The sequence below is a fragment of the Victivallaceae bacterium genome (assembly GCA_036659455.1).
GTDB lineage: Bacteria > Chlamydiota > Chlamydiia > Chlamydiales > Chlamydiaceae > JAVXCN01.
The window spans coordinates 403,872-519,214 of sequence record JAVXCN010000001.1; the positions used below are offsets into that span (position 1 = coordinate 403,872).

General features: G+C 39.3%; 114 protein-coding genes, 3 tRNA genes and 1 other RNA gene (2 of these 118 cut by a window edge). 52 read left to right on the plus strand and 66 right to left on the minus strand.

The window, feature by feature from the left end; translation table 11 throughout:
• Positions 1-283: the final stretch of an NAD(+)/NADH kinase gene (locus RSA43_01810; GenBank protein MEG2496024.1), read on the plus strand. It extends 587 nt beyond the left edge of the window; only the last 283 of its 870 coding nucleotides appear in the window; the start codon falls outside the window, past its left edge; its stop codon occupies positions 281-283.
• Here the strand turns inward: RSA43_01810 and rsmA are convergent.
• The 4 genes from rsmA to RSA43_01830 all read right to left on the minus strand — a co-directional run bounded on the left by rsmA (position 262) and on the right by RSA43_01830 (position 5,672).
• Positions 262-1,077, minus strand: coding sequence for a 16S rRNA (adenine(1518)-N(6)/adenine(1519)-N(6))-dimethyltransferase RsmA (gene rsmA, locus RSA43_01815; protein ID MEG2496025.1), 816 nt, complete (start codon positions 1,075-1,077; stop codon positions 262-264). The two genes, RSA43_01810 and rsmA, sit on opposite strands and share 22 nt — an antisense overlap.
• 3 nt (positions 1,078-1,080) lie before the next feature.
• A complete protein-coding gene (locus RSA43_01820) occupies positions 1,081-2,172 on the minus strand; it encodes a hypothetical protein (GenBank protein ID MEG2496026.1) in 1,092 nt (363 codons plus the stop codon).
• Positions 2,173-2,283: 111 nt separating this feature from the next.
• Positions 2,284-3,546 (minus strand): hypothetical protein, encoded by a 1,263-nt coding sequence (locus RSA43_01825; protein MEG2496027.1) that lies wholly within the window; start codon positions 3,544-3,546, stop codon positions 2,284-2,286.
• Between the two features lie 59 nt (positions 3,547-3,605).
• Entirely contained in the window at positions 3,606-5,672 is a 2,067-nt protein-coding gene (locus tag RSA43_01830; GenBank protein MEG2496028.1) for a thioredoxin domain-containing protein, read from the minus strand.
• A gap of 216 nt (positions 5,673-5,888) precedes the next feature.
• On the opposite strand from RSA43_01830, the gene RSA43_01835 reads away from it, so the two are divergent.
• The 3 genes from RSA43_01835 (at position 5,889) to RSA43_01845 (ending at position 7,781) form a co-directional block, all read left to right on the plus strand.
• Positions 5,889-5,974 (plus strand) — tRNA-Ser (locus RSA43_01835).
• Positions 5,975-6,059: 85 nt separating this feature from the next.
• Positions 6,060-6,896 carry a DUF2608 domain-containing protein gene (locus RSA43_01840; protein ID MEG2496029.1) on the plus strand — a complete coding sequence of 279 codons (837 nt, stop codon included), beginning with the start codon at positions 6,060-6,062 and terminating at the stop codon, positions 6,894-6,896.
• A gap of 42 nt (positions 6,897-6,938) precedes the next feature.
• A complete protein-coding gene (locus tag RSA43_01845) occupies positions 6,939-7,781 on the plus strand; it encodes a DUF2608 domain-containing protein (protein MEG2496030.1) in 843 nt (280 codons plus the stop codon).
• A gap of 30 nt (positions 7,782-7,811) precedes the next feature.
• Here the strand turns inward: RSA43_01845 and RSA43_01850 are convergent, their stop codons facing one another.
• Positions 7,812-8,225, minus strand: coding sequence for a helix-turn-helix domain-containing protein (locus RSA43_01850; GenBank protein ID MEG2496031.1), 414 nt, complete (start codon positions 8,223-8,225; stop codon positions 7,812-7,814).
• Positions 8,226-8,386: 161 nt separating this feature from the next.
• On the opposite strand from RSA43_01850, the gene rnhC reads away from it, so the two are divergent.
• From rnhC to RSA43_01870, 4 genes are all read left to right on the plus strand, one after another.
• On the plus strand, positions 8,387-9,301 hold the full coding sequence (gene rnhC / locus RSA43_01855; GenBank protein ID MEG2496032.1) for a ribonuclease HIII: 915 nt from the start codon (positions 8,387-8,389) through the stop codon (positions 9,299-9,301).
• Positions 9,302-9,310: 9 nt separating this feature from the next.
• A complete protein-coding gene (locus RSA43_01860) occupies positions 9,311-10,234 on the plus strand; it encodes a hypothetical protein (GenBank protein MEG2496033.1) in 924 nt (307 codons plus the stop codon).
• A gap of 72 nt (positions 10,235-10,306) precedes the next feature.
• Positions 10,307-10,792, plus strand: coding sequence for a DUF5422 family protein (locus tag RSA43_01865; protein MEG2496034.1), 486 nt, complete (start codon positions 10,307-10,309; stop codon positions 10,790-10,792).
• 91 nt (positions 10,793-10,883) lie between these two features.
• Complete coding sequence (locus RSA43_01870) at positions 10,884-12,005, plus strand: IncV family inclusion membrane protein (protein MEG2496035.1); 1,122 nt, start codon at positions 10,884-10,886, stop codon at positions 12,003-12,005.
• Here RSA43_01870 and gatB read toward each other — a convergent pair.
• From gatB to RSA43_01885, 3 genes are read right to left on the minus strand one after another with little or no spacing between them, the layout of a single operon-like run.
• Entirely contained in the window at positions 12,002-13,471 is a 1,470-nt protein-coding gene (gene gatB / locus RSA43_01875) for an Asp-tRNA(Asn)/Glu-tRNA(Gln) amidotransferase subunit GatB (protein MEG2496036.1), read from the minus strand. The genes RSA43_01870 and gatB overlap by 4 nt on opposite strands.
• A gap of 24 nt (positions 13,472-13,495) precedes the next feature.
• Complete coding sequence (gene gatA / locus RSA43_01880) at positions 13,496-14,962, minus strand: Asp-tRNA(Asn)/Glu-tRNA(Gln) amidotransferase subunit GatA (protein ID MEG2496037.1); 1,467 nt, start codon at positions 14,960-14,962, stop codon at positions 13,496-13,498.
• A 16-nt stretch (positions 14,963-14,978) separates the two neighbouring features.
• Positions 14,979-15,281 (minus strand): Asp-tRNA(Asn)/Glu-tRNA(Gln) amidotransferase subunit GatC, encoded by a 303-nt coding sequence (locus RSA43_01885; protein ID MEG2496038.1) that lies wholly within the window; start codon positions 15,279-15,281, stop codon positions 14,979-14,981.
• Positions 15,282-15,498: 217 nt separating this feature from the next.
• Here RSA43_01885 and RSA43_01890 point away from each other — a divergent pair, with 217 nt between their 5' ends.
• On the plus strand, positions 15,499-15,765 hold the full coding sequence (locus RSA43_01890) for a DUF378 domain-containing protein (GenBank protein ID MEG2496039.1): 267 nt from the start codon (positions 15,499-15,501) through the stop codon (positions 15,763-15,765).
• A 15-nt stretch (positions 15,766-15,780) separates the two neighbouring features.
• Here the strand turns inward: RSA43_01890 and RSA43_01895 are convergent, their stop codons facing one another.
• The 15 genes from RSA43_01895 to RSA43_01965 form a co-directional block, all read right to left on the minus strand.
• Positions 15,781-16,212: a hypothetical protein gene (locus tag RSA43_01895; protein MEG2496040.1), complete on the minus strand. Its 432-nt coding sequence runs from the start codon at positions 16,210-16,212 to the stop codon at positions 15,781-15,783.
• Between the two features lie 2 nt (positions 16,213-16,214).
• The gene (locus RSA43_01900) at positions 16,215-17,933 is read right to left on the minus strand and encodes a hypothetical protein (GenBank protein MEG2496041.1); all 1,719 of its coding nucleotides are present in this window, start codon (positions 17,931-17,933) and stop codon (positions 16,215-16,217) included.
• A gap of 61 nt (positions 17,934-17,994) precedes the next feature.
• Complete coding sequence (glgB, locus tag RSA43_01905; GenBank protein MEG2496042.1) at positions 17,995-20,148, minus strand: 1,4-alpha-glucan branching protein GlgB; 2,154 nt, start codon at positions 20,146-20,148, stop codon at positions 17,995-17,997.
• Positions 20,149-20,163: 15 nt separating this feature from the next.
• Positions 20,164-21,144, minus strand: coding sequence for a hypothetical protein (locus tag RSA43_01910; protein MEG2496043.1), 981 nt, complete (start codon positions 21,142-21,144; stop codon positions 20,164-20,166).
• Positions 21,132-21,401 carry a hypothetical protein gene (locus tag RSA43_01915; protein ID MEG2496044.1) on the minus strand — a complete coding sequence of 90 codons (270 nt, stop codon included), beginning with the start codon at positions 21,399-21,401 and terminating at the stop codon, positions 21,132-21,134. Before RSA43_01915 ends, RSA43_01910 begins: the two co-directional genes overlap by 13 nt.
• 86 nt (positions 21,402-21,487) lie before the next feature.
• Complete coding sequence (gene hflX, locus RSA43_01920; GenBank protein ID MEG2496045.1) at positions 21,488-22,810, minus strand: GTPase HflX; 1,323 nt, start codon at positions 22,808-22,810, stop codon at positions 21,488-21,490.
• A gap of 14 nt (positions 22,811-22,824) precedes the next feature.
• Complete coding sequence (locus RSA43_01925; protein MEG2496046.1) at positions 22,825-23,613, minus strand: MBL fold metallo-hydrolase; 789 nt, start codon at positions 23,611-23,613, stop codon at positions 22,825-22,827.
• Between the two features lie 132 nt (positions 23,614-23,745).
• Positions 23,746-24,435, minus strand: a complete 690-nt coding sequence (locus tag RSA43_01930) for a hypothetical protein (GenBank protein ID MEG2496047.1) — start codon at positions 24,433-24,435, stop codon at positions 23,746-23,748.
• Between the two features lie 111 nt (positions 24,436-24,546).
• Positions 24,547-25,158: a hypothetical protein gene (locus RSA43_01935; protein ID MEG2496048.1), complete on the minus strand. Its 612-nt coding sequence runs from the start codon at positions 25,156-25,158 to the stop codon at positions 24,547-24,549.
• Positions 25,159-25,611: 453 nt separating this feature from the next.
• The gene (locus RSA43_01940) at positions 25,612-27,018 is read right to left on the minus strand and encodes a hypothetical protein (GenBank protein MEG2496049.1); all 1,407 of its coding nucleotides are present in this window, start codon (positions 27,016-27,018) and stop codon (positions 25,612-25,614) included.
• Positions 27,019-27,069: 51 nt separating this feature from the next.
• Entirely contained in the window at positions 27,070-27,906 is an 837-nt protein-coding gene (locus RSA43_01945) for a hypothetical protein (protein MEG2496050.1), read from the minus strand.
• 29 nt (positions 27,907-27,935) lie between these two features.
• Complete coding sequence (locus tag RSA43_01950; protein ID MEG2496051.1) at positions 27,936-28,196, minus strand: hypothetical protein; 261 nt, start codon at positions 28,194-28,196, stop codon at positions 27,936-27,938.
• A 24-nt stretch (positions 28,197-28,220) separates the two neighbouring features.
• Positions 28,221-29,402 (minus strand): hypothetical protein, encoded by a 1,182-nt coding sequence (locus RSA43_01955; protein ID MEG2496052.1) that lies wholly within the window; start codon positions 29,400-29,402, stop codon positions 28,221-28,223.
• Positions 29,403-29,624: 222 nt separating this feature from the next.
• On the minus strand, positions 29,625-30,632 hold the full coding sequence (locus RSA43_01960; protein MEG2496053.1) for a hypothetical protein: 1,008 nt from the start codon (positions 30,630-30,632) through the stop codon (positions 29,625-29,627).
• A gap of 67 nt (positions 30,633-30,699) precedes the next feature.
• On the minus strand, positions 30,700-31,497 hold the full coding sequence (locus RSA43_01965; protein MEG2496054.1) for a transporter substrate-binding domain-containing protein: 798 nt from the start codon (positions 31,495-31,497) through the stop codon (positions 30,700-30,702).
• Positions 31,498-31,831: 334 nt separating this feature from the next.
• Between RSA43_01965 and RSA43_01970 the strand changes: the two genes are divergently transcribed.
• The 3 genes from RSA43_01970 (at position 31,832) to RSA43_01980 (ending at position 36,312) form a co-directional block, all read left to right on the plus strand.
• The gene (locus tag RSA43_01970) at positions 31,832-35,008 is read left to right on the plus strand and encodes a hypothetical protein (GenBank protein MEG2496055.1); all 3,177 of its coding nucleotides are present in this window, start codon (positions 31,832-31,834) and stop codon (positions 35,006-35,008) included.
• Between the two features lie 135 nt (positions 35,009-35,143).
• Entirely contained in the window at positions 35,144-35,977 is an 834-nt protein-coding gene (gene aroF / locus RSA43_01975) for a 3-deoxy-7-phosphoheptulonate synthase (GenBank protein ID MEG2496056.1), read from the plus strand.
• Between the two features lie 128 nt (positions 35,978-36,105).
• Positions 36,106-36,312 carry a hypothetical protein gene (locus RSA43_01980; protein ID MEG2496057.1) on the plus strand — a complete coding sequence of 69 codons (207 nt, stop codon included), beginning with the start codon at positions 36,106-36,108 and terminating at the stop codon, positions 36,310-36,312.
• A 67-nt stretch (positions 36,313-36,379) separates the two neighbouring features.
• Here the strand turns inward: RSA43_01980 and RSA43_01985 are convergent, their stop codons facing one another.
• On the minus strand, positions 36,380-37,747 hold the full coding sequence (locus tag RSA43_01985) for a sodium:solute symporter family protein (GenBank protein MEG2496058.1): 1,368 nt from the start codon (positions 37,745-37,747) through the stop codon (positions 36,380-36,382).
• A gap of 321 nt (positions 37,748-38,068) precedes the next feature.
• Here RSA43_01985 and RSA43_01990 point away from each other — a divergent pair, with 321 nt between their 5' ends.
• Positions 38,069-38,269, plus strand: a complete 201-nt coding sequence (locus RSA43_01990) for a hypothetical protein (protein MEG2496059.1) — start codon at positions 38,069-38,071, stop codon at positions 38,267-38,269.
• 39 nt (positions 38,270-38,308) lie between these two features.
• Here the strand turns inward: RSA43_01990 and RSA43_01995 are convergent, their stop codons facing one another.
• The 3 genes from RSA43_01995 to RSA43_02005 all read right to left on the minus strand — a co-directional run bounded on the left by RSA43_01995 (position 38,309) and on the right by RSA43_02005 (position 41,624).
• Entirely contained in the window at positions 38,309-40,012 is a 1,704-nt protein-coding gene (locus RSA43_01995; GenBank protein MEG2496060.1) for a HEAT repeat domain-containing protein, read from the minus strand.
• A gap of 405 nt (positions 40,013-40,417) precedes the next feature.
• A complete protein-coding gene (locus RSA43_02000; protein MEG2496061.1) occupies positions 40,418-40,756 on the minus strand; it encodes a histidine triad nucleotide-binding protein in 339 nt (112 codons plus the stop codon).
• Positions 40,740-41,624: an MYG1 family protein gene (locus RSA43_02005; GenBank protein MEG2496062.1), complete on the minus strand. Its 885-nt coding sequence runs from the start codon at positions 41,622-41,624 to the stop codon at positions 40,740-40,742. The genes RSA43_02000 and RSA43_02005 overlap by 17 nt, the downstream gene beginning before the upstream one ends.
• Positions 41,625-41,746: 122 nt before the next feature.
• Here RSA43_02005 and RSA43_02010 point away from each other — a divergent pair, with 122 nt between their 5' ends.
• A complete protein-coding gene (locus tag RSA43_02010) occupies positions 41,747-43,900 on the plus strand; it encodes a hypothetical protein (protein ID MEG2496063.1) in 2,154 nt (717 codons plus the stop codon).
• Here the strand turns inward: RSA43_02010 and RSA43_02015 are convergent.
• From RSA43_02015 to RSA43_02025, 3 genes are all read right to left on the minus strand, one after another.
• The gene (locus RSA43_02015) at positions 43,897-45,174 is read right to left on the minus strand and encodes a DUF1207 domain-containing protein (GenBank protein ID MEG2496064.1); all 1,278 of its coding nucleotides are present in this window, start codon (positions 45,172-45,174) and stop codon (positions 43,897-43,899) included. The genes RSA43_02010 and RSA43_02015 overlap by 4 nt on opposite strands.
• Positions 45,175-45,334: 160 nt before the next feature.
• Complete coding sequence (locus RSA43_02020; protein ID MEG2496065.1) at positions 45,335-46,351, minus strand: ABC transporter substrate binding protein; 1,017 nt, start codon at positions 46,349-46,351, stop codon at positions 45,335-45,337.
• Positions 46,352-46,402: 51 nt separating this feature from the next.
• Positions 46,403-47,581, minus strand: coding sequence for an LL-diaminopimelate aminotransferase (locus RSA43_02025; GenBank protein ID MEG2496066.1), 1,179 nt, complete (start codon positions 47,579-47,581; stop codon positions 46,403-46,405).
• 185 nt (positions 47,582-47,766) lie between these two features.
• Here RSA43_02025 and RSA43_02030 point away from each other — a divergent pair, with 185 nt between their 5' ends.
• Entirely contained in the window at positions 47,767-48,363 is a 597-nt protein-coding gene (locus RSA43_02030) for a lipocalin family protein (protein ID MEG2496067.1), read from the plus strand.
• On the opposite strand, the gene RSA43_02035 is transcribed toward RSA43_02030, so the two are convergent.
• Together RSA43_02035 and RSA43_02040 are read right to left on the minus strand one after the other, a co-directional pair.
• The gene (locus tag RSA43_02035) at positions 48,364-48,618 is read right to left on the minus strand and encodes a DUF167 family protein (GenBank protein ID MEG2496068.1); all 255 of its coding nucleotides are present in this window, start codon (positions 48,616-48,618) and stop codon (positions 48,364-48,366) included. It lies immediately after the preceding gene.
• 11 nt (positions 48,619-48,629) lie between these two features.
• Positions 48,630-49,613 carry a hypothetical protein gene (locus RSA43_02040; GenBank protein MEG2496069.1) on the minus strand — a complete coding sequence of 328 codons (984 nt, stop codon included), beginning with the start codon at positions 49,611-49,613 and terminating at the stop codon, positions 48,630-48,632.
• 320 nt (positions 49,614-49,933) lie between these two features.
• On the opposite strand from RSA43_02040, the gene RSA43_02045 reads away from it, so the two are divergent.
• The 16 genes from RSA43_02045 (at position 49,934) to RSA43_02120 (ending at position 65,753) form a co-directional block, all read left to right on the plus strand.
• Complete coding sequence (locus RSA43_02045; protein ID MEG2496070.1) at positions 49,934-51,673, plus strand: proline--tRNA ligase; 1,740 nt, start codon at positions 49,934-49,936, stop codon at positions 51,671-51,673.
• An 83-nt stretch (positions 51,674-51,756) separates the two neighbouring features.
• Positions 51,757-52,911 carry a heat-inducible transcriptional repressor HrcA gene (gene hrcA, locus RSA43_02050; GenBank protein ID MEG2496071.1) on the plus strand — a complete coding sequence of 385 codons (1,155 nt, stop codon included), beginning with the start codon at positions 51,757-51,759 and terminating at the stop codon, positions 52,909-52,911.
• Complete coding sequence (locus RSA43_02055; GenBank protein ID MEG2496072.1) at positions 52,911-53,471, plus strand: nucleotide exchange factor GrpE; 561 nt, start codon at positions 52,911-52,913, stop codon at positions 53,469-53,471. Before hrcA ends, RSA43_02055 begins: the two co-directional genes overlap by 1 nt.
• A 29-nt stretch (positions 53,472-53,500) precedes the next feature.
• Positions 53,501-55,471: a molecular chaperone DnaK gene (gene dnaK / locus RSA43_02060; GenBank protein MEG2496073.1), complete on the plus strand. Its 1,971-nt coding sequence runs from the start codon at positions 53,501-53,503 to the stop codon at positions 55,469-55,471.
• Positions 55,472-55,583: 112 nt separating this feature from the next.
• Entirely contained in the window at positions 55,584-57,725 is a 2,142-nt protein-coding gene (locus RSA43_02065; protein ID MEG2496074.1) for a ribonuclease R, read from the plus strand.
• 30 nt (positions 57,726-57,755) lie between these two features.
• Positions 57,756-58,424 carry a DUF502 domain-containing protein gene (locus tag RSA43_02070; GenBank protein ID MEG2496075.1) on the plus strand — a complete coding sequence of 223 codons (669 nt, stop codon included), beginning with the start codon at positions 57,756-57,758 and terminating at the stop codon, positions 58,422-58,424.
• Positions 58,425-58,521: 97 nt separating this feature from the next.
• Positions 58,522-58,695 (plus strand): hypothetical protein, encoded by a 174-nt coding sequence (locus RSA43_02075; GenBank protein ID MEG2496076.1) that lies wholly within the window; start codon positions 58,522-58,524, stop codon positions 58,693-58,695.
• Between the two features lie 14 nt (positions 58,696-58,709).
• Positions 58,710-58,868 (plus strand): small basic protein, encoded by a 159-nt coding sequence (locus RSA43_02080; GenBank protein ID MEG2496077.1) that lies wholly within the window; start codon positions 58,710-58,712, stop codon positions 58,866-58,868.
• Positions 58,869-58,893: 25 nt separating this feature from the next.
• Complete coding sequence (gene ybeY / locus RSA43_02085) at positions 58,894-59,367, plus strand: rRNA maturation RNase YbeY (protein ID MEG2496078.1); 474 nt, start codon at positions 58,894-58,896, stop codon at positions 59,365-59,367.
• Positions 59,368-59,374: 7 nt separating this feature from the next.
• Positions 59,375-60,658 (plus strand): hemolysin family protein, encoded by a 1,284-nt coding sequence (locus RSA43_02090; protein MEG2496079.1) that lies wholly within the window; start codon positions 59,375-59,377, stop codon positions 60,656-60,658.
• A gap of 76 nt (positions 60,659-60,734) precedes the next feature.
• A complete protein-coding gene (locus RSA43_02095) occupies positions 60,735-61,085 on the plus strand; it encodes an STAS domain-containing protein (GenBank protein MEG2496080.1) in 351 nt (116 codons plus the stop codon).
• Positions 61,086-61,142: 57 nt separating this feature from the next.
• Entirely contained in the window at positions 61,143-63,011 is a 1,869-nt protein-coding gene (locus tag RSA43_02100; protein MEG2496081.1) for a DUF3604 domain-containing protein, read from the plus strand.
• A 20-nt stretch (positions 63,012-63,031) separates the two neighbouring features.
• Positions 63,032-63,241, plus strand: a complete 210-nt coding sequence (locus RSA43_02105) for a hypothetical protein (GenBank protein MEG2496082.1) — start codon at positions 63,032-63,034, stop codon at positions 63,239-63,241.
• Entirely contained in the window at positions 63,198-64,328 is a 1,131-nt protein-coding gene (locus RSA43_02110; GenBank protein MEG2496083.1) for a CofH family radical SAM protein, read from the plus strand. Before RSA43_02105 ends, RSA43_02110 begins: the two co-directional genes overlap by 44 nt.
• A 71-nt stretch (positions 64,329-64,399) precedes the next feature.
• Positions 64,400-65,089, plus strand: a complete 690-nt coding sequence (locus tag RSA43_02115) for an MqnA/MqnD/SBP family protein (protein ID MEG2496084.1) — start codon at positions 64,400-64,402, stop codon at positions 65,087-65,089.
• The gene (locus tag RSA43_02120; protein ID MEG2496085.1) at positions 65,067-65,753 is read left to right on the plus strand and encodes a ubiquinone/menaquinone biosynthesis methyltransferase; all 687 of its coding nucleotides are present in this window, start codon (positions 65,067-65,069) and stop codon (positions 65,751-65,753) included. Before RSA43_02115 ends, RSA43_02120 begins: the two co-directional genes overlap by 23 nt.
• On the opposite strand, the gene RSA43_02125 is transcribed toward RSA43_02120, so the two are convergent.
• The 3 genes from RSA43_02125 to RSA43_02135 form a co-directional block, all read right to left on the minus strand.
• Positions 65,740-66,729 carry a UPF0158 family protein gene (locus RSA43_02125; GenBank protein ID MEG2496086.1) on the minus strand — a complete coding sequence of 330 codons (990 nt, stop codon included), beginning with the start codon at positions 66,727-66,729 and terminating at the stop codon, positions 65,740-65,742. The two genes, RSA43_02120 and RSA43_02125, sit on opposite strands and share 14 nt — an antisense overlap.
• Positions 66,730-66,815: 86 nt before the next feature.
• Positions 66,816-67,601, minus strand: coding sequence for a diaminopimelate epimerase (gene dapF / locus RSA43_02130; GenBank protein ID MEG2496087.1), 786 nt, complete (start codon positions 67,599-67,601; stop codon positions 66,816-66,818).
• Positions 67,595-68,179 (minus strand): ATP-dependent Clp protease proteolytic subunit, encoded by a 585-nt coding sequence (locus tag RSA43_02135; protein MEG2496088.1) that lies wholly within the window; start codon positions 68,177-68,179, stop codon positions 67,595-67,597. The genes dapF and RSA43_02135 overlap by 7 nt, the downstream gene beginning before the upstream one ends.
• 522 nt (positions 68,180-68,701) lie before the next feature.
• Between RSA43_02135 and RSA43_02140 the strand changes: the two genes are divergently transcribed.
• Both RSA43_02140 and RSA43_02145 read left to right on the plus strand, forming a co-directional pair.
• Positions 68,702-69,946 carry a hypothetical protein gene (locus tag RSA43_02140; protein MEG2496089.1) on the plus strand — a complete coding sequence of 415 codons (1,245 nt, stop codon included), beginning with the start codon at positions 68,702-68,704 and terminating at the stop codon, positions 69,944-69,946.
• Between the two features lie 354 nt (positions 69,947-70,300).
• Positions 70,301-71,752, plus strand: coding sequence for a hypothetical protein (locus RSA43_02145; GenBank protein ID MEG2496090.1), 1,452 nt, complete (start codon positions 70,301-70,303; stop codon positions 71,750-71,752).
• A gap of 48 nt (positions 71,753-71,800) precedes the next feature.
• On the opposite strand, the gene RSA43_02150 is transcribed toward RSA43_02145, so the two are convergent.
• Positions 71,801-73,300: a glycine hydroxymethyltransferase gene (locus RSA43_02150; protein MEG2496091.1), complete on the minus strand. Its 1,500-nt coding sequence runs from the start codon at positions 73,298-73,300 to the stop codon at positions 71,801-71,803.
• Positions 73,301-73,332: 32 nt separating this feature from the next.
• Here RSA43_02150 and RSA43_02155 point away from each other — a divergent pair, with 32 nt between their 5' ends.
• The 5 genes from RSA43_02155 to RSA43_02175 all read left to right on the plus strand — a co-directional run bounded on the left by RSA43_02155 (position 73,333) and on the right by RSA43_02175 (position 76,512).
• Entirely contained in the window at positions 73,333-73,467 is a 135-nt protein-coding gene (locus tag RSA43_02155; protein MEG2496092.1) for a hypothetical protein, read from the plus strand.
• A gap of 481 nt (positions 73,468-73,948) precedes the next feature.
• Positions 73,949-74,602 (plus strand): uroporphyrinogen-III synthase, encoded by a 654-nt coding sequence (locus RSA43_02160; protein MEG2496093.1) that lies wholly within the window; start codon positions 73,949-73,951, stop codon positions 74,600-74,602.
• Positions 74,603-74,755: 153 nt separating this feature from the next.
• Complete coding sequence (locus RSA43_02165) at positions 74,756-75,523, plus strand: zinc ribbon domain-containing protein (protein ID MEG2496094.1); 768 nt, start codon at positions 74,756-74,758, stop codon at positions 75,521-75,523.
• Positions 75,524-75,562: 39 nt separating this feature from the next.
• An RNA gene (rnpB, locus tag RSA43_02170) (RNase P RNA component class A) lies at positions 75,563-75,993 on the plus strand.
• 3 nt (positions 75,994-75,996) lie between these two features.
• Positions 75,997-76,512: a hypothetical protein gene (locus tag RSA43_02175; protein MEG2496095.1), complete on the plus strand. Its 516-nt coding sequence runs from the start codon at positions 75,997-75,999 to the stop codon at positions 76,510-76,512.
• Here the strand turns inward: RSA43_02175 and RSA43_02180 are convergent.
• The 7 genes from RSA43_02180 to RSA43_02210 all read right to left on the minus strand — a co-directional run bounded on the left by RSA43_02180 (position 76,489) and on the right by RSA43_02210 (position 83,646).
• A complete protein-coding gene (locus tag RSA43_02180) occupies positions 76,489-77,496 on the minus strand; it encodes an SIS domain-containing protein (GenBank protein ID MEG2496096.1) in 1,008 nt (335 codons plus the stop codon). The genes RSA43_02175 and RSA43_02180 overlap by 24 nt on opposite strands.
• Before the next feature lie 29 nt (positions 77,497-77,525).
• Positions 77,526-78,803 carry a dihydrolipoamide acetyltransferase family protein gene (locus RSA43_02185; GenBank protein ID MEG2496097.1) on the minus strand — a complete coding sequence of 426 codons (1,278 nt, stop codon included), beginning with the start codon at positions 78,801-78,803 and terminating at the stop codon, positions 77,526-77,528.
• Positions 78,804-78,854: 51 nt separating this feature from the next.
• Complete coding sequence (locus RSA43_02190) at positions 78,855-80,087, minus strand: dicarboxylate/amino acid:cation symporter (GenBank protein MEG2496098.1); 1,233 nt, start codon at positions 80,085-80,087, stop codon at positions 78,855-78,857.
• On the minus strand, positions 80,084-81,184 hold the full coding sequence (gene lpxK / locus RSA43_02195) for a tetraacyldisaccharide 4'-kinase (protein MEG2496099.1): 1,101 nt from the start codon (positions 81,182-81,184) through the stop codon (positions 80,084-80,086). Before lpxK ends, RSA43_02190 begins: the two co-directional genes overlap by 4 nt.
• 169 nt (positions 81,185-81,353) lie before the next feature.
• A complete protein-coding gene (locus RSA43_02200) occupies positions 81,354-82,172 on the minus strand; it encodes an RNA methyltransferase (protein MEG2496100.1) in 819 nt (272 codons plus the stop codon).
• Positions 82,160-82,999 carry a class I SAM-dependent methyltransferase gene (locus RSA43_02205; GenBank protein ID MEG2496101.1) on the minus strand — a complete coding sequence of 280 codons (840 nt, stop codon included), beginning with the start codon at positions 82,997-82,999 and terminating at the stop codon, positions 82,160-82,162. The genes RSA43_02200 and RSA43_02205 overlap by 13 nt, the downstream gene beginning before the upstream one ends.
• 32 nt (positions 83,000-83,031) lie before the next feature.
• On the minus strand, positions 83,032-83,646 hold the full coding sequence (locus RSA43_02210; protein MEG2496102.1) for a riboflavin synthase subunit alpha: 615 nt from the start codon (positions 83,644-83,646) through the stop codon (positions 83,032-83,034).
• A 204-nt stretch (positions 83,647-83,850) separates the two neighbouring features.
• Here RSA43_02210 and nrdR point away from each other — a divergent pair, with 204 nt between their 5' ends.
• The 6 genes from nrdR (at position 83,851) to RSA43_02240 (ending at position 87,434) form a co-directional block, all read left to right on the plus strand.
• Positions 83,851-84,333: a transcriptional regulator NrdR gene (nrdR, locus tag RSA43_02215; protein MEG2496103.1), complete on the plus strand. Its 483-nt coding sequence runs from the start codon at positions 83,851-83,853 to the stop codon at positions 84,331-84,333.
• 20 nt (positions 84,334-84,353) lie between these two features.
• The gene (locus tag RSA43_02220) at positions 84,354-84,731 is read left to right on the plus strand and encodes a TraR/DksA family transcriptional regulator (GenBank protein MEG2496104.1); all 378 of its coding nucleotides are present in this window, start codon (positions 84,354-84,356) and stop codon (positions 84,729-84,731) included.
• A complete protein-coding gene (locus RSA43_02225; GenBank protein ID MEG2496105.1) occupies positions 84,700-85,248 on the plus strand; it encodes a signal peptidase II in 549 nt (182 codons plus the stop codon). Before RSA43_02220 ends, RSA43_02225 begins: the two co-directional genes overlap by 32 nt.
• A gap of 81 nt (positions 85,249-85,329) precedes the next feature.
• The gene (locus tag RSA43_02230) at positions 85,330-86,688 is read left to right on the plus strand and encodes an amino acid carrier protein (protein MEG2496106.1); all 1,359 of its coding nucleotides are present in this window, start codon (positions 85,330-85,332) and stop codon (positions 86,686-86,688) included.
• A 76-nt stretch (positions 86,689-86,764) separates the two neighbouring features.
• Entirely contained in the window at positions 86,765-87,106 is a 342-nt protein-coding gene (locus tag RSA43_02235) for a hypothetical protein (protein MEG2496107.1), read from the plus strand.
• Between the two features lie 28 nt (positions 87,107-87,134).
• Complete coding sequence (locus tag RSA43_02240) at positions 87,135-87,434, plus strand: hypothetical protein (GenBank protein ID MEG2496108.1); 300 nt, start codon at positions 87,135-87,137, stop codon at positions 87,432-87,434.
• Here the strand turns inward: RSA43_02240 and dapA are convergent.
• From dapA to RSA43_02280, 8 genes are all read right to left on the minus strand, one after another.
• Positions 87,422-88,312, minus strand: a complete 891-nt coding sequence (dapA, locus tag RSA43_02245) for a 4-hydroxy-tetrahydrodipicolinate synthase (GenBank protein ID MEG2496109.1) — start codon at positions 88,310-88,312, stop codon at positions 87,422-87,424. The genes RSA43_02240 and dapA overlap by 13 nt on opposite strands.
• 23 nt (positions 88,313-88,335) lie before the next feature.
• On the minus strand, positions 88,336-89,082 hold the full coding sequence (locus RSA43_02250; protein MEG2496110.1) for a dihydrodipicolinate reductase C-terminal domain-containing protein: 747 nt from the start codon (positions 89,080-89,082) through the stop codon (positions 88,336-88,338).
• Between the two features lie 23 nt (positions 89,083-89,105).
• The gene (locus tag RSA43_02255; GenBank protein MEG2496111.1) at positions 89,106-89,924 is read right to left on the minus strand and encodes a hypothetical protein; all 819 of its coding nucleotides are present in this window, start codon (positions 89,922-89,924) and stop codon (positions 89,106-89,108) included.
• A gap of 170 nt (positions 89,925-90,094) precedes the next feature.
• Positions 90,095-91,384: an adenosylmethionine--8-amino-7-oxononanoate transaminase gene (bioA, locus tag RSA43_02260; protein ID MEG2496112.1), complete on the minus strand. Its 1,290-nt coding sequence runs from the start codon at positions 91,382-91,384 to the stop codon at positions 90,095-90,097.
• A gap of 1 nt (position 91,385) precedes the next feature.
• Positions 91,386-92,000 carry a dethiobiotin synthase gene (bioD, locus tag RSA43_02265; GenBank protein MEG2496113.1) on the minus strand — a complete coding sequence of 205 codons (615 nt, stop codon included), beginning with the start codon at positions 91,998-92,000 and terminating at the stop codon, positions 91,386-91,388.
• The gene (locus RSA43_02270) at positions 91,997-92,758 is read right to left on the minus strand and encodes a methyltransferase domain-containing protein (protein MEG2496114.1); all 762 of its coding nucleotides are present in this window, start codon (positions 92,756-92,758) and stop codon (positions 91,997-91,999) included. Before RSA43_02270 ends, bioD begins: the two co-directional genes overlap by 4 nt.
• Positions 92,742-93,398, minus strand: coding sequence for a hypothetical protein (locus RSA43_02275; GenBank protein ID MEG2496115.1), 657 nt, complete (start codon positions 93,396-93,398; stop codon positions 92,742-92,744). Before RSA43_02275 ends, RSA43_02270 begins: the two co-directional genes overlap by 17 nt.
• Positions 93,398-94,546, minus strand: a complete 1,149-nt coding sequence (locus tag RSA43_02280) for an 8-amino-7-oxononanoate synthase (protein ID MEG2496116.1) — start codon at positions 94,544-94,546, stop codon at positions 93,398-93,400. Before RSA43_02280 ends, RSA43_02275 begins: the two co-directional genes overlap by 1 nt.
• A gap of 27 nt (positions 94,547-94,573) precedes the next feature.
• On the opposite strand from RSA43_02280, the gene bioB reads away from it, so the two are divergent.
• On the plus strand, positions 94,574-95,512 hold the full coding sequence (gene bioB / locus RSA43_02285; GenBank protein MEG2496117.1) for a biotin synthase BioB: 939 nt from the start codon (positions 94,574-94,576) through the stop codon (positions 95,510-95,512).
• A gap of 205 nt (positions 95,513-95,717) precedes the next feature.
• Here bioB and RSA43_02290 read toward each other — a convergent pair.
• A tRNA-Ser gene (locus RSA43_02290) sits at positions 95,718-95,805 on the minus strand.
• Positions 95,806-95,932: 127 nt separating this feature from the next.
• On the opposite strand from RSA43_02290, the gene RSA43_02295 reads away from it, so the two are divergent.
• From RSA43_02295 to RSA43_02305, 3 genes are read left to right on the plus strand one after another with little or no spacing between them, the layout of a single operon-like run.
• A complete protein-coding gene (locus RSA43_02295) occupies positions 95,933-96,802 on the plus strand; it encodes a zinc ABC transporter substrate-binding protein (protein ID MEG2496118.1) in 870 nt (289 codons plus the stop codon).
• Positions 96,799-97,518 carry an ABC transporter ATP-binding protein gene (locus tag RSA43_02300; protein ID MEG2496119.1) on the plus strand — a complete coding sequence of 240 codons (720 nt, stop codon included), beginning with the start codon at positions 96,799-96,801 and terminating at the stop codon, positions 97,516-97,518. The genes RSA43_02295 and RSA43_02300 overlap by 4 nt, the downstream gene beginning before the upstream one ends.
• Positions 97,519-97,526: 8 nt before the next feature.
• Complete coding sequence (locus RSA43_02305) at positions 97,527-98,342, plus strand: metal ABC transporter permease (protein MEG2496120.1); 816 nt, start codon at positions 97,527-97,529, stop codon at positions 98,340-98,342.
• On the opposite strand, the gene cgtA is transcribed toward RSA43_02305, so the two are convergent.
• The 4 genes from cgtA to RSA43_02325 all read right to left on the minus strand — a co-directional run bounded on the left by cgtA (position 98,312) and on the right by RSA43_02325 (position 100,299).
• Positions 98,312-99,328, minus strand: a complete 1,017-nt coding sequence (cgtA, locus tag RSA43_02310; GenBank protein MEG2496121.1) for an Obg family GTPase CgtA — start codon at positions 99,326-99,328, stop codon at positions 98,312-98,314. The two genes, RSA43_02305 and cgtA, sit on opposite strands and share 31 nt — an antisense overlap.
• A gap of 62 nt (positions 99,329-99,390) precedes the next feature.
• Positions 99,391-99,645, minus strand: coding sequence for a 50S ribosomal protein L27 (rpmA, locus tag RSA43_02315; GenBank protein ID MEG2496122.1), 255 nt, complete (start codon positions 99,643-99,645; stop codon positions 99,391-99,393).
• Between the two features lie 19 nt (positions 99,646-99,664).
• On the minus strand, positions 99,665-99,982 hold the full coding sequence (gene rplU / locus RSA43_02320) for a 50S ribosomal protein L21 (protein ID MEG2496123.1): 318 nt from the start codon (positions 99,980-99,982) through the stop codon (positions 99,665-99,667).
• Positions 99,983-100,226: 244 nt separating this feature from the next.
• Positions 100,227-100,299: transfer RNA gene (locus RSA43_02325), tRNA-Phe, on the minus strand.
• Between the two features lie 200 nt (positions 100,300-100,499).
• Between RSA43_02325 and ispF the strand changes: the two genes are divergently transcribed.
• The gene (ispF, locus tag RSA43_02330) at positions 100,500-101,042 is read left to right on the plus strand and encodes a 2-C-methyl-D-erythritol 2,4-cyclodiphosphate synthase (protein ID MEG2496124.1); all 543 of its coding nucleotides are present in this window, start codon (positions 100,500-100,502) and stop codon (positions 101,040-101,042) included.
• Here the strand turns inward: ispF and RSA43_02335 are convergent.
• From RSA43_02335 to rpsL, 5 genes are read right to left on the minus strand one after another with little or no spacing between them, the layout of a single operon-like run.
• On the minus strand, positions 101,021-102,070 hold the full coding sequence (locus RSA43_02335; protein ID MEG2496125.1) for a hypothetical protein: 1,050 nt from the start codon (positions 102,068-102,070) through the stop codon (positions 101,021-101,023). The two genes, ispF and RSA43_02335, sit on opposite strands and share 22 nt — an antisense overlap.
• Before the next feature lie 25 nt (positions 102,071-102,095).
• Positions 102,096-102,410 carry a 30S ribosomal protein S10 gene (rpsJ, locus tag RSA43_02340; GenBank protein ID MEG2496126.1) on the minus strand — a complete coding sequence of 105 codons (315 nt, stop codon included), beginning with the start codon at positions 102,408-102,410 and terminating at the stop codon, positions 102,096-102,098.
• Between the two features lie 9 nt (positions 102,411-102,419).
• On the minus strand, positions 102,420-104,504 hold the full coding sequence (fusA, locus tag RSA43_02345; protein MEG2496127.1) for an elongation factor G: 2,085 nt from the start codon (positions 104,502-104,504) through the stop codon (positions 102,420-102,422).
• A 50-nt stretch (positions 104,505-104,554) separates the two neighbouring features.
• A complete protein-coding gene (gene rpsG / locus RSA43_02350) occupies positions 104,555-105,028 on the minus strand; it encodes a 30S ribosomal protein S7 (protein ID MEG2496128.1) in 474 nt (157 codons plus the stop codon).
• A gap of 44 nt (positions 105,029-105,072) precedes the next feature.
• Entirely contained in the window at positions 105,073-105,444 is a 372-nt protein-coding gene (gene rpsL, locus RSA43_02355; protein MEG2496129.1) for a 30S ribosomal protein S12, read from the minus strand.
• Positions 105,445-105,648: 204 nt separating this feature from the next.
• Between rpsL and RSA43_02360 the strand changes: the two genes are divergently transcribed.
• Both RSA43_02360 and RSA43_02365 read left to right on the plus strand, forming a co-directional pair.
• The gene (locus RSA43_02360; protein ID MEG2496130.1) at positions 105,649-105,960 is read left to right on the plus strand and encodes a hypothetical protein; all 312 of its coding nucleotides are present in this window, start codon (positions 105,649-105,651) and stop codon (positions 105,958-105,960) included.
• 135 nt (positions 105,961-106,095) lie between these two features.
• On the plus strand, positions 106,096-108,072 hold the full coding sequence (locus RSA43_02365; protein MEG2496131.1) for a S41 family peptidase: 1,977 nt from the start codon (positions 106,096-106,098) through the stop codon (positions 108,070-108,072).
• A gap of 689 nt (positions 108,073-108,761) precedes the next feature.
• On the opposite strand, the gene RSA43_02370 is transcribed toward RSA43_02365, so the two are convergent.
• From RSA43_02370 to gltX, 4 genes are all read right to left on the minus strand, one after another.
• On the minus strand, positions 108,762-110,417 hold the full coding sequence (locus tag RSA43_02370; GenBank protein MEG2496132.1) for an OmcB family cysteine-rich outer membrane protein: 1,656 nt from the start codon (positions 110,415-110,417) through the stop codon (positions 108,762-108,764).
• 132 nt (positions 110,418-110,549) lie between these two features.
• Positions 110,550-110,798 carry a hypothetical protein gene (locus tag RSA43_02375; GenBank protein ID MEG2496133.1) on the minus strand — a complete coding sequence of 83 codons (249 nt, stop codon included), beginning with the start codon at positions 110,796-110,798 and terminating at the stop codon, positions 110,550-110,552.
• Between the two features lie 197 nt (positions 110,799-110,995).
• Positions 110,996-111,838, minus strand: a complete 843-nt coding sequence (locus RSA43_02380) for a hypothetical protein (GenBank protein ID MEG2496134.1) — start codon at positions 111,836-111,838, stop codon at positions 110,996-110,998.
• Between the two features lie 398 nt (positions 111,839-112,236).
• Positions 112,237-113,742: a glutamate--tRNA ligase gene (gene gltX / locus RSA43_02385; protein ID MEG2496135.1), complete on the minus strand. Its 1,506-nt coding sequence runs from the start codon at positions 113,740-113,742 to the stop codon at positions 112,237-112,239.
• Between the two features lie 374 nt (positions 113,743-114,116).
• On the opposite strand from gltX, the gene RSA43_02390 reads away from it, so the two are divergent.
• Positions 114,117-114,593, plus strand: a complete 477-nt coding sequence (locus RSA43_02390; GenBank protein MEG2496136.1) for a helix-turn-helix domain-containing protein — start codon at positions 114,117-114,119, stop codon at positions 114,591-114,593.
• Between the two features lie 95 nt (positions 114,594-114,688).
• Here RSA43_02390 and recJ read toward each other — a convergent pair whose 3' ends face one another.
• On the minus strand, positions 114,689-115,343 hold the final stretch of the coding sequence (recJ, locus tag RSA43_02395; protein MEG2496137.1) for a single-stranded-DNA-specific exonuclease RecJ. It continues 1,091 nt past the right edge of the window; only the last 655 of its 1,746 coding nucleotides appear in the window; its start codon lies beyond the right edge, outside the window; it ends in the stop codon at positions 114,689-114,691.

Genomic DNA, 115,343 nt, shown 5'->3' on the forward strand with positions numbered 1-115,343 from the left:
CGGTATACTTATTACTCCTATTTGTCCTCATACGACATTGAATAAGTCCGTTGTCGTCAATCCCAAGAAATCGATTAATGTTGTGTATCTAAACGATTATGGTCCCATACAGATCAACTATGACGGTGTCGTCCACCTGGATTTTGCTAAAGGGCAAAATTTCATTTGCAAAAAGGGCACAAAAGAAATTCCTTTTTTGAAACCGCAAGAATACGATTATTTCGTAACACTCCGTTCAAAATTGAATTGGAACGGTTTGCCTCAGGGGTTTAAAAAACGATAAAGAAGGACGAAATCTTCGAGCGACAAATTTTCCGCTCGTACTTGCGGAGATTTAGACATTCGTTCTAAACCCTGTCTGACTTTTTCCTTGTCATACAAAGCTTCCAAAGCATTGACAAGCATTTTTCTTCTCATATGAAAAGCTTTGCGAGTCATCTTAAAAAATGCTTCTCTCTCATTCAAAGGGAGAGGAAATTCTTTTTTTACCGTCATATGAACCACCGAGGAATGAACGGCCGGTTTAGGAAAAAAACAAGAAGGAGATACATTGAAAGCTATTTTCACGTTTGCATGAAAAGCCAGAAAAACACTGAAAGAACCGTAATTGACAGAAGAGGGTGTAGCTGCCGCTCTTTGAGCCATTTCTTTTTGAATCATAACGGTTACGGAATTGAATTTCCCCAAGGCCTTTTCAAAAAGCATAATTAATATAGGGGTGGTGATATGATAGGGAAGATTGGCTACGACTTTCCCTCCTTCCGGAAGAGCAGCGAAAGAAAAATCCTTAATATCCTGCATAAATACGGTAATGGGTAGCTTTTCAAGTTCATCTTGAAATAACAGATCCTTTTCTACAACGACTACGTTAGCTCCGGTCGCAACCAAAAATTCGGTTAAAGCCCCATAGCCGGGACCTATTTCAAGAATCGAGTCTTTATCGGATATATCAGCAACAGCCACAATCTTACGCACGATATTGGCATCTATAAGAAAATTTTGCGAAAAAGATTTCCTTGGTCTTTTTCCATTAGCTTTGAAAAAAGAGGTTATCTTTTCAGGTGAACTTCTTTTCATCGATTATAGCCAGGAAAATAAACCATTGAAATGAGAGAATTTCTCAGGTAGCATCGTAATGTCATATCCGTAACGATATCGCAGCTTTTCTCTGTATTCTTTATCAAAGACAACCAATTTTTCTTCAATCAAAGATTTTTTCAAAGAATTTTCAAGAGATGCGAAAGACTGGGGCTTACAAATTTCCTTCGCATGCAGAACGAATAATCGATAAGAATCCTTATAAGCAACGGGATCTCCAACCATACGATTCTCATCTATACTACACAAAGCCTGTCTATGATAATCCGATATGTCACAATCCTTCCTTAAAAACTCATCGGAAAACGATACCTGTCCTCCGGATGCCAGGGCTATGGCTTTGACTCGTTCTTTATCCCATACTTTTGAATCATTCAGACGATTGATTATTTTTTCGGCTAACTGAAAAGCACTCCGCGAATCGCACGCATGAATCTTTAAGACACTATATCTCCAATTGACTTCTTCCGAAGAATTAGCAATAAACTTTGCATAGCGTTCTTTTACGGCTTTAGGAGTTACGGATAAAGAAGCCTTGGATCGTACCATCAAAGACATCATTTTATGCGAAATCAACATTCGAAAGACGGTCAAATAAACATCGTTATAAGTCATTTCGAAAGCATCGGTAAATGTCGTCAATTTATCTCCGAAAATTCTTATAATTTCCTGTTTAACGTCAGTACTCTCGATTCTGATTTTTTTCTCATCGGCGTCGGTAGCCATCAAAAATTCATCAACGGTAGCTTCAAAAGCAGTTTGCCACATAGAGTCATAAAATTGCATTCTAGCGGAAACGGAATCAATCAAAGGTTCGTAATAAGTAAAAAATAAAATATTCATTTTATGAATAACATCCATCAAAGTCATGACTTTATCTTTTACTTTCAAAATCACATGATTATGAACTATCATTCCTGCAGGATCTACAGGAGCCTCAGGCTTTTCGTCACTTCCGTTCAATACGAAAGGAGAAAACATATAAGGTTCCGATGAAAAACAGGTTCCGATAAAATACGACGATGCAATCACGACCGTAAGAATCGTTTTCAACAAACAATACATAGTCGTCATCCTCCTCTATCCTAATATTCCAATCCTAAACACCGCAACGTGACCCGAGCGATTTTAGACGTTTGTACTTATCTTTACAAGAATTAGTGAGTAAATGGCTATCTGAACATTTTAAAAATCGGGCTCTACGGAAGTTCCTTCCGATCCTAAATACGAAATACGCCCTCCCGATCTAAAACACAATTTCTTGGAACAACCAAAAATGCTTGCTACATCACCGGGTCTTTTTACAAACATCGCTCTCTGTTCAGAGGAATTCATAGTTCCTCGTTCTCGATAAGCTTTATGACATTCCCCGATAAAACTTGCGGAACAATGTTCGAATAATACCGAGGATGCTTTAGCCTCGTCTTCAAATAACGGATGTTCCCGCCAATTAACACCGGCATCCACCAGAAGAGTCTTAAAACGCTTTTTTAACTCACTGATCTTTTGCTTATCCGACGAAGATAAAGAACTCATTTCCGGATGATAAGCTCCATTAATCACGACCTTCCCTTTCATGAACAATAAAAGAGTAATCAAAGCCATTATTTCTTCTATCTTGATGCAACTCGATTCATTAATTCCCATCAAAATAATCATATCAATTACGACGGCTACTAAAGTCATTGCCTCGCCTACAGAAAGAGGTTTTAACCTACCGTCTTTCAGATCCGACACGTATACTTCCTGTAGCGTCGCTGTTAAATAACCGATATTAAGAGCTTCTAGGTTTTCCGTTTTAAATGTTGTATCCACATAAGTCAAAACAGGAATGCTTTCACCTTCGTAAGACTTAAGATAACCGGCATCGACATAGCACGGATTAAGTAATTGAGAGCCGTCAAATAAAAACGAAAAACCAGAAGACCCTTGACTCAAGGTTTCCACGCAAGACATTTGCGCGTGTTTCCAATCAGCCTGAGATTTACTCAAACGCAAACAAGAAATGCCGGTGCTTTGAAACACATTGGCTTGTTGCTTAAGAATCGATTTCTCACTGTCTTTCAACTTCATGCCGCATTCAAAATACTGATCGATATCTATCAATGATTGATTAAAAGCCAAACCCACTGCAATTTCGCCATACTCCACACATAAATCTTGGACGAAAGCAGTCAAACGTGCTCGAGACAAACCGGAAAGATATCTTTTCGAGGAGCAACAATCAACTGCTCTTTGGCATAAAGAACGAGGCGGATCTTGATCCGATTCCACATAACTTATCAACCCGCAACAACCCATATGCGGTGTAATATCGCAAATTTTCCTTATTTTGAATATAACATTGGACAAATTGCCATTGTGAGTTTCGGCTAGACTTCTTAATTCAATACTTTCCGGATGACTTCCTTCATTTCCTCTTAGACGGCAACAATTAAATATTGACACAAATAATTAAATTGAAAAATTTAAAAACATAAATATAATGAAAATAAAATAAATAATCCTTACTTGCATTTAATAAATTCAATAAATGATTTAATATCACTGAATTTTATAGACCTATCACGTCCGGAACAATAAATTGCCGGACCATTTCCGGACAACTCCGACATTTTATGAACATACTCATTATCTAAAATCGACGTATCTTGATTCTCTTCGGGAAATAACCAAATTAAAGATTTATTAGGTATATATTTATTTTTAAAAGCTTCTAAAATCATGTCTCTATTCTCAGAATTTCCGGGACAAATATATATCGACAACTCATCTCGAGAAAAATATCTTTGAAACGATTCCATTTGAGTAAAGCAAGCGAACGGATGCATCTCAACAAAAGATTTGGTAAATTGAAAAATTTCTTCCGCCTGATGCAAAAAATCTTTTTTTCCGGTAATGGCATATAAAGTCAGAAAACAATCGGCTAAGACCGCTGTCCCCGATATACCGTCTCTATCCGCTATCTCTCTTCTTTTAAGAATAAGAGTCGGATCACTACCATCCGTAGAATAAAAGATCCCGGATTCGCATTTAAAGCGACTCATAACCGTTTTAACTAAGGAAACCGCCGTTTCCAACCAATGAATACCTCGTCCTGCCTGGAACAGCGATAAAAAACCTAAAATCACGCAAGCATAATCTTCCAGATAAGCATTAAATTTAGCTTCTCCCTCACGCCATCTACGAAAAAGAATTCCTCCTTCTTGAAGCATGTGATCTTTGATGAAACGTGCCGTTTTTTCTGCCGAATCGAAATAAGCAGAGTTTCCGGTAATCAAACCGGCCTGAACCAAGACGTGAATCATGAACCCGTTGCAATAACAAATGACTTGATCATCGATGGAAGGTTTTTCTCTTAAATTCCTTACTTCCGAAAGAATTTTTTTGTCTTCTTTTAAAATACTTTCGATTTCTGCAGGCGTTTGACAATATTTTTCCGCTAAAATCTCAATATCCAATCCTATAGGAATATGAAGAACGTTTCTTCCGTTCGTAATACCTTCACTACAAATGCCGTAGTAATCGCAAAAGAGGTCTGAACGATTTTTTAACGCCGGTTGAATTTCTTCTTTTGACCACGTATAAAATCCGCCGTCTTTTCCTCCGATGAAACCTCCGTACTCCGATAAAAAGTAACAATGCAAGTCCGGATTCCTCAAATTTCCCGATAAATAATTTAAAATTTCTTCTCCAACCTCAAGGTATTTATCCTTATTCGTAAAAGCCCAGGCTTCCAAATATAAAAGAGCTAGAACGGCGTTATCCATCACGTTTTTTTCAAAGCAGGGAATCATCCATTTGTCGTCTATCGTATATTTATAAAACCCTCCTCCTAAATGATCTCTAATTCCTCCTCGACTCATCATATCCAATGTTCTATCGATATAAAAAGCGGCTCGACTTTCGGAATTTTCTTTAGCGAAATTCAGTAAAAAGCGACCTTGATGACCTAGGGAAAATTTAGGAAACGATTTCAATCCCCCGTAAACGGGATCCGCTTCAGCATAAGTTACCGCAACAACTCCGGCCGCATCGTCTTTCGAGAATTCATCTTTGGCAATACAACCTTGAACGAAAGAGATGACTTGAAATACTTTATTGGCTTGTTCAAGAATTTCTTCCTTTTCTTCGGTGTCATTCCAAATCTCCGAAACTCTTTGCATAATTTGTTTTAATGAACCTTTGGAAAACCTTTCTTCCAAAATCATGTGATTCATTGAAAAAAAAGGAATTAAGTCCGAAGTCAGAAAAATATTCAAAGGCCAACCGGTTAAAGAAGAACTATCGGAAGACAACATCGAGGCAAACTCTATGTAAAGAGCCCCAAGATGAGGATATTCTTCCTTATCTACTTTTACGTTAACGAAAGAATCATTCATAATAGCCGCTATTTCCGGATCCCTAAAATTTTCTTCCAGCATAATTTTACACACTCTTGAACCTGAATGCCCTATGGAAAGAAAAATGGGTTTGTTATTTTCTTCGGCTATTCTAAAAGCTTCTTCACCCCAAGGAAACCAATTGATCGGCGTATGAGCATAAGAAAGAAGATAGGGTGACTTCTCATGCACCAATTTATTTGTATAAGAAGAATTCGACATAATTTAAAAAAATAAAATATTAACTAAATTTTAAACTAAAAAATTAAGTATTTTAATTAAAAATAAAAAATATTTTTTTTAATTAAAAACTTATTAAATCATGGTTTAATATCAAAATAAAACTTGCTGAGACAAATCCTTGATTTTCTAAAGAGTTTTTTCTAGAATCCATACATTTTGAAATGCGGAAGAGTGGCAGAGTGGTCGAATGTATCTGATTCGAAATCAGAAGTCCTCTTCAGGGACCGGGGGTTCGAATCCCTCCTCTTCCGATTTTTCGATACTTGGAAATAGCTATTCAAAAAAAAATTTATTTTTTAACATCGATGCTTTTCCAGAAGAAAAGGCGATTGTCAAATGTTATTGTCCCGTTTATTTTGTTTACCCCTCCTATTTCTTGCCTGCATATCAAGCCTGTCCGAAGCGACTGTCACATCCGATAATACTCTTAACATCAAGACCATAAAAACGATCGGTCAACTGACAAGTCTCGTTTCCTCCCTCGATACGTTAATATGCATCAACGTAGACGAAATATTGCTCGAACCGACTCAATATCTTGGATCCTATGCTTGGTTTCTTTCCAACGCTTCGAAAATAAAAGAATCTTCGATCCCTGTGTGCTCCAATGAACTTGCCTTCGGTTATGATGCCGTTAATTTCTTGTGTCAAAAAAGAACGGTTGAAAGTTCCTGTGCACAAATCATCCGCTCAATCGGTTTGAATTCCTCATTGAATATCATAGGAATTTCCCATAAAGGCATTTCTCTAGCCGAAAAAGTCATAGACGATCTATATGATCACGGAATCGATTTGTTTCCTTACTCGGGCTATGAAAGTGAATCGTTTTTGAATGATTCGGAAAATGTTTGTCTCTCGGAATTGATAGTTTTCACCGGAGGTGTTCTTTTCTGTTCGGAAGTGCCTTTCGAAAAAGCGCTTCAAGACTTGTTGAACAAATATAACATTATTCCTAAAAAGCTTTTATACGTGAGTTCGAATCTCAAAACAATTCGAACCGTAGGTAAATATTTTCGTCCTTACGGAATTGATTTCCTAGGCATTCTTTACGAGAAAAACGAGTATTTGAAAGCGATTGAAATTCACGACAAATTACAAGCTGCTAATCTTCAGTTTAACGAATTTAAAGCGATCCTTCCGGACGACATTATCGTATCGATTTTGCAAATTTAAAAACGAACTGTGCTTATCATCCAACATCCTAAGGAGGATTGTATGAAATTACCTCTACTTACATTGCTTTTTTCGTTTGTCTTTATTTCATCGGGATCTGCATACGTTTCGGAAAGTCTTGACTTATTCGGTTTCCAATCGAATTTCGAAATAGGAGATTTGATTTGTATCGTTTTGGACGATGTTCTTTTACAACCTGCTCAAACACTGGGAAATAGACAATGGCTCTTGGATAGAGTCGCATCGGCCGAACAAGACTCCGACTTGGAAGATCCTTATAAACAATCACTTAATGAATGGCTAGCTGTTCAAAACATTACCGAACAAGTCCCGGTTGCCCCCGATAATATTCCTCTCTGTCATGCTCATAACATTCAAGGATTTCCTATTCTCGTTCTTACCGATAGACCTTTATCGATAGCGAACAGAACACTGTTTCAAATGCAAAAGATGAATATTTGCTTCAACGAACCTTTTCCGGGAATAAAAACTCGGATATTAAAGAATCCTTATCATCAGGAAGAACCTCTTTGTTCTCTTTTATACAAAGACGGAACGCTCTTTACTTCCGGATTAAAAACAGGACTGTCAATGGGTAAAGCGTTGTTTCTCTTACTTGACACATTCGAAAGAACTTACAAAAGGATCATCGTTATCGATCATGATGAAAAAAATCTTCTATCCGTGAAAGCAGCTTGCGATAAAGCCGGAGTCACATTTTTAGGTATTCGATATATAAAAACGGATAAAAACGGTTCCGAATACAATCCTGAAATCCCTGCTTTACAGTTCGAGAGAATGTTGGACCTTATCTCGGACGAACATGCTGAGCTCGTTCTGGATTCCTTAAACAAGACCAGGGTTAAAAAGAAAGCACTCCGATAACCTTAAAGAGGCTAAAATCTTAAGATTCCGTTAAATAACATCGCAAAAATAAGCGATTAACCAAACAAATCCAATAATGCCGGCCCAGAAAAAGATTTTTAAGGAACTGTTCGATCTTCTGTTCCGATTATCTCTTAATTCCGAAAATCGAAGATCGTTACTAGCCGATCCGCTGTGAGGCACTTTAAAAACACTTCCTACATAAGGATAGCGGTGTAACATTTCTTCGACGTTCAACCCTAAAAAATCGGCATAATTCTTAATAAAACCTCTGGCATAAACAGGAGAGATCAGCTCACCGATATTACCGTCTTCTATGGCTCTTATATGATGTAACCTCAAAGAAGTAGCCAATTCGATATCTTGCCAAGAATAATTCTTTTCTTCCCGTAAACGACGAAATTCACTACCGAAATAAACCAGATCCTTATGAATGCTTTTCATTACAAATACCGCCGATATATAAGACTAGGCCGTTAAATTTTTTTGTTATTTTTTGCAGTATAAATCCGAAAGAAGCATACGAACAACATAAAATTCAAACGAATTCAAAAAATAGCAACCGTTATTGCGTTAAATCGCCTTAAAAATATAAAATCTCCCCCATGTCCTTCGTAACGACTTTAGATTCCTTTCAAACCGATAAATTACGTGATGAACTGGAGAAAAGAGGTTTTGTATTTTCTTATCCCGATCATATGGTTTTTTGCGCTAAAAATTCCGGAATCTCTTGTTCTCTTTATCTTTCCGGGAAGCTTGTCATCCAAGGAAAAGAAAAACAGGATTTCATAGAGTTTTTCCTGGAACCCGAAATTTTAAAAAGTTTTTCTCAAACGTTGCCGGAAAGCGAGCTTGATCTACGTCCTCGCATCGGTGTGGATGAATCCGGAAAAGGAGATTTTTTCGGTCCCTTGTGTATTGCCGGAGTTTTTGCCGATAACGAAAAAATAGTTTCTTTACTTCATAAGAACAGTATTAGGGATTCTAAAAAAATCGGAGACGCCTCTATTTTAAAATTGGCAAAAATCATCAAAGAATCATGTATTTATGAAGTCGTAAGAATTGAACCCGAAAAATACAACCTGTTGTATGACAAGTTCCGCAATCTCAATGAACTTTTGGCGTGGGGTCACGCTAAAATTATAGAAAAATTGGAATCGAAAATCTGCAGTCACGGAGTCTTTGCCATCTCAGATAAATTCGCTGATGAAAACGTTTTGATTAAAGCTTTGAAAAATAAAAATATATCGATTCCCGTATACCAAAAAGTAAGAGCAGAAAGCGACGTAGTTGTTGCCGCAGCTTCTATTCTTTCTCGAGAAGATTTTATTCTATCAATCAAAAAATTGGAAAAAATTCATGGTCTGGTTTTGCCGAAAGGTGCGGGTAGCACAGTTAAAAATCAAGCCGTTAGAATTGCTTTCGAAAGAGGCTATGAGACCTTGCAAAAAGTCTGTAAAAGACATTTCAAGACATATGACGAAATTACCGACATTTTAGAAACTCAAAAGGGAAAATAAAAGGGAATCATGATAATTCGTTCGTTAATCGGCTTATTGGCGTTAGTCACCCAAGCAGTTTGTTTTCCTGTTCAGGCCGTTTCTTATTTGATCGATAATCGAAAAGAACAGGAAAAAATCGATCTCCAAAGACAATTTCGTCCTTTTTCCTGGCAAACTCAAGGCTTTTGTATTAATAAAGCCGATTTTAAGAAACTCAAGAATCAAAGCATCGGATATCAACAATTCGATACCACATTTACCGCTACTATCCCCTGTAATGAATTATCAGGATTCATTGTCTCTTGCGGCGGAGTCATAGCCAATATCGATTGGGATACCAATAAAATCTTCAGAGATAAAAGCGCCTACGCTTATACTTTAATGTCCGTCGGAGGCTATACCCTAGCTCTTCCTCGTTGGAATTGGTCTATCCTGTTTTCCGTTTTAACGGACCCCGAAAAATTCGGCAGCTTTAACTATAATATTTATCAACTCGTCATGTGCGGCCGTTATAAAGCTTCCGATGTGATGGAAATTACAATGGGGGTTGTCAATGAAGCAGGCCTTCGACAAGAGAAAGCCTGGCCTTTGGTAGGACTTTCCTGTAAGCCGTGTAAAGACCTGACTGTCAATCTTATATATCCTAATAACTTTTCAATTGATTATGCCTGTTCTTCGATTTGTCGATTCGGAACTTCTTTCCGAATCATTCGATTCAGAAAAAGGTTGCATGAGAATGCGATCTTATCAAAGGGAATTTTCGAGTATGAAAATCAAGGATTGGAAGCAAATATTAAAATTATCCCTTCCGAGCGAAGTTACTTAAAAGTTTTCGGCGGCATTGCTTTGGGTAAAGGCTTTTCTTTCGCTGATCGTAAAAACCATGCTCAAATCACTGAGAAATTCAAAGATTCCGGCTATTTCGGGGGAAATTTCGTTATATCCTTCTAAATCAAAGATATTGGATTGATATAAATTTAAAAGATCGTTTATAATTTCAGGTTTTAACTCGTCAATTTTCTCATGGATTGTAAAGGATTGTTTTCCAGAGGAATTTCTTCTTTTGAAAAGATTGTTTTTCCGGAAATTAAACTAGCCGATGGTATAAGAATAGCTTATAACCCTGCACATAAAACAGCCATAGCCATTTCCGTTTTCATCTCATTCTTTATGGGAATACTCAAGATTATTATTCTTCCTGTCTCCCTTGTTCTGGGAATCGTGGGGATACCGATAAAAGCTTTCATTTCGCTTTTCCAATCACGGAAATTCGCTCATTATTCGATTACTTGGCTTCTGTGTGTCCTATCTGTCACACTTCTTGTGGTCCTCTTAACATCTCTTGCTTTGTTTGCTCCCGCCACCGTGTTATTCTCCGGGTTAGGGGTCGCCATTGCTTTATTAGGCGCATCTTCTTTCATTTATCTCAGCGACCGTCTTATATATAAAATACCTCCATCATCCCCCATAACTCCTCCTTCCCTCCCTGTAATTTTAGAAAAAACTTAACAAGAAGTGCCGTTTTTTTTTATTAAAAACATTACAATCATAATTTTGATCAGTTATAATTAAAATTAGTTTTAACAAGGATGTTAGATTTATGAATTTAGGAATTACTTCGCTATTACCTCAATTTCCTCAGCAATCTCCCGAATCCATGAATAACCCAGGCGCAGCACCTGCTTCGGGATTATCCGACGTAAAAACTCAAGCAAAGGGGAAGCTGGATTCGTTTTTGTCTCTTCCGGATAAACATCCTAAACTTAAAATCGTTTTCGATGTCGGAATTATTGCTTTAGCCGTTATTTCCATAATAACGACTATAGTTATGTCAGGTGGACAAGGTCTCATGTTGTACGCCCTGATTCCTTCAGTTCTATTCGCCGGTCTTGGATTGGCTTTATTATTGTCTGATCTCGTTAAAAAACCTAAGGCACAGGCCATAGTTCAAAAAACATTGGCTGTGTTAACTCCGATTTTACTTGTAAGTGCAGGTGCCGCACTTATTGTTGCCGCTTGTTATACGGGAGGTTTTGGAGTCATGTTGGCAACCACTCCGCAGTTCTTCATCGGCATGATCTTAATCGGACTGGCTATGATCTCTATAAAACAAGTAACGCTTAAAGCCTTTAAGGGCACCCAATCAACCGGAACACAGTCCCGAAAGACCGTAGTTCAACCGAAAATAGACTCCAAAAACCATTACAAGGAAATGGAAAGAAGACGTAAACAAAGACTGGATAAACAAATAAGAGAAAACTTGTCTTCGATAAGGCTAAATGCCGCCTCTCAAACGACAGATACGGGTTCGGATAGTGACGGTTTATTGGGTTCGATGACACACACTCGTCTGCAACCGAATGATCCTCCACTGATCGAAGAAGCCTCTTATTCAATAATTCGGTCTCATTCATTAAAGCCCACCATCCCCGGAGCAGAGGAAAATTCAGAACACGTAGAGGAAGTAACAACTACTCCATCACCTTCGGCACCGTTATTTTCAGTGGCGGCAACACCAACGATCCAGCCTTCAACATCATCTTTCATGTCATCCACCGAATCACAAATCAAACCCGTCACAAAAATAAATCGCGGACAATCCTCTTCCGATAATTCGGAAGAAAAACAAGAAAACCAACAACAACAAAAATGGCAGAGAAGAAAAGCCTTTAAAAAGAAAGACAGACAAAATCCTAAAAAAGAAAAACGGACAAAATCTTAACTCTTAGCCATTTTTTCTTTTAGAAGCTCATTAACCCTTTGAGGCTGTGCCTTACCGGAAGTTTCTTTCATGATTTGACCAATCAGGAAGCCGAGAGCTTTCTCTTTACCTCCCTTATAATCCTGTACGGATTCGGGATTTTTCATAATCACGTTCTCAATAACCGTATCCAAAAATGCTTCATCTTTCATAGGTAAAAAGTCAGGATTATCCGCAACTATTTCATCCGGTGTCTTCAAAGGAAATTCGACCATTACATCCGCAATCATTTTAGCAATCTTGCCGGTGATTGTGCCGTTTTCAATCATATTGACCAAACGGGCTACGGCACCGGGCTTAATACCGGAAGTCGCTAAACTACCCCCAAGTACTTTGAATCTTCCTGCAAACTCAATTGTAATCCAATTGGAGAGAAACCTTATATTAAGGCACTCCAAAACAGCTTCTTCAAAAAATAAAGCCGTAGATTTATCCGAAACCAATATCGCAGCTATATCCTCAGCTATTAAATACTCTTCGAGATATCTGTTATACTTCTCATAAGGAAGCTCCGGAAGTTCTTTACGAACTTTTTCTATATATTCGCCGGTTAATTGAAGAACGGGTAAATCCGGTTCTCTACAATAACGATAATCCTCGGCACTTTCTTTCAATCTCATAAGCACCGTTGTCTTTTTCTCAGGATCCCAACGGAAGGTGGCTTGAGGGATTACGGTTTGCACGTCCTTATGAGGATGTGAAAGATACTCATCGATTTGTCTTCGCATTTCAACTTCGAGAGCTTGTCCCATGAAATAAAATGAGTTCATATTTTTAATCTCTATCTTATTGCGCAACTCTTTGCTACCTTTCGGACGAACGGAAATATTAGCGTCGAATCTTATCGAACCTTCTTCCATATTACAATCTGAGATATCGATATATCGAAGTAACGAATACAAAGCCTGAGCATATGCTACGGCATCTTCCGAAGAAAACATACAGGGAGCTGATACAATTTCAATCAAAGGAACTCCTGCTCGATTGTAATCAACCCCAGCAAAGTTACTAAAATGCTTCAACATACCGGCATCGTCTTCAAGATGGGTTTGCGTTAACGCAAACTCCCTCTCCTGACCACGAACCAAAGCTTTAAGGCATCCTCCTCGGACGATAGGTCTTTCGAACTGAGTAATTTGAAAGTTTCTAGGGCTATCGGGGTAAAAATAAGACTTTCGATCAAAATGGCTGATCAAAGCAATCTCGCCGTTAACGGCACAACCGAATTTTACAGCCTTGTGAACGGCTTCTCGATTGAGAGTAGGTAAAACCCCAGGTTGTCCCGTACATACCGCAGTAATATTAGTATTCGGTTCATCTCCAAAACAATTAGGAGCGGAACTAAACAATTTGGAAATCGTGTTCAGTTCGACATGAACTTCCAATCCTATTACAGATTCCCAACTCTCATAAACGGTGCCACTCATGACGAATTCCTAAATTTATTAACCTTAAACGATATCAAACATTCCGGGAATTTTATTCTTAATACCCGAAGACTCCTGGTAAACGTAAGCAGCCCCACATACATTCACATCCGAATCTCTCGGACCGATCAACTGAATTCCCAGAGGCAACCCCTCACTCGTAAATCCTGAAGGGATCGCTATTGCAGGCAAGTAAGCCAAATTGACCCCAACGGTATAATAATCCTGCAAATACAACCTTAAATCGTCCAACACCTCATTATGTTTAAAGGCTGGCCCAGGACAAACGGGAAGCGCAACAAAATCACAGTTACAAAACGCTTTGTTGAAAGCTCTAAGAATTGCCTGACGAATCATCGTTGCCGTTTCGTAATAAGCTTTCTTTTGAGAAGCGGATAACACGAAAGTACCCAAAAGAATTCTCTTAATGACTTCTTTACCGAAACCTTTACCTCGAGTCATGGTATAGACCTCCGAAAGGGTTTTTGCATCAGGATCTCTATAACCGTATCGGATTCCGTCAAAACGAGCCAAATTCGTCGACGCTTCAGCAGAAGCTACCACATAATATCCGGCAATCGAATAACGCAAAATGTTTAGGTTCACTTCAATAATTTTCGTACCAAGATTTTCAAAAACGGCCAGGGCCGCAAAAAAATTATCTCTGACTTCCTTATCCAATCCTTCCAAAAATTCCGAAGGTACGCCGATAACTTTCGGAGGTTGCGCCTGTTTAACGGCCATTAAACAATTGTCCATCGATTTTCCCGACCATGTCGCGTCTCGTTCATCGCACTGACCCAAAACTTCCATGCCCAAGGCTACATCTTCAACAGTAGTCCCTATAGGACCTATTTGATCCAAAGAGGAGGCAAATGCTACCAAACCGTAACGAGAAACCCGTCCGTATGAAGGCTTAAAACCGACCACTCCACAAAAAGACGCGGGTTGTCGGATGGATCCTCCCGTATCGGAACCCAAAGACAAAGGACAAAACCTGGCAGAAACCGCTGCAGCCGATCCTCCAGAGGAACCTCCCGGAACTCTGTCCAAATCCCACGGATTACATGTCGTCCGAAAAGCGGAATTTGCCGTCGTCGATCCCATAGCAAATTCATCCATATTCGTTTTTCCGATCAGCAAAGCATCTTCCCGTTCAAGCATATCGATAACCGAAGCACTGAAAACGGCTTTGTAATTTTCCAATATTTTTGAAGCACAAGTCGTGTTTTTTCCACGAATGTGAATATTATCCTTAATGCCGATGGGAACTCCCGCCAATTTTCCTAAAGTTCCGCCTTCTCTTCGTTTTCGATCAACAGCTTTTGCCTGTTCCATAACGGATTCTTCAAAGACCTCAAGAAAAGCGCCGGTTTCGGAATCGAATCCTTGTACTCGCGATAAGAAATGAGAAGCTACTTCCTCAGCGGAAAATTCTCCCGAACGCACCCCGTCCGCCAATTCAATTGCAGTTTTTCGAAACAACCCCATAAGACCCCTACCGAAACTATTTAATCACTACAGGGACCTTGATCATCCCACCTAATTGATCGGGTGCATTCGATAAGAACTCCTCTCTTGCTAAAAGATCCTTAACGGCGTCTTCCCTACTGTCTTTCGGCTCGATAAACCCTTTCCCTTCACATTCGGATATACCGTCTTCGAAATCCAATTCATCAAACTGAGAGATATAATCAACGACGTCAATTAAATATTTGGTATATTCGGGAATCGATTCTTCATCGAGACAAATAGCAGCAACGGCGGCTATTTTTCTTAAAACACTGGGATCTATAATTTGTTGCGTCATAGAAACGGCTCCTGTTTGCGCAAACTTTATACGAATGCTGTCGAGTCTTCGAAAAACAATCAAAAAGAGACTCATCACAAAGGGATTATATTCAGAGATTAAAAAAAGTCAATCCGAGCACGGATAAAAATAACAAACATGATTAAAAAAAAACTTAGTCTTAAATAACGAGATGAATAAGATGAGTCATAACATCATTTTTAGGAGGTTAGTCACAATGCTAGGTAAGCTCGTTCGATCACTTGCCGTAATCATTACGATTATCGGAGCTTTAAATTGGGGATCTTTCGGCCTCTTCCAGTTCGACGTCATAGCAAAGATTTTTAACGGCCCTACAGCCTTTTGGAGTCGCTTCTGTTACGTTTTGGTAGGGATAGCCGGAATCATTACCGTTTCAACGATACGTTGTATTTGCAAATGTCATTCTAAATGCGATTCCGGTGAATCTTCATGTTGTCATAAAGACAAGGATCATCACGCTTAAAAGACGATTTCCGAGTTAATCCTCGGGAAATTCGTTTTCCGAGGAAACTTCCGCCATCACACTTCTTCGCCAAGATTCGTTCATTAATTCTTCCGAAGTTTCAATTCGATGTTCCTGAGAAGGACGCATATTTTCCCTATCGTTTTGTTTACGACGTTGTATTCCGGAAACGAGCTTGACGATTCCAAAGATCAACAAAGCACCGAGCCCGGTTTCCAAACACTGCGATCCTATAATAAAAAGAGCTTTGATCGCCACCGGCGGCGCCATAATCGTCGCGGCCAAAATCAAACAGACGACTCCGGTAATGACCAAAGCTAAAGAAACGATTAAAACCGCTTTTTGCCACGATGGACTGTTTTTAACTACTGCGTCGACAGGTTCAATATTGTATTCTCCGTAACCGATATCGGGTCTCTTTGAAATATGGGAAGCAAAAATATTCATGTTTAAGCCGCTTCACTTAAGTAATCCATTTTATCTAAATCTAAGGCCAAATCATCGAAATTCGACTCAGCCTGAAGTAATAAATCATTCAATTTTCTTTCGGCCCGCAAACGCTTATCATGAATTTTCTTCATTCTTTCTTTCCAGTAATCTATGAGATTACCGAGAATTAAAAATATCCCGATAAGCATAAAAGGCGTTGCCAAAGCAACGATTCCGGCAACAAAAGGAGTGACAACAGGAATCAAAGGCAGAAGAATAAGAGTAATCCCCAACAGAGCACTGATAATTCCGAAAATCACACCCATCTTATATCCTTCCGTCTTTGCTCTCTTTCTATTCTCAATTGCCCAGTTATCTAAATTCACATATTTTAATCTTTTTAAAGCGTTGTCGTTTAATGTCATTAATTTTGAGGGTTTAATTATTTTACCATCTAATACCATGACCATTCTTTTTCTGTTTATGCGAGATTCTATAGCTCTCATCTTCAATTTTACGGCCGCTTGAATTAATCCCGATAAAACCACGGGTAAAGAGAAGGCTAAAGCGGAACCTCCGACCGTAGTTAAAAGAATTACTTGGAATCCAGCTAAGCCTGCTGTAGAAGATAAAATCAATAACGCAATACCGATTAAAGCAATGATACCGGTCAGAACCATGATAATCTTTTGATTCGAATTGAAAACGGAGGTGTCATCATTTCGATTATCCGTCGTTTTGACAGTCTCATGAGTTTGCATAGTTTGAGACTCCGTTATTATCGTCCCTTCTTTATCCAAGATCGGATTATCGGTAATAACCTCGATATCGACAGCATTTTCATTTCGATTTTTTCGATTCTTTAAATAGTCCTTAATTTCCTGAAGAGGAGCACCTATAAGCATTTTCAAAATCAGAGTAATTCCGGTAGCTATTAAAGGAGGCGCAAAAGCCAAAGCAATCATTTGAGGAATTCCTCCTAAAGCCGTCGTACCGAATATTAATAGGACGATCCCTATAGCAGTCAATCCGACACCCACAGTAAGAACGATGGCGGCTGCTACTATGATTCGTTTACGTTCGGCATTTTGGTCTTGGACATCCGAAGACTCCTCCGTGCCTTTAGACGATAGGCTTCCGAACAGCAATCCGCTCAACGCCGAAAATAGAGCCGACATCCCCATCTTTCCGGCAAAATTTCCCGTATTCGCCAGCAACGGTTGCGCAGGAGAATTCAGATCCATCGAACCGTCCTCGTTATGCGGGATATCCATGCTCGAAGCAACCAGTTTCAAAATGAATCCGAAAAAGAAGATTCCCAGGCCGATTCCTGCCGCTCTCGCGAATTTGTATTTCTCGTTATCTTCTTCACCGTCTTTTTTTATTAACAAACGAGTTAAATCCACTATGCTACGAATCACCGTAACTCCGCCGGTTGTGATACCGGCCAAAGCAATTCCCAAAACTATGGTTTGAGGAGCTCCGATAAGAAAAGTAGTAGCTAGGATCGAAACGGCAACGGCAACGGCTAAAACGGATATTCCGGCGAATAAGGTTATAACCAATGATCGTTTAAACAATTTTTTTTCAATTGTTTCCGTAACCGACCTATTCATTTCTTCTATGGAAACGACGCCGACTTCGTAAATACCGTCAGTAATGTAATCTTGATTAATATCACTAACTTCCGAAGGCTCAAAAACATGAGAAAAACCATCATTGATTCCGGAAATACTCATAAAAACAAAATTAATTAATAAAATACCTATTAAATAAATAGTATATTAAATATTTTAAAAATTAATTTGTTATTTTAATGACAACAGTAGAAAGAGGTGGAATATTAATAATAAATCCTTCACCCCGATTGACATATTTCCTACCTAAGGAATCTTTTCCTCCGGCACCGAATTCGACGGCATCGGAATTAAAAATCTCTTCTCCGCAACAAGTTTCAAAAAGATTGATACGATAGTCGGTTAGAAAAAGGGAACTAAAATTATGAACACAAAGTAATTCATAATCCATATCGCACCGTCTTAAGTAACTGATGACATTGTTGGATGAATCGCTGAAATCAACCCATTGAAATCCCTCCGGATCGAGGTCTTGTCTCCAAAGAGGAGGATGAGAAATATAAAAACGATTCAAAGAGGCCACAAAATGAAAGAAATCCGCATGTTTTCGAGAATCCAGTAAAAACCAATCGAGTTCGTTGCTAACCGACCATTCTCCGAATTGAGCGAATTCCCCTCCCATGAAAAATAATTTTTTACCTACCTGACACATGTGATAAGACAGGAGTAAACGCAAGTTAGCGAATTTTTGATCCGGGTATCCCGGCATTTTTTCTATTAAACTCTTTTTACCGTGAACGACTTCATCATGAGACAGGGGTAATACAAAGCTCTCATTGAATACGTAAAGCAATCCGAAAGTCAAATCTTCATGTCTATGAATTCTAAATATCGGGTCTGTCGAAAAATATCTGAGGGTATCATGCATCCAGCCCATATTCCATTTATAATCAAAACCTAAGCCTCCGTATTCAACAGGAGTCGTTACCCCCGGAAAAGCCGTCGATTCTTCCGCTATTACCAAAGTTCCCGGATAATTTTTATGAATCAAGGAATTAAGATGTTTTAAAAATTCTATGGCCCCCAAATTTTCCTTACCGCCATATTTATTCGGTATCCATTCACCGGGATTTCGTCCGTAGTCGAGATACAACATCGACGACACGGCATCAACCCTCAATCCGTCAATATGCATCTTATCAATCCAAAAAAGCGCACTCCCCAACAAAAAATTGGAAACCTCATGTCTATCGTAATTAAAAATATGCGTTCCCCAATGAGGATGCATGGCCTGAAAAGGGTGTTTATGTTCGTAAAGAGCGGTACCGTCAAAATAAGATAAAGCAAAATCATCTCGAGGAAAATGGCCGGGAACCCAATCCAGTATAACTCCGATGTTATGTTTATGCATGTGATTCACAAAATATTGAAAGTCTTGACAACTTCCGTATCGACTAGTGGGAGCATAAAACCCTACGGTCTGATATCCCCAAGATTCCGTGAGCGGATGCTCCGTTACGGGAAGCAATTCGATATGCGTATAACTCATTTTAAGACAGTATTCGGACAACCGATGAGCTAAATCACGATAATTCACAAAAAGACCGTCTTGTTTTTTCCAGGAACCGAGATGAACTTCATAAATATTCATAGGTTCGGCATGGGAACGTGTTTCGGATAAACGTTTTTTCCATTCATAATCCTCCCAAAGAAAAGTCTCGCATTCATCGATAACGGAAGCCGTGTGCGGAGGATGTTCGAAGGATAAAGCGTAAGGATCGGATTTAACGATCAATGTTCCGTTTTCGGTTATGATTTCCCATTTATACTTCTCTCTGACATCCAATCCCGGAATAAAAAGATCCCAGACCCCACATTCACCTAAATTTCTCATCGGATGAAGTCTGCCGTCCCATCGATTAAAGTCCCCGATTACGGAAACCCGACGTGCATTAGGAGCCCAAACCGAAAAATTCACCCCTTGAAAACCTTCCGGGGACACTGAAATTCTGGCACCGAGTTTTTCATAAATTCGATAGTGAACGCCTTTGGAAAATAAAAAAGAGTCCATCTCACCCCAAAGAGAACGACAAGCATACGGATCATGAGCCAATAAACCGTTTTGATGATAAATTTTGTAGTCTTCGGGAAGCACGGAAGAAGGAATTTTAACGACGAAAATTCCGGATGAATGAACGGAAACGGCTTTTTCAATTCGTCCCGAAACTTCAATAAAAACCTCGGAAGCCCCAGGACGATATAAGACTATGAGGCCGTATTCTTCATCATAAGAATGTAACCCCAAGAATTTATGAGGATTTAAATGACAACCATTCAATAAAAGGTTGATATCTTCTTTTAAAGCCAGTTTTTCCATCCGCCTTCGGAAAGGTTATTTCTCGAAACAATCCAATAAATATGTGATTCCGGAATTAATCGCTATAGGTTCTCCTGCTTTCAAAATACGACCTTTATCTCGAGTTTTTTCCTTTCTTAGCCTAAATTGCTTAATATCGAGAGGAAAAGAAAAAAAAGCCTCGGTATCCGACAACCCCTTAAGACGGATCATTCCGATTCGTTTTTTAGTCCATTCCAAATCGAAACTCAAAAAACCTTCATGAACGACTCCGAACAATTTTCCGCATACGAATTTTCCAGGTAATTTTTTAAGAAATTCAATCCGATTATCCTTACGGGAATAAATAAGAGATTCTATCAATGATGCTCCTCTACAAAGGATAGTCAAAGGCATTTCCGTAATGTCTTGAAATTCTTTGAAAATTCCTCGATGAAACCGATCGTATCTTTGAGGGACAAGACAATTACCGAAACCGAACGAGAATAATTGTTCGATCATAAATAACATCCTGTCAGAGCAATAATCATCCGTTCGTCGGTAATCAAAACACTCTTCCAAAAAATCCGGAATCCCCACTCGATCCGACTCATCAGCATCGGAACCTGGGGTGATAAGTCCCATACGAAACCAAAGAGGTAAAATCTCTTTTACATCCCGTCTTCTATATATCATTTGCCAATCTTGTTTTTTGTGAATACCGAACGATAAAAAACGAGAATCAAGCTTTGTTACGGGCTGAGAGCGACTTTTCAAAACCTTTCCGATCCCTGAAACGGCATAACGATTGGAACCTGAAAAAAGCGTAAGACCTCCTCTATGCAAATCCTGCATAACCGAAAAACATTTTAAGGAACCGTCCGTATCAATGGGAACTTCGGATAATAAATGATTTTTTTCATTGAAAATACGAATAAGCGAAGGAAAGACTTGGGCAAAAAGACGCGAGCCCGGAATTTGATATAATTCACCGGGTAATAAGGAAAAAGGTTTGAAATGCTGTTTTAAACGGAGCATGGGGATATTACCTTATCGAATAACTTGTCCGATCCATTCTCGTTAACACCCGCAAGGACATACCCTCCAATAGCTTCTTCCTTAAAACGAACCTTTATGAATTCGGGGATATATTCCGAATCAACGCTTTCTTTAACTTCAACCAGTCCTATCGCCTGCCATTGACTATGATAAAACCGTACTTCTGACCGATTAACCCTATACCCTAAGAAAAACGGTTTAAAAGTATCCGGACGTATTTTGAAGATTTCGTTCATAACTATGATTCAAGAAACTTATAACTAGCGAACTCCGTTTCGTTTCAAAAGAAATGGAGATGAGAATTATGACAATGTCAGATAATTTATGAACACCGTTTTTTATAGGGAAGGAATTTCTTTTTGATTTCCTCAGGAATTAAGGCTTCTACCGACAACCAATTATCCTCATCATATGAATGGGAAATCACCAACCCCTTTTCCAATAATTCAGAGAAAAATCCGTAATCTTCAAATCGAAAACGTAACAACATTCTTTCACTCAAACGAGCACTCTCTTTTTCCATGGCCGCTAATAAATCCGACAGTCCTTCTCCTGTCAAGGCAGAAAATAAAATGGGATTGGGACATGAAATTCTTAATTTATTCAAAATTCTTCTATCATCGCAGATATCAATCTTATTCAAAACGGTGATAATATTGGGCGAAACTATTCCAAGCTCTTTTATGAGGGCATAAGTCGTTGCTACATGCTCTTCCGCCATCGGATTGGAAACGTCAACCGTATGTATGAGGACATCATCTCGAAAAGCAGTTTCCAGGGTACTACGAAAAGCAGCGATTAGCGTATGCGGTAATTTTCGAATAAAACCGACCGTATCCGTAAGCAAAATTTGAGTCTTATTGGGCAACACGACTCGTTTCGTTTTGGTATCCAAAGTTGCAAAAAGTTTATTTTCGGCGTAAACGCCGGCTTGAGTCAATAAATTCAATAAAGTGGATTTTCCCGAATTCGTATATCCGACAATTGCAAAAGAAGGCATATTGTTTTTCCTTCTAAGCGACTGTCCCGTTACCCTATTTTTTATGGATTCTTTCAGCCGCATCTTCAGTTTGAAGACCCGATCTCTGAGCATTCGCCTATCGAGCTCTATCTGTTTTTCTCCTTCCCCTTTCAAACCTACTCCCCCACTCGAACTTTGGCGAGACAAATGCCCCCACATCCTTTTCAAACGAGGAAATATATAACGTGCTTTAGCTAATTCTATTTGCAGACGAGCTTCAGACGTAGCTGCTCCTGAAGAAAAAATTTCAAGAATCAATTCCGTTCTGTCAATAACGGTAAGTCCCAGATATTTTTCGAGGTTTCTTTGCTGTGAAGCGGTAATTTCTTCATCAATCAAAACAACCGATACGTTTTCTTCCTTAATGAAATTGCCTAGATTTTCAAGATGTCCTTTTGAGAGATAAGTAGAAGAATCTATTTTTTTTAAGGAAAAAACGTTTCGGAAAAGAACCTGAATTCCGCATGAAGAAGCTAATTCCGTTAATTCATCGAGATATTCCTCCGTACGAGACTTATCTTCCTTATTGACATAAAATCCGACGGCAAGAGCCCGAGCTCCCGAAATTCTTTTTCCGAGCAATTCCAGTAAAAAAGGATCATTGTCGAAAGAGTCATTACTCATCTCGCACCTCTTATTCAAAATTCAATTTCAACAACCATACCGTCATAGGCGACTGTAACATCGGAATTACCGGAACTCCGTATCCGTTCCTCAATATTCGTATGATGTCCGATGTGCGTCAATACAAGTCTTTCGATATTGATATCTTCGGCAAATTCACAAGCCTCTTCAAAAGACGGATGCATCGATAACGGATCCCTTTCTTTTGCGGATACCGTTAAAACAAGCGTTCTAATACCTTTTAAGGCCTCTTTTATTATTGGATTATACTGTTGCATATCAACTATATAAGCAAAATCACCGAAACGGAAACCGTTAACTTGAAAAGGTCCTTGACGATAGGTCACGTAACGAAACGGCACCCCTTCCGCATTTCCGTCCCCTATCAAAACATCATCCAATATATTGAGATCGAACATTGCGGAAAAACTATCTCCCTCGTTTTTAAGAAACAAGTAGGGTTTCGTAAGCATTAACTTTTGATAGGAAAAATTCGATAAAATAAGTTTGACCGGAAGAAGTTTGACAAGATTATAAGCCCGTAAATCATCTAGTCCGCCGACATGATCATAATGCACGTGAGTCAAAAAAGCGGTATCGATATGATCAATACGATAGGTCAGCAATTGCCGTCTGATATCCGGACCTATGTCCATCAAAAACACTTTATCATTGACAGTTAAAATTCCGGAAGATCTCAGTCTTTCTTTCCCACTAGGAACCGAACAAACCGGACAAGAACAAAAAGGAACGGGAATTCCTTCGGCATTTCCCGTTCCCGAAAAAATAAACGAACCCTTCATTTGTTTCCCTTAGCGTGCTCGAATATCGAGAAGCAGAGAATACCGGAAAATTTTTACCTCTTCAACGACGAAACTCGTTTAGTTTTTTTCCGAAAAAAGAGAGGCATCTACGAAACGTATCGCAAAACTCGACTACTCGGTCTGGATTAAATCCATACGGAAGCATTCAATTAGAGAAGACGCTCCCGGAACGTCTGCAAAAACATCCGCTATTTTGGCACACAAAGTATTATAATCCGTTCTTAAGTCACACTGCACGGTTCCGGTATGATAGAATTCGGCTTCATAAGCCGGTGCTTTTTCAGGTCCGCCCGAAGGACTTTCACGACAAGCATTTTTCACGGCATAATAATCGTTAGGGACCCTAAGTAACATTTGCATTAAGACGGAGCCCCGATCCGCAAGAACTTCCGGAGTATAAACAAAGAAAAAATCGGAACTCAATGTATCGGCAATCTGAAGAGAAACATGAACTTTGCTTGATGCCGCGACCAGGAATGCTTCACTAAGATCATCCCACGATACCATATCTCGAACTATTTGCTTATATTCGTTTCCAATAAGACATCGAAGACTGTTCACCGGAGCAAAAAGAACCGTATCGTAGCATTTAAGCAGTACTTTCGTAAACAGTAAGGAGATGCCGGCCGCTATGGCAATCACGGCACCCGTTACCGCCAATCCGATGACGACACCGGCTCCGACAGGTGAAGCGAGCAATGCCAACCCGGCAACAAAACTTACAATGCCCAAGACAATACAAGCAATCGAAACCTTGCTTATGCTTTCCAGACATGACTTGCCTTTGCTATATGTGCTCACACTATCTTTTAAAGAAACAAGGCTACAATCGAATGAACGTTGTAAAGTAATCATAAAAACAATACGTAATTAATATTAATGTATAATTATTATTATACTATAAATTTAATATTATTGTTTTAATATACAGAAATTATCCAAAAACAATTGATACTTATTCCAACCGAATTCTTCACCCAAAGAAACGGTGTCCGACGCCTCTAAAAGATCCTTCATTCGTTTTGACCAATTCCCGGAACCTACTCCGGACTTATATATGCAGATTATTGAAAATAAAAGACATAAAACTCCAGCACATATCATTATCACGCCCGGTAACCATGAAGGCACCGTGGGAACGAAAGTCAAAGTCACGACAACACCCACACCTAATATCAGTAAAACGGATCCGAGCAAAGCAAAAATACAGCAAGCTATGTCCCATGCCTTTACGCGGCGATATTCTCTTTCCAATTCCGAACAAATTTCAAAAGTCGAACCGGGCCCGTTTTTCGGAACAACACGAAATAAAGACGTTAAATAATCTTTTCGCACATGTTCTTTATCATGTAAGGAGCATTGCAGGACCGAAATTTCTACCCTGACGTCATCATTGGAGGATTTGGGGACCTTGAACCGAGCGGTTTTTACGGGAACGATTCGACGACATTCCTCACAAAAAAACGGGCCCGGATCGAAGGCACGCGGTCTTTGTTCTAAGGAATGAGGATAAACGGAAAACATAATAAAAAATTTAACAATAAAATGGACAATTTTATTGTTAATCGGAAATTTTTAAAATCAAATTCTTTTAAAAACAAAACCAAAAATAATAAATTATTTTTATACCTATATTTCGATACATATCGGAGGGACATAAAAGCTCTTCCGACAAAAAGTTCAATCGTGGTCGGAGCGTTTTATTTTTAAATTTATCACTTGATAAAATGAAAACTCGAATTTAAATAATTAATCGGAAAACTTTTAATTTCAATTCAAGGAATCGTTTTGTTGAAAAGAATCTCCAATTTTCAAATCTTTTTATGAATAGGAAATAAGAGCCGTAAAAAGCCTAATTACCCAACGTGTCAAAACAAGTAAAAAAGAGTCGAAAAACGATTTCTTCGACCCTTTTTGATCAATATACTCGGATGGCCGATAAATGTCTTGACCGTAAAAAGCTATTCCCTTTTCTTATTATTCCGTGAGAATTCTATAGGCCGCCATAATCGCCTCCAATTTTGGCGTTAGGGTTCCTACAAGCCGCTGATAGTTTAAAACGGTATGGTAAATTAACTCACCGCTTTCCGGTGTTACATCACTCGGATCCAGAGCCTCCAAGCTCATGGTTATATCGTCAAGCTGAGCCATCAATTGGTTTAAACTTCTCTCCATAAGTACGGGAGTAAATTGAGAATTTTCACCGGGTGTCAGAGAAACTTCTTCGGAAGAGGACAGAACGTCCAGAGGAACTTCTTCGGAAGAGGGCTGAACGTCTTTCGAATCGGAACTCCGGATTTTTAAGCAACGAGCTTTAATAGCATCGAACGCCCGGCCAATACTTGCTTTCAACTGTTGCAGTGATCCTTTTAAATTGTCCAACGCCGCTCTTAACTTCTCTGAAACGCCTTCATTCAAAGAAGAATTTTCGGTACGACCGGATCTTGCCTTAAGCTTATCCCCTAATTGACCGAGACCCCCCTTCAATTTACTAACAATTTGTTCAAGCTTTTGAGAAAATTGCTTAAATTTTGTAGGATTTACTAGCTGCTCAGGATCTAACGTGACCTCTTCGAAATCCTGCAACAGATTATCGATCGAGACACCAACTTCCTCCACGTCGTGAGAGGTCGATGTGCTTGTAACTTCGGAATAAATGACGGATTCTTTAGGTTGAGTTTTTCGAGGTGAGGGGGCCAATTGAGGATCCTTTGAAAAATCCAGCGTGGTATACACAACCTCTTCATCCGAACCTTCAGTCCCGGAGGTCGAAGGTTCATCCGAACCGGCTCCTGACTTCTTACCTAGAGCCTTCATTTTCTCACCGGCATCCGAGAGTAAACCTTTAACCGTCTGTCCGGCTTGACTCATTTTCTCACCGGCATCCGAGAGTAAACCTTTAACCGTCTGTCCGGCTTGACTCATTTTCTCACCGGCCGCAGCAGCCTTTTCCTTAACTTTGCTACCTAACTCATTAAGCTTTGACCTTACCCCGCTATCTTTTGCCGTTGCTTTTTCACCTTCCGTTACAGCTGCAGCAGAATCTTTCATCCCACCACTCATTTTTTGACCCTCAAATTTTTCTCGAAGCCGTGTAACCGTACCCTTTTCTTGAGGTAAAAAACCTTTCGTGAGCTCTTCACGATAAGTACTTTTTGGTGTAGGAGGTTCGTAGCCCGGCATATACTGTTTTTCCACGCCACCGGAAGCCTCGGAAGTCTTCCGAGCGGCCTCATCGGCAGCTTTATTATCTGCCTCCTTCTCGACTTTAAAAGTCTTTCCTGAAGTTTGTAATTTGCCTACCGGAGACCGTTTTTTATCGTCGCCACCACCCGGTCCCTGTATGGGAGCATTTCCCCCCGCTCCTCCTATAGAACTACTCATATATCAACCAACCTTAAAAATTTTAATAGATTAAATTAACTACTGTTTCCGTCATTCCGGCATCCTTCCTGTCTTAAGCGCCCAAGCAGCATTTAAATTGATTAGCAAAGCCTCCAACTTCTCTTGCTCCGCTTTACTTCTAGGATCCGGCCGACCGGTTTCTACATTTTGTAGGAGTCCATCGATACCTTGATTCAGTTCCTGCAGGTCTCGGTTCACCGTAACCGGATATTTTTTATCTGTTTTCAGTTTATCGGCGGCATTTGAAATATTTTTCTTAAGAACTTGTAACCCATTTGAAATACTGCTTTTGAAATCGCTAAAGGCATCCTTAAGCACCGTCCTAGCTTTCCCGGTAGCAGTCTGATACTTAAGATATTCCGGAGTCCCTTGGTCTTTCTTGAAAATTTTAGCAGCCAAGACTTTACACTTACCTAAGCCACCTTTCGTGTTTTTAGCTCGCTCTTCCCAATACGTCGAATGCTGTTTCGTATCGGAAGTTTTGACGGTTTCAGAACCGCTCGCACCTTGAGAAGACGTTCCTCTAGCAGGAGGAAGCGGAGCAGGTCTCGAAGGTTGCAGACGACCTGGAGAAGATCTTCCCCCAGTAGGAGGAAGCGGAGCAGGTCTCGAAGGTTGCAGACGACCTGGAGAAGATCTTCCCCCAGTAGGAGGCATAAGAGCCTTTTTTTCTAAAGGAGGGGTAGTTCTTTCCGGGTGAAATCTTTGATCCGCAAAACTGACAACCTTTTCTCCCATCGAACCACCTCCGGTAGTCACTTCATGAGATTTGCCTCCGGGATTTTTCAAAATACCTTTTTTAGGCTGTTGTATACTCTTCTCAGGATTTGAAGCAGGTACTCCGCTGGGACCTATAGGTGTGGCCATATAACACTCTCCACTATGTTAATAATTTTTTATCGTTTCGATTGCTCGACGATTTTTTTGATGACCGTCTTGCTGATATCGTCCAATTCTTTAGCCGAAATTCCGTCGAAACCAACTACCTTCCGTGAAAGATAGGGTCTTTTCCGTTCTTCGGTCCCTTCATCTCCGGTTTGCGTAATGAAAAGAAGCCGATTGATCTTGTTCAATCCCCTCTTCATCTTGGCCCCAGAACTACCGTTTCCCTCTAAAAGACTCACCATAATCTTAGTAGCATCACTTATGTTTCTCATTGTCGGTCACTGCAATGAAATTCTTTAAGCATCACTTACGAAAGGCAATTCCTCGTCTAATCTCATTTCCAATGAAGCTCTTAAAGCATTAAGACCTTGCAATATCGTATCCAGAGCCGTTAAAGTAGCGTTACTTACGCCTCCAGGAGAATTTTCTATATCGTTTAGAATACGTGTGATCGTATCGCCTCTTTCAACAATCCCGGTAAGATGGTTACGCGCTTCTTGAAATTGTCCTATATCCCACAAATGCAGGGAACCGCTCATCGATTCATGGCTTGCCATATCACTTTCGTTATTTAAGAGATCGGCCCCTCTCGCGGCGGAATAAGAATGTTCCGTTGACAAAGTCAAATCCGGAATTTCTTCATAAACATTTTCTTCTTCATCGATGGGATCCGGAACCTCGTAAATCGATTCCGTACCTTGAGCGGATCCATCAACGGACGGAGTCAAATCCGAAATTTCTTCATAAATATTTTCTTCTTCATCGATGGGATCCGGAACCTCGTAAATCGATTCCGTACCTTGAGCGGATCCATCAACCAATGATACCCTACCATCGTCTCCTTCACGACCTTCCAACCCATAATATGCGGCTGCTTCACGAAACTCTTTCGACCATTGCACTTTAGGCTCACCCGATGTTATTAAGAAATCACTAGGAGCAGATACTTCCGGACGATAACTTTCGGAAGCACTTCCTCTTTGAGAAGATCCTTGAGCAGAACTCAAAAACATACGATTAATCCATTTAGTGCATAGCTGCCTAAAACTACTTAATGAGGACCTTATGGCCAAAAACAAATCCTGTGACTTCTCTCTTGAAGCCTCAGTGCCTCTCGTAGCTTCGCCTGCCGTAGATAAAGTTTTTTCTACCAAAGAATCCATCTCGCTTAAGGAATCTTGAGTCATAGTTTCAACACGAGAGGCAGCCTCCCCCAGCTTAGACAATAATTCTTGTAAATTAGACCTAAAGAGTTCGGATGTTTCCGAAAAAGCAGCCATAATCTCTTCATTCGTCCCTAATTGTCCTATAGCCGGTTCGGCAACAGAAGAAACCTCTGATGATATTTCTTGTAAATGATCGGTTCCGGTACTACTAATCGTGTGTTGGCCATCTAAAGAACCTGTAGGTGCCGTGAATTGAGTATCATCGAAACCCAACGAATTTAAGTTTGGATTACCCTCTATGGGAGAGGTCATAAAACACCGAATTTATAAAAAATCAAACAAAACTAATTAATTTAATAAAAATAAATTAATTTATAATTAGATTTTAAAATAAAAAATTAAAAAAACAAATAATTAGATATTAAAAAAAAGGAGGAAAATCCATTTTCCTCCGCATAGTCTTGAAAAAGATATTGTTGAAACGGGAACCTCAAAATCATAAATCGGAGTGCCCGAAAAATTTTCCGATGACGATTAGTTATCTCCGATACCGTGAAAATGACCTTGAAAAGCCTGAAGAACTCCGGTTAAACTACCTACAACGATAACGAAAGATTTTTCGAAAGCCGAAGTAAGAGGAGCGCTTCTCTTAACAAAATCATTTAATTCTTCCTTTAAATCACGAAGCAACCGTGCTTTAACGATATCCGGCAAACCGGAACTCATAATACGACGACATAATTCAACCCCGCTATCTAAGATACATTCGATATCTTTCTCTTTAGAATCGAAATTTTTTTCAGGCACTAAAAATGGAAAAAACGATTTCTTAGGCGAGTAGGCATCAAAAATCTCAAGTTTAAAACCGAATTGAGTCATAAGTCTCAAGAAAGAACGATCACTTAAAAAAGCAAATCTCACAGCTATACCTTCTCGAAATTTCTCGGAAAAAATCTCCGATTTAACCAAGGTATTCAAAGAGCTGAACAACTTACTAACGGCCACCCAAAGCGAACGACAATTCCCGAAGAACTTGCTTAGCTTCTTTCTAAAGCATTCAATAAGAAAATAAAAATCTTCGTTCGCTTCGTTAAGTCGCTCCGTTGCTTCACCTGAAGCGACATTTTCTTCGGGAATGGAATCCGGGGGTGAATCGGTAGTCAAAACTTCCGAAAGAGATTCTCCTTCCTGAATGATCGATCGTGCAACGACCGATATTTGCTTCCGTAAAGCACTTACGAAATCATTCAATGCATCCATTTGTCCGTTGCAAAGAGTGAGTTCTTCTTTTATATCATCCGCGACTCGACTCAATTCCGACTCAAAAGATTCGTTAACCTCAACCACACCAAAGGTTATACTTGAAGTGAACTCCGAATTTTCATTTAACCGACACTTAACAGTCGTGGCTTTTTGAGATATTACATTCAATAAGATAGGATCCGGTATCGAAAAAACGAAAGATCCGCCGCTAGTGACGAAATCTTTCGTATCGGGAACATCATCCGAAGGATTGAAAGAACCGGCACCCATTCCGAACATGACCGATGTCTCCGAATTATAATTAGGATAATTATAATTTTAATTTAAAAAATGATATTAAACATATTTAAACCGCAACCGATAACCCCCATTTCTTTTCTAAGTTTGCTATAACTCCTTCCAAATTCAATTCTTCGAGAGCTTTTTCAATTGCTTTAATTAAAGCGACATTATTTTTAGCAACGACAATTCCGTTACCCAACGTCCATTGATCCTCAGGAATCGGTATGGTCACGATTTTCAGATCGGGAAATTTCTCTTGCATTAAACGAGCAACGGTCGGCTCCATAACGGCCACTGCAGACTTACCGTATTTAATTTCCATGACCAATTCCACTGTGGAATCAAAAGATTTAACATTCGTATTTTTAGATCCGGCTACGGCTTCGGTCACGAACCGTTCCTGAAAAGTGGAAACCTGAACAGCTATCGAAGGGTATTGAGATAATGACGAAGGATTGTCATTCGGAACATTTTTCCAAAAAATAACGGCTAATTCTTTCATGGTATCACCTTGATAAGGTATCATGGCTACTTCTTTTTGTCGCTCCGGAGTAATAGACATACCCGCAATCGCCATATCGATTTTTCCCTTCTTGACATTCAATATCAAACAATCGAAACCAAACTCTTTAATAACCACCTGTTTATTCAATTTTTTACCTATGGCTTCGGCTAAATCGATATCGAAGCCTTCAACGAGACCTTTTTCATTCACATACTCATACGGAGGATAGGTAGCGTTGGTCCCTACGGTCAATACGGATTGTCCTATCCCTTGTTTTGAAGACACACATGATAGAAAACATGACAATGTCATGAAAGACATCACAAAAAAACAAACGAACAAAATTCTTTTTCCCATAAAAATAACTCCTTTATAAAGATATGAACAATCTAATGGATACCTCACAAATACACAACCATAAAATGAATAATTATTCATAAAATTAGCATAAAACTAAGAAATTGAAACACGCAGATAACCGTCAAACGACTAAAAAGATAGAATGCATAAAAATTGCATAAGTATTATTTATTAAACAACAAACATATGTTTTTCTCGAAAATTAAATAAAAATTTAAATAAACAATAATCATCCAATCAAATTCGAAGAAATTATTCTATATAATTTAAAGAAAGAGTGTTACAATAAAGAATATTAGAGTAAGGCAGACATATTACTAAAGGGTAAGTTATGCAACCAATAAATCCGAATCAAGAAAAACCCGATTGCGGATGTCTACACGACCTATTTCACTTTACCTTTAATCCCGAAGCATCGACTTTAAAGAAAGTTCTCCTAGCTATAGGATATACTCTTTTTCACATTTCAACCTTAGGTATCCCGTTACTCATTCATTATGGCTGGAAACATGAATTGTGTCGTCCCGGAGACGGGATCAATACCTTGTCCCGAGCGGATCAACCCTCTCGGCAAACAGTTGATGATGCTATCAGAAGCGCACGTAACGGACAAAACGCCCCAGGGGCAGGAGCTCAAGAAGTTCAACCCCCTGACTTAGCTCCTCAGGTAGTACACGGACAACCGGAAGATCAAGAGCAACCGGAACCCATAGTTCCCCAGGTAGTACACGGACAACCGGAAGATCAAGAGCAACCGGAACCCATAGTTCCTCAGGTAGTACACGGACAACCGGAGGATCAAGAGCAACCGGAACCCATAGTTCCTCAGGTAGTACACGGACAACCGGAAGATCAAGAGCAACCGGAACCCATAGTTCCCCAGGTAGTACACGGACAACCGGAAGATCAAGAGCAACCGGAACCCATAGTTCCTCAGGTAGTACACGGACAACCGGAGGATCAAGAGCAACCGGAACCCATAGTTCCTCAGGTAGTACACGGACAACCGGAAGATCAAGAGCAACCGGAACCCGTAGTTCCTCAGGTAGTACATGGACAACCTGAGGTTCAGGGACAACCGGGAGCCATAGCTCTCGGTTCTCTGGAAACATTAAGGCGGGGGTTTGTTTTGTTACCGACGGAAGTGAGAGACATCCTTGACTTACAATCTAAGGTCGGTTATCCAAGAAATGCAACAACATACTTTAGTCATGAATGTGGCTCGTTAATTCCTGTACAGACGGATTCACCCGGAGAAATAGAACGAAAAGCGATTGTCAAATCTCAGATACAACACCTAGACAAAAACTATTATATCTTGCCGATTGCCGGAGACGGATTCTGCTTTTTTCGTTCGGTAGCTACCGCTTGGTTGCTCTCACTCGCAAATAAATATAGTAACGATCCTGAATGCTTCGCGAATGCTGCCTTGGAACTGTCTACTCTAAGTCAAGATTTTGTAGTTAAATGTCCTGATTTATGTCACCAAATGTACCATCTAGTGGCGAATATACCACAAATAATCAGCAGTCGTCCGGTTACCCCAAGAGCTGTGTTTGAAGAGTTAATCTCGAACTCAAAACTAATGAATAACATCGCGGTAGCATTTTTTGCCGAATTCTCTCTGTTTCTTGCCGAGGCAACTATGGAAGATTCCGGTCGTGACCTATCGATGGCAACCGTATTAATAGGCAGTCTAACAGAGGATGCTACAAACCTTAGACGCGCCATTCAAACCGCTTGTTTAGAACCCGAAAATCAGGATATTTTCTTACAAAACATTGAAGAATTCATACCTACAGATTTACCGTCGGCGCTAACGATCTTTAGATGGTTACTTACTCAAACTTATTCCGACCCAACACTGAGGGTATCGTTTACCGAATTTGAAAAAATGCTTCAACTTGATTTCACTCCGGAAGAGGATTTTGAGCCGGCAGCCACGCAACTTATAACGCTAATCAATGATAATCCGCTACTTGCAAAATTGTGGACAGATTATTCCGACGATCATCCATCAACACGAACTTTCATAAAACTGTACGGATTTCTCGAAATGCACGGCAGCCACGTCACATTGTTACAAAGGAAACTCGTCAGCGATAACATCAAAGCATTTACTAGGTGTGTCGAAGCTGCCTTGAGACAACCTATGGCAGACTCTTTCAATAACTATCAGGCCGTTGGATGGCCTGGCGCATACACGAAACTTCTTGAATTTGCTCAAGCGAGTATGAGAGGAACGCTGCTTTTTAGAAGTTGGATTCAACGACCTGAAATCATTCTCACTAACCCCTGGATTCGAAAAATTCTGGAAGATTGTCTTTTGCAAATATCTCAACGGGCAACTTTAGAAAATATTGAGCAAGAATATCAAGAGGCATTGCAACAACTTAGTATGTATCCTGAAGAACGGCGTGCATTCCAAGACTTCCTTTTGAGTCCTTGTATAGAGCAGCTTAAGCATAGACAGGTGATAAGACGGCATTTACTTGGCGTTTTCTTAACATCACGCCCCGGGTTGGTCAAAGGCTTTGTAGAAAACTCTGCTTTAGATCAGTTCTGGTGTCGATGGAATAATGAAATGGATACCACCCTATCTCAACTTAACTTTACCGATTTACGAAAGGATTTAAACATTGGATTCACGTCTGCTTTCATTTCCGACTTACCCGAACATGGAGACCATCCACATCAAAAATCAAAACTCGGTTTCCTAACAAGACTTGTTCGTATCTTGGAATGTCAACCTGAGTTAATCGGAAAACAAGTTGTGGCGACATCCCTAATCAACAGATACGGAAAACTCAATATCGTTGAAGGCGATCAGGCAAAAACAAATGAAGCCGTACAAGCCGCACTGGCAACTCTTGAAAAAATCTGTCCGGGGGCATACGGTTCTTTCATCACAAGACTACAGGTTTTCCTACCGCCGAAGTTCTTTGCTGAAGTCACGTCATCATATTTGATTCACTTATTCTTGATCTCGGAGCAAACAAATCCCGCCCTCATACTGGGCATGCTTCCGCAGGAACTTCTAATATTTGCTACCGATTATCCGACACGCTTACAAGCACGTCTTGCCACAGAAATCCTTCCCGGAGTCAGTGAACAAGTAATCAGGATTACGGAAACAAGAATACGCGACAGCTATCACACCAGTCGATTGTTATTCAATCAATGCTTGAAGAACTCACTGTTCTTTGATCAAGTATGCGCTAGATTTTTACAAAATATTCCCTTCTCCTCACTTCAGAAGATCTATCGCGAATCGATCAATCAAGCCGAAGCCGAACATGTCATGTGCTTATCCGCCCGTTTAAAAGAGATAGCCATCTGCGATTTATTACTAATACAAAGCCATGGACTCTCTTTGGAACAATTAAGACTCGCCCATGCGTCTCAAGGATTCATAATGACTGAGGGCTTTGAGAGCGAAGACGCAGCCTCTATACATCTCCTGCGTATGAATAATCATTATTGCGCGTTAGTGCCGAAGGAAAAATAAGTGCCGTTTTCATCCGATTTTTTATGATTCGGCATTTTATGTACCAAACAGTGAATTTATGCTAGATTAACAATGACCGATAAGAAGACGATATGCTACATTCCGCATTACATCGCATAGTCTTTAACCGATCTCATGCTCATTCTCGAAAAATCCGTACGTAACTTTTATCCGGAACGGTTATCTCGCAACCTTCCTCTTGTCGTAGGAGAACAGCGAAATCCTACGATTATTCAAATCGGAGACGTTAAAATCGGGCACGGTTTTAAAACCGTCATAGCGGGACCTTGTACTCTGGAATCTCTTGAACATACCCTTTCTTTAGGTCGTCGTCTCAAAAGATCCGGAATTTCTATTTTTCGAGGATCCGTTTTTAAAAATCGAACTTCTCCCTATTCTTTTCAAGGTCATGGATTTGAGGCTCTATCTTGGCATAAAGAAGTCAAAAAACAATTTAACCTTCTCATAGAGACCGAAATCACCGACGCTAAGCAGATTGAGACCGTGGCGGATTGCGTCGACATCATTCGGGTCGGAGCCAGAAATATGCACAATTCCGTTCTATTACAAGAACTCGGGAAAATTAAGAAACCCATTATTTTAAAACGAAGCTTCGGAGCTACCATTGAAGAATGGCTTTCGGCCGCCGAATATTTAATGTATCACGGCAATGAAGAAATCATTCTGTGTGAAAGGGGCATTCGCACTTTTGAACCCTCTACCCGATTTTCTCTTGATTTCTGCGGATTAGCCAGAGTTCTTGAAATTACGCATCTTCCGGTTATCATTGACCCTTCACATGCCGCCGGTTCTTCTTCACTTGTGCTCCCTTTGGCAAAAGCAGCTCTTGCTCTAGGAGTTCACGGTCTTTTAATTGAAGTGCACGATAAACCGGAAGCTGCATTATGCGACGGCTTTCAAGCCATTACCCCCGATGTTTTAGATTTAGTTATTTCTGAAATAAATTAACTATCTCATTAATTAAAAATTAAACTACTGCTAAACAATAATTTATTATTGTTAAATAAAAGCCTTTTACTTATTTCAATTCTAAGATGAACGTACCGGAAAAGTACGTAATTTTTAAGGAGAAAAATATGTTAAATCATTTATTAAGACTTTTTTGTCCCGAATACGGCTTAAAAATATTAAATATTATTATTAAAACTTTGGGAGAATTATTGTCTTATTTCAGAGAATACGTTCGAGACGAAAGTGCTTATAACGCTGCTATTGATGCAGTTATTGAACTATTGATTCACATGAAAGACAATAACGATACGCCTACTGAAACCGTAAACTAACATCAAGACTCGTAGATACGAGGAGATTACCCGACTTAAATCGGGTAATCTTTTCCAATTTTACCAATTAACGCGCGTCCGATAGCATACGTTTTCCTGAAAAAAAACCAAAAACGATAAAACCGAATAAAGAGAACAGTAAGGCCGTTACCTCTGAAGGAAGATAAGTACACGGAAACAATTTAAGAGCAATAAAAGTAATTCCTCCGACAATAACACCTCCGAACGCGGAAGCGGATGAATATTTCTTAGGAAAAAATAGAGCGGCTAAAATCGGAACACCTAAAGCCGTCACTGATAAGCCATAACTCAAAATCAAAACCTCTACGATATCATCGAAACAATAAGCAGTTAATACTGCGGCAACGGCAATAAATGGAGTAATAATCAACCATATTTTCTTGGAAGAAGATGTTTCACGAATAAACTCCTCATTAATCAAAGAACAAACGGAACTTAACAACGAATCAGCCGTAGACATAATAGCCACGGCAACGGCGCAAGCCATAACTCCGGCGACTGCAGGATTGGTCAAAGCTCCGACGGCAATCATTAAAACACTCTGTCCCGGAGACACAAATATAGAAGTTTGAGAAGCAACGAGTCCGATGAGTATCGGAAAGCAACTGAAACTCATAGTGATTATTCCGGCCGTAATAGCCGATTTTTTCAAAACCTCAGGAGAAACGGCAGCAAAACAACGCTGACCCATATCTTGCTCGATAAACATAAAAATAAGCGGCATAAATAACCAACCCCATAATTTTCCGTAAGGAATTCCTGAAGAAGAAAGAACAGGGACATTCGCCACTCCGAAATCATTTTTAACGATAACGGCCCCTATACAAAAAATAACGGCTGCAATCAAAAATATTGCTTGTAATATGTCCGTTCTGACAACGGCTCGAAATCCTCCTAAAGTAGTATAACCTAAAACTACAATCCAAAATAAGAATAGAAACCATTTTCCCGATAAACCCAGTCCAGAAAAAAATTTGTCCGAAGCCACAATCTGGGCTGTCAGAATCATGAATAAAGACGAAATAGATAACAAAGAAGCAATACGTTTGAGAAACGGCGACCCATACACTTCCTTAAAAATCTGCGGTATCGTCGACATACCCGAGGATGCCAGTTTTTTACCGGGACTGCATCCGAGAATAATAAATCCGACGGAAATTCCGAGAGGATACAGTAAGGCTGAACTCCCGTATTGAAAAGCCGCATCGGCCGCTCCCAGGAGAAGCCCTCCTCCGAGTTGAGTTGCGACGAAAGTCATGGTCAAGGGGAAAAACTTTAAATTTCTTCCGGATAAAAAATAATCCTCTCCGAAATTTGATCCGGCGGAAGAATTTTTACAAGCACGAGCCCGACTCACTAAACAGCAGCCGATCTGTAACGCAATAAAACAAGACAAAAACAAGAAAATATTCATAACAATAACCTTTAAAAATAATCAATTTATAAAAACACCGAAAAAAGATCAGGGTCGATGCAAATGATCCAGGCTAAAATTACGAAAATAATGAATTGGAAAAATCGAACATTCGTCAGAAACGGTAGTTAAAAGTAATTTTTGAAACATATAAATCTTTACTGACGAAATAAAAATCAATCCGCCTCTTATTTTAGACTGTTCTCAATATTTCAATCAATCTAAAAAACTGAAATTAATTTTTTAAACAAAAAAATACTGTAATTAAAAATTTAATAAGTTATTTAAAAAATAAATTATACTAAAAACAAGGAGTAAGTTATGTTAGATAAATTACATGAACTATTTGCAAAATCATGTTCACTTAAAGCTCTTGAATTCATTATATCGTTGTTGGAAGAATTAATGTCTTTCTTTAAGGATACTTATTTCAAGAATGGTGAAGCAGGAAAAAACGAAGCTATCGACGCTATCATCAACATTCTCGAAACTTTTAAAAAAGCTCCAACGCAAACCGAATAAAATTAGTACATCAAAAAACCCCGTCATAAAGCGGGGTTTTTATTTCTTTAAAACCATAAAAAGAGCACCGGCCGCCGCGGTTTTTACGGAAGGCATGGATTCTTTACAACAACTCAAAAGAAACGGTACGGACCGTTTACCGCCGTAAACGGCTAAAGCTTCAAGAACAGCTATTTTTTCTTGCCAACCTCCTTTTCGATAGAGCTCTATAGACTTTTTAAAAACGGCTTCATTATCCTTCAATGATAATGAAGACAATACACCCTCCAAACGAACCGCATATGAAGGATGATCACATATCTTTTCCAAAAAATCCTTGAAATCCAAAGATTCTTCGTCTTCCCAAAAGATTCTGGAAAATAAACCGAACCCTCCGGGATTTCTTACCGATAAAAATTCGGCAAAAACTTCGTGTGTGTTCGAATAACGACACACCATTAATAAATTGATAAACTTAAACCCTAAGAAATTATTGTAATCACCCGGACGAGACATGCCTTCATCATCGGGAAAAAAAATGTTTTCGGATCCGAACGTTCTTAAATTATGTTTGTGCAAAGACAAAAATTCTTTAATGACATTTCCCGCAGATTCCACTTCTGTTCGAAATAATAATAAAGAGAGAGCCAAATCAACTTTAGTCCTGAGATCCTTAATTCGGGATAAATGAAGAGAAGCTAAACCAAGTCCTTTTTTACCCAGACAAGGAATAAATCCCGCCGCCATCCCGGAGTGAATCGGATTATCGGAAACAAGATATTTTTCAAGCAATGCATATCCTTCCCGATCATCGGCAAGAGTTAAAAGAGCCGCTGACGAAATAATGGACCGGGGACAATGAGAGCCGACGGCAATTGTACGAACTTCTTCAAGCAGTTTGGGAGAATTCAACAAAAAAGTTTTTCCCATCAACATAGCCGTTCGTAAAACTTCGATTTTTACGTCTTCCGTTTCGCAAGCTAATAAATTCAATAAACGATCTTCGGAATCGTCGGGGCGTTTTAAATTGATGATCCCACAGGACAGCAAACCGGAATCTCTCAAAGAAAGCAAATGATGAACGGACGTCAATCCCAGATCGCCTTCCAAAACGGCAAGAGCCTTCAAAGCCGCTCTCTTCTCATTTTCTATAACGGTTTTATCATTCAAAACCCGAATGAGATCGGGAACGGCTTCCGAGAGATTTAACTGCGCCGTGACAGCATAAGCTCCGATTCTTACAAATGAAGCAGGGTCCGAACGAATCACTTGAAGCAGTTTTCTCTTCAAATCGGTATTCGGGTAATGAGCTACGGTATTTACGCTAAGATATCTCACTAAATCCGAATCGTCTTCCAACATTTGTTTAAGAAAACGACCGGCTCGCACATCACCCGCCATCCCGGAAGCCAATACGCTAATGGTTCGAACCGTATTTGACGAATCGGAAAAACCCCGTCTTAAAATCCCCCAACAAAAATCTTCCAAGCAAGTTCTGAAAAAAGGCAAATCATCATTCGATCCGGAAGAAATTTTATCAAACAAAGCAAACCATTCCTCCTCATGACCCGCTAAGGCGTAAGCCCTTAAAATAACCGATATATCTCCTGTAGACACCTCTTTTTCTTTTTCAAAGCACGCGGCCTCCCGTGCCGCAGCAGAAAAGTCTCCGATCAATAAATAATCTTCGATCCTACCTACATTAGCTTCGATTTTAAATAATGCTAATCCCAAAATGAAAATAAAAAAATATAATCCACTCATAATATTGAGGTTATAACCAAATAATGGATTCGCATCAAACCTTTGAATACTTTTATATAAAGAAAACGATTCAAAAATAACTTCTTTATCTTTAAGAATTCTTTAACGATTACCGATTCGATAATCGAACCGATTAAGTTATAGAGCACCGTCTTAAAAATAACAAATCTTACCTAACCCGAGACGGATTACCTCTCGGGCATAAAGGAATCGTAAATTCCGGATCAACGGAAGTCTTTTATTAATGAATAATAACGTTTGTCGTCATATCAAAATATTACCCCTTAAAATGAAACTTAAGGGAAATCGAGTAAGCCATCGACTGAATTTTAAATCTTAGTGCAATCGCTTCGGTATCAGACAACGACCGACTCCCAACGGGAATGCATTCGAATGGAAACATATCTAAGCAAAATCATGACCCATCTTTTCTCCTCCCAGCAAATGAATATGTAAGTGAAAAACGGTTTGTCCCGCTCCCGGGCCATTATTAATTACGATTCTATACCCGTCGGATATGCCCAAGGAATCCGCTAAATGCTGTGCTATCCGAACGGCTTCGGAAATTAATGACGTATCCTCGAAACTTAAATTGTGAAGACGTTCGAAATGTTTTTTCGGAATGATCAGTAAATGAACCGGAGCCTGCGGAAATTTATCTTCTATAACGATAAACCTATCGTCCTCAAAAACTTTATTACAAGGTATGTTTCCTTTAATAATCTCTTCAAAGATCGTCACCATAATCTATCCCATTACTTTTGAGTGTTGATTTCAATGCCTGTAAACAATCCTTAAAAGAACGCCATACCGAAATAAAACGTCCTTTATGACAAAAAACGGCTCCGTCTATACCACAAACCTTTTTTAAATCATTACCTAAAAGACCCGCCCAACTTTTAGGAAAAGGTACACGAACATCCATTTTTCTATCTTTATTCGGAGGTATGCCTCTTAAAATCCATTGTCCACCGGAAGGGAAAATGACGAAAAGAGCAGGATGTTTATCCCCTCCCAAGGAAAAAAAATTGTCCAGCCAAGGCAGAGGATTGTCGAAAGTCAAGTAAATCGAAGATTGGTTCATGACTTCCTGAATCTTTCGTTTACAAGAAGTCATGTATGCGAATTTATCGCGAAGTCGCTTTAAAAGATCCAATGTAAAATGTAAGGCCGTATAAAAAGCGGTCATGGATGGATTATCTTCATCACAGAAATTGTAAATCTTAATGATGTCCGAAAAAGAACAATAGCCGTCGGCAGAGAACACCCTTCCGTTATCCTGTTCGTCGATTCCGTGAATCAGAATTGAATTCAGAAAAACATGTTCCTCGGCAGATAAATAACCTTTCATTTTCAAATAATCCAAGATCATTCCGGCGCTACTTGCCTCTCCTTTATAATCGGACTGATGATGGTCGAAACGTTTGATCCCGACATCATACACTCCTCCGACATCGCATACATATTCGCATTCGGATAAAATCAGAGGATCTCTGGTACGTATGATCTTGTCTTCATCGATGAGATCGTAGAGTAACAATAACGCACATGCCGTTACCTCATCGGCATGAAAAGAACCGTCATGAATTCCAATACTCTTTTTACGAATCATGTCATTTCACCCTTAATTAAAGAACCCTCCATTTTAGTCGGTTAAAAATAATTCTCAATGGAGAAAAATTAAGAATATGAAAATGTAAACGATATCTTTAATATTTTCCCTTAAAAAATATAATGGCAACCGAAAGTAAAATTAATGGGTATCTTTTGACATACGATTTATTCTCCCCTTTCCATGATGCGATAACCCCTGACGGATATCTTTCATCGGATCTAGAATTCATTTCCAAAAACTCCAAAATCGGAATAGTGACCGGCACCGATGTTTCCGAAAATTTTTTGGGATTTAACAATATTGAAAACACCTATTTCAACATTAAGAGTTCGTTAGCTCAGATCGGTATGGACGGAACCATCATCGAATTGGAGGTCGATTCGCAAAGACGGAGATTTGATGCAAAAATTTTATTGACGGCTTACGGAGAGCCGGCAAATCATATGTTATCCCTTCTCGATAAGGGCACTTACTTGGGCAAACTGTTCTGTGCCGATCCTCGAAGAAAAGTTTTAACGACCTATTATCTGGAAAGAATGTTAAAACATGTCGATAGAAACAAAAAACCTCTTTTGAAATTGGGCATGCAATCCCGTAACGTACCCGCAACGGAATTCTCCATTATTGACGGCCGCTTGATTGCACATGTCCACTTCAAAAAAGGAATTTTAAAATACAAAACGGAAATTTTCGGATTCATTCCTTTTCTGAACCTAGCTCTCAAAAAAAATCTCTCCGTCAGAAAATTTCTTAAACTCTATCGCAAACGTCATCCTTTAAATCCCAGGACACCCGAAGACCGGGACATTTTGCTTTTGGAATCTCTTCCTCTTCATATTCGTACGGTTTTCGGAAGAGTAGCTTCCGATCTTCTTCCCAAAGGAATCCGTCATACCTCTGCCGACATTCTGCAGCCGGATACTGAAAATTCGGGAGAAATCTATGAATTTTTCGGTTCTTCCGTCGAAGAAATCGATTACGTTCCTTTGGAATTTTATACCATAGAACCGTATCGAGAACACGTCTTCTTCAACTACAGGGATTTATTGAAAGAAAAATTGGATGATCCTAAAACCTTATTGAATATTTTTAAAAAAATTCCCGACAACAACAACAAAGCCGCTACTTTCATCGTTAAAGGTTCTCAACTTGAAGAACTCACCCCCGATCGATGGATTGAATCTCCGATAACGGACTACCGGAATCTCAATAAACATCTTTATACCGACAATAATCCTAAAGCTATTGAGGATTATATTAAATGTCAGCCCTGTTATCCGTTTCTGGAAGCCATGGAACAAGGTCTTATTAATAGTCAAGGCATCCTTCTGACTAAATATTTTCCGTCGACACTTCTGAAAGGCATGTTGCTTTCACATTACGTTCAACTCTGTCTCATGCAAATTTATTTCCGAACGCCTTCGTGTACGCACGGGAACTTCTTTTCACAAAGAGATCGATCTTTACTTAACGACCTTTTTACGTTCGGTATTCCCGTCTACTGGGTCAATACGGAAGAAAATCGTATCTTAAGATACATTAAACGCCCGGATACGCAAGCCGGAATGTTCGTGCCTTTAAATCGGATTGAAGAATTCAAAAAAGCACGATTTTTCGGTATTTACGGCTCCAATTTGGTCACTCCGGATTTCGAAAACGAAATCCTTAAACTCTTCGATAAGTTGCAAAAAACAAAATCTTCATTCCGTACTCCCGCCTTTAATGCCGACACGCCTATGGCTATTGTAACGGGAGGAGGAACCGGAGCTATGGAAGTAGGTAATAAGATAGCCAAAAAATTAGGCATCTTATCCTGTGCCAATCTCGTGGATTTCGAACAATCGCACCATGTTCTTACAGTTCTTCAGAAGCCCAATGCTTTTATCGAAGCCCGTATGTCTTATCGTCTTGATAGTTTAATTGAAAGACAAGACCATTTTTGCTTGGATTTTCCTATATTCGTAATGGGAGGCATCGGTTCCGATTTCGAGTTGTCTTTAGAAGAAGTCAGTTTAAAAGTGGGACGACGAAGTCACGTCCCTATAATATTGATGGGAAGCCCTGCTTACTGGCGAGAAAAAATTTCTTCTCGTTTCGACTGTAATCGCAGAAACGGCACCATTAAAGGTTCCGAGTGGATCAGTAATTGTTTTTACTGTGCCGAAAACGCAGACCAAGCATTCGCCGTTTACGAAAAGTTCTTTCAAAACCGATTGCTTATAGGTCCTAAAGGTCCCGTATATCCCGAAGGCTTCGTTATTTGCGAAAATTAAAAACCGTAAGTCACCTTAAACCCATAATAACTCGATCGGTCTCTAATGAATTGACCTTCTTTCGAAAATCCGTGATGATACTCGAAAAAAGCTCTGATCATACGTCCCACATCCATAAAACGTCCCCACTCCATACCCAAAATATATGTTTGATCCGAAACGAAATTCTGCTCTTCCCAAAATCTCAGATGCATGGCAAAAATAGGTTGAGCATAAAGATTTTTCTCTTTATCACGCAAACCGAAAGGACGCAATTCAGAGCCAAGTTCGAAATAAAAGGGTTGTTCGGGAAAAGTCCGGTCTCTACTGAAAATATACCCTAATCCACCATACAATCTCAAACAGCGGTTTATGCGATAAGACACGAAAGCATCAACCCCTTCATCGCTTGGATTTAAACGAGGGAACCCGGGATTCGCTACAATAAATTCATCTCCCAAATGAGAAGACAGATGCCATAAACGAAAACGCCAGCTCCATTTATTGATTGCATAACTGCTGAGAAAAGAAACAAAAAAATCCGAATTGACCAAACAACCTTCCGGATGGTCCAAATCAAATACGGAAAAAATACCGGCTTGGATTCCGAAATCCATATCACCTTTCCAATGACCGACATTCATGACTCTGAGAAAAATAAAATCCCCTCCGAAGAAAGTAGCCCCGACATGATTTCCGATTGCCTCATCATCAAATCTCAAACAAGCACCGTTGGTTACCTGGTGAGGGTCGGCAACCAAAGGCGCGAATAATACGGTATTTTGAGGAAACCAAATGCCTTTTTTACAACAACAGAAAGGAAAAGAAGGTTTAAAGGATTGTTGACAAGTGCACATCGATTCGGGTGATTTCAAATCGGGTCTCGTTTTAACAAAATCGGGTTGTGTTTTAATAAAATTTTCATAAGAACTTATTTCGCAAATCACTTCGGAAATAAAAGGTAACTCCCTAACAAAATTCACGACGTCCAGAGACGAACGCGTATCTTTCGGAAGATTGAATAAATAGGCTTTCTTTTCCAAGACGACGACGATTGTTCTGAAATCGCAATAATGCATATCAAGCAACGATTGTACATATCCCGTAAGATAGGTATCGTCTTCATTGCAAGATACTCTATCCGGAATATGATCTACGCGCACGAAATCGTCTTCTTCCTTGATGCATTCAAAACAAAAATCAATAAAATCTCCCGTAGCTTCGAGATCGGTAAGACGACTTACCCCGATCAAAACCGAAAGACAAATGAAAAGACACCTTCTCAAATAAAACATATTAAAAATTATAACAGCTTTTTATAAACGGAGACCTCTATCGACACAATAAGAAGAACAACCATTTTTTACCGGTCATTTAATCAAAACGACGGCAAATGACAATACTAGACTTTTTGCGAATCGTAAAATAAGCAATCGATGATCCGTTAATCCGCCATTAAGAAATTGTCGTTTGATTGGATTTTTCATTTCTGAAAGAAACGGACCGAATCTTCTGTTTATCAGCTTTATTCAAAGTCAATCCCAATTCTTTAATACGGTCGTCATTGAAGGTAATGAATTGAGGAAGCGGTTCCAAAGAAATTTTCTTAATCTCATCCGAAGAGCATTCGCCTTTCAATAATAAATCCATCATCAATGCAGCCTGTGCTCCTGCTTTTTTATAATCGACGTTACAAACGGCACAGACTCCTTGATCCACTAAAGAAAAATCTCCGGTTACTAAAGGAACCCCAGCTTTAAAAGCTTCTTCGGTGATGAAAGAAATATTCTTTCTTACCAAAGGATCGAGCGGCAAGAAAATAATGGAAGGATTTCTATCCAAGATTTGTTTGACTCTCATTTTAATATTTCCTTGGGACAGGATCTCTTCAAAAAGTTCGATCCCGGAAGACAGAAATTTCTTTTTAATATCTCTTATCAAAATATGAGAAAATGTTTCTCCGGCTGCCTGCAGATAAACTACCGATTTCGGTGAAGCATTAAGAGATTTGACGGCAAAAAATATTTGATCAACGTCAAGACGATCTTCGATCCCATGGATATTCGTATTTCTTTTATAAAAAGCAAGAGCCTCCGCATCATGCACACCGGAAAAAACCAGAGGTTTTTTTTCTTCCATCTGAGACATCACCTTAGTCGATAAAGCACCTATAGTAAAAATTCCCCGTACGGAGGTATCCTGATACAAACGACGCGCGAATTGTCTCGCCTTGGATACGGAATAATCCGCATTCAGAATAACGAAGCGAATATTTTCATTATTCGTATGCAATGCCTTTTGAAAACTTTGACTGCATTCTTCGAAAGCAGGATGTGAAAACGAAAGAAAAATTCCGATCGATACAGGTTTTTCCCTTTTGAATCTTTCGGAAGAAGCAAGCAGGATCATAATACAAATCGCACCTAATCCGAAAATAAAGAAAAGATTGAGAATTCTCTTAATTTTATTCATATATACCCAAAAATAAGCTCATTTTTCGATTCGTAAACGATCTTGAAACAGCTAACAACTCATAAGAGCAGATTCCGTAAGTCTCGAAACAACCGTTTCAACTTCCTTTCGAGAAACGAAAGCGGAGACTCTAAAAAACCCTCGTCCCATCACACCAAAGCCTTCTCCCGGAGTAACGGTAATTCCGTATTCTTTCAGAAAATAATCGAAAATGTCATGAGAATCACGATATTCTATCCATAAATAAGGAGCGTGATCTCCTCCGAATACATTATAACCTATTGATTCAAACGCTTTTTTCAAAATCCTTGCATTCTCCCGATACATTTTTACGGCTGCAGTACGAACGGTCTTATCCTCATCGAAATAAGCACTGCCTCCGATCTGCGAAATTACGGAAGCACCGTTAAAACCCGAACCGAGCAATCGAATCCAATCGTCTCTTACCGATTCTCCGGTACGGTATCGCAATGTCGAAGGAACAACAGACCAACCTAAACGGATGCCCGCAAATCCGGCATTTTTCGAAAACGAATTAAGCTCAATAGCCACCCGTTCGGCTCCTTCTATTCGGTAAATGGATGTCGGAAGATCTGGAGAATCAATAAATTGCGAATAAACAGCATCGAAAATAATAAAGGAATGCGTACGAACGGCAAAATCGACCGTCTTACGTAAATTTTCATAATCCCAAACATTGCCTATAGGATTATTCGGGGAGCAAATATAAAAAATGTAATCGGAACCGGTTAGCTCTTCAATCTCCGGTATAAAATTATTTTCTTTCAAACAGGGTAAGGTTATGATATTGGACCCCCCTATAAGAGCGATATCCCGATAAACCGGATAACAGGGATCCGATAAAACAATGGTTCTTCCGGGACCGAACAACAATTGCATTCTGGCAATATCACATTTAGCTCCGTCAGACACGAAAATATCCTGATGACCTACCGACCCGGTATAAATGTAATCGGCAATTTTTCTTCTTAAAAAATCATGTCCTTCTTCGGGTCCGTAACCGATTATGGCGGCGGAAGCACTTCGATCCCTAACATGTTCGCATATGGAATCGATGACAAAAGAAGTCGGAAATTCCTTAGGATTTCCTATCGAAAGATCGATTATCGAAATGTCGGGATTATTCTTTTTAAAAAATCGAAGAGATGTAGATATTCTCCTGAAAAAATAATCGGTCGACAACTTATCGAAATATGAATTTCTTCTCATACATATGAGTCCGCAAGATAAAGGATAAAAGTACCGGAATGATGAGAAATTGACAATGAAACCCGAAATCTTTATCCGTAACGGAAAATATTCTTAATAAAATTTTTATTAAAAAAACAGTTTTTAAAATTAATTCTTAAGATATGATCCGATTAATTTTATTCCGTAAAAATAATAAGGTCATTATGAAAAAAACCGCACTTGTCGCAATGATCGGTGCCGCTACCCTTCTTTGTTCCTGCTTTTTTTCGACTCAACAAAAAGACAATGCCCCGTACGACCCTCCCGTTAATTTGGAGTCCTACCAAGGTCTTTGGTTTCAAGTTGCCGGAGATCCAACGCGTTTTCAAAAACCCTGTATAGCTTCTGCTATCGAATATCGCTTATGTCATAATAAAAATGGGGTTCCCTATCTAAAAATAACCGATACCTGCATAACGTCCAAACAAGATTTTCCAGAAGTCAATAGCATAGGAAGAGTTTACGACCATGGATATAACAGAAGACTAGCCGTCAATATCGGATTTTTCGGCACATTAAAAGGTCTTACCCAACGATACAACTACGTTATTTATTATGTCAGTCCCGACTATACGGAAGCCATTGTCTGCAGTCCGAATAAGAAATATATACGGATATTGGCCCGAACTCCTTTTATTTCATCCGGAAAGGAAAAAAAACTGATGGATATCGCAAAATCATTTGATATCGATGTTTTGAAATTACAGAAAGACAGTTGGAATGAAAGTCTTTACGAGAAAATCAAGGATCGGCCGAAATAGTCACAATTTTTTCAGTTGGTTAAGAACGATTAGAGCTTGTTTCGGAACCAAAATTGTCTTAATACGAGAACAATGTCCCGAAACGATTACTATCTCTCTCTTAGGCAGGTGCAGAACCTCAGCAAGCACGGCAATGACGGCATCGTTCGCTCTCCCTTTTTCCGGTGCTTCCGAAATACGGACGGAAACGTTTTCACCGTCAAAAAACACTCCGCATGTTTTAGCACGAGGAGTGACCTTGATTCTTAAAGTCACAGTCATAAACCTTAAAAGAAGGAAGCTATCTTACCTTTACTTTTGGATTCGGACATCCAGGAAGCCAACACATCTAGGCAAACTCTAACACCCCAAGGTTGTTCCAGAGTAAACAACGCAAACCCAGGCCCGGCAACGTCATATTCGACTTTTTTATCGTTTCTAAAGGTCTTAAGAATACGACAATCGTCTAAACGAACGAAAGGTTGACTGCTGACAAATAAAACTTTTGATTTTTCTCCAGGATGTTCGTTATGAAGCCAGTGTTTAAAAGCTTCGTATTTGCACCTCGAATCGGGATTTTTACAGTCATCAACGGTTATGAAAGAGACTTTGACCGTACCGTCAGTCCATTCCTTAGGCAATTTCATTTGTCCCCAAATAAACGGAGCGATATCGTTTTCGTTTTGGATTTTGAAAACATCCTGTGTTTGATCCCATCCCTCTTTAATCGGATGTTGATTGTATTTAGGATTCACGAATTTCTCAGGATCTTCGCTTCCTTTGTAAAGAGGCCTGTCTCGCGTCACGAAAATGATATGATCTACACGAACGCCTCTTTCCCATTCATTAATCAGAAATCGCAATCTTTGTCGCATAACCGATAAAATGGCTCCCGGAATAACGGCATAATCATAATTGGCCGCATAAGGAGCTTCCAGTTGGGTCATCCCCAACAAAGACATATCATTATAAAAAGCCTGAAGATCGCTAACGGGAATGGACGAAGCTTTTAACCCTTCCGATTTATCCTGTTCGCTGATCCGCCAAACCGATGTTGCTTGAACGATTCCTTCCCAAGATTTCGAATGCTTGATTCCTGTTAAAGATAGCAGATGCAACAGTTCCTCCGAAGGAGCTCCCGTCACGCTTTCCAAATTACCCGCACAACTCTGAGAAAAAGAATGACGCGTCAACTTAGCTTCAATTTCGGTACCGCTAAATAACAACAATCCTAAAAAAGGCAATAAAAACAATCTCTTCATAAACACCATTCCAGTCCTACAAAACACCACAAGCCCAGACTATAGAAAAAAAATCTAAAAAAACAACAAAATAAAATAAACCATATTTCATATTCTTATAAAAACGAAAAATCTTTCACAAAAAGCCGTCACAAATCCAATTTGACCAAGCTGTTTGAATACCCGAAACATAACTTCGGATTCGCAGTCAAAAATACTTCTTCCGAAAAACGATAAACCGGAGTATTTTACCGTCAGATCATGTCATGTGGTAGTTTAAGCTATTGCTTCTCGATTGCCGGGAACGAAAGTCTTCCCCTACAAAAATATGGAGTTCAAAATTACGATTTATGCGTACATCCCAGCTCTTTTTTAAAACCGTAAAAAATTCGAATAGTAAAAAACAATACGTCGCTTCCTATGAACTGCTCGAACAGGCAGGTTATTTATCCAAATTAAGTAAAGGCATTTTTACCTATACCCCCCTTATGTATCGCGTCGTTTCGAATTTTTGCGGCATCGTCAGACAAGAACTTAATAAAATCGGCGGACAGGAATTAATGTTGCCTTTACTGCAACCCGCCGAAATTTGGAAAACTACAGGCAGATGGGAAGAATTTCTATCCGAAAAGCTTTTGTATACACTAAAAGATCGTGAAGACAAATTCTTTTGCATAGCCCCCACTCATGAGGAGGCCGTTTGTGGATTGGTAGCCGAACGTTTGAAAAACCATAAGCAACTCCCTCTCCATTTATATCAGATTGCCGCTAAGTTTCGAGACGAAATTCGTCCTCGCTTCGGATTGATGAGAACGAAAGAACTTCTCATGGAAGACAGTTACACCTTTTCGGAATCGGAAGAGCAAATGCAGGAGCAATACCTTAAACTTAGAGGCGCTTACTCGAATATTTTTCGAAGATTGGAATTGGAATTCGTCATCGTCGATGCTGATGGAGGAAAAATCGGTAAAGGCAAATCGGAAGAATTTCAGGTATTGTGCGATATCGGAGAAGATGCCGTTTGCGTCAGCGACGATTACGGTTCCAATATCGAGACAGCCAAAACGGTTCCTCCTCATTTCAATTACCGAAAATGTCCGGATCCGGTCACCGAAGTCAAAACGCCCGGAATTAAAACGATAAAAAGTTTGTCCGAGTTTCTGAATGTTCCCGAACAGTTGATTTTAAAAACCTTTGTATACAAATTAACTTGCACAAACGGTTTCGACTTCATCGCTGTAGGAATTCGCGGAGATCGTCAACTAAACACGACGAAAATCAAGACCTGCTTAGGTGCCACAGATATCGCTCCGGCATCGGAAGAAGAAATTATCGAACTTCTTGGAGTCGGTCCGGGATTCATAGGTCCTTTGAATTGCCCCATTACCTTCGTTGCCGATCTATCTACCGAAGCCATGACCGGATTCATTTGTGCGGGTAATAAAGAAGACGTCCATTACGTCAATGTCAATTGGGACCGAGATATTTCGTCTCCTACGCGTTATGATTTTTTGCTTGTGGAAGAAGGCGACGTCTGTCCTTCGAATCCCGGGACTCCGTATGCAATTAAAAGAGGTGTAGAGGTGGCTCATATCTTCAATCTCGGATTACGTTATACGCAAATTTTCAATGTGACATTCCAAGACAGGAAAGGTACGGATAAAATTTGTTGGATGGGGACTTACGGAATAGGAATCGGCCGGACCTTAGCCGCTTGCGTAGAACAGAAACACGATGAGAAAGGCATCGTGTGGCCCCTTGAAGTGGCACCTTTCAAAATTACCGTCATCGTTGCTAAAGTCGAATCGACTTTGATCGAAGAAGCCGAAAAACTTTACCGTCTTTTGACCGATCACGGTTATGATCCCCTTTTCGACGATCGAGACGAACGACTCGGTTTTAAATTAAAAGACAGTGATCTTATAGGGATACCTTATAAGATAATTATCGGTAAGGAATTCTTGAATTCCGGAAAATTCGAAATTGAATCAAGGACGGGAGAAAAATTTGAAGTTGCTCCCGAAAGTTTTCTGAATTGGTGTGATTCACATCTTAACTCCTTAAACTTATTCCGAAAAATAGCAGATTAGATTTCGGACTGCTAAAAAATATTGACTCGCTCTAACGTTTTGATTATAATTCCCGTAAAATTAACTGGAGCAACCGTTAAGGAATGATCAAAAAAACTCAGAAAGAGGCTAAGTTCTCAAAGATAATTTTGAATTTAGTCGAGTTATATCTTGATTCCGGCACTCCTATCGGTTCGGGGACTTTAAAACGAGAAAAGCAGGATAAAATCAGTTCGGCTACGATAAGGAACTATTGTGTTGAACTTGAAAAGACAGGTTTTCTGAAAAAGAACCATGCTTCCGGAGGACGGTTACCTACGGACAAGGCTCTCAGATTCTATTTCGATTATTACCAAAAGCTTCAGGAACCTCTAAGTAAAAACGAAAAAGACCTGATTGCAGACTCTCTTCCGGCCTGCAACAAAAACATTATTAAGGATATTCAAAAATCGGGAGAACTTTTAAGCGAGTTATTAAATTTATCCGTTTTCTTCAGTTTCCCACGATTCGATCATGATACGGCTACGGATTTAAAGCTCTTAGTACTTGACGAACAGAGAGTTTTGGTGGTTATTTTGACGGAATTTGGTCAGATTTTTACGGAAACGATATGGGTAAAACAAAAAATGTCCGCATTTAGTGCCAAACGAGTGGAGAGTTTCATAAAATCCAAGTTGAAAAATCAGTCTTTTCCGGAATCGCTTACTTCTGAAGAACAATTTCTCGGGCAAGACATTTATAACGAATCTATTGTTCGTTATTTGACGAGATACGTCAACCTTACGGACATGGATATTCATCAAACGGGATTCTCGAAATTACTTCACTATAACGAATTTAAAGATCCTGAAATGTTATCGAGCGGTCTTATGCTTTTCGAAAACAGTCTTCATATGAAGAAGTTATTGCTTTACGGAATGACTTGTAAGCAGCCGACGGCTTTCTTAGGAAAAGAACTCTCTCGTTTTTTCGATATCGGTCTCTACGAAAAACATACGGTAGTCATGATGCCTTATTTCATTAATCGCACGCCTTTAGGTGCATTCGGAATCTTAGGCCCCTCCAGAATACCTTACAGAAAAATATTGAAACTAGTAACATTTTTTGGCGAAAAACTGAGGAGTAATCTGACCGAAAGTCTTTTTAAATTTAAATTATCTTTCAGACAGCCGAAAACTGTTCTCGAAGAATTACAAGACATGGAAAGAATGTTTTTGGATCATTCTTCGATTAAACTATTACCCTCTAAGGAGTCATAATGACGGATAATCAAGAAGAAAAACAAGAAAATGAAAGTCTTCCCGAAGACGAACGAAACGAAACGGAAGTTGAAGAGTCTCTTGCAGAAGAAAATGAACGTCTGAAACAAGAGCTTAAGAAAAAAAATGATCAATATCTCATGGCTTTAGCCGAAGCGGAAAATGCTAGAAAACGTATTTATAAAGAACGACAGGATCTTTTAAGACTTGCAGTCGAAAATATTTTAGTAGAAATTCTCACTCCTATAGAAAACATGGAGAATGCTTTAAAATTTGCTAAAGATTCTTCGGACGAAGTGAAAAATTGGGCTTTAGGTTTTGAAATGATCCTAAATCAATTCAAACAGATTCTTACCGATCATGGAATTACCGAATATACTTCGGCAGGAAAAATATTCGATCCGTTTCTTCATGAAGCGATAGAGATTATCGAAACGGACGACTATCCTGACGGAACGGTCGTTGAAGAACTGTCTAAAGGATACAAAGCGGATAATAAGCCAATCCGAGTTGCTCGGGTAAAAGTCGCCAAAACTTTAAAAGTAGATACAAACAATTAAAAAATACAAATCATATTTAAGGTAAAAAAATGTCAGAGAAAAAGCATAGCAAAATCATAGGTATAGATTTAGGAACGACGAATTCCTGTGTGTCCATAATGGAAGGAGGCCAGGCTAAAGTCATTACTTCTGCCGAAGGAAGCAGAACGACTCCTTCGATCGTAGCCTTTAAGGGCAACGAACGTTTAGTCGGTATCCCGGCTAAAAGACAAGCCGTGACGAACCCCTCAAAAACGCTCGCTTCAACCAAACGTTTCATCGGTAGAAAATTCAATGAAGTTTCTTCGGAAATCCAAACCGTTCCTTATAAAGTGGTATCCGGAACCAACGACGACGTGGCCTTTGATGTCGACGGCAAAATTTATACTCCCGAAGAAATCGGAGCTCAGATTCTTATAAAAATGAAAGAAACGGCTGAAACTTATCTCGGAGAGCCCGTAACGCAAGCCGTTATCACGGTTCCTGCCTATTTTAACGATGCACAAAGAGCTTCGACTAAAGATGCGGGAAAAATTGCCGGATTGGAAGTTCTCAGAATCATTCCGGAACCGACCGCGGCAGCTCTTGCTTACGGCATAAATAAAACCAGCGATAGGAAAATTGCGGTCTTTGACCTTGGAGGAGGAACTTTCGATATTTCAATTTTGGAAATCGGAGACGGCGTTTTCGAAGTACTGTCGACGAACGGAGACACCCACCTCGGAGGAGATGACTGGGATGAATCCATTATCCTTTGGATGGTCGATGAATTTAAAAAAGAACACAATATCGATTTAAGCAAAGATAATATGGCTCTTCAAAGATTAAAAGATGCCGCTGAAAAAGCCAAAATTGAGCTTTCCGGCGTACAGTCTACCGAGATTAACCAACCGTTCATCACGATGGATGCCTCAGGTCCTAAACATCTTGCCTTGACCCTTACACGAGCTCAACTGGAGCAATTGACGCATTCGTTAACCGAGAGGACGAAGGAACCTTGCTTAAAAGCTCTTAAGGACGCTAATCTTTCTCCCGATAAAATCGATGACGTCTTATTAGTCGGCGGTATGTCTCGTATGCCTGCGGTACAAGCTATAGTCAAAGAGATATTTAAAAAAGATCCTAATCAAGGCGTAAACCCCGATGAAGTCGTTGCCGTCGGTGCTGCCATTCAAGGGGGGGTTTTAGGAGGAGAAGTCAAAGACGTTCTACTTCTCGACGTTATTCCTCTATCTCTCGGCATTGAAACTCTTGGAGGCGTAATGACGCCTTTAGTCGAAAGAAACACGACTATTCCGACACAGAAAAAACAAATTTTTTCTACGGCTGCGGACAATCAACCTGCAGTGACCATTGTCGTCCTTCAAGGAGAAAGACCTATGGCAAAAGACAACAAGGAAATCGGACGTTTCGATTTAACGGACATTCCTCCGGCTCCTAGAGGACATCCGCAAATCGAGGTCTGTTTTGACGTCGACGCCAATGGGATTTTACATGTTTCCGCTAAAGACGTTGCTACCGGTAAGGAGCAAAAAATTCGAATCGAAGCCAGTTCGGGGCTTAAGGATGACGAAATACAACGTATGATCAATGAAGCCGAGGCTAACAAGGAAGAAGACAAAAAACGTAAAGAAGAAAGCGAAGTCAAAAATGAAGCCGACAGCTTGGTTTTCCGGGCAGAAAAGGCTCTGAGGGATTATAAAGACAAAATTCCAGAAGAATTAGCTAAGGAAATCCAGGAAAAAGCCGATAAGGTCAAAGAAGCCGTTAAAGAAGGCTCTGCGACCCAAATCAAACAAGCTTCGGATGAGTTGAATACTCATATGCAAAAAATCGGTGAATCCATGAGCGCACAAAATGCTCAACCTTCTGCGGGACCTACTCCGAATACGGAAGATCTGAAAAAACATAGTTTCAGCACGACTCCTCCTAATAAATCATCAGGAAGCGATTCTTCAGAAACAGTCGTTGAAGATGCCGAGGTTGAAATTGTGGATAAAAAGGATAAACCTAACGAATAGATCACATCCCTCTAAAAAAAACTCTCTTCAATGAAGGGAGTTTTTTTTCTTTTCGAAGAAAACCGATATCCCGATACTCCTTCTTTACACTGTTTAAAATCGGAGCAGACAATTGGCCCGCACAAATAAAAAACATGCAGTCGGTTATAGGAAGAGAGCAAAATCATCTCAGAAAAAAAATCGCATAATAGTCAGGGGAATTTTGATCATCAATACCCGACGAGGTTTCGGATTCCTTCATCCCGAGAAAGCTTCCGAGATTAATTGCGACATTTTCATTCCTGAAAGAAATTTAAAAGGAGCCATGGACGGAGATTTGGTGGAAGTTGTCGTAGTGCTACCGGAAAACGTCACTGCACCTATGCGATTGAAAGGAAGCATAAGTAAAGTCGTCAGTTCTTCCAGAAATCAAACCGTTGCTACTATTACGGAAATTTTTGGTCCTTTAAAAGCCTCTTGTTACATACCTGCACTTAGCTTAAGGAAAACGTATCCCATCGATCTGGAAAAGGGACGAACCTATCGTCAAGGCGACCAAATTCTAATCCATCTTCCGGAATGGACTCAAAAACCTCCTAAACAACGTTCGTTCTTCATGAAATCTTTCATCGGAAATATTGACGAACCTATACACGACTTCTCAATCATTAAAGAAGAATTCAAATTAAAAGAAGAATTTCCTGAAGAAGTACTGAAAGAAACCCTGAATTTTTCCGAATCCTGCATCTCGTTACAAACGGAATCTCGTAAGGATCTTAGGAAATTACTGTGTTTCACCATCGATTCGGCTTCAGCAAAAGATTTTGATGATGCCGTCTCTTTGGAAAAAGACGCTAACGATAATTATATACTGGGAGTCCATATCGCAGATGTTTCTCATTATGTAAAAATGAACTCCTTTCTGGATTCGGAAGCAAGAAGCCGCGGCAATTCCACCTATTTCCCCGATAAAGTCATCCCGATGCTTCCGCATAAATTATCCGATAATTTGTGCAGTCTGAAACCTGGAGTCGATCGATTGGCCGTTTCCGTATTCATGATTTTGAACGCAAACGCGCACCCGATGGGATATGAGTTTCATAGAAGCATTATTAAAAGCAAGTATCGAATGACTTACGATGAAGTCGATGCTATCATCGAAAAAAAATCAACGCATAAGGCCGCTCAAGAAGTTCTCGCCATGTTCGAATTAAGTCAAAAACTACGTTCGGTTAGAGAAGAACGAGGCTGTATCAGATTTACCCTACCCTCCTTTTCTCTTAAATTGAACGGAAAAAAAGAAGCTATAGCTTTAGTACCGAATAAACAAACCGCTTCACACGGGTTAATAGAAGAATTCATGTTGAAAGCCAATGAAGTCATTGCCTCTCATTTAAACGGACGCGGTATTCCTATTCCTTTTCGGGTTCATGAAGAACCCGAACCGAACGGATTGAGTAATTTTCGCAGACTCATTACTTCCTTGGGATTCTCATTAACCCTAAATGCTACTCAAGAGTTCGATTATCAATTGCTGTTGCACGGAGTAGAAAAACATCCTTTAGGGCCTTTCATACATTCTCATTTCGTAAGAAGCATGAAAACGGCGTCTTATTCGACCGATAATAAAGGACATTACGGTTTAAAATTGACGGACTATACGCATTTTACAAGCCCTATTCGAAGATATTCGGATCTTATCGTGCATCGACTTCTCTTCGATGAAAAATCCGTAGATCAAGAAACATTGGAAGATATCGTAAAAACCTGCTCCTTACAAGAAAGAGTTTCCGCAAAAGCCGAATTCGGTTTTTGTAAAATTAAAAAATTAAGACTCCTAAACCGTCAAATAGCCGGTAAACGCGCAGGACCTTATAAAATTATCATTATCGATTTAAAACCCGAAGGACTCGTTTTCGTAGCACCCGAATTATATCAGGAAGATATGATACCTTTAATCGATCTACCCGAAAATCTGAGAAATATCGCTTCCAAAAAACAAGATGCTCCCGAAAAAACGGCTCTTATCGGACAATCGGCAGAAGTATTTATCGAAAAAATCGATTTAATTACTCAAACGATTTTTTGGACTTTGGGACAAATAGACGCCGAGCCGCTCTTAAACGAAAATATTAAAACTTCGAAAAAAAAGAAACCGCTTAAAAACAAAACCGGCGAAGCATTGGGTTTTTCTCGTAATGGCAGAAAAAATAAAAAAACCGGTAAATTTCGTACCGACCGGAAAAATTCAAAGTCGGATAATTTAAACGGATAGGAATTCTTACCCTATGAGGACGACTACAATATGAAAAAATATTTTATTACCGGATTAATAATCCTTCTTCCTTTAGCGGTTACCGTCGTTTTTATAGGATTTATACTTAATTTTTTAACCCAGCCTTTTGTCAGTCTTGTATCCGGGTTTTTTGAAAAATTTCCTTTGTATGCTCACAACCGTGCTTTACTGGGATTCGTTTTGCAGATCGTGCTCTTATTCGGTCTGTTTTTCTTTACCGTCCTTCTAGGCTTCCTAACTCAGCTCATGGTTTTTAAGTCTCTGTTATCGATTTACGATAGAGTTCTTCATCGAATTCCGATTATAAAAACGATTTATAAAGCGGCTCAGCAAGTTATGAAGACCATTTTCGGGTCCTCTTCGCAATCTTTTAAGGAAGTCGTCATGGTACGTTTTCCTACTCAAGACTCTTATTGCATAGGCTTGGTAGCCGGAAACGCTCCGATTCACTGTCAAAAGGAACAAACCGGGTTGGTAACCGTCTTCATTCCGACAACCCCCAACCCGACTTCGGGATTCCTGGCCTTGTATAAGAAAGAAGATATTAAGTATTTGGATATGAAAATAGAAGACGCGTTTAAGTATATTATCTCTTGCGGAGTTATTTGCAGTGCGGATCCATCTAGTAATACGAACAAAAATAATCCTTTCGAAGAAAAAAGCACTTATTCACCTTGAAAATTTGTCATTGATAGATTAAACTCCAACGTGTTTATTGAGATAAATTTCGACGTTTTCGTTCAACCGTATCATTATTTGAAAAATTGGTGTAAGCATGACCCGTATGAGTAAACAAGCCAGAGAAAGGCATCGTTATCCTAGAAAAAGAAAGTTGGCCTATAAACCCGATATTCGAGCAATGACTTCCGATACAGCACCAATTGCTTATAAACATCATACAAATGCCGTTTCAGGCAACGAATTCGTCTTCATTCCTAAAATCAGTTGATCAAAGAGTAAGCAATGTCTCGACATAAAAGTTATGGAAAATCGATTAAAGGCACTAAAAAACGCAACGTTTTGAAACGTTTCGAACGTGTGGAAATTCTGAAACGTTTGGGTAGATGGAATCCGGACGCAAAGAAAATTACCGGTCTTCCTAAGACTCCGGTCTTGGAATAGATTTTTTAATAATATCGGTTTTTCTTTGAAAATATTGGTTTCGGATTGTCAGAATGCGGTGTCCGTTTGTCCTAAATCGGTCAAGTCCGTTGTTTCCGCGGTTCTTCGTTTTTTGGACGTATTTACGGACGAATTGTCCATCCGGTTCGTTTCTGAAGAAGAAATGTGTGATTTGCATTTACGTTTTTTTAATGATCCTTCTTCTACCGATACCATTTCTCTTCCTATGGATTTTCCTACTTCTGAAAAAACGGATTTTCACGTGTTGGGAGAAGTTTTTATAAATCCCCAAGCTGCCATTGATTTTTTGAATAGTCGTAAAACTGGAAAAAAATTCGATTTATATAAGGAAATTACTTTATACCTGGTTCATTCCGTATTACATTTGTGCGGATATGATGACGTCAATCATAATGACAGAAAAACGATGCGACTCAAAGAGTCTGAGATTCTTAATCTATTGCAAAACGACGATATCTTAATCACTTCAAAAACATAGGTATTGTATGTGGATTCCTTTAACGCTTGTTTTCTTTGCGGTTCTTTTATTTTTTTTCGGGCTCTTTAACCATTATCGATATTTTTTAAGTGATGTTTCTCCCACAGTTGACAATGAATTCCTCATTACTCCCTTAAAAAAACTCTTCAAGACATCCGACAATGCGAATATTTCGTTGTTACGATATAGTGTCATGGCGACTACGTGTTTACATTTTCTCAACGGCTATCTTATCGGAATTTTCGTTTATCGACTGTCATCCCTCAGCATGTTTTCAAAGACCGTTATCGTTTCATTAACTTTAGCGAACGGATTCTTTTTAAATTACTTTATGACTCGTATTTTTCCGTTGCTTGCAAAAAAATTGTGGAAGGTCTCTTATTATATCTGTCTCCCTCCAATCGCTCTTTTTTCTTTAATCGATCTTTATTTATCAAAATTTCATGACTGCCGAACATACCCGAGAACCAAAGAAGAAAATTCATTGTTTCAAATTAGAGATCAACTCGTTAAAACCTTTACGGTTGCCGATCACAATGCTTCGGTAACCTCTTTAAATCTAAATCTTACGAAATCCATTCTGCATTTTAAGGAGGTAATCGTCAGAGAGACGATGATTCCTAAAGTTGACGTCTTCGCTCTCTCTGAAGATATCTCAATCAAGGCTGCCGTGACGGCTGCCGTAAAAGAAGGTTATAGCCGAATTCCTCTTTACCGAAAGTCTATCGATGCTGTTACGGGAACGGTACTTTTTAAAGATCTGCTTCGTATTTATAAAGAGTGTTGGGATGGTGTTATCTCACCGAAGATTTTAGAACAACCGGTATCGACGATAGCTAAACCCGCGTTTTATACTCCCGAACTAAAACAGGCGTCTCTTCTACTTCAGGAATTACGTCAACGACAAACACATATGGCAATAGTGGTCAATGAGTACGGAACCACCGAAGGTGTCGTTACGATGGAAGATCTTCTTGAAGAAATTGTAGGAGAAATACTGGATGAGTATGACACGATGCCGAGAAGACCTTTCAAGAAGATCGGTCATTCCTGGTTTGTAGACGGCAGAATGAACATATCCGAAGCAGAAGAAGCTTTAAATATTTCAATCGACACCGAAGGTCCTTACGACACCCTGGCGGGTCATGTGTTTCATAAGATCGGTTCATCTCCCAAAAAAGGTATGAAGATCCATCACGATAAATTCGATATCGAAATCCTAAGCTGCTCGGAAAGAAATATCGAGCAACTTAAAATCACTCCTCTTCAACACGAAACGGATAGCGAATAAAAAATTTCTGAAAAAATTCTTTTCAAAAACGCCCGATACAAGGAAATTGTTCTTAAAAGGCAAACTGGAAAGGCGGATGAGCGATTTTAAACAAGAAGATCACGGAAGCATATCGATTTTCTATCTAACGGGTAAATTGAACGGAATCACTTCGCCGGCAATTCAGGCCGCAATTTCTTCCGCAATAGAAAAAGGTGCCCATGTTCTGATTCTTGATTGCTCTCATCTCGAATATATGTCCAGCGCCGGAATCAGAGTACTCTTGCGAAGCTACCATCAAGCAGGTAAGGAATCTACAAAAATCGTTCTTACATCGGTTCCTAAAACTATCGAACAAACCCTGTACGTTACGGGTTTTCTGTCTTATTTTAAAATGTATAATTCAACCAGAGAAGCTTTAAAAGACCTTCAGAAAGACCGGAATTGAGAAAAACGCACTCTTTTTATATAATGCCGTTTTTCATAGTACCCGGGTATTATTCTCATGCGTCGGTCTGTTTGTTATACGGAACCTTCTTCCGTCAGAGCGGGACAAATTTCCACTTGGAGATTTTACTACAATCCTTCCTTTACTCTTCCTAAAGGGACTAAGCTTAAATTCGATATCCTTAGCGAAGGAAAAATGATCGATTGGGAAACTCCCTTGCTCGATCTCGGTCAGGCACAAAACGTTATTTATCTTGAATTATCCAACGGAACCGTAGTTAAAGGAAAAGGACTTAAGGTCCCCAAAAAGTTTGTTCCTCAATTCGAATTCGTTTTGCCGAAAGCGGTAGAAGCCGGAGATCCTCTTTGTATCGTCATGGGAGCACCTCCCGAACACACGCACAAAGATGAAACAGGAAACGGTGCTCAACTGTTTGTCCAAAGACGAAAACCTTTTTATCTTTACGTAGACGTAACCGGGAAAGGTCATTATGAAGAACCGGAGCCGTTTTCCTTAGATATCAAAGGTAACTTGCTCAAAACCATTAAGATCTTTACACCGTCTTTCGTATCGAGAAATAAAAGATTCGATATCACCGTAAGATTTGAAGATGAATTCGACAACCTAACCGGATTTGCTCCCGAAGACACTTTAATACAATTATCTTACGAGAATCTCAGAGATTCCCTGAGTTGGAGACTTTTCGTTCCGGAAACGGGATTCGTTATCTTACCTAACCTGTATTTCAACGAAGAAGGCGTTTATAAAATACGTCTTGAAAATTTAAATTCAGGTGACTGTTTCGTATCGCCGCCTATCAAATGTTTCCAAGACAACAATCAAATTCTTGTGTGGGGATTATTACACGGTGAATCGACGAGAATCGATGCTTCCGAAAATATAGAAGCTTGTTTAAGACATTTCCGAGATGAAAAATCCTATAATTTTTTTGCTTCGTCTCCTTTCGAATCCGAAGAGGAATTTTCACAGGATCTTTGGAAACTGATCTCACAAAACATCGCTGATTTTAACGAAGAAGATCGCTTTGCAACAATCCTCGGATTTCAGTACGTCGGACATCCCGGAGTGGAAGGTATTCGTCAAATTTTGTTTTCGAAAGACAATAAAAGTCTTCCGAAACAAAAAGATTCCAAAACCTATTCTCTCGCCAAATTATATAAAACGATTTCTCCGAAAGAGTTGATATCGATTCCTTGTATGACGGCTTCCGAAAGCTACGGTTTCGACTTTGTAGATTTCAACCCGGATTTTGAAAGAGTCGTAGAAATCTACAATTGCTGGGGGTCTTCCGAAAATACCGAAAGCGAAGGTAATCCGTACCCTATTAAAGGTAAGGAAAATGGTGCAAAGAGAGGAACGATTCTGGATGCTCTCAAACAAAATAAACGCTTCGGTTTCGTAGCCGGAGGGTATGACGATAGAGGCATTTACTCTTCTTTTTACGATAATGAACAAATACAATATCATCCCGGTTTTACTGCCGTGCTCTGCAATAAATATTCGCGAGATGCTATTTTCGAAGCTCTATACAACAGACATTGTTACGCTACTACAGGACCTCGTATAATCCTAGGTTTTAAGATTGCAGATATTCCTATGGGCTCCGAAATTAATATCTCTGCCAAGCCCGGACTTATGTTCAATAGGCATATTTCGGGTTATGTTGCCGGTACCGATATGATTAAAAAAGTGGAAATCATCAGAAACGGCGAGGTCTTACATACTTTTTATCCTAAATCCGATCATTTTGACTATGAATATGATGATATGGTCAGCTTATCGGATGTAACTTTGGAGAGCGGAGAAGATAAACCTCCTTTCGTGTTTTATTATTTGAGAATGTTCCAGGAAAATGCTATGGCTTGGAGTTCTCCTATTTGGATAGATCTCGATCAAAAGATGTAGTAAACAACGGCTGTTTTCGCATGAAGTTTTTAATAACCGTTTTGGTATCGGCTATCCTAGTAAGTATTGCAGGAGTATGTTTTTTAATCGGTTTTATGATATCCAAGAAAACCTTACAAAAAGGTTGTGGGAAAAAAAACTGTTGTCGTGATAAGGAGAAGTGTTATGGTCTCGATAAGAGATCGGATGAACTCGCAAAATCCCGAAAAGATGATTCCGATATTCAATGAACAACGTCATATCAAAAAATCACTTCTGAACATTCGGGATAAAATTCAAGATCATCAACGACTTTCATTTGAAGACGGACTGTCTCTTATTAATGAAAATTCTCCCGAACATATCAACTTCATAATTCGTTTAGCCGATCAGATCAGACAAGAACGAGTCGGTGATATCGTTTTTTATTCCTCAACTTTGTATCTGTATCCGACGAATCTATGTGTGTTTAATTGTTCATTTTGTTCATTTTATGCCAAACAAAAAACCAATCCGAATGCCTGGTTTTACTCTCCTCACGAACTTGTCGAAAAATTGAAACCGTATCTCGAATCTATTGAAGAAGTACATATCGTATCGGGATGTCATCCAAAATGCGATCTGGACTATTACTCTTCTCTTTTTTCTCTTATAAAAGAACAAAATCCCCGATTGCATATTAAAGGATTAACGGCTATTGAATACGATTATCTCACCAAACTCCATAATATATCTCTGACAACCGTTTTTCTGACCTTAAAGAAAGCTGGGCTGGATTCTTTACCCGGAGGAGGAGCGGAAATTCTAACGGATGCTGTCAGACAACGTATTTCTCCGCAAAGAATTTCTTCACAAGAATTTTTAAACGTGCATCGGACAGCTCACCAATGCGGGATCCGATCGAATATCACACTTTTGTTTAACCACATCGAATCTCCCACAGATATTATCAGCCATCTTGAATCCGTAAGAGCGACTCAAGACGATACCGGCGGATTTAAAACGTTAATTCCTTTAAAATTCGCTGAACACGGTAATGCTTTAGGAAAGCTACTTCGTAGACGAAGACATAGATTGCAAATTCCCATAAACCTTTTGTTTGCCGTTTCTCGTTTGTTTCTCGAAAACGTGCCGAACATTAAAGCTCTCTGGAATTATTTGGGTCTTGAAACGGCTCTTAATTTATTGTCCTGCGGGGCCAATGACTTATCTTCGACTCATACCGGAGAAAAAGTGTTTAAAATGTCCTATGACGGAGAAGTAATCACAATGAATCCTGCAGGGATGGAAGCATTAATCATAAAAAAAGGAAAGATACCTTGTCGAACCGGTTCATAAAGAGTCCGACCGCCTGGGGATGCGTTTCCTATCTTAATGCCTTACCGTTTCGTTTAAATTCTTCCTCAGATTTGCAAACGACCGTTATAACAGACGTACCGAAAAATCTTATGTATCGTTTTCTGAATGATGAATTCGATATTGTTTTAACGAGTAGCGCTTGTCAGTTCGTTTCCAGTGCTTCATATCTTCCGAACCTAGGCATAGCAGCTTACAAACAAATATTAAGTGTTAATCTTTACGCTAAAAAAGGTTTTTTTTCATCGGACAGAATTCTTACCGTAGGAGTAACAAATGAAACGGCATCCTCAGTAATACTTCTCAAAATTTTAGCGCATTTTCATCTGAAAATTTCGATTGTTACCGACGAGTTTCAATCACAAGACTATCATTCAAAATTTTATGACGCCGTACTTTTGATCGGCGACACGGCACTACTTAAGCAAACGATTCCCGGTTATGATACTTATGACTTAGCTCACGAATGGTATAAATTTACTCAATTACCTTTTGTTTTTGCACTTTTTCTGGTTAAAGATCGTATGTTTCTAAAAGAGCTGCAACAAATTCCGGAAACGGCTTTAAGGTTCGCGGAAAACAACGAAACACTCTTGTTAAAAAAAGCACGGCAACTATACCCGCAGTTTAGCTTAAGCATGTTAAAGGCTTACTATAAATTGTGCATCTACAGATTAGGTAAGGCCGAATTAAAAGGACTGGATAGGTATCGTCAACTATATGAAGACCTCCCCAAACACTGAAATACTCTTTAATAAAATCGCAAAAAAATATGATCTCGTTAATAACGTGTTGTCATTCGGTTTGCATCATATTTGGAACGCTCAACTACTAAAGCTTTTAAAGCCTAAGGGAATTTTATTGGATCTTTGTTCCGGAACAGGAAAAATCGCTTTCAAATTTCTTAAACAAAACCCTAAAAATCGAGCCATCCTGGTAGATTTTTCCGAAGAAATGTTAAATCAAGCTTTTCTCAAAGGCAAATCCTTTTCGTCGCGAATATCTTTGATCAAACAAGACGTTCATGATCTACCGTTCCCGGATTCATCATTCTCCTTTATTTCTTTAGCTTACGGATTCAGAAATTTATCCAATCCCGACATATTCCTCCGTGAAACGCACCGCATTCTTAAACCGGGAGGACAATTCGGCATTTTAGAATTGACAAACCCCAAAAAATGGAGATGTTTGCATAGCCGATACTTGAAGACAGGTACAAAAATCATGGGCTATCTAACGGGACAAAAAGAAGCCTATACTCATTTAAAAGACAGTATTCACAAATTCCCGGAAGAACAAGTCATATCTTCTCTTCTTAAAGCCAATGAATTTCATCTTATAACACATCGAACGTTTCTTTACGGAACCGCAACCGTTTGGATCTCAGAAAAAATTAACGCTTCTTAGACTTATTTTTTTTGACTTTTTTTACTTCCGGTTTGTCTTCTTCGAGGTCATCATCATCATCATCCCCTAAGAAAGAAACGCCGTTAAGGTTTTCGTCACCGAAATCCAACTTAGAAGAGATATCTTTCAAAGAAGCGAATCTTTCGGAAAGATTTTTCAATTGCGACTCTTCATCCGTACGCCCAATCCCTCGAAGATGAGCCAAAAGCTCCTCTTCGGTATCGAATTTTTCTGAAAAAGTGATCGATGATGCCGAAACTATGTTAGACAAAAACAAAAACCGTCTCGCTACTAAGGGAATTTGAGTATAAATGTCACTTGAAACGGTAGCTTCCGTTTCTACTTTAACGGATTGTTTCGGAGGTCGCCCTCTTTTCGGTCTAGGGTTCAAAGCTTCATTAGAATAATAAGTTTTGGCCTTGTTCACAAGTAACAACCGAGCCTGCATGACCTCTTTAGAAACTTTCGTATCGAAAAGATGAACTTTGATTTGTTCAAGCAATGATTTCGGAAAATCCAGATCTTCTTCAAAAATAAACTGAAATCGACTGTTGCGTAACCATTCGATAATGCGTATACGCGATCTTTCCACATAAAAAAGATGCCATTTTTCAAGTTCGGTTTCATGATCGTAAATAAATTCCAAGAACTGCTCACGAGCATTTTTAGACTGAATGACTTCCAAAAATTTTTCCTTAGTGTCTATATCATAAACTTTTTCATTTACAAAAGTTTCCATGAGCTTTTTGACTTCATAAAAAGTCAACTTGGGGATTAAGCAATACCTTTCCTTAGAAGATTCAAGCTCAGCATATATTTTACTCAGATCCTCCTCGTCTTTATCGAGATCGATATACAAAATAAATCCTTCAGCACGATCCAAATAAAAATCTCTTTCGTCATCGGATTTTGCAAAAGCATCCATCAATCGATGTAACCTGAGAAGAAGAGGATTTTGGGGCTGAGGATATTCCATTAAACGATCTCCGTCTTATTTACAGAAATTTAGATAAAGCAAGAAAAATTAAAGTAACCTATGTAAAAAGGCCATGTCAAATAATTTCAAACACAACAATTTTCAAAAGATTTTTCGGCAATTTTCACTGCCGGACCGTTACACAAAATCTTTTCCCATTTGTCGTCAAAAATAATCTCCAAGACTTCTCCCGCGTACGTTTTCATATCGATGGGAGAACCGATTCCATAGATCTTATTGCAAAAAAGAGCACCAGCCAACGCTCCGGTTCCGCAAGCGAAAGTTTCTCTTTCAACGCCTCTTTCATAGGTTCTCACGAGAAGTTCCCGACCGAAATTCTTAACTCCGGAAATAAAATCGACGTTTACCCCTTTAGGGGAAAAAATCTCATGATTCCGAATCTTAGAACCCAAAACGTTCACATCGACATCATTAACGTCAGCAACAAAGATAACGAAATGCGGAACTCCGGTATTAATAAAATGTCCTACAAATAGGTCTTCTCCTAAATCGACTACTATGTCTCTTTGGAGATCCCAAGAAGGCTTAGTCATATTAACGGAAATATAATCGGATCCTAAGTATAGAGCGTGGTAGATACCGAAACCGGACTCCATAACCACTTCTTTTTTACCCCATTTGGAATAACAGTAACGCGCCAAACAACGCAATCCGTTACCGCAAGATTCCGCTTCGGAACCGTCACGATTAAAAAAACGTACGAAAACATCCCCGACCGCACTTCCGCTTAACAAAAGCAATCCGTCAGTATCAAACCGGTCGCAAATGTCAGGAATCGATTCCTTACGAAAACATCCTTCGACGATAACAAAGGTATTTCCGGCTCCGGAATAAATCGGGTATGTTACCATAAGTCACCGTAAGAAAACAGGACTCCGTCCAACAATCCGAACTCTTTAGCTTCATCCGCAGACATCCATGTATCCCTATCAATAGCTTTTTCAATAATGTCCCGAGGCTTACCCGTACTTTCCACATATAAATTAACCAAACGGGCTTTCGTCTTTAAGATTTCTTTTGCATGAATATCGAGATCCGTCGCTTGACCCGTAATCGGCCCCCCAATAGACGGTTGATGAATCATAATCCTGGAATGGGGGGTAGCGAAACGTTTACCCGGTGCCGCTGCCAAGCTAAGTACGGAGCCCATAGACGCAGCTATCCCAGTAACAACAGTGGCCAAAGGCGATGTCATCATTTTAATTTGATCCCATACCGCAAAGCCGGCATCAACCGCCCCCCCAGGACTATTAATAACCAAAACAATAGGCTTACCGGGATCCGTCAATTCCAAAAACCATAATTTTCGAATGACATCGGCTGCACTTTTCTCCGTAACCGGTTCGGAAAATAAAATTCTCCTAGCGTCTAAAGCGACCGCATCCATAACATCGTTTAACTTTTGAAAATCATTATCCTTTTTCGGCATATGAGATATTCTCCTTGTGAATCTAGAGGGAATCGACTTAAGGACAAGCATCCGTAAAATCGGGTTATTTTTCAATAAAACACCGGATTTTTTTTAATTATCCGAAGAAATGACGTAAACGTATTTTTTAAAATTTAAAACTTAATAAAAACAATTACCGATTTTCTTATTTTATCAAAAAAATAACTATACAAACTTCCAATAGATAAAAACTAAAACATTAATTATAATGTTTATTGATTGAGAATTCTTTAACCCTTAAAGCAAAAAACACAAGATTACTTGTATGGCGTTAGAACGAGTCAGTTCAAGGACTCACCCCCCGCCCGCACCGAAAGATGCCTTCCTGCCGATAGGATTAAAATCGCTCTGTTTTGTTGTATAGGCCTTTTACTTGTCGTTGCCGTGATAGGATGGTTAACCCCAAACAAAGAAGAATAACCTAGGTAAACTCTTTACCAATCAAGATTGGCTACTTAAATTATAAGAGGTATTAACCTTTAATCGAGGTCCATGTAAATTATGAATACAACAGATCGTCAACATTCCTTACATTCGAATGAAGTTTCTTCTTACAACAATAATTGCCCATTAAGAAAATTTTTAATTGCTCGTAACCTGATGATACTCGGATTATTTTTATCAATTATTATCGGTGTTATTCTTCATTTCACTTTAGGCATTAATGTTTATTTCTTCATGATCCCTGCAGCAGTTTTTGCGATTGCCTTCGTCGCCCTTGCCGCTCAAATTTTTCGTCTTATCAACAAAAAAAAGGACCGTCCTTTAGAAGAAACTTCGTTACCCCCTTCTTCGGAATCTGAAGATGCACTTCAACCACCCGTTTCCGTTCCTTTAGATGCGGAACAAGATCTTTTAAAAGGAGTGTTACCGCGAACATTGGACGGCACGCTGTTTCATGTATCGCATCTTCTAAATAACGAGTGGACGAGAAGAAACCAACATAATCCCCAAAGCAGAGAATCCAGGGGATTTTGGGGAGAGCGTAAACATCGCTCTTCAGGTATCGATGTAGCTATGTGTGTGAATCCTTTTATTTATGCCCAACTACCTACTGATAATTCTGAGATCTCTTTACTTCAAGCCTTGATTACAACCACGGGAGAGTCTCTTAAACACCACTACGAGGAGAGGACAACCTTTATTTTTATTCCCGAACCCGACGCAGAACCGATACAACAAGCGGAACTCTCAGCCTCCGACAGGGAGGGTAGACCGATAATAAAAAGTAGAGCCTACATGACTTCGGGCACACTACCACTTATGGAGAATGAGGTCATATACTCCTTTGATCTTCCTCAAGCCACTCGTTATCCGTCCGTCGGTTGCATTGCAAGCCATGATCTGGCAGCGAAAACGAGACATAATCATTCTTGTTTTACGACAACCGGATTTTCGCAATTTATTATCGGAACAATGCCGTCGACGCAAAGAAATCCTGAATTAACGTTATCTGCGCTCTACCGTGCGATATATCAACTTTATATCAATGCTTTGAATGCAGTCAAACCTGACAAAGAATTGATTATTTTAACCAGGCCAAGCTTCCAGTATGATGAAGGAGCCGTAGATCGTCAAAGCCTGGATGAAAAAGACGCTTCACTTATGATCGAAGAGGAGGTATGTTTAGCGGCCGCTCTACAGGCCATAAACGATGCTTGCCATCAAGCTAATGAACAAGGACTTTTACTTAGTCGATGTAATTTCCGAATAATGAGCAATATCGTCAGCTCCACTTTAATATAGAGTAATGAATGTTTATCCAACTAATCGACTCCGTATTATCAATAACGACAAATCTTTTCGTAAGTAAAACAGGTTGAGAAAATGTTTTTGATTCCGACTTCAGAGCATGCAATATAATTAAGAAATCTTAACGCTATAGCACCATCCGTGGTATCTCATTTTATAATGATCGGCAATAAACGTTGTCCGAAAAACTAGATGCATGGATATAAAGAATGTTATAACAACTAATTAAAATCTAATAAATTGATATTAATAAAAACAATAATTAAAATGGAAGAGCGAATCATCCGAAGTTATTTAATATCGAAGACATTCGATGATTGAAAATCAATTAATTGTGTACTTAAATCTATGTCAATAGAAAATATCCAGGATCCCGTTTCTCAACCTTTTACTCAATCTGAAATACATCAGCTAAGACGTCTTGTAACGAGGCGCCGCTATCTCATGGGAGCAATGATTCTTTCATTAGTCTTATTTACTATCTTCATCCTCGTTACAGTTTTTATTCACTCTTCGCTTCTTGGTTCTATGATATCTGCAGGAATACTATTCTTCCTTGACATAATATTATTCGTTGTGTATTCAATCAAGATATGCCGTTTACTCAAAGGTCGCCCACTGCCCAATTTCAGGCCTTCAACAGCCCTTACCGGTTGCTTAAGAAGCTATGAAAACCTCTGTAGTCGTTTAGAAAATTGCTTTCGAAGTTGTACTTCCTGTGGAAGAGCTGCTCCGGCCCCTATTCGTGAACCGGAACCTCAACCTCAACCTCAACCTCAACCTCGACCTCAACTTCCTCTGGTCCTTGTTGTTGTTGAACCCCCTCATATTCATTTACCCCAGGAATCATATCCTCTCGATATTTTTAGTACGCGGCCCCTCCTCCCTCTTGCTACTGATGACAATGATTTTATACCCGGTACACTACCGACAACATTGGATGAAACAATAATATACGTCGAGCAAATGATAAACGTTGAATGGAATAAAAATTATTCATACATTCCACAAGCCATGAGTATTTCAGGGTTTAAAGGACAACGTACACATCATACCTTAAAGGTCGTCTCCCACTTGTTTGCCTGCCCGTTCTCTCTTTCCAACATAGCAAGAACAGACAGGCAATCTTTACTCGAACATTTGCTTGATTCTTCGGGGCTAGACGCTCCTTCTCCATACGCAACAGCTGCCGATCGTTACCATCAAACGGCACTCATCTTTATTCCGGAAAGCGACATCGGACCGACCCCTACAGATGCGTTGAGCACGAAAGTATATGGCCAGGAAGGAGGTATAGCGGCTTTCTTTCAGTACACCATCGCCGACGAATACGAACTTCCTGAAAGCACCCTTTTTCCGGAGCCAAATCAAGTCATAAGCACAAATCTAGCGCGTTATGGTAGCGCCGGAAGTCTATTTCCGGCAGGCTCCGGGTTTTCACAACTTATTGCCGGAACGGTGCCATCCTCGAGTCGAAATCCCACTATGACTCTTACTCAAGTGTATAGGAGTTTTTATCAGATATATACTGAGGCTATAGATAAAGTTCTCCCTGGGAAAACCGGAATCGTTTTAACCATTCCGGGATTTAATTATCACAACACAGGTGTGGATACATCTCCGATAACTGCAAGATGCCAAGTAAATCCTCGGTTATCTCCGGCAATCTCAATAGGTGACGAGGTGTGTTACGCAGCCGCTCTACAGGCGATAAAAGACGCTTGCTATCGAAACCCCATATTAAGCCGCTGTTGGTTCCAATTATTGTTTAACGCAACTGAGGCAGCACTCTTCATGTAGACAGATAACGGCAAAGAATAATCCGGTTATGCTCTAGCAAAACTCGGTTTAACCAACAGTGTTCAGCTGAGATAAAGCTCCCAAATCAATCTCCGGATAAACGGGATAATTCAAGAGGATCTCTTTAACTCTGGCTTTCAGAGCGTTCATTATCTTTTGCTCGGCTTCTCCTTCAGTTTTACTAGGGGTACCTTTAGGAAGTATCTTCGGTTTAATCGAAAAAATCAACGTAGCTATTATGTCCGCAATTTCATGCATTTCCTCAACACCCATACCTAAAGTAGTCAATGCGGCGAGTCCCAACCGCACTCCCGAAGTATGCCAGCCGGAATCGGTATCGAAAGGAATGGAATTTCGATTCACTATGATACCGATCCTGCTCAGGAAATTCTCGGCTATTCGACCTGAAATTCCGGTACTTCTAAGATCAATGATAACCATATGATTTTCGGTACCTCCGGTGAGCACCCTTAATCCGCAACTTTGTAGATCTTGAGCTAAAGTCATTGCATTTTTTACCGTGTTATGAGCATATGCCTTGAAATCCAACGTCAGCGCTTCCTTAAAAGCGATCAATTTAGCAGCAATAACATGCGGAAGAGGTCCCCCCATAACCATAGGACATCCCTTGTTTAAGACTTCGCCGAACTCCTTCTTAGCTAAAATCAAGCCTCCTCTAGGCCCACGTAATGTCTTATGAGTGGTAGCCGTAATGACGTCGCTATAAGGAATAGGATTTTCTTCTCCTCTAAAAACTCCTCCTGCAACCAAGCCCGCAAAATGAGCCATGTCAGCCCAAAGAACGGCTCCTACATCCTCGGCTATTTGTTTTAAAATAGCGAAATTCAAACGACGCGAATAAGAAGAATAACCGGCTATGATAATCAACGGCTTGGTTTCTTTTGCTCGAAGCGCAATAACATCATAGTCAAAAAGCTCCGTTTCAGGATTAATATCATAGGATTCGCAATGCAATAATTTAGAAACAATATTCAAACGAACACTACCGTGTGTCAAATGTCCTCCGGAATTTAAAGAAGGTCCTAAACAAACCCGATCACCGATCTCTTTCCTCAACGCCTGATACTCTTCCGAAGATAAAGCCTCCACTCCCTTTCTACCCAATTTCTCTATAAAAGGCAGTTGTACTCTAGAAGTTATAATACCTAATAAGGCGATTAAATTAGCATCGGCACCCGAATGAGGTTGTACGTTGGCGTACTCGGCATTAAATAATTCTTTGGCCGTTTCGGCACATTCCCACTCTAACGCGTCTACCTGCTCACATCCGGCATAGAATCTATGAAAAGGTATTCCTTCAGCATATTTATCGGTCAATAAATTGCCCATGGCCAATTGAACGGACAAAGAACTGTAATTTTCGGAAGCAATCATTTTCAAACGACTTCTTTGAGCTTGAAGCTCCTCGATAATTCGTAATCCTACTGAGGGGAACGTCTCCATAAGATGATTTAACGTCGCCAGATAGGCAACTCCGGCGGAAGTACGGCATCCGATTTCTTTTTTTAAATAATTTTCTAAAAACATAATAATCTCTCCTAAGGTACCGTTGGATCAGTATGAGCAACCCGTTGTTGATCTCTTTTTTGAAAGCCGTCGTCAAAGTCAATGAAGTCAACACGGAAAAACACGCCGTAATTTCCATAGTGACGGTTACCGAAAACAATATTGATGTTTTATTTCGACTCCCATAGCAAAATCGTCAAACGCCAAAATCATCGGATAACCGGAAGTCACCATTCTCCAAAACCTTATCCTTCAAAGGAATCGGAGATCAAACTTCTCCAAGAGCCGAAGCGATCATACGTAATAAGATCACTCAATTATTTCTAAACATGAGGCATTTGCCCTATAAATCCGGAAAATGCAGATTCATCCGGACAGGTGTAAGAGACAAGCATCGGTAAAATCGAGTTATTTTTCAATATGACATTGGATTTTTTTACTCGCCTGATGTAATCGGAGAAAATTTTTATTTATTTAAATAACCAGTAAAAATTAATCTGTGATTTCGGAAAAAGATACAAAGCTATCCGGCATCCATAGAGTGAGTTCGCACCGAAATAAGCGATTCCGTTACGGAAACCCGAAAATGCTTATTCAGCTAAAACGGTATTATTTAACCGACACGGAAATAATGCATATCCTGTCATTATTAAAATAATTATTCGGAAAATGAGAATCTACTTCGGGTTAAATGCCGCTAAGGCCTTATCTTATAAGGCTATTCATATTCCTCTTATACAAATAGCCCCTTATTCAAGCAAAAATCCTTTAATAAAAAAGGCCTTCTCCAAGTTTTACGAGTACTCTCACATAATTTTAACAAGCAGAGATTCATTAAAAATATTTTTAAAAAGAGCCGTTAAGGATTTCGGCGTCACTAAGCGGGAATTAAAGACGAAAATCTATATTCTCATAGGACAGACAACCGGCAATCGCTTGGAACAATTCGGCAATTTTCACTGCCTATATCCCGATCAACCGACCTCGGAAGAAGTTACGGTATTAATTAAGCGCATCGCACATCCGAACAATGTCTTTCTTTATCTCAAATCGGCCATCTCAAGACCGGTAATCGAAAATTTTCTTAGACAATCGAATTACCGACACACTTCTTTAGCCCATTACACCGTCCTTCCTAACAAGAAAATACGATTACCTCAAACAGGTAAAATTAAAGAAATGATTTTTGCAAGTCCTTCGGCAGTAGATATCTTCAAAAGATTGTATTCCGGAGAACGATCATCGCATATCAAATATTACGGAATAGGACCCATAACGGAGAAACGATTAAGGCAATTGGTTGATAAAAAAAATCTTTTATAAAAGTTTTTCGTAAAAAAACCAAGGTATGAAAAAGAGGCTTTACTTCTTGAAGAAAAATCAATAAAATTATCTCGTTTTCTTGTCACAAACGTTCTCGGATTACCGTAATCGTAAGACAAATCGCAGGTAGTTTAGGTATATATAAGGAATCTTATGCATAAGTCTCTCAATGTCATTCTAAACATTCAGGAACTTGACATCAAAATGATCCGTTTGATGCGAGTTAAAAAAGAGCACCAACATGAGATGACTAAGGTGCATGCTCTCAAAACCGACATCAAACAAAAAGTCTCGGAAAAAGAAACCGAACTCGTTGAATTGAAACAACAGATTCAATTGGGAGAAAAACAAATTCAAGAAATAGAAGCCAGAATTTCCAAGCTGGAAGCTCAGCAATCTGCGGTCAAGAAAATGGATGAATTCAATGCTCTTACCCAGGAGATGGCTTCTACGGGTAAAGAAAGAAGAAATCTTGAACATCAGCTAAGCGATTTGACCGACAAGCTGGCAGCTGAAGAAGATCTTATCGTTTCTTTAAAAGAAAATCTTGCCGTTACCGAAAAAAACAACGCCGCTATCGAAGAAGAGATTAATGAAAGCGTCAGAAAAATAAACGACGAAGGACGTTCTTTGTTGAATGAAAGAGAGGCTTTGGTTGCTTCCGCGGACCAAGAATTTTTCAAAATTTATGAGAGATTATTGAAAAACAAAAAAGACCGAGTCGTCGTTCCTATAGAAAATCGTGTTTGTAACGGTTGTCACATCGTATTAACTCCACAACATGAAAACCTGGTCAGAAAGAAAGATCGCTTAGTCTTCTGTGAGCATTGTTCTCGAATATTATTTTGGCAAAAGAGTTCCGAACAGGTTTCCGAAGGTGTCATAGGCGTTAAGAGACGAAGGAGACGTACGTCTATTTAAATTCTTGATGAAAAATTCTTGTTGTCTTAAAATTTAGAGCTGGGAAGAGGGACAATCGCTGTTTCGAAAGGTTGACGTTTTTTGCTTCGATCTTGACGAATAGAGGAAAGTCTGGACTTCGTAAGAAAGGATACCAGAGAAATCCTGGGGACCGTAAGGTTACGGAAAGTGCAACAGAAAATATCCCGCCGGTAAAATGCCTTAAAAATTTTTCCGGGAAGGCTGAAAATTTCGACTTAGAGAGTCGAAGACATAGGGGTGACCCATTGTCCTGCAAACCCTATCCGAAGCAAGAAGGAAAAGTTTGTGTGTATTCTGCACGGTTTTGAGACATTGGAGCTAAACCGCTTTTCCGAATCGCTTGAGGGCCTCGGTGACGAAGCTCCTAGATGAATGATTGTCGTTGTAACAAGAATTGTTTTTCAGTTTTTAGTGCAATACAGAATCCGGCTTACTTTCTTCCCCGATTTTAAATGGCTTTAATATTTTCAACCATTCCTTCAGACAAATTATCTTTAATTCTTAAAAGAAGTTTTTTACGCTCTCTTCCGGGTATTTTTTTCATTCTTTTGTCGGCTTTTCATATCCGATTTTCTCGTTTGTATTTTTTATTTGGAATGGTAGCAATACTAAGAGGTTTTAAACCTTTTTTTTCGATTCGCTCTCTTGAAATATGTCCCCACTCACTTGTTCTCGATCAAGATAATCTGTGGTTTAATTATCAAAAAATACCTCTTCTTAAAATACGATTGGATAATATTCAGGATATTGTTTACCGAGAGACTAAGCATACCTACGGAATCACTTTAAGGATACGTTCTACGACAGCCGTATCTTTATTAACAAAAAATAGAACTATGATATCCGTAATCAAAAGATTGATTTCAACCGAAGGGAGTAAAATTGAAATATTCCTTCCTCATTTTACTCGGTCGGCTTTATCTCGATTAAAGCGAAATTCCGAGCTACATGAGACTGAGACGAACTAAATCATGCATTCTTACTAAACCTATTAAACGTTTATCCCACTTGGAATTCACAACGGGAAGGACCATCACCGGTGAAATTTCGTCTTCCATTTTATCAACAGCTTCATTCACAACGGCAGATTTCGTTACGAATCGAGGAGAGGAACGAACCAGCTCCGACATTCGTTTTTTAAGAAGACCGTCACCGAATTTTTGCAGTGCCCGTCTCAAGTCACCATCCGTAAAAATGCCGAATAATTCTCCTTTATCATTAATCAGAATCAAACAACCACAGGCGCCGGAAGAAAAAACCGATATTACTTCGCCTAAAGGATTATGAGGAAAACAAACAGGAACTTTATCAAGAGGAATCATGACATCAATAACCTTAACGTTTGCTCTCTGACCGATCTGTCCTTGAGGATGATTGGAACCATAATCTGCCAAAGTCAATTTTCTTATTCGTTGAACCGCAGATACAATCAAATCGCCCACCATTAACTGAAGCTCAGAAGAAATCGTAGGGACTAAATTAAAAGGACATAGTTCTTTAAGGGAGGGTATTAAAACGGATATGTCGGACACCAAAGCAAGTGCGGAGGAACCCGAAGACGTGATAGAGCAAACAACGACATCTCTAGTTTTTAAATAAGGGACGACATTTAAAATTTCCTTCGATTCACCACTTTTACTTAAAAAACAAACGGCATCTCCCGGATGAAACAAACCCAAATCTCCGTGTAAAGCATCGGCTATAGAGAAATAAGTGCTTTTTTCTCCTAAAGACATCAAAGTCCCTGCGATTTTTCCGGCTACATAACCGCTTTTACCGACACCTGACCAAAAAAACATTCTCCGATCTTCCAACAGACAATTAATTAAGGAGTAACATCTTTCTGCTTGAAAAAGATTATAGAATCGATTGATTTCGTGTCTTTGACAGTTTAATAAACTATCCAAACACTCTTTTATTAAAAAAATTTCGGAATCAAGTCTCTGTTGCATGCCTACCGTTATAAAAATTCATAGCCGGATTACCCCAGAGTAACAGATTCCAGACGATTTTTAAAAGCCGTTAAAAATTCACTCCCGTAAATACCATCCAATACTCGATGATCAAAGGTAAGCGTGGTATACATCAGCTTCCTGATAGCCAAAGAATCATCATCTCTCACTACAACCCTCTTTTGAATCGTGCCTATTCCCAAAATCGCTACTTCGGGATGTCTGATAATCGGCATCCCAATCAAAGCTCCTGTCATACCGAAATTAGTGACCGTAACGGTTCCTTCCTTAACTTCCCACGGATCCAATTTTCCTATCCTAGCTCGGGAAGATAAATCCGCTAGAGACTTAGCTATACTTACTAAACATCTATCTTGACAATTCCTGATAACAGGAACGACCACACCTTCTTTGTTAAGATTGACGGCCACCCCTACGTTAATGGATCGTTTAACTACAATCGTCGATCCGTCAAGCGATCCGTTTAAAAGAGGAAAGTGTCCGAGAGCTTGACTTAAACACTGTAAGATGAAACTCGTTATGGTTAATTTAACACCGTGAGCTTCCATGAATCTTGTTTTCTCTTCGCCGATCAAATTCATTAAATCGGTCACGTCTATATCCACAACCAAAGATGCATGCGGTACTTCGTCCGATGAGCGAGCAATGGAAGAAGCAATAGCTTTTCTTAAAGGAGACATCGGTATCCGATTTTCTCCGGCAGATAAATTAGAAGGATCCGTTTCCTTAGAAACACTTGACGGCGTGCAGGATTGATGTCGATATCCTAAATAACGATCCAAATCTTTCCTTGTCAATCTTCCGTCTCCTCCAGTACCCGGAATCGTTCGTAAAACGTCCATGCTAATGCCCTCGCGAAGAGCTAAATTAAGAACTGCAGGAGAAAAATAGGCGGATGTCGATCCCGTTACAGGACTATCTTTAGGTGCGTTTACCGATTCTCGTTCGGTAACGAAAGATTCTGCGGAAAAGAGTTCATTCACAGGTTCCGATTCATTACTGACAGAATTTTCGACATTCGTTGAGGAGACTCCATCATCGACCATCATCGCAAGAGGTTCTACAAGAGCTAAGACCGTTCCGGGAAAAACTTCTTCTCCTTCCGGATATAAAATCTTAGCAACTCTCCCGGAAACCGAAGAGGGTAGCTCGGCAGTAATTTTGTCCGTTGAAATTTCTATAAACGCTTCGTCGACCGAAATCAATTCACCTTCTTTTTTCAACCAACGAACTATTATACCCCCTGAACCGGTCTCTCCCATCTTAGGAAAAATAAACTCGAACATATCCTAGGCCTTATTAATAAACTTCATTTTCCATGCCGGTTTTTCGGTTTCTTATATTCGTTCATTTACAAGAGAATTCTCGGTCATGACTTCTTCCTTTTCCTTTTTCGTTTCTCTTTCGGATACGCAAGCGGCAACAACAGCATCACCTAAGATATTAACAGGCGTTCCTACAATATCTCTTAAGCGGTCTATTCCTGCCAATATGGCAATCCCTTCTATCGGTAATCCGACCGAAGCCAAGACGGTAGATAAAGTTATAATCCCACTTCCCGGAACACCGGCACTACCGACGGCAGATAAAGTTGCGGTCACGACCAAGACAGTAAGACTCGTAAAAGAAAGTTCTATACCATAGGATTGGGCAACGAAAACCGCGGCCATACCTTGAAATAAGGCCGTCCCGTTCATATTTACCGTAGCTCCTAAAGGCAAAACAAAACCGGCCACTGAAGCAGGAATGTTTAACTTGTCCTGTGCGCATTTTATGGTAACGGGAAGAGTTGCTGAACTACTCGTCGTAGAAACGGCACAAAGTATAGCCTCCGACATTCCTTTCAAAAATTTTATCGGACTCATACGTGACACCCACTTCAGTAGACTACCGAAAACAAATACCATATGAATCAAACAAGCGAGATAATAAATAGCTACGAACTTGATTAAAGGCTTCAATGCTTCAATACCGAAACTTCCGACTACCCATGCAGTAATAGCACAAACCCCATAAGGAGCAAATCCCATGACGATAGATACCATTTTCAACATAACATTCGAAATATCTTCGAAAAACTTGGAAACGAATTTAGCTTGCTCTCCGGCCATTTGAATGGAGATGCCTAAAAAACAAGCAAACACAATAATTTGTAAAATATTTCCTTTAGCAAAAGCAGCAAACGGATTTGAGGGAACGATGTTAAGTAATAAGTCAAAAAGATTACCCGTTAAACTCGATTCGTTGACGGAACAGTCGGTAACCGTTAGATGCATGCCGATGCCCGGTTTGATAACTATCGCTAAAACGAGCCCGATGACGATTGCAATAGCCGTCGTCAAAAAATATAAAAAGATACTTTTAAATCCGATGCGTCCTAATTTTTTAATATCGTTCAGAGCAGTAATTCCAGTGACTATGGAAGAGAAAACCAATAAACAGACCACCATACTCAATAAGTTTAGAAAAACGGTTCCCACATTTTTCAAAATTAAGACTTTGTCGCCTAAAACCAATCCCAACACAAGACCGCATGCCAAGCCTAAAAATAATTTCATCCATAGTTTCACAACAACAAACCTCGCTCTTTTTCCTTAATACGATTAATTAAAATTTCAAAAGCTTCATAGTTATACACAGGTTGTAACTTCGATCTCAAAACCCCAATCTTCATAATACTTTCATCTAAAAGCCACCGATGAGGAATTTTAACAAAATCCTTCTCGGAACAAAGTAATAATTCTCCCCCACGATTCCTTGTTTGGGCAGAAAAAAATTTCAATTCTTTCAAAGATATCCGCGCATGATCGGGCAAAAAATACTCATTCACAACTCTTCCGCCAGCTCGTTTTACTGTCGAGACGAATCCTTGATTATTCCCCAATCCGCAAAATACACCGACAAGCGCATTCTCTATACAAACTCGCTCCGAAACACTCGTACCCGGAATCCGGCACTCATCGATAACAGGTTGTACGAACACTTTCGGTACTCCGGTTCGACTGTTCAGCTCTTCCTCCAAAATGGGATCGTAGCTTCCGTTAACCACTATAAGATCGGCTTCACCAAGACGATCGGGAAAATCACGCAACCGACCTCTAGGAATAAATTGATGGCCTCCGAATGGGTCGTCTCCGTTAACGATAAGAATATTGAAATCCTTCTTCAGTTTGCGAAATTGAAAACCGTCGTCCAAAATAAGTACGGATTTCCGCATACGCCTCGCCAAAACCGCTGATTTAAACCTATCCTTACCGATAAATACGGGAACGAAAGGGAATCTACAACCGATAAGATAAGGCTCATCTCCTACTTCGACGGCCGTATGATTATTCAGATCAACTTTAAGAGAATGACTTTTTTTCGATGCTTTCCCGCGATACCCTCGTGATAAAATAGCCGATCGCTCTCTGAGCTGGCCGATGGATTCAAGAATTTTCAAGACAACCTGAGTCTTACCCGAACCGCCCGCCACGATATTACCCACACTAACTACGACTTCGGGTATTTTTTTCTCGCGAAATAAACCCTTTCGATAACACCATCGATTCAACCAAGCCCCTAAAGCAAAACACGCAGCTGCCGGTCTTCTGAAAACAAAACCTTCCTTAGGACACTGTAAATTATTGCAAAATCGGCGATACAACATAAACAAAGCCGAAGGCATGTCCTTTCCCACCTTTACCGACTCCCGCAACAAACACCGATTAATCAGAATCAAATACCCAAGCCGAACCGAAAACGACACAGAGGTACAGTTTCTCATAAAAAAAATTAAAAATCAAGTTGATGGAAAAACTAAGAAACAATGAAAACTATGCAATAATTTTTTAAACTCATTTTTCTCTTTGTTTTAAAACCTCATAAAGAGTAACCGTAACTGCCATTCCTACATTCAAAGAATCGGCATAGCCTTTCATAGGTATGAAAATAATCTCGTCCGAAGATTTCGACCAAAACCCCGTCACTCCGTCTTTTTCCGATCCGAAAACCAACGCCAGAGGTTCGCTATAATCCATTGCCGAATAAGAAATATTTCCTTGGGGAGAAGTCGTAATAATCTTAATTTTCTTTTCTTTAAGCAATTTATAAGCTTTGGTCGATATCATCTCAATGACGGGCACGGAAAAAATAGTACCTAAGGAAGACCTGATAATATTAGGGTTGTACAAATCAACCACCATGTCGCAGAAAAAAATACCCGTTACTCCGGCTGCATCCGCCGATCTCAATATAGCTCCAATATTCCCAGGCTTCTCCACTCCTTCGATAATCAAATAAAACGGTAAACCTTTTTGTCTTGATTCTAGGAAAAAATCTTCAATCGTCAGTTTTTTTTCTTTAAATATCCCGAGAAAACCGTCGGAATTATCTCTACAAGAAAGCTTGTCGATCACGTCTGAGGAACAATAGGTAAGAGGAATATTGCAATCGGCCAATAATGCAATAAGTTCAGCATGCTCTTTTTTCAAACTAATAGGAACGGAAACAAATACTTTCTCCGGAAAGAAATCCCTTTCCACGGCTCTTAATATCTCTCTGTGTCCTTCTACTAAAAATTTTCCGTTCTCGTCTCTACCCCGCCATTTTTTCAAATGAATGGGTTCTCTCAATAAAGGATGTTTAATGCTTGTGATGATTTTTAACGTGTCCATTTAACATAAACTCCAACAGGCAATCTATTGGCATCACATCCCAGAGAAACTTCTCCCGATTCCACTTTCCCTTCATTCAATAAGGTCTCGCTCATATAATCTCTCAACAATCGTTCTAACATCAAAGGAGTGTGACCCGGAGTATGAGAAGTTATCAAAAATAATTTTGCATTTTCCGATAATAATAAAGCTCCGTTTCGAATCAATCGCTTTAAATCTTTTTCTATCTTGAAGGTTTCTCCATTGACCCCTCTGCCGTATGTCGGAGGATCCGCAATAATCACTTCATATTTTTTTCCTCTTCGCAATTCTCTTTCGATAAATACCATAACATCATCAAGAATCCAAAAAACGTCATGATCCCGAAATCCGTTCAAATCGAAATTAACCCTCGCCCAACGAATCGCCGATTTGGAAGCATCGACATGTGTCACCCTCCCTCCGGACATAACGCTTACCAGAGAAATTCCTCCGGTGTAAGCAAATAAATTCAGTATATTGTCTTTCGGAGTTACAACATTTCGAACATCTCCCCAAAACCGAGAATGCTCGGGAAAAAATCCTATATGACCAAACGGAGTCAACTTCAGCCGGAAACGAACATCGAACATCTCAAATGTCCATTCTTTCAACTCTTTTTTTATTGTTTTCCAAACCCCAGCTTCTCCGTTTCTGACAAATTCCGCATCAATATCGGAGCGTGTCGAATAATGATACAACGGATCCCATAAAGCGCAAGGACCGGGTCTTAATAATACGATCTCCCCGAATCGCTCTAGTTTTTTTCCGTCACCGCTATCAAGCAATGTATATTCACATGGATTCAAATTGCCTCCGTTCGGATCAATAAATCTCTATATCATAATATCATATCGGAATGTGTTTTTAAAAATCTAAGGACGGTATCCACAGCACTCTGCGTCATAAAATCAATCTCGATATTAACTCTACTACCAGAAATTTTATTACCTAAAAGAGTTGCTCTTAAGGTTTCCGGTATCAAATCAATCTGAAAAATCCTCTCTTTCGTGTCTACCTGAACGACAGTCAGACTAACCCCATCAATCGCTACGAATCCTTTTTCAAACAAATATTTTATCACATCTCGTCCCACTCGTACGAAATAAGAACGACCTCGAATTTCCGTTATCACTCCGATACCGAAAACATGACCGGACAAAAAATGCCCGCCGACTTCGTCACCGAAGCAAAGAGACGCTTCAATATGTACGAAATCTCCGACAACCAAATCGGATAAAACCGTTCTTTGCAAAGTCTCGGGGATTAAATCGAAAGCAATGACTCCGTCATTCATTGAAACGACGGTCAAACAAACTCCGTTGACGGCGACGCTGGAACCTATCGAAAGAGTTCGGAACAATTCCGGAGGGACTTTCAGACACAATGAGCTAAAAGTGTCGTGAGTTTCGGATACGATCACAACTCCCTGATATCTGATGATTCCGGTAAACATGAGAATAGTCCCCTAGACAAACAAATCAATGCCGAATTGTATATGAAAATCAGTCAAATTTCTATAAAATTTTACCGAAAAAAAACAAATTAAAATGTTTAACATTAACATGGCTTATCGATTTTTTTTATTTGAAATGGAAGAATAAAATATGAATTTATTTGCAATATAAATATATTTTGACCAAAAGAATCCGGAGAACGAATGAGATGTCCATTTTGCAGTCATAAAGACCTTAGAGTTCTTGATTCAAGGAATGCACCGGAAACAAACGCCATCAAAAGACGAAGAGAATGTCTGAAATGCAATTATCGATTTACTACCTTTGAAACTCCCGAACTTCATTTACAAGTTTTAAAAAAAGACGGTCGCTACGAAGCTTTTGAGGAAAGAAAATTAATTAACGGACTCAATGCTGCCGCTTACCATACGAAAGTCAGTCAAGAACAAGTAAGAAAAATCGTCTCTTATGTAAAAATCGATATCATGGGACAACAAATTAAGGAAATTTCTACCAAAGAAATCGGAGAAATAGTAATGAAATATCTAAAACCCATAGATATGATTGCTTATATTCGTTTCGCTTGCGTTTATCGTCGATTTACGGATATGGGGGAACTTCGCGAGCTTATGGAAAACCTGTCCGATGACGCATCGCTATCTATAGAAAATGTAGAAAAACAATAAACCGAGGGAATAAAAAAAACATGCGTTTATCCAGAGACGAAATTTTAACATTCAAAACACGCCTTGAAGACATGAAGTTTAAATTGACGCATACGTTGGAAGGCAATGCTCAAGAAGTCAAAAAACCGAATGAAGCAACGGGATATTCTCAACATCAAGCCGATCAAGGAACGGATACTTTCGATCGAACAATCAGTCTTGAAGTAACTACGAAAGAATATGAATTATTAAGACAAATCAATCGTGCATTGGAAAAGATAGAAGACAACACATATGGGATTTGTGACGTTAGCGGAGAACCTATTCCTTTGGCCCGTTTAATGGCCATACCCTATGCTACAATGACTGTGAAATCTCAGGAGCAATATGAAAAAGGACTTCTGGGCGAATACAACTAAGCAACCGAATGGTCGTCTAATAAAAAAATTTATTATGCTTTTTGCTATTTTACTTACCGCTTTTCTTTTGGATTTCGGTTCGAAGATAATTATTCATAACAAGTTAATTCAAATGCCGGGATTTGAATTAACTTTGTTGAATCTTCCTAAAGCATTTCCTCTGAAAGCCGGTTTTTCCATAGCTTATAATACCGGAGCAGCGTTCGGTTGGTTTTCCGGCTGTTCTCTATTGCTTTTGATTGTAAGAATTTTTCTTATATCCGTTATGATTTCTTACGTTTTTCTCAGAAGAAGCAAAAATCTTTTTAAACTGATTCCTGCAATTCTAATTACGGGAGGTGCCATCGGAAATGTTACGGATTTCTTTTTGTATGGTCACGTCATCGATTTTATAAAACTAGGATTTTCAAAATTTTATTTTCCGGTTTTTAATTTAGCCGATTTTTTTATAACTGTCGGATTTCTTTGGTTTGTCTGGGGAAATGCCTATCATTCCGAGATTGCCGAGGGGCCATAAAAATTCCTTTATAAAAAAATTCATTTCGGAATAAAATATTAAGTTTGTGCAATTGCAATTAATATTCAGTGTGTTAATACAATGATTTTCAGAATTTTAGACACTTTAGACGGTATATTCTGGTCATACGCGGCCTTCGTTTTGATAATGTGTTTTGGAGCCGTTTTCTCCTATAAGATTCGCTTCGCACAGTTAACCGAATTTCCTAAGTTTTGTAGAATATTCTATAATTCGTTTAAAACCAGATCGGCCGCTATCGAGAGAGGAGTCCATCCCATCCGGTTGTTTTTTGCTTCTGCCGGAGGCAACATCGGAATTGGGAACGTAGTAGGGATCGCGACAGCCGTGTGTTGCGGTGGACCCGGAGCTATTTTCTGGGTTTGGATTGCCGGAATTATCGGCTCCGTTATCAAATATGCCGAAGTTTTTTTGGGGATCAAATTTAGAGAAAAATCCCAAGATGGCTCCTATAAAGGAGGCCCGATGTACTTTCTCAAGAAAGCTTACGGAAATTCTTGGATTCCCGGAATCGTGGCGTCCCTCTTATGTATTTACGGGGTTGAAATTTATCAATTTTCCGTCATAACAAATACTATCTCTTCCAATTGGAATATACCTCGGATCGGCGTTATCGGCGTCTTGTTATTTCTCGTTTTCTATGCCATCAAAGGCGGTTTAAAACGCTTAGGAAAAGTATGTACGATTATTCTCCCGATTTTTATGGTCAGCTACTGTCTGATGGGTTTGGCTATTCTTATCTTTGAATGGCGGTCACTGCCTCAATTATTTTCGTTAATTTTTTCATCGGCTTTCACTGGGCATGCGGCAGTCGGAGGCTTCATCGGTTGCTCGGTTATGACAACCTTAAGACACGGAATATCAAGGGCTGCTTATTCCGGAGACATCGGTATTGGGTTCGATTCGGTTATTCAGAGCGAATCGGCCGATTGCAGACCTGAAGTACAAGCTCGTTTCAGCATTGTCGGGATAGCTATCGATAATCTGATTTGTACGGTAAGTCTGATTATCGTGCTTGCTTCCGGAGCCTGGCACGGTAATTTCGAAGGTAATACGGCTATTGCCATTCAAAGTGCTCTTTCGAAATATTTTCCTGGGATCAATTTCTTTTTTCCGTTGTTCCTTTTTGTTACGGGATATACTACAATCACGGCCTATTTCCTTGTAGGACAACGGTGTGCTCAATATTTGTACCCTAGTTTCGGTAAAAAAATCTACTTTATCTACGGGATGATCGCCCTTCCCGCTTTTTGTTTTTTGTCTCAGGACAAAACACTTATCATCATGTCATGTTCAGGTGCTTTACTCTTGATTATCAATCTTATAGGAATTTTTATTCTTAGAAAAGAAGTAGCATTCCCTAAAGTGTCTCCGGAAGAACTTCGTGAAAGCAACCCGGTTTTCGATTTAGAAAAACTCTAATTAGAAAGTTAAACAAAAAAAATAAATTTAATAATAAAATTAAGATAACAAAAAATTAAAAATATTTTGGGTTATCATGATCGTTTCAGCCATGGATGTTCTAGTCGGTTGTTCGATTGTGGTGGCATTTGCAACAACCGTTTTGATAGGATTTGCCTTATGTTTACTCATAAGTATTAAGAAAACGGTCAATATTGTTCATAAAATATTGAACATTTTTAATTTAGAAACAAAAATTATGACTCCCATCATATTGGGGAAAAAAATCATTTCAACCGTTCTTGAACTTAAAGACGATCTTTTACAGCTACCGAAATCCGATAAGAAAAGTCATAAAAAATTTTCTCAGGCGTTAAAATACACCGCATGGATCGGTTTGGGCTTAACCCTATGGGGAATATTTCGGAAAAAGAAATAATTTAGATGAAAAAGGGAGATTGATTACTTTGAGAAAGTCAGAACATAACAAACAAAACGGCAAGGGATGGTGGAAAGGTTTAATGTTTGGAGGCCTAATCGGCTCGGCGTTAACTTTTTTTACTGCATCAAAAACGGGAGACCAAGCGAAAAAAAAGATAAAAGCTATTAAGAAAAAAGGAACTGCAAGCGGCAAAAAGCTTGTAGCCAATTCCAAAACACATGCAAAAGAATTCGCTAAATCCACTAAAAAATTAGCTAAAGACATTTCTAAAGACTTATCGGAATTTAAGAAATCCATGACCTCTCGCGACCACTACAAGGAATAGAATAGCGATAGACCGTTAGTAAACTCAGAGACCAGTTTATGAGCATTCAATAACGGTTCTATGGAAGAGAGATCATTAAGACTTAGAGGCGTACGCACTTGCCCACAATTAATCAATCCTAGATGTTGCATTAAAACCTTCAAAGGAATTGGATTAGTCGCCAAGGCAAAAGGTTGACAGATCCTTTTCCATAAACTACTTATATCCTCGGAAAACCCATTTTCCGATAATCGGTTCAAACAATCAGAAACGAACGACGGCCATATATTGGCAATAACCGATACCAATCCGGTTGCTCCCACATTCGCCATATCTTCGAGATTGTCATCATTACCGCAGAATACTTTAAGACCGCAATCTCTATAATGAACGATATCTCCGAGACAATTCCCGGACTCTTTAATAGCCCAAAAATTTTCGTGAGACGACAACTCCTCGACAACTTCCTTATAAACAAAAACACCCGTCCGTTGAGGAATATTATATAACATAACCGGACGATCCGAATAATTTAGTAATTTTTCAAACCAATCAATCTGTCCCCTAATACCCGGCCTAGTATAAATAGGAGCAGAGATTAAAAACCCATTGATAGGGTAATCTTTACAAAAAGACATCCAATTTAAAGTCGAAGCAAGATTGGTTGAAGTCACTCCGATTATTACCGGACAGGCATAAGAACTCTTAAACACATGATCAATCAACTCACGTTTTTCGATATCTTCCAAAAGAAACCCTTCACCTGTACTACCCAGTAACAGCAAACCGTTTCCTTCTCGAGAGTGCATGGCCATCAAATAACTTAAACCATCATAATCTATCTTGCCGCAGGACAAAAAGGGAGTGATTAAAGCCGTCCACAAATTTAAATTCAGCATTTGCCGTTGATTCACAATAATGATTAATAAAAATCTTCAAAAGCATAGCTTCCGGGAGGTACCGTTCTTTCTCTCAAAATTGATAGAAGATTCATGATACCTAATGAAAAAGCCCTACGATTGAAGGCAACATGTTTAACGGTTATCATTTCATCCTTACCGATAAAGGAAACCTCATGCTCTCCGAAAATATTCCCTGATCGAAAAGAACGTATATTTATGACTTTATCGGCCCGTTCACCGGTATTTAAAGTATTAACCTTATAATCGTGACCGAATTTCTCTTTTTTCGCTTGCTGCATCACCGAAGCCAATTCATAGGCTGTCCCCGATAAATCATCCGATTTATTACGATGATGTTTTTCCGATATATCGATATCGAAGTCTTCACCTAAAGTTTCCGCTAATTGGGACACGCAACGGGCTTGTAATAATGAACCTCGGCTGGCATTGGAACCGATAATCACGGGTATCCGTTGAGATAAATCATTCAAAAGATTCGAATACCGTTCCTTATTCCATCCCGTCGCACAAATGATTAAAGGACTTTTTCCTAAAAAAGCCGTTTTCAAAATTTCCGGAACGAATGAACCTGATGATGCTTCAACCACGATATCATTACGTAAAAAAACGTCTTCCAAAGAATGTGTTGAAGAACGATTGAAATGAAGACCCGAAACGAAAGGAATCGATCCACCAATAAGTTCACGTAAAATTAAACCGCCTAAACGACCCGTATGCCCAATAATTCCGACTGACTGCTTCTCCATAAACTTTCCGACTAAAACTCACCCTAACGTACGCTTTTAGGTAAGATGATCTCTTCCCTTCCGTTCTCTTTCAAGAACTGATTCAATTCTCCGATTCTTCCATCAGCATATTTATCGAAACGAATGGACCACACTTGTGTCACACTATTGTCCGAAAGAGAAATTTGACGCGATTCAATAGCTATCGGATGTCCGTCTATATAGTATAAAGCTCCTGATATCTTGACAGGAAACTCAGTCATCGGAAGAGATATGAGCGGTAAATCTTTTAGGTTTTTATAACGACGGCAATGTTTACGATAGACCTTTCCGGCATCCGTATTCGAGGAGACCGGAACAACGGCTTCCTGACAATAAACGGCATTGAGAAAACAACCTGAATTTAAAAACGACTTTAAAATCCCGACTCTATATGCAGAAAAATCACGAGGTTCTTCCAATCTGACTTTAGATAAATCGATTTGATAATCCATTGTTAAAGGAGTAGGCATTTTTGGAGTGATAATATAAGCATCTACGGAGTCTACCAAACCGCTTTTATATGCTCTGAACTGTGCTTTTTCCAAAATCCCCTGCATAATCACGTAAGAAGGACGTAATTTAATCTCACGACCTTTAGTCTCCGAAAAACCAAAAGTCTTTAAATTACACCAAATATTATCCAAAGAAGACTTCAATTCCTCCAAATCATCTTTAGAAATCTTATGATTAACATTCAATTTGGATTTGGCTAAAGAGATTTCTTCCTCAACTAACGGATCTAACTCCTTCAAAAAACGAATCCGTGCATCCGATTGAGAAGTTAACATAAATAAAACAAACAAAAAGGCAAGGAATCTCATATGTCACGATAACCCACTCTAAAGCGAAAGGGTTATAAAGAAAGAATCATTAATTGTCTACTTTCAACCAAGAAAATAAAACCGTAATTCAAAATAAAATTAGATTAAATAACTTAAAATCAAAGAGATCAATTAAAAATAATTCAAATAATCAATTGCGAATTATAAATTTACAAATCATTAATAATTTGAACCAATCTAGAATAAACCGATTTAATTTCTTCTGTCGTAATACAGTAAGGGGGTAATAAATAAATCGTATTGCCCAAAGGTCTGAGAATTAGACCTTCTTCCAAAAAACGTTTTTTTAGAAAAGGCATCCGATTCAAAACATTTTTAAGATCAAATGCGGCAATTGTCCCGATCTTTCTCGGTTTTTCCGTAAATCGACATTCCGAAAACAAGAAATCCATACCGTCCCTATGAGCCGTTTGAATATTTTTTACGGAGTCTCGGCATGAGGAACTTTTAAGAAGATTTAGCGAACTCACGGCGGCACTGCATGATAAAGGATTAGCCGTATATGAGTGTCCGTGAAGAAAAGTCTTTTGAAAATCATCACCTAAAAAAGCTTCATGGATCTTATTTGTCGTAATCGTTAAAGCCAAAGGCAAAAATCCTCCTGTAAGACCTTTTGAAAGGCATAAAAAGTCGGGGATTATATGAATTTGATTAAAAGCAAAATACGTTCCCGTACGATAAAAACCGGTCATTACCTCATCAAAAATAACCAAAATATCGTGTTGACGAACAAGATTTAAAACGTTTTCTATAAATTCCGGTCTACATAATCTCATACCTCCAGCCCCTTGAATAAGAGGCTCTAAGATCAAGGCAGCTATATTATTTCCGTATTGTTCTAAATAATTCCGAAGAACAGCCAATGCTTTTTCTTCTTTTAGACAGACCTCTTTATCATCATCCCAAGTCTCGGGATAAGGTATGAATAACACCTTAAAAAATAAGTCCTTGAACCGATGATGAAATCCGGAATTCATGCCTACGGACATGGCACCGAAAGTATCTCCGTGATAACCGCCGTCGAAACTTAAAAATAGATGCCGCTCCGTAATCCCCGAATTTATCCAGTACTGATAAGCCATTTTTAAGGCTACTTCAACAGAAGTAGACCCGTTATCCGAAAAAAAAAATTTACATAAATCCGATGGCAAAAGAGATCTTAAATTCTCACATAAATCAACGGCCGGTTGATGCGTGAAGCCTGCAAAAACGACATGCTCCAAGATTTTTGCCTGTTCATAAATGGCTTGCGCTATTTCAGGATGTGCATGACCATGAAGATTAACCCACCAGCTGGATATCAGATCTAAATAGCAATGATCGTTTTCATCATATAAATAAGCGCCTGAAGCTCTTTTGATATGTATCGGATCAGCAGCCATTTTTTCTTGCGTAAAGGGATGCCAAATGATGTTTTTATCACGTTGCGAAACTCTCATTTTATTTACCCGTTAAAAGTCGATTCAATTTATCCGGAAGTTTAAAACACTTCAGACTGTTATAACAAATTTCAGACATTATCGGAAATTCGGCAACAACGGTCGTATTTCCATAACTTTCTATAGCCTTTTTATTTTCGAAATCCGGTTTACCGTTCATAATCACTCCGAGTACTTCAATATTGCGCGAACGTAACACCTCCAAACTAAGAAGAGTATGATTAATCGTACCGAGTCTCGTACATGCGACCAAAAGGACGGGCATTTCCAATTTTCGAATAAGATCGATAACAAAAACATCGGAATTCAAAGGAACTAAAACTCCTCCGATACCTTCAACAATCAAATCAGTGTCCTGGGGTACGACGATTTGATTCAGGTCAATATTATCGTTTTCGATGTTTGCAGCTAAATGAGGCGATATCGGTTTTCGATAACTGAAACTTTCGGGATAAATTTTAGCCCCCGATAATGCGATTACCGTTTCCGAATCGCGGCTTTCTTCGGTACCGGTTTGTATGGGTTTAAAGTAAGCAAAACCCATATGTAAAGCAAGCCAACTTGATATTACGGTTTTTCCGACATTCGTATCGGTTCCGGAAATAAAAACGTTCATATATTCGAATCCCTGAAAATCCCGAAAAACACATTATAGGTAACTCTGAATTCCTTCCATTGATCTTGTTTGATCAAACTTTTGAGATTCCCGATTTTCATAGATTCTTTAAATGACGAAGCTCCGAGCAATTTTAAATAACGCATAAAAGTCACGAAACCGTCGAACGACAAGGAAATCTTTTTAAATCGATATTCAAAAATCTGATTGTTTTTTTTGATTCCGTTGCAAATGCCGACTAATTTCTCCAATGAAGGATAATTACGAAGCTTAATATTTTGATATTCCCTAAGAACGGTTCCCCATTCCCGAAACGTTCCCGACAACAAAGTGGAAAAAGCAAACACGTTTTTACTTTTGGAATGAAACAACCGAAGAGCTTTCTCAAGATCGGATAACCATTGTAAAGCAAAGTTACTGATAATAAGGTCGAAGTCGTCAAACTTTAATTTCAGCATATCTCCGTGCAAATAATTAATGTTGGGATACCGAGATAATTTAGCCTTACACAACCGTAGCATATCTTCGGCAATATCATTTAAATAGTAATAACTGTCGCAGTATTTGTTCAATAGAAGCTCGGGAATATAACCCGTCCCCGTCCCTAAATCCAAAATGGATTTCGGATTGAAATCCCTAATCTTCAACAAATGATCAACTAAAAACTCGGCACATTGTTTTTGAACGGTCGCAACAAAATCATACGAACATCCGGCTTTATTAAAATTGATACGTATTTTATCAATTAAAGATTTCATTTAAAAAACTCATTATTCGTGTATAAACTTCCGAAGATTTGCCGAATCCAAGACAGTGCCTTGCGTTGGTCATAACATCGAGTCGTAAATAAGGATTCGATCGGTGTAAAAAATTATCTTCGACAATCTTAAAAGGTACAATCGTATCATTATCCGAATTAATAATAAGTGTGGGGACGGTAGAAAAATCGTGTTTCGTTTTTAAAAATTCGATATCGGCTAATGCCGTATTGAGATCGATGTCGGAAAAATCGCAGAAATCAACGAATTCGGGAATACCGCATCGTTTATAAACACTCTTAAGAGTTCGATCAGGGTTCTTTATAAATCGTTCTCGTAATTCGTTTAATTCCCTTAGTCTTGTTTCACGTAAAACCCGATCTCGGCCCAAAAAATCAGTAAAACCGTTAAGACCTATGAGACAATCGAAATTTTCATACATCCGATTCAGCTTCAATAAACCTAACGAGTGTCCTATTCCTACTATTTTCGTTTCCTGAAGTTCGGATAAATGCATTGGACGTTTGAAATATCCCAAATCGATAAACGAACAGACTTCTTGTGAAAAATACTGAGCAATCGGGTCCCAAAAATGGGCATTAAAACCGAATCCATGGCAAAACACAAAACGAATCGTCATTAAAAGACCTCTTTTAAAGCCGTTACGAGACGCTCCAAGTCTGATAACCGATGCTTTGCCGTAAGAGCGATTCTTAAACGAGCCGTACCGGGAGGAACGGTAGGCGGTCTTATGCACGAAACAATAATACCTCGATCAGCCAACAGCTCTTTAATTCTTAAACAAGCCGATTCTTCATGAAGAATCACCGGTACTATATGAGTTTGAGAAGAACCGATATCAAATCCGTTATCCATCAAGATCCGACGTAAAGATTTTCCCAAATTCCGTAAAATCTCGCGCTCCTTATCAAAACTCTCGACAAGTTGCCAAGCACAAAAAGCTGCTCCGATCACCGGAGGGGAAAGAGCAGTAGAATAAATGAATCCCTTGGAATTGTTAATAAGGAAATCACGGATAATATTATGACAAGCCACATATCCTCCGCTAGCGCCTAAAGCTTTACTGAAAGTTCCCATCACGACGTGAGGTATGTTTCGTAGATCAACGGAGGTAGACAAACCGTAGCCGTTTTTACCGAATACTCCGGTAGCATGAGCTTCATCCAAATATAAAAAAGCGTTATAAGCAAAAGTCAATTCCGCAATATGTTCGATAGGAGCAATATCGCCGTCCATACCGAAAACCGTTTCCGTCACGATAAACTTAGGTCGAGACTCGTTTTTATAACGCGATAATAAAAATTCCAAATGATTCATGTCATTATGACGATATCTACACAATTGCGCCGAGCTTAAAAAAACAGCTTGATAAAGGCTTGCGTGATTTAATCTATCAAAAAACACCAGAGGCTTCGCATTTAAAATCTTTTGATCCAATAAACAAGACAACGTGCTGATATTAGCTTGAAACCCCGAGTTAAAAATTAAACCGGCCTCACTATTTTTATCTTTTGCGATAAGACTTTCGAATTCCTCATATAAATCCGAATTTCCGGATAATAATCTCGAGCCGGTTGAACCGAAACCTTGAGCACGAGCAACAACCATTCCTTCGTTTATTAATGAACCATGACGACTTAAGTTAAGATAATCGTTGGTGGAAAAGTCTAACAGTTCAGAATTGCCTGCTTGACATGTGCACGTTAATTTGCGATATTTCCCGTCTCTCTGCAGCGTTTTTAAGAATTGTTGATATAATTCGTACATTTTTTCACTTAGTAAGTTGGACTCATTATGAAAGAAACATGGACTCCGGAACAAGCAAAGTTGATTTTCAATTTACCCTTAACGGACCTTATTTATAAAGCTCAAACGGTTCATAGAAAATACTTTCCGTCTAATCGTGTCCAAATCAGTGCTCTATTGAGCATTAAAACGGGCGGTTGTCCAGAAAACTGCTCTTACTGTCCGCAATCCGCTCTCTCTAAAACCGACATAGAAAAAACACCTTTACTCGAATCGGAAGAAATTCTTGAAGCAGCCAAAAAAGCTAAAAAAGCCGGCGCAAGCAGATTCTGTATGGGTGCCGCATGGCGCGGACCTCGTGATAGAGATTTACGCAAAGTATGCGGCATCATCTCCTTAATTAAAGCTATCGGTTTGGAGACGTGTGCATCTTTAGGATTACTCGGCCCCGGACAAGCGGAAAGTTTAAAAGAAGCCGGTTTGGATTTTTACAACCATAATATTGATACATCCGAAGAATTTTACGGAAAAATTATCACTACCAGAACTTTTCAGGATCGCTTGAGCACTCTTGAATCCGTACGTAAGGCCGGTTTGAAAGTGTGCTGCGGCGGTATCATCGGCATGGGTGAAAACAACGACGACCGTATCAAAATGCTCGTAACTCTAGCTAATTTCGAAGAACCTCCCGAATCCGTTCCGATTAATAAACTCATACCCATTCCGGGCACTCCTCTAGAAAAACAGAATGATGTGGATCCTTTTGATTTTATAAGAACGATTGCCCTAGCCCGTATTCTGATGCCCGAATCCGTAGTCAGACTATCCGCCGGACGCGATCTGATGTCGGATGAATTACAAGCCATGTGCTTTTTATCAGGTGCCAATTCTATTTTTTACGGAGAAAAATTACTGACTACCGATAATCCTCTTCCGGAGGATGACATGGCCCTGTTTGCACGATTAGGAATAGAACCGACACGATAAGAAATCCAGCCGAAAGCACTCCGGTTTTTTAAATTTTTTCTTATCTACTAAAGAACCGAGTTTTGTGTTGAAAAACAGCGTACCAAACAGGGAAGAGCACGTTCAAAAATTCAGAAACTTCTGTAAAAAAACACCATTTAAAAATCACCTAATACTTTCATTTCGGAAAACAAATGAGAACAAGAATTCTTTCGATTTCTAAATACGGAGGGAGTGGGATTCGAACCCACGGTACGGGGTTAGCGTACACACGCTTTCCAAGCGTGCTCCTTCGACCGCTCGGACATCCCTCCAATCGAAAAAAACAAGAGCTAAGGTTAACGAAACTCGTTCTTATTCTCAACAACAAAAAAATCAAAACAGTTCGTCAATAAGGATATGTGCTTGCTTCTATTAAAATGAGAGATTAAACTGTCACTTATGCGTTATATGATATTTATGTCGTTTTTGTTTATGACAATCTCGGGACAATTGTCGGCCTTTGACAAAAAAGTTCTCTGTCCTAAAGAAACCATTGTCGTTAGTATAGCCCCTTATAAATTTTTAACGAAACGTATCGTAGAAGACACGTTTAACGTCATGACCATCGTTCCGGGCAATGCCGATCCCCATACTTATGAACTTAGCTTAAGACAAGTCCTTAAACTAAAAAACGCTCGTCTTTGGTTTAAAATCGGTGAAAGTTTTGAGGGTATTTGTTCCCGATCTTTAGGTAAATCGACAAATTGCGATATCGTAGACTTAAGAGATAATCTTTCCCTCATTCCTCTAACAAGCGGATGCGGGAAAAATTGTGAGGTATCGACTTACGACTCTCATGTATGGCTCAGCCCGAATCTTTTAAAAAAACAAGCAGCAGCCATTACCGCGTGCGTTTCGAACATCAATCCCGATTGCAGAAAACAATATGAATCCAATTTAAAAAAAATTCTGTTAGAACTCGATGAACTTCACAAAGAAGTTTTACGAATCTTCGAAAACAGTGATCGTTCGATTCCGATAATCGTAACTCATGGAGCCTACAGCTATTTTTGTCAGGATTATCTGTTAAAACAAGTAGCTGTCGAAAAACCTTCTTCGGCGGAACCTTCTCTAAAAGAAATTATGGCTATCTTACATATCGCAAAAACACACCCTATAAGTAAAATTTTTCTTCAAAAACAAACAGGGACCCGACAAGGACTGGTTTTGGCTCATAAATTAAAGTTAAAACCCATCATCCTCGATCCTTATGCAGAAAATGTTTTTGAGAATATTAAGATTATAGCCCTTGCTTTTGCCTCTCCATGACAACAGATCAGATTATTCTTCACGAAGTTTTTTTCCATTATAAGGGCTCAAGACTCCTCCTTGAAAATTTATCTTTAAAAATTACAAAAGGCGAGATCATCGGAATTCTCGGTCCTAACGGAGGAGGAAAATCGACGCTTTTAAAATTACTTTTAGGGTTACTGAAGCCGATTAAAGGCTCTATTTCATTGTTTAATAATTCGCCGAAAAATTTCCGACCGCTTTCGGGCTATGTTCCGCAACATGCTTCTTTCGACAAGGACTTTCCGATTTCGGTTCAAGAAGTGATGTTAATGAGTCGATTATCCCACTTAAAATGGCACGGTAGATATTCCGATGAAGATAAAAAAATAGTGGATTGGGCTCTAGACGTTACGGGAATGCTTTCTTATAAAGATATGAGCTTTTCTCATCTCTCAGGAGGACAAGCCCAACGCACACTCATCGCAAGGGCTCTTGCTTCGGAACCGGCACTTTTGATTCTTGACGAACCCACGGCCAATGTTGATTTGGAAAATCAAAAAAAAATCTATGATATTCTCGAAGCCTTGAAAAAAAGAATAACTATTATCATGGTTACTCATGATTTACATCACGCGATGAAATTATTCGATAGGGCTTTTTATCTCAATTTACATTTACAACCTCTCAAAACCGAGAACCTTTGTCAAAAATCGTTATGCGAGCCTGAAGAGCTCAAACATCCCAACCCCTAGGCCATTTTATGCTCTCTCACTTATTGGCAAATCCTTTTCTACTGTATTCATTTCTTGCAGCTTTTGGTGCTTCCATAGCCGGAGGAATTATAGGCTCCTATATCGTAGTCAAAAGAATCGTTTCCATTAGCGGAAGTATTTCTCATTCCATGTTAGGAGGAATAGGAGTAGCTCTTTGGCTTAATTACTACACTACAATTCACTTATCCTCATTGTGGGGCGCCGTTATCGGATCCGTTCTCTTAGCGCTTTTTATAGGTCGAATTCATTTAAAACATAAAGAGAGGGAAGATTCCGTTATTGCCGTCGTCTGGTCTTTAGGGATGTCTGTAGGAATTATTTTAATGTCCCGATTACCCTCTTTCAATGCCGAACTATCGAACTTCCTATTAGGAAATATCATTTGGGTAGGAGTCAATGATCTAAAGATTTTATTTATATTAGACGGAATTATCATCGTCTCAACCGTTATTTTCCATAATCGTTTCCTGGCTCTTTGTTTCGACGAACAATATATGGAATTGAGAGGAATAAAATTTACGAACTATTATTTTCTGCTTCTATCATTAGCGGCTTTGGCAATTGTTTTACTCATTTACGTGGTAGGGATTATACTTATGATGAGTATGTTGGTCTTACCAATATCGATAGCCTGTCGTTTTTCTTATCGAATACCTAAAATTATGTTGGTCGGCACTATTATCAATATCTTACTCTCATTTGTAGGTATTTGTATCGCTTATTTTCTGAATACGCCCGTTGGGCCTAGCATTGCTTTACTGATGTCTTTAGCTTACGGCTTAAGCTTCTGTTTTAAAACTTGAGTCAATACATCCAAGCCCTCTCCCGTTAGTCCTGAGATCGGGATAAATGGCATACCGACGAACAGATCTTGAAATTTCGATAAAACATCTCTAAAAGCAACTTCTCCTAAGTCCTCAAGAAGATCTATTTTATTTAAAGCAACTACAGATTCTTTATTCAATAAATCATGACGATATAAAGACAACTCACGTACAAGATTTTCCAAGTCTTCTACGGGGTTATTACCGGTAAATCCCGATACATCGACAACAAAAAGCAACAAACGTGTTCTTTCGATATGTCTCAAAAACTCAAAACCAAGACCTTTATTTCTATGAGCGTCCTTAATAATTCCGGGAATATCCGCAACAATGAGACGATCTTCTCGATTTCTTCCGGAGGAAGAAACAAACCCTATTTCAGGTCTGAGCGTCGTAAAAGGATAAGCTCCCGTTTTGACATCCCGGGAACACAATGTGTTAAGTAGAGTAGATTTCCCCGAATTAGGAAATCCTATAAGTCCTACGTCGGCTATCGTTTTAAGCTCAAATTCTATCTCTATTTCTTGACCACCGGTGCCCGGAGTCGCTTGCGTCGGCGCCCGATTCGTAGATGATTTAAAATGAGTGTTCCCCTTACCTCCGCAACCGCCTCGACAGATTACAAGCTCTTCTCCGCAAGTTCCGAAATCGTGTATAATCTCTTGAGAGGGAAAACTTTTCAGAACCGTTCCGGCGGGAATTTTAAGAATGAGATTACGACCATTCCTTCCGGTACGGTTATTATAACCGCCGTCTTGACCTTTTTCGGCTTGAAAGAGACGCTTATTTCGATAAGCCTCTAAAGAAAATATGTTGTCGTCTGCTCTAATAATGACAGAACCGCCGCCGCCTCCATTACCGCCGTAAGGACCTCCCTTAGGAAGATATTTTTCACGACGCCAAGCAACGACCCCGTTACCACCTTTCCCGCCTTTTAAAGAGAGAACCACTTTATCTAAAAACATAAAAACAACAGTAATAACCGCTAATTTGCTGAGAAGAGGTGCAGCTTATTCCCTCATGACACTTATACGGCTACGGGCTCTACCGAAATATAAGTATGTTTTGTTTTTTTAAAAACAACGAATCCGTCAGATAAAGCAAAAAGCGTATCGTCACTGCCTCGACCGACATTTCTTGCAGGTCGCCACTTTGTTCCTCTTTGTCTAACTAAAATGTTTCCTGTACAAACTCTTTGACCGGAACCGACTTTCATCCCTAAACGCTTGGAATGAGAATCACGACCGTTACGACTGGAACCTTGCCCTTTCTTATGTGCCATTTAAATCAATCTCCTATGACTATAAAGAAATACCGACTATTTTAACTCGAGTACTATTTTGTCGGTGACCGACTTTTCTATGATAATTTTTTCTTCTCTTATATTTATAAGCAACAACCTTTTCTCCACGAACCTCTCCTAAAACAACGGCTTTAACAGACACACGATCAACACAAGGCTTCCCTACAACAAACGAGTCCCCATCCGAGAAAAAAAGAACTTCTTCAAATACCAACTCCTGCTTATCCTCGACTTTCAAAAGCTCAACGTCAATGACATCGCCTTCCTGAACCTTATACTGCTTGCCGCCCGTTTTAATGATGGCATAAGTACTCATTTCTCTATAACTCCGAATCTATCTATATTAAATCCCAAACCGAATATCTCGACGCTCCTTAAGACACTCAACATCCGGAACTTCCTTTCCGAAAGAGGGAACACAAAGGGAAGAGCTTACCGGATTTAAAAATTATACAAAAACGAAAAGCCCCGTTTCGGAAAAAAATTTCCCCCCTTAAGCTTTCCTCAGTAAAAACGACCGAAAAAGAGGTCAGTCAATCGCAAAAGACATCCGACAAGAATGGCCAGAGCCGGAATCGAACCGACGACACAAGGATCTTCAATCCTCTGCTCTACCAGCTGAGCTATCCGGCCAATAAAAGGGGCCATGATAGAAGCGGTTCTAATTTTAAATCAATAAAAATGTCCTTTGATATTCGATATTAAACAAAACAGACCAACGCATAAAGATCTTAATATTCAGAGATACCTTAAAAATTTATTTTTCTATCAAAAACGACTTTCCGGCACAATGGGACGTTCTTCTTTCCCGGATTTAATTTTTAAGGTATATCATGAACAACACTAACGGCTCCCCCTCTTGGAGGGTTCGCACCGGAATCGGTCAAGACAGTCACCGGTTTTTACCGGAGACTTCCGCTAAGCCCTGTATTCTTGCAGGAGTTATTTTCGAAAACGTTCCGGGCTTTCAAGCCAATTCTGACGGTGACGTTGTTTTTCATTCAATTTGCAACGCAATCTCAGCGATTACCCACAAGATTATTCTTAGCGGCTTTGCCGATGAGGTCCTTAATAAACACGGTATCACGGATAGCAGGATCTATTTGGAAGAAGCAGTAAAATCCTTAACACCTCAGCAACATATTTCCCATATAGCCATTACTATAGAAGGGTCTCGTCCCATGTTCGTAAAGAAACTATATCCAATGAGGGAAAATATCAGTCAGGTTTTGAACATTCCGGTGGACTCTATAGGAATCACCGCTACATCCGGCGAAGGACTCACGGATTTCGGTTGCGGAGACGGTATTCAGTGTTTTTGTATTCTCACAGTTATGGAGTACACGGATAGCTCTCAGTATAAATCGACAAAATAACGATCGTCTTCTCGAATCTCCTTGAATCGGAGTTTCCCTGATTCAAGATCACCTTTGCCTAAAATTTCCTGTAAGGTTTTACGAACACTCATTCCCATAGTTTTACTTCCGCAAACAAAAACAAAGCCTTCTTTTTGAACAAGGGTATCATATACGAGTTCCTGTTGTTCTTTTATTCGATCCTGTACATAAACTTTTTCAGTTTGATCTCTGGAAAAAGCCGAAAACAACGATAACCGATCTTGTAACACCTGAGACCTCCAAAAATTCTCAAAATAAAAATCGGACTTCGAAGAACGCTCTCCGAATATCAAAATATTTTGACCCGGATCTTCAATGACGATTCTATGTTGAAGAAAAGCCCGATAGGGAGCTATACCGGTGCCGGCGCCTATCATTAAAATAGGTTTTCCGAACATAGTCTCACGTAAAGTAAAATGAGGGCTAGGCCTTACAAAAGCCTTAATGACGGATCCGATAGCGGCCCTCCGACAAAGATAATCCGAACAAACCCCATATCGCATGATTTCGGCATCGGGATCTTGTATACAAATCAAACGAACAATCAGTTCAAGACGTTCCTTAGAAACTTGAGGAGAAGAAGCTATGGAATAAAGTCGCGGTAGCAGAGGCAAAAACAGATCCGCAAAACAATTCAAATAATCGAAATCTCGATGGAGAGCCGTAAAATCATCCAATCGATAGAACGAAAATTTTCCGTCTACGCCCAACAAATTCTTTATTTTAGAAGAAATTTTTACAAGATTGGCTTTCAATCGCAAAAAATCAAAAACGGAAATGAGATTACCTTCCGAGTCATGAACCAAAAACTCCTCCGGAAGAGAAAAAAAACGAAGTAAACGAGAAACCAAATCAATATCGTTCTCAGGACAAACCCCCAAAACTCCCCCGACTTCGTAACAAAGAGAGTCTGAATCCTCATTATTTAAAACAATATGATAAACCTGATCCGGATAAGAAGCACTTCTCGTTAATAAACTACGACTAAAAACACGAAAACTACCCACAACTTTATCCGGTCATGCAAAAGAATTAAGCGACTTTTATTTTGATAGCCACTCCAGCAGGTAAAGAGAGCATTTTCAAAGCGTCAATCGTTTTTCCAGTAGGATCCAAAATATCAATCAATCTCTTATGAGTTCTGATTTCAAATTGTTCCCTGGATTTTTTATCAACGTGAGGAGATCTTAAAACAGTAAAAAATTCTCTCTTAGTAGGGAGAGGAATCGGACCTGCGACACGCGCTCCAGTTCTTTTAGCTGTTTCAACGATATCGGCAGTCGAACGATCAAGCTGTCCTTGATCAAATCCCCGCAAACGAATTCTAATCTTCTGCTTTTGTTTCACACCTAACCTCTATTTTTTAACTATTTCGTCTTGTATTTTTTGAGGAACTTTAGAAAAATATGCGGGCTCCATAGTAGAAGTAGCTCTTCCCGATGTTAACGAACGCAATGATGTCGTATATCCGAACATTTCACTTAAAGGAACTTCCGAATTAACCAGAACAATCCCTCCACGACCCTGTTCTTGACCTAAAATCTTACCTCTACGTCTATTCAAATCTCCTATCACATCCCCTAGCCCTTGTTCAGGAGTAGAAACGGCAACCTTCATAATAGGTTCTAAAATAACCGGCTTAGCTTTTCTACAAGCGTCCTTAACTGCCATCGATCCACAAATCTTAAAGGCCATCTCACTCGAATCGACTTCATGATAAGATCCAAAAACAATGGCAACTTTAACATCGACTAATCCATAGCCAGCTAAAACTCCTGTATTCAGACCGTCTTCCACACCTTTAATTACGGCAGGAATATACTCTTTAGGGATAACTCCCCCTACAATTTTGCTGACGACTTCATTACCTTTTCCAGCTTCATTAGGCTCTATTTCAAGACAAACGTGAGCGTATTGTCCTCGTCCTCCGGATTGCTTAACATATTTTGTTTCGGAAGCCGATTTAAAAGTGACGGTTTCCTTATAAGAGACTTGAGGTTTACCTACATGAGCCTCCACCTTGAATTCACGGATCATACGATCGCGCAAAATATCCAAATGCAATTCACCCATTCCAGAAATGATAGTCTGCCCGGTTTCTTCATTTGAAGAAACTCTGAAAGTAGGATCTTCTTCCGATAACGCACTCAAAGCTTGTGCTAATTTTTCACGATCGCCTTTCGATTTAGGCTCGATCGCCATATCAATCACCGGATTCGGAAACTCCATTTTCTCCAGAACAATAGCACTACCTTCATCACATAACGTATCTCCGGTAACGGCAAACTTCAAACCGACACACGCTCCTATATCACCCACGGTGAACTCATCTCGATCCGTTCTCTCGTTAGCATGCATTTCAAGAAGTCGGGAAATTCTTTCTTTTTTTTCCTTAGTCGCATTAAATACGGAGGTGCCTTTTTTTAAAGTTCCAGAATAAATACGTATAAAGGTAATCCGTCCGACGTAAGGATCACTCATGATCTTGAATGCCAGAGCGACTAAAGGACCGTCATTTGTCGGAGATATCGTGACTGCTTCATCTTTTTTCAAATCGACACCCGGGACCCCACCTCTATCCAAAGGAGAGGGCATCCATTGCACGACCGCGTCTAAAAGATGCTGCACGCCTTTGTTTTTAAAGGCCGTTCCGCAAAGCACAGGATTTAATTTATTACCGATGACAGCTTTTCGCATAACGGCATGAATCTCGTCTTGAGTTATGGAGTTGGGAGCTTCCAGCACCTTCATCATAAACTCCTCATTGGAATCATCCGAAGTTGCAAGTTCTTCCAAAAGAACGGCTCTTAATGCCGTACACCTATCCACCATCTCTTCAGGAACTTCTCTTTCTTCCCAACGAGCTCCTAAAGTTTCATCAAGGAAATAATAAGCTTTCCAAGCTATCAAATCGACCATTCCGATAAAATCGCTTTCCGCACCTATAGGACAGTGAACGGGAACGGCATTAGCCCCTAACTTTACCCTCATCGACTCAACTGCGGCAAAATAATCGGCACCCATTCTATCCATCTTATTGACGAAAGCAATTCTCGGTACGCAATATTTATCGGCTTGTCTCCATACCGTTTCGGATTGCGGTTCAACTCCGGAGACTGCGTCGAAAACTGCAACGGCTCCATCCAAAACTCTCAAAGAACGTTCGACTTCAATCGTAAAATCCACGTGACCCGGAGTATCGATAATATTGATTTTGCAATCTTGCCAAAAAACGGTAGTTGCTGCCGAGGTGATCGTAATACCTCTTTCTTGCTCTTGCTCCATCCAGTCCATCGTGGCACCGCCTTCGTGGACTTCACCGATCTTATGAGTCCTTCCTGCATAAAACAAAATTCTTTCGGTCGTTGTGGTTTTACCCGCGTCGATATGAGCCATAATTCCTATGTTTCTGATATTCTGCAAACTATACTTTTGGCTCATAACAATACTTAAAACCTCTTATTACCCCTTCTTCAGAATTTTCGCCGGACTTACCATCTGTAATGCGCAAAAGCCTTATTAGCCTCTGCCATACGATGCGTATCTTCCCGTTTTTTAATGGTTGCGCCCTGTTTATTAAAGCAGTCGGTGAATTCCATTGCCAATCCTTCTTCCATGGATTTCCCGGGTCTGGACCTAGCATATTTAATAATCCATTGCATCGCCAAACAATTTTTTCTATCGGGAGCCACCTCTACAGGAACTTGATAGGTTGCGCCGCCTATTCTTCGAGAACGGACCTCAAGCAAAGGCTTGGCATTCTCTAAAGCTTCTTCAAAACCTGCCATACAATCTTCAAGGTTAGCTCTTTTGGCGAATTTATCCAATGCATTATATACAATCCTTCTTGCTTTGGATTTCTTTCCATGCATCATCAATTTATTGATAAACTTTTCGAGAGTCACATTTCCGTAAATGGGATCACCGCTGATTTCGCGCTTTTCGGCAGAGTGCCTTCTTGACATAACTTTTCCTCTAAATAACCATCAAAAATTATATAAACAATCGACTATTTGGGTCTTTTTGCTCCATAAAGAGATCGTCCCTGTTTCCTATTCTTAACTGCAGCGCAATCCAAAGCACCTCGAACAATATGATATCTTACCCCAGGTAAGTCTTTCACTCTTCCGCCTCGAACCAAAACAATGCTGTGTTCCTGAAGGTTATGACCTTCACCGCCTATATAAGCAATAATTTCCTGCCCGTTGGACAATCTAACCCACGCCACTTTCCGCAAAGCGGAATTCGGTTTTTTAGGAGTTTTTGTTTTGACTTGCAGACAAACTCCTCGTTTTTGCGGACATTTTTGTAAAGCAGGCGACTTCTTTCTCGAAACACCGGCTTGTCTACTCTTGCGAATCAACTGGTTTATAGTTGGCATAACCCTTCCCGACTCAACCTTAACTTGAAACGGAGAAATATAGAAGAGAGAACGATTGTTTGCAAGGGCTTATTTATAAAATGAACCTAAGAAGACCCAAAAATGACGTGAATTTTTAAAAAAATGAAAATCAAAAAATTCTTAATATAGTCACTTAATAATAAGTAATATAAAATACCTATTTTTATTTATAGGTTTGCTTAAATGTCAATTGATCAGGTTATACAAAATACAAATTCCGTACAGCTCGATTCTCTTCAACAGAAAAAGTCCTCCGAATCTTTAAGAAATCTTACTAAAAGCACCGGACTTTTGGCCTTAGCCGTAATTTTCCTGATACTGGCTATCGGATTATGTATGGCGGCCTTCCTGCCGGTATCCGTTCTTCCTTTCAGCGGAGCTTATTTTATTGTGGGTTCTTTTTTGGCTTTCGTTAGCATCACCGTACTTCTAATTGCTTTAATTTATTTAATTAAGGATCTAAAAAATCAAATTCATTCGTCTTCACAATCTTGAATCGAAGTAAAAACAACGAAATTTTCTTCCTTTCTAGGATCAGTAACTTAAAAAGTTTTTTTAAAAAACGTTAAAGTTTTCGGAAATTTTTTCCGAATACTAACTTAAAGACTTCTATTTCGGATCTGATCCTTTATGCAAAAAAGTTACGTCTTCCGCCTCTCTTGTTTATTGTCGTTATGCTCTTGTTCTCTGTTCGGAACGACGACGGAATCCCTCCAACCCGTAAACGACATTGTCAAAAAATTGGTAGAATATCATATAGATGCCACTGAAATTCATGAAGATATTTTAGTAAAATCTTTTGCCACTTATATCAATAATTTCGATCCTGCAAAAGTCTATCTTTTAAAAAAGGACATCATAAATTATCTGGAACCGAAAAGTTCTTATAAAAAAAATCTGCTGAAACACTACAACAATCGCAATTTTTCGGATTATAAATCGTTAAACGATACGATTAAAATAAGCATCCCCAGAGCACGCCGTTGGAGAAAAGCTTGGCTGGAAAATGCCGAGCAAACGTTTCAGGAAGCCTTGGAAGTCAAATCTTTACCTATAAAAAGCTCATTTACGGATGACTTAAAATTGCTCGAAGAGAAGCATAAATATTATTTCTTATCGATAGTTTCAGGCTACATTAAAGACAGTCCCGAGAATAAATATAAAGGGAAGGAATCGAAACTTCTGAAATTGTGTCATAAACTCATCGAATCTCATGAAAACGACTACCTATGTCTTCAAGAAGACGGCAAAAACATGACGACGAAAGACGAAGAAAAACATATTTCCGTAAAAATCATTAAATCCATAGCCAACAGCTTGGATGCTCACACCGCTTATTTCAGTGAAACGGAAGCATCGGCTCTTCGAACGCAACTGGAAAAGGGCATGTGCGGAATAGGTATCATTTTGAAAGAAGACATTGAAGGAATTCTCATTAAAGACGTAGTTCCTCAAGGTCCCGCTCATGAAAGTCACAAAGTTCTCCCTAACGATATACTAAAAAGCGTCAATGGGCAGTCGATCGATGGGATGAGTTTTTCTAAAGTTTTAGAAATACTTAAAGGACCTGAAAATTCAACGGTAGTACTCGATCTGGAACACTCCAAACCGAAAAAAAGAGTCGAAGTGAAAATCACCAGAAAAAAAATCATCCTTGGAGATAAAAGAGTCGATGTGTCTTCGGAACCTTTCGCAAACGGAATTATAGGAAAAATTAACCTTCATTCATTTTATGAAGGAGAAAATAACGTTTCGAGCGAATTGGATTTAAAAAAATCCATATCCGAGCTTCAAGAAAAAAATATGCTCGGACTTATTCTCGATCTTCGGGAAAACAGCGGAGGATTTTTATCTCAAGCAGTCAAAGTGTCCGGATTATTCATGACGAACGGTGTAGTAGTAATTTCCCGTTATTCGGACGGAAGCGTCAAATACTACCGTACCTTTAACGGAAATAAATTCTATGACGGACCATTGGTTATTTTAATTTCAAAAAACACGGCTTCAGCCTCAGAGATCGTTGCCCAAACTCTACAAGATTACGGCATCGGAATAATCGTCGGAGATCAACAAACTTACGGGAAAGGAACAGTCCAACATCAAACCATTACGGGAAATTTCAAGAATGAACCCCTGTTCAAAGTTACTGTCGGTCGGTATTATACAGTATCGGGAAAATCGACTCAGATAGAAGGAGTAAAATCCGATATTTCCGTGCCCTCGAAATATTCTGAAGAAGAGATCGGAGAGAGATATTTGGACAATCCTCTTTTACCCGACTCTTACTCGGCAGCTTTCGAGGACAGTCTATCGGATATCAATCCCACGGCAAAAAAATGGTTCAAAAAATACTACGTCCCCAACCTACAAGTAAAAGAGGACCGATGGACAACTATTTTACCCAATCTTGTTATCAATAGTAAGATCCGACTGGAAAATAATAGAAACTACGAAAATTTCCTTTCGGTTTTGAAAAACGCATTCGAAACAACCGGTACGTATAAAGAAGCTTCTTTCGGGTCTAACGATTTACAAATGGAAGAATCGGTTAATATAATCAAGGATATGATTCTCCTTTCTCAAATAAGACCTATGGATTCGAAATAAATCGATTCCTTAAGGTCAAATAACTTCAGAAGGTCAATCTTTCGGATTTAAGAACGCATCGAAAAAACCATCCTTTCATCTTCATTGTCATCGTTGCCGAAACAAAGTCAACTTCATAAGGTATTCAACCGAATACGAAAAAATATGGCCGTATAACCACAAATTCGAACATATAATAAAACTTGGTCCGAACTAGGTAAACCGTCCGAAATGAAACACAAGGTTCATCGAAAACAAGCGTCTCGATTAAGAAAACGAAACGGAAAGTCAAAACAATCGAGACGATTTATCCCAAGAAACAATATTATCAATTCAGATAATTTAAAAAATTCTTTGACATAATGAATCTCACGTTCAAGCGGATATCGATGTCGAGACCGTCTTATGAAATCGGCTGTTTAATCTCTTCAACGGTCACGAACAAATTTCGATATTTATACCATAGAGATTCCGAAAAAAAATCCTAAGAATTAACCGGGCATTTTCTCGGTTAACGATACGTCAAACCAGTTGTATCCGTAAGACTCGGTATTTATTATTGTGTTCCGGGACGAATGAACAAAGGAAGCTTTACCATGGAATCGACTCATAAAAAATGAGAGATTGCCGTTTCGATTGCAAAAACTCAATGCAACAAAAAACGGAAGAGAAATGAATATCTTCCGTTATAACGTTTGCTAAGCAAAAGATTAATAAACGTGAGTGTTTTCTACGTCGGTAACGGGAGTCGTAAGAGAATCCGAAGACAATGTCGCTTCTCCTCTTGCATCTCCGGTAGCCACGCTTTTCAAAGTAACCGCATATTCAACGGTACATTTCGACGGTAGGCGATCCAGAGGTTCGAACAACACGGTATTTCCGGTAATAACCCCTTTAGTCGGACCTTTAACATCCGTAGGTTCCAGTTCTTTAGAAAATTTTAAACCTAAAATGACATTCGTATCATCTGCAGTACCGCGATTACTGATTCGAATACAATAAACGGTTTGATCTCCGATACAAATCGGATCGTTCGTCTCGACTACACACATATGCGTCGCAGCCAAACCTTTCCATTCCGTAGTAATTTCGGCACAGGAAATGCATTCTCCGCACTCGGAATTGGTTTTTACACTAACCCTGTTGCAAGCCTTTCCGGGATGTTTGGATTTCAAGGAAACTTTAAAAACCAGCTCTTCTCCGGGACAAATTTCAGGAATGATCCAACAAGCATTATTGTTACACATTTCAGCTCCTTGAGCATCCAGTACGGAAGTACCGTTCGCGGATATAAAATTAACACGAACGTTTCTCAAAATAAGATCGCCGGGATTCGTGACTTTGATGACATAATCCACAGGTTTGCAAATATATGACCAATCGGCTCCTACCATTGTAACATTAATACAGGGTTCGTTAACGGTCGTTGTGACTTCCGAACTGCATTTATTACCGCCGCAATAGGTAACTTTGACTATATTCGTAAATATCCCTCTTTTTTGAGGTATAAATTCCACTTTATACCCTTTTGTTTCACCAGGACATAGATTGCCTAAATTATAGGTTAGCACTTTTTCCCCGGAAGCGTGCTTGAAACCTTGAGGCACTACATTCTCCGCAACCAATCCTTTTGCGATAGCCGTACCGGAATTGACCACTTCCACTTTATATTGTACGGGACGGTATAAGCATACGGTTTCGGGTGCTATTTGAGTAACGGAGACTTCAGGTTTCCCGCATTGCGTATAAGAGGTGATTTGAGGCGACGCATAAACGGTTGCCGCAGTTAAAAAACAACCTTCTTTAAGAGGTTTGATCCAAACCACTATCTTTTTCGTTTCACCTTGCTTCATTTTGTTAATCTTCCAGATTAACTTACCGTTTTCTTTGGAGATGGGCTTAGGATCGCTTTTAAGAAATTCGGCATCCGTCGGCAACTGTTGCGCTATAGTAATATCTATACAATCTTTCTTACTGCAGGCCGTAATTTCTATCGGATAAGGAGATCCTACCGTGGCATATTCCGGAACGGATTGATGGATCTCGATGTTGCAATCGTCGCCCACCTTCATGCAATACATTTTTCCGTAGGAGGAACAATCGATATCTTCGGAATTTTTATTGCCGGTTTTAGGTTGATTCTTTTTAGATTTTTTGCCTCTGGCTTTAGCCAATTTTCCTTGACAACATTCATTGGAAGAAGAGGAAATCTTTTCAGCTACAGCCACATATGCTTTCGAATCGATACCGATGACATGCGTCATCGGTTGCTCACTTATTACCTTCATCCCTCCGTCAGCAAAACAAAAAATCGAACTACTCACTATTAAAACCGAACATATTTTTCGAACGAGCTTGGACAACATAGAATCTCCTAAGATTTTATCCCCTATTTCTTGAAATCACCAACGGAGTACGGCCTTAAATGATGAAAAGCTTCACCGTTAAAATAAATTTTTCTTCTTAATTTATACTTTTGTAAAAATTATTTTTAAAGTTTAGCTCTTTTGTTGAGAGGAGCTGCTTTGAGACCCATTTTTTTGAGGAGCAGTGCATTTTCCGTTTTTGCAATCATTCGATTGAGAACCGGAACTTTGTTTAGGACAAGAGTTACAGCTTTTGGGACATTTCAGCATTTCGGGACAAGAGGGCGTGCAGGGATCGAAACAACAATCCATAACTCGGCAACAACTTCCCAATCCCAAAGCACAACCTGCAATCGCCAGGACCATTAATACTTTTTTCATATAAACTCCTCAAAAAAAAAGATTTCGGTTTAAAAATTAATTCGGACTTTTTTTAAAAAAAATCCTATATAAATCTATTACAAATAAAAAACAAAATTTTATCAAATATTTTTTACTAAAAAGAATGAAATAAATACGTGAAACAACCTAAAAGAATAGGTTGTGATTAAAAACTTATGAGTAAAAACGGACTAAGGTCAGTCATTATCCGAAGGATCCGTCGACTGAGTTTGATCGGAAGCTGAAGCTCCTTCCGTTTCTTCGGCAACTTTTTCTCGACGCTTTTGAAGGATTCGTTTGATCCTATCAACTGCCTCTTCATTTATTTTAAGTTTCGTTCCACGGAAATTACTATACGATTTAAATTTCTGGGGATTGGCATACACCAGTACGGTTTGGGAAGAAAAATTGATCACCAGAACATTATATTTGACATAACGCGCGGCACATCCGACCTTAGCTACAATGGAAGGAGTGACACGTTCTTTCCAGTCCGCTTGCGCTGAACTGTATACGGTGCAGAAACAAATAACCATATGCTTTAAATCCCGCGGATTACGAACCGGCTTTCCGGTTTCCATATATGCTATCAGAATCCTTTCTGCCTTATCCTCATTTCCTTCAGGTATAAAAATAAAGGACGAACGATCACCTAAAGCGGGCTCTAAAATAAAAGAATGATTGCTTTCAGGATCTTTTTGAATAAAAGCTCTGAGTTCGGGTTTAAGCACCAGGGGATTAATGCCGACCTCGGGATTTTCCGTACCGGAGTGCTCCAAGTCATTACTAATCTCATTAAACATCTCTTCTCCGACATCTTTCGGTACTAAGGGAGCCACTTCCACACTTTGCATACCTTCAAAATCTCCGGGTAAAGCGATGGGTTCAATAGAAGAACCGGACGATCCCACAACTTCTTGAGATTCTTCGGGAATCGGATACAAAGCTTCTCTGATTCGTCTCTTGGAAACCCTAATAACAGTATCGGCAGTACTTTGAACGTCGTGCTCGACTTTTTCATAAATCCGACATCTATACATTCGATCGCCTCTCTCAATGCTCTGAACACTTTGAAAGACAAATCCCTCCTTTATCCATGAGTCGGTTGCTGCGAAACTTTCTTGGTAACTGGGAAAAATAAAAATGGACGACATATATTAAATATTTTGTTAAATTAAAAAATAAACAATACTGTTTTAATCTATTATAAATAATAAATCATTGTGAATCCATTATTATATATAACTAAATTACTGATCATTCTCCTGTTATCCGGGTGCTGCCATACTGTTTTACCTAATAAACAGCCTTATATCATTGCAGAAAAAAATCGGGCACGGATTACAAAAAAACCGTCCGTAAAAGACGAAAAAAAAGAAACTCCATCCCATATAAAAGAAAATGAAGTCACTCAAAATAAAGAATTAAAATAAAAAGACTAATTAATCGAAAAAATTTCTCCCTCAGCCAACAATTTTTCCCACTGAAGAGCTTGCTTATTCGTCAATCCTCCAAGAATTTTTATGGCATTCGATAACCGAACTCTTGCTCGGGATTTTCCTAAAATAGCAGCCGAATCGAACAAAGGCGGTCCTTGTTTTTTTCCGGTAATCACCGTGAATAAAATAGGCATAACGACTTTCTTATGACTGACTTTAAATAACTCAGCTAACAATTTAGACCCCCGATACCAATCATCTTTTTTCCATGTATCGTCCTTTTCCAAGAATTTAATCAAACAATGAAGCATGCCGGCTACCATATCTTCACCGGTTCCCTCAGGGATTAAATCAGCCGAAGTATACTCGAGATCATTAACGAAGAAAAAAGAACAGAGTTCGGAAAAATCTCCTAAAGTCGTAATTCTGGTTCGACATAAAGGAATTAAATTAAGCAAAAAGGATTCCGAAAAATTCCAATCATATAATTTTTTTAATAACTCCGAATCATCGAGTTCCTGAGATAAATAATGCCTATTTAACCAATCGAGTTTCTTGATATCGAAAACGGCAGACGAGGCACCTATTCTTTTGGGATCGAATTCATGAATCAATTTATCCAGGGAATAAATTTCCTCATCGTCTTTCATACTGTAACCCATGAGAGAAAGAAAATTCGTAAATGCTTCACACAAGTAACCTGAATCCCGATAATAAAAAATTGATGTCGGATTACGTCTTTTCGATAATTTCGAACCGTCGGTTCCGAGTAAAAGAGGCATATGAAGAAATGTCGGAGGAGTCCAACCGCAAGCTTCATATAAAAATATATGTTTAGGAGTGGAACTCAGCCATTCGTCACCTCTAAGAACATGCGTAATCCTCATCAAATGATCATCAACTACATTGGCTAGATGATATGTAGGGAATCCGTCGGACTTTATTAAAATCTGATCGTCTACGTCTGCCCAAGGAACCGTCACCGTTCCTTTAATAAAATCATGAAAAACGCATTCACCGGTTAAAGGAATCTTTAAGCGAATCGTATAAGGGCACCCTTGAGCTTCTCTTTCCGCAACTTCCGCGGCTGATAAAGATCGGTAACGACGATCATATCCCCCTCGCCACCCCATTTTAGAAGCCACCTCTCGCATTTCCGTAAGTTCGGAAGGTGTAGCGAAGCACTTGTAGGCAAATCCGGTTTCAAGAAGTTGTTCAGCATATTTCCGATAAATTTCCGTCCTTTCCGATTGACGATAGGGACCGTAGGGACCTCCTTTATCGGGACCTTCATCCCACTCAATACCGCACCATTTCAGCGCCTCGAAAATATTTTTCTCATAATCCGAACGACTTCTCGTTCTATCCGTATCTTCGATTCGAAGAATGAAAGTACCTCCGAAATGACGAGCAAAAACCATATTAAACAAAGCCATATAAGCCGTGCCGACATGAGGATCACCTGTCGGCGACGGGGCTATACGCACGCGAACATTTTTAAACATCAAACAAACCCAAACTAAAATTATGAGAAAAATCGAGAATTCATCAATGACAAGTCGGTTAAATCTCTCGATACCATTTTGTGTGACAATTGATTAGTTTGCAATATCGTAAAGACCGTAGCTCAGAAATAAACGAATCATGCTAGGGTTACTTAAAAAGTTCGACTATCAAGGAATACAGAACATTAAAAAATCTTAATAAATTAATTTCATAAAAAAAAATTTAAAACAAAAATTCAAAATAAATTAAAAAAAGTTGCTTAATATAATTCTTTAAGTTAAAATTCTTCTTTGAAAGCTTATAAATCACCGGTTTTTTTATATAGGTACATGCAGGCTTAATAAATTCAAGAGAGAAGGGGGAAATTAAACTCATGGATTGCAAACAGGATGTGCAGGATCAACCTATGGTTGTTCAAGACGGCAGGGAAGAAGAATTCGTATCTATCACACAAGCGGCTAAATTAAATAGCGTAACAAGACAAGCTATTTATGTAGCGATTAAACATAATAAACTGAAAGCACATAAATCTTCCCGGTGGGGGATTTGTTTAAAGGATTTAGAGGAATATCGAGAGAATCGTTATTCAAGACAGAAGTCTATGTTTAACGGAGAGTCCGTTTTTGATAATTCTAAGGGTTTTTATTCCATTAATCAGGTCGCTCGAATTCTTGGCGTTCCCGCACAAAAGATCTATTATGCAACACGAACCGGTGCCATTAGCGGAATTCGCAAAGGTGCGGCTTGGGTCATTCACGAGAGTGATATCGAGAAATATAAGGACAAACATCTAAGCAAAATAAACCGAAAAAAAGAGCAGAAAAACGCTCTGGATTCGGACGTATTTTAATATGAATAGCCTTAGAAAATTTCTAGGATAGGGTATTTTCACGTCTACTATTTTAAGAACGGCTTGGATTATATTTTTTTTCCGTCTAAAAACACTCACGAGTCGTTCAATCGAATGTCTTTGATTAAAAGTTGCATGCTTTTCTTCCCATTAAAAGTCACCGTTTGAGGCGTATACGCAACCGCGAACTTTTGCTCAAAATAAGAGTTGATAAAAGAACACTTATTCGACATGCCGAAACCAATACCCTCTAAAACTCGGTCGTCTTGCTGTAAAAATAATTTAAGATGCTGTCCTGCTATAATTCTAGGACGCCAAGCCTGCTTCACTTTGCAATAAAAGATCGGAGCGGGATTCCCATTGCCTTTAGGTTCCAAAAGTTCCAAAGAAGCGAGTAATTCATAATTCAAATCTTTAAAATCAACTTCAGCATCCAAGAACAGCTTAGGAACAATATCAATGGATTTTAAACAAAAATTAGCGATATGAATAAATTTTTTACTAAAATCGTTTATTTTGTCTTTATGAATAATCAACCCGGCGGCGCAATCATGTCCTCCGTAATTTATGAAGTAATCCTTACATTTTTTCAGCGTTTGCAAAAGAGGAAATTCTTGAATCGTACGAACGGAGCCCTTCCCCGTATTCGATTCATCCAGAGCAATGATGATGACCGGACGATTGTATTGTTTAGCCAGGCGTGACGAGATAATGGGAACAAGGCGAGGATGCCAATCGGACGAGTATAAA

Coding starts and splice junctions, on each gene's coding strand:
- rsmA (MEG2496025.1), bottom strand. CDS start 1,077: ATGAAAAGAAGTTCACCTGAAAAGATAACCTCTTTTTTCAAAGCTAAT.
- RSA43_01820 (MEG2496026.1), bottom strand. CDS start 2,172: ATGACGACTATGTATTGTTTGTTGAAAACGATTCTTACGGTCGTGATT.
- RSA43_01840 (MEG2496029.1), top strand. CDS start 6,060: ATGTTATTGTCCCGTTTATTTTGTTTACCCCTCCTATTTCTTGCCTGC.
- RSA43_01845 (MEG2496030.1), top strand. CDS start 6,939: ATGAAATTACCTCTACTTACATTGCTTTTTTCGTTTGTCTTTATTTCA.
- RSA43_01850 (MEG2496031.1), bottom strand. CDS start 8,225: ATGAAAAGCATTCATAAGGATCTGGTTTATTTCGGTAGTGAATTTCGT.
- rnhC (MEG2496032.1), top strand. CDS start 8,387: ATGTCCTTCGTAACGACTTTAGATTCCTTTCAAACCGATAAATTACGT.
- RSA43_01860 (MEG2496033.1), top strand. CDS start 9,311: ATGATAATTCGTTCGTTAATCGGCTTATTGGCGTTAGTCACCCAAGCA.
- RSA43_01865 (MEG2496034.1), top strand. CDS start 10,307: ATGGATTGTAAAGGATTGTTTTCCAGAGGAATTTCTTCTTTTGAAAAG.
- RSA43_01870 (MEG2496035.1), top strand. CDS start 10,884: ATGAATTTAGGAATTACTTCGCTATTACCTCAATTTCCTCAGCAATCT.
- gatB (MEG2496036.1), bottom strand. CDS start 13,471: ATGAGTGGCACCGTTTATGAGAGTTGGGAATCTGTAATAGGATTGGAA.
- gatA (MEG2496037.1), bottom strand. CDS start 14,962: ATGGGGTTGTTTCGAAAAACTGCAATTGAATTGGCGGACGGGGTGCGT.
- RSA43_01885 (MEG2496038.1), bottom strand. CDS start 15,281: ATGACGCAACAAATTATAGATCCCAGTGTTTTAAGAAAAATAGCCGCC.
- RSA43_01890 (MEG2496039.1), top strand. CDS start 15,499: ATGCTAGGTAAGCTCGTTCGATCACTTGCCGTAATCATTACGATTATC.
- RSA43_01895 (MEG2496040.1), bottom strand. CDS start 16,212: ATGAATATTTTTGCTTCCCATATTTCAAAGAGACCCGATATCGGTTAC.
- RSA43_01900 (MEG2496041.1), bottom strand. CDS start 17,933: ATGAGTATTTCCGGAATCAATGATGGTTTTTCTCATGTTTTTGAGCCT.
- glgB (MEG2496042.1), bottom strand. CDS start 20,148: ATGGAAAAACTGGCTTTAAAAGAAGATATCAACCTTTTATTGAATGGT.
- RSA43_01910 (MEG2496043.1), bottom strand. CDS start 21,144: ATGCTCCGTTTAAAACAGCATTTCAAACCTTTTTCCTTATTACCCGGT.
- RSA43_01915 (MEG2496044.1), bottom strand. CDS start 21,401: ATGAACGAAATCTTCAAAATACGTCCGGATACTTTTAAACCGTTTTTC.
- hflX (MEG2496045.1), bottom strand. CDS start 22,810: ATGAGTAATGACTCTTTCGACAATGATCCTTTTTTACTGGAATTGCTC.
- RSA43_01925 (MEG2496046.1), bottom strand. CDS start 23,613: ATGAAGGGTTCGTTTATTTTTTCGGGAACGGGAAATGCCGAAGGAATT.
- RSA43_01935 (MEG2496048.1), bottom strand. CDS start 25,158: ATGTTTTCCGTTTATCCTCATTCCTTAGAACAAAGACCGCGTGCCTTC.
- RSA43_01940 (MEG2496049.1), bottom strand. CDS start 27,018: ATGAGTAGTTCTATAGGAGGAGCGGGGGGAAATGCTCCCATACAGGGA.
- RSA43_01945 (MEG2496050.1), bottom strand. CDS start 27,906: ATGGCCACACCTATAGGTCCCAGCGGAGTACCTGCTTCAAATCCTGAG.
- RSA43_01950 (MEG2496051.1), bottom strand. CDS start 28,196: ATGAGAAACATAAGTGATGCTACTAAGATTATGGTGAGTCTTTTAGAG.
- RSA43_01955 (MEG2496052.1), bottom strand. CDS start 29,402: ATGACCTCTCCCATAGAGGGTAATCCAAACTTAAATTCGTTGGGTTTC.
- RSA43_01960 (MEG2496053.1), bottom strand. CDS start 30,632: ATGTTCGGAATGGGTGCCGGTTCTTTCAATCCTTCGGATGATGTTCCC.
- RSA43_01965 (MEG2496054.1), bottom strand. CDS start 31,497: ATGGGAAAAAGAATTTTGTTCGTTTGTTTTTTTGTGATGTCTTTCATG.
- RSA43_01970 (MEG2496055.1), top strand. CDS start 31,832: ATGCAACCAATAAATCCGAATCAAGAAAAACCCGATTGCGGATGTCTA.
- aroF (MEG2496056.1), top strand. CDS start 35,144: ATGCTCATTCTCGAAAAATCCGTACGTAACTTTTATCCGGAACGGTTA.
- RSA43_01980 (MEG2496057.1), top strand. CDS start 36,106: ATGTTAAATCATTTATTAAGACTTTTTTGTCCCGAATACGGCTTAAAA.
- RSA43_01985 (MEG2496058.1), bottom strand. CDS start 37,747: ATGAATATTTTCTTGTTTTTGTCTTGTTTTATTGCGTTACAGATCGGC.
- RSA43_01990 (MEG2496059.1), top strand. CDS start 38,069: ATGTTAGATAAATTACATGAACTATTTGCAAAATCATGTTCACTTAAA.
- RSA43_01995 (MEG2496060.1), bottom strand. CDS start 40,012: ATGAGTGGATTATATTTTTTTATTTTCATTTTGGGATTAGCATTATTT.
- RSA43_02000 (MEG2496061.1), bottom strand. CDS start 40,756: ATGGTGACGATCTTTGAAGAGATTATTAAAGGAAACATACCTTGTAAT.
- RSA43_02005 (MEG2496062.1), bottom strand. CDS start 41,624: ATGATTCGTAAAAAGAGTATTGGAATTCATGACGGTTCTTTTCATGCC.
- RSA43_02010 (MEG2496063.1), top strand. CDS start 41,747: ATGGCAACCGAAAGTAAAATTAATGGGTATCTTTTGACATACGATTTA.
- RSA43_02015 (MEG2496064.1), bottom strand. CDS start 45,174: ATGTTTTATTTGAGAAGGTGTCTTTTCATTTGTCTTTCGGTTTTGATC.
- RSA43_02020 (MEG2496065.1), bottom strand. CDS start 46,351: ATGAATAAAATTAAGAGAATTCTCAATCTTTTCTTTATTTTCGGATTA.
- RSA43_02025 (MEG2496066.1), bottom strand. CDS start 47,581: ATGAGAAGAAATTCATATTTCGATAAGTTGTCGACCGATTATTTTTTC.
- RSA43_02030 (MEG2496067.1), top strand. CDS start 47,767: ATGAAAAAAACCGCACTTGTCGCAATGATCGGTGCCGCTACCCTTCTT.
- RSA43_02040 (MEG2496069.1), bottom strand. CDS start 49,613: ATGGTGTTTATGAAGAGATTGTTTTTATTGCCTTTTTTAGGATTGTTG.
- RSA43_02045 (MEG2496070.1), top strand. CDS start 49,934: ATGCGTACATCCCAGCTCTTTTTTAAAACCGTAAAAAATTCGAATAGT.
- hrcA (MEG2496071.1), top strand. CDS start 51,757: ATGATCAAAAAAACTCAGAAAGAGGCTAAGTTCTCAAAGATAATTTTG.
- RSA43_02055 (MEG2496072.1), top strand. CDS start 52,911: ATGACGGATAATCAAGAAGAAAAACAAGAAAATGAAAGTCTTCCCGAA.
- dnaK (MEG2496073.1), top strand. CDS start 53,501: ATGTCAGAGAAAAAGCATAGCAAAATCATAGGTATAGATTTAGGAACG.
- RSA43_02070 (MEG2496075.1), top strand. CDS start 57,756: ATGAAAAAATATTTTATTACCGGATTAATAATCCTTCTTCCTTTAGCG.
- RSA43_02075 (MEG2496076.1), top strand. CDS start 58,522: ATGACCCGTATGAGTAAACAAGCCAGAGAAAGGCATCGTTATCCTAGA.
- RSA43_02080 (MEG2496077.1), top strand. CDS start 58,710: ATGTCTCGACATAAAAGTTATGGAAAATCGATTAAAGGCACTAAAAAA.
- RSA43_02090 (MEG2496079.1), top strand. CDS start 59,375: ATGTGGATTCCTTTAACGCTTGTTTTCTTTGCGGTTCTTTTATTTTTT.
- RSA43_02095 (MEG2496080.1), top strand. CDS start 60,735: ATGAGCGATTTTAAACAAGAAGATCACGGAAGCATATCGATTTTCTAT.
- RSA43_02100 (MEG2496081.1), top strand. CDS start 61,143: ATGCGTCGGTCTGTTTGTTATACGGAACCTTCTTCCGTCAGAGCGGGA.
- RSA43_02105 (MEG2496082.1), top strand. CDS start 63,032: ATGAAGTTTTTAATAACCGTTTTGGTATCGGCTATCCTAGTAAGTATT.
- RSA43_02110 (MEG2496083.1), top strand. CDS start 63,198: ATGAACTCGCAAAATCCCGAAAAGATGATTCCGATATTCAATGAACAA.
- RSA43_02120 (MEG2496085.1), top strand. CDS start 65,067: ATGAAGACCTCCCCAAACACTGAAATACTCTTTAATAAAATCGCAAAA.
- RSA43_02125 (MEG2496086.1), bottom strand. CDS start 66,729: ATGGAATATCCTCAGCCCCAAAATCCTCTTCTTCTCAGGTTACATCGA.
- dapF (MEG2496087.1), bottom strand. CDS start 67,601: ATGGTAACATACCCGATTTATTCCGGAGCCGGAAATACCTTTGTTATC.
- RSA43_02135 (MEG2496088.1), bottom strand. CDS start 68,179: ATGCCGAAAAAGGATAATGATTTTCAAAAGTTAAACGATGTTATGGAT.
- RSA43_02140 (MEG2496089.1), top strand. CDS start 68,702: ATGAATACAACAGATCGTCAACATTCCTTACATTCGAATGAAGTTTCT.
- RSA43_02145 (MEG2496090.1), top strand. CDS start 70,301: ATGTCAATAGAAAATATCCAGGATCCCGTTTCTCAACCTTTTACTCAA.
- RSA43_02150 (MEG2496091.1), bottom strand. CDS start 73,300: ATGTTTTTAGAAAATTATTTAAAAAAAGAAATCGGATGCCGTACTTCC.
- RSA43_02155 (MEG2496092.1), top strand. CDS start 73,333: ATGAGCAACCCGTTGTTGATCTCTTTTTTGAAAGCCGTCGTCAAAGTC.
- RSA43_02160 (MEG2496093.1), top strand. CDS start 73,949: ATGAGAATCTACTTCGGGTTAAATGCCGCTAAGGCCTTATCTTATAAG.
- RSA43_02165 (MEG2496094.1), top strand. CDS start 74,756: ATGCATAAGTCTCTCAATGTCATTCTAAACATTCAGGAACTTGACATC.
- RSA43_02175 (MEG2496095.1), top strand. CDS start 75,997: ATGGCTTTAATATTTTCAACCATTCCTTCAGACAAATTATCTTTAATT.
- RSA43_02180 (MEG2496096.1), bottom strand. CDS start 77,496: ATGCAACAGAGACTTGATTCCGAAATTTTTTTAATAAAAGAGTGTTTG.
- RSA43_02185 (MEG2496097.1), bottom strand. CDS start 78,803: ATGTTCGAGTTTATTTTTCCTAAGATGGGAGAGACCGGTTCAGGGGGT.
- lpxK (MEG2496099.1), bottom strand. CDS start 81,184: ATGCCTTCGGCTTTGTTTATGTTGTATCGCCGATTTTGCAATAATTTA.
- RSA43_02200 (MEG2496100.1), bottom strand. CDS start 82,172: ATGGACACGTTAAAAATCATCACAAGCATTAAACATCCTTTATTGAGA.
- RSA43_02210 (MEG2496102.1), bottom strand. CDS start 83,646: ATGTTTACCGGAATCATCAGATATCAGGGAGTTGTGATCGTATCCGAA.
- nrdR (MEG2496103.1), top strand. CDS start 83,851: ATGAGATGTCCATTTTGCAGTCATAAAGACCTTAGAGTTCTTGATTCA.
- RSA43_02220 (MEG2496104.1), top strand. CDS start 84,354: ATGCGTTTATCCAGAGACGAAATTTTAACATTCAAAACACGCCTTGAA.
- RSA43_02225 (MEG2496105.1), top strand. CDS start 84,700: ATGAAAAAGGACTTCTGGGCGAATACAACTAAGCAACCGAATGGTCGT.
- RSA43_02230 (MEG2496106.1), top strand. CDS start 85,330: ATGATTTTCAGAATTTTAGACACTTTAGACGGTATATTCTGGTCATAC.
- RSA43_02235 (MEG2496107.1), top strand. CDS start 86,765: ATGATCGTTTCAGCCATGGATGTTCTAGTCGGTTGTTCGATTGTGGTG.
- dapA (MEG2496109.1), bottom strand. CDS start 88,312: ATGCTGAATTTAAATTTGTGGACGGCTTTAATCACTCCCTTTTTGTCC.
- RSA43_02250 (MEG2496110.1), bottom strand. CDS start 89,082: ATGGAGAAGCAGTCAGTCGGAATTATTGGGCATACGGGTCGTTTAGGC.
- RSA43_02255 (MEG2496111.1), bottom strand. CDS start 89,924: ATGAGATTCCTTGCCTTTTTGTTTGTTTTATTTATGTTAACTTCTCAA.
- bioA (MEG2496112.1), bottom strand. CDS start 91,384: ATGAGAGTTTCGCAACGTGATAAAAACATCATTTGGCATCCCTTTACG.
- bioD (MEG2496113.1), bottom strand. CDS start 92,000: ATGAACGTTTTTATTTCCGGAACCGATACGAATGTCGGAAAAACCGTA.
- RSA43_02270 (MEG2496114.1), bottom strand. CDS start 92,758: ATGAAATCTTTAATTGATAAAATACGTATCAATTTTAATAAAGCCGGA.
- RSA43_02275 (MEG2496115.1), bottom strand. CDS start 93,398: ATGACGATTCGTTTTGTGTTTTGCCATGGATTCGGTTTTAATGCCCAT.
- RSA43_02280 (MEG2496116.1), bottom strand. CDS start 94,546: ATGTACGAATTATATCAACAATTCTTAAAAACGCTGCAGAGAGACGGG.
- bioB (MEG2496117.1), top strand. CDS start 94,574: ATGAAAGAAACATGGACTCCGGAACAAGCAAAGTTGATTTTCAATTTA.
- RSA43_02295 (MEG2496118.1), top strand. CDS start 95,933: ATGCGTTATATGATATTTATGTCGTTTTTGTTTATGACAATCTCGGGA.
- RSA43_02300 (MEG2496119.1), top strand. CDS start 96,799: ATGACAACAGATCAGATTATTCTTCACGAAGTTTTTTTCCATTATAAG.
- RSA43_02305 (MEG2496120.1), top strand. CDS start 97,527: ATGCTCTCTCACTTATTGGCAAATCCTTTTCTACTGTATTCATTTCTT.
- cgtA (MEG2496121.1), bottom strand. CDS start 99,328: ATGTTTTTAGATAAAGTGGTTCTCTCTTTAAAAGGCGGGAAAGGTGGT.
- rpmA (MEG2496122.1), bottom strand. CDS start 99,645: ATGGCACATAAGAAAGGGCAAGGTTCCAGTCGTAACGGTCGTGATTCT.
- rplU (MEG2496123.1), bottom strand. CDS start 99,982: ATGAGTACTTATGCCATCATTAAAACGGGCGGCAAGCAGTATAAGGTT.
- ispF (MEG2496124.1), top strand. CDS start 100,500: ATGAACAACACTAACGGCTCCCCCTCTTGGAGGGTTCGCACCGGAATC.
- fusA (MEG2496127.1), bottom strand. CDS start 104,504: ATGAGCCAAAAGTATAGTTTGCAGAATATCAGAAACATAGGAATTATG.
- rpsG (MEG2496128.1), bottom strand. CDS start 105,028: ATGTCAAGAAGGCACTCTGCCGAAAAGCGCGAAATCAGCGGTGATCCC.
- rpsL (MEG2496129.1), bottom strand. CDS start 105,444: ATGCCAACTATAAACCAGTTGATTCGCAAGAGTAGACAAGCCGGTGTT.
- RSA43_02360 (MEG2496130.1), top strand. CDS start 105,649: ATGTCAATTGATCAGGTTATACAAAATACAAATTCCGTACAGCTCGAT.
- RSA43_02365 (MEG2496131.1), top strand. CDS start 106,096: ATGCAAAAAAGTTACGTCTTCCGCCTCTCTTGTTTATTGTCGTTATGC.
- RSA43_02370 (MEG2496132.1), bottom strand. CDS start 110,417: ATGTTGTCCAAGCTCGTTCGAAAAATATGTTCGGTTTTAATAGTGAGT.
- RSA43_02375 (MEG2496133.1), bottom strand. CDS start 110,798: ATGAAAAAAGTATTAATGGTCCTGGCGATTGCAGGTTGTGCTTTGGGA.
- RSA43_02380 (MEG2496134.1), bottom strand. CDS start 111,838: ATGTATAGATGTCGGATTTATGAAAAAGTCGAGCACGACGTTCAAAGT.
- gltX (MEG2496135.1), bottom strand. CDS start 113,742: ATGTTTAAAAATGTTCGCGTGCGTATAGCCCCGTCGCCGACAGGTGAT.
- RSA43_02390 (MEG2496136.1), top strand. CDS start 114,117: ATGGATTGCAAACAGGATGTGCAGGATCAACCTATGGTTGTTCAAGAC.